84 protein-coding genes, 2 tRNA genes, 1 other RNA gene and 1 pseudogene (1 of these 88 only partly in view) are annotated in these 95,550 nt (G+C 57.3%); 36 read left to right on the forward strand and 52 right to left on the reverse strand.

Going from position 1 to position 95,550, the window contains the following annotated elements:
- The 4 genes from EDB94_RS06960 to EDB94_RS06975 all read left to right on the forward strand — a co-directional run.
- Positions 1 to 2,165 carry the 3' portion of an AsmA family protein gene (locus tag EDB94_RS06960; RefSeq protein WP_108017871.1) on the forward strand. It extends 1 nt beyond the left edge of the window, so the window shows 2,165 of its 2,166 coding nt (coding positions 2-2,166); its start codon straddles the left edge of the window (only 2 of its three bases are visible, at positions 1 to 2); its stop codon occupies positions 2,163 to 2,165.
- Entirely contained in the window at positions 2,165 to 3,232 is a 1,068-nt protein-coding gene (gene mutY / locus EDB94_RS06965) for an A/G-specific adenine glycosylase (RefSeq protein ID WP_108017872.1), read from the forward strand. The genes EDB94_RS06960 and mutY overlap by 1 nt, the downstream gene beginning before the upstream one ends.
- Positions 3,233 to 3,307: 75 nt before the next feature.
- On the forward strand, positions 3,308 to 3,580 hold the full coding sequence (locus EDB94_RS06970; RefSeq protein WP_008169302.1) for an oxidative damage protection protein: 273 nt from the start codon (positions 3,308 to 3,310) through the stop codon (positions 3,578 to 3,580).
- Positions 3,581 to 3,701: 121 nt separating this feature from the next.
- A tRNA-Phe gene (locus tag EDB94_RS06975) sits at positions 3,702 to 3,777 on the forward strand.
- A 6-nt stretch (positions 3,778 to 3,783) separates the two neighbouring features.
- Here the strand turns inward: EDB94_RS06975 and EDB94_RS06980 are convergent.
- On the reverse strand, positions 3,784 to 4,416 hold the full coding sequence (locus tag EDB94_RS06980; protein ID WP_108017873.1) for a hypothetical protein: 633 nt from the start codon (positions 4,414 to 4,416) through the stop codon (positions 3,784 to 3,786).
- Positions 4,417 to 5,394, reverse strand: a complete 978-nt coding sequence (locus EDB94_RS06985) for a tyrosine-type recombinase/integrase (RefSeq protein ID WP_108017874.1) — start codon at positions 5,392 to 5,394, stop codon at positions 4,417 to 4,419. It abuts the gene before it with no gap.
- Positions 5,395 to 5,697: 303 nt separating this feature from the next.
- Here EDB94_RS06985 and EDB94_RS06995 point away from each other — a divergent pair, with 303 nt between their 5' ends.
- Positions 5,698 to 5,961, forward strand: coding sequence for a S24 family peptidase (locus tag EDB94_RS06995; protein WP_260312535.1), 264 nt, complete (start codon positions 5,698 to 5,700; stop codon positions 5,959 to 5,961).
- Here the strand turns inward: EDB94_RS06995 and EDB94_RS07000 are convergent, their stop codons facing one another.
- Together EDB94_RS07000 and EDB94_RS07005 are read right to left on the reverse strand one after the other, a co-directional pair.
- Complete coding sequence (locus EDB94_RS07000) at positions 5,962 to 6,471, reverse strand: hypothetical protein (protein ID WP_108017875.1); 510 nt, start codon at positions 6,469 to 6,471, stop codon at positions 5,962 to 5,964.
- The gene (locus EDB94_RS07005) at positions 6,468 to 7,556 is read right to left on the reverse strand and encodes a DUF262 domain-containing protein (protein WP_108017876.1); all 1,089 of its coding nucleotides are present in this window, start codon (positions 7,554 to 7,556) and stop codon (positions 6,468 to 6,470) included. Before EDB94_RS07005 ends, EDB94_RS07000 begins: the two co-directional genes overlap by 4 nt.
- A gap of 402 nt (positions 7,557 to 7,958) precedes the next feature.
- Here EDB94_RS07005 and EDB94_RS07010 point away from each other — a divergent pair, with 402 nt between their 5' ends.
- A complete protein-coding gene (locus EDB94_RS07010; RefSeq protein ID WP_260312526.1) occupies positions 7,959 to 8,282 on the forward strand; it encodes a type II toxin-antitoxin system Phd/YefM family antitoxin in 324 nt (107 codons plus the stop codon).
- Positions 8,227 to 8,494 (forward strand): annotated as a pseudogene (locus tag EDB94_RS07015) (type II toxin-antitoxin system RelE/ParE family toxin). The gene EDB94_RS07010 and the pseudogene EDB94_RS07015 overlap by 56 nt, the downstream one beginning before the upstream one ends.
- Positions 8,495 to 8,835: 341 nt before the next feature.
- Here EDB94_RS07015 and EDB94_RS07020 read toward each other — a convergent pair.
- Complete coding sequence (locus tag EDB94_RS07020) at positions 8,836 to 9,276, reverse strand: universal stress protein (protein ID WP_108017877.1); 441 nt, start codon at positions 9,274 to 9,276, stop codon at positions 8,836 to 8,838.
- Between the two features lie 189 nt (positions 9,277 to 9,465).
- On the opposite strand from EDB94_RS07020, the gene EDB94_RS07025 reads away from it, so the two are divergent.
- Both EDB94_RS07025 and rhtB read left to right on the forward strand, forming a co-directional pair.
- Positions 9,466 to 10,428 carry a calcium/sodium antiporter gene (locus EDB94_RS07025; RefSeq protein WP_108017878.1) on the forward strand — a complete coding sequence of 321 codons (963 nt, stop codon included), beginning with the start codon at positions 9,466 to 9,468 and terminating at the stop codon, positions 10,426 to 10,428.
- A 3-nt stretch (positions 10,429 to 10,431) separates the two neighbouring features.
- Entirely contained in the window at positions 10,432 to 11,052 is a 621-nt protein-coding gene (rhtB, locus tag EDB94_RS07030; protein ID WP_108017879.1) for a homoserine/homoserine lactone efflux protein, read from the forward strand.
- Between the two features lie 12 nt (positions 11,053 to 11,064).
- Here the strand turns inward: rhtB and EDB94_RS07035 are convergent, their stop codons facing one another.
- The 8 genes from EDB94_RS07035 to dctP all read right to left on the reverse strand — a co-directional run bounded on the left by EDB94_RS07035 (position 11,065) and on the right by dctP (position 19,236).
- Positions 11,065 to 11,505: a DUF4124 domain-containing protein gene (locus tag EDB94_RS07035; RefSeq protein WP_008169290.1), complete on the reverse strand. Its 441-nt coding sequence runs from the start codon at positions 11,503 to 11,505 to the stop codon at positions 11,065 to 11,067.
- A gap of 119 nt (positions 11,506 to 11,624) precedes the next feature.
- Positions 11,625 to 12,833 (reverse strand): glycolate oxidase subunit GlcF, encoded by a 1,209-nt coding sequence (gene glcF, locus EDB94_RS07040; protein ID WP_108017880.1) that lies wholly within the window; start codon positions 12,831 to 12,833, stop codon positions 11,625 to 11,627.
- Positions 12,834 to 12,835: 2 nt separating this feature from the next.
- Positions 12,836 to 13,903: a glycolate oxidase subunit GlcE gene (gene glcE, locus EDB94_RS07045; protein WP_108017881.1), complete on the reverse strand. Its 1,068-nt coding sequence runs from the start codon at positions 13,901 to 13,903 to the stop codon at positions 12,836 to 12,838.
- Positions 13,896 to 15,368, reverse strand: a complete 1,473-nt coding sequence (locus EDB94_RS07050; protein WP_108017882.1) for an FAD-linked oxidase C-terminal domain-containing protein — start codon at positions 15,366 to 15,368, stop codon at positions 13,896 to 13,898. The genes glcE and EDB94_RS07050 overlap by 8 nt, the downstream gene beginning before the upstream one ends.
- Before the next feature lie 39 nt (positions 15,369 to 15,407).
- Positions 15,408 to 15,833 (reverse strand): heme-binding protein, encoded by a 426-nt coding sequence (locus EDB94_RS07055; protein WP_108017883.1) that lies wholly within the window; start codon positions 15,831 to 15,833, stop codon positions 15,408 to 15,410.
- A 22-nt stretch (positions 15,834 to 15,855) separates the two neighbouring features.
- Positions 15,856 to 17,388 (reverse strand): TRAP transporter large permease subunit, encoded by a 1,533-nt coding sequence (locus EDB94_RS07060; RefSeq protein WP_108017884.1) that lies wholly within the window; start codon positions 17,386 to 17,388, stop codon positions 15,856 to 15,858.
- Positions 17,385 to 18,089: a TRAP transporter small permease subunit gene (locus tag EDB94_RS07065; RefSeq protein ID WP_014578259.1), complete on the reverse strand. Its 705-nt coding sequence runs from the start codon at positions 18,087 to 18,089 to the stop codon at positions 17,385 to 17,387. The genes EDB94_RS07060 and EDB94_RS07065 overlap by 4 nt, the downstream gene beginning before the upstream one ends.
- Before the next feature lie 100 nt (positions 18,090 to 18,189).
- Positions 18,190 to 19,236, reverse strand: coding sequence for a TRAP transporter substrate-binding protein DctP (dctP, locus tag EDB94_RS07070; protein ID WP_041645585.1), 1,047 nt, complete (start codon positions 19,234 to 19,236; stop codon positions 18,190 to 18,192).
- A gap of 343 nt (positions 19,237 to 19,579) precedes the next feature.
- On the opposite strand from dctP, the gene EDB94_RS07075 reads away from it, so the two are divergent.
- The 6 genes from EDB94_RS07075 (at position 19,580) to astE (ending at position 24,814) form a co-directional block, all read left to right on the forward strand.
- Positions 19,580 to 20,338 carry an FCD domain-containing protein gene (locus tag EDB94_RS07075; protein WP_108017885.1) on the forward strand — a complete coding sequence of 253 codons (759 nt, stop codon included), beginning with the start codon at positions 19,580 to 19,582 and terminating at the stop codon, positions 20,336 to 20,338.
- Positions 20,339 to 20,493: 155 nt separating this feature from the next.
- Positions 20,494 to 21,264 carry an ABC transporter ATP-binding protein gene (locus tag EDB94_RS07080; protein ID WP_014578261.1) on the forward strand — a complete coding sequence of 257 codons (771 nt, stop codon included), beginning with the start codon at positions 20,494 to 20,496 and terminating at the stop codon, positions 21,262 to 21,264.
- Between the two features lie 100 nt (positions 21,265 to 21,364).
- Positions 21,365 to 22,117 carry a transporter substrate-binding domain-containing protein gene (locus EDB94_RS07085; RefSeq protein ID WP_014578262.1) on the forward strand — a complete coding sequence of 251 codons (753 nt, stop codon included), beginning with the start codon at positions 21,365 to 21,367 and terminating at the stop codon, positions 22,115 to 22,117.
- Between the two features lie 51 nt (positions 22,118 to 22,168).
- Positions 22,169 to 22,873 (forward strand): ABC transporter permease, encoded by a 705-nt coding sequence (locus EDB94_RS07090; protein WP_041645587.1) that lies wholly within the window; start codon positions 22,169 to 22,171, stop codon positions 22,871 to 22,873.
- Between the two features lie 3 nt (positions 22,874 to 22,876).
- Entirely contained in the window at positions 22,877 to 23,599 is a 723-nt protein-coding gene (locus EDB94_RS07095) for an ABC transporter permease (protein WP_008169264.1), read from the forward strand.
- Positions 23,600 to 23,758: 159 nt separating this feature from the next.
- Complete coding sequence (gene astE, locus EDB94_RS07100) at positions 23,759 to 24,814, forward strand: succinylglutamate desuccinylase (protein WP_108017886.1); 1,056 nt, start codon at positions 23,759 to 23,761, stop codon at positions 24,812 to 24,814.
- Positions 24,815 to 24,830: 16 nt separating this feature from the next.
- Here the strand turns inward: astE and EDB94_RS07105 are convergent, their stop codons facing one another.
- On the reverse strand, positions 24,831 to 27,857 hold the full coding sequence (locus EDB94_RS07105; protein ID WP_108017887.1) for an efflux RND transporter permease subunit: 3,027 nt from the start codon (positions 27,855 to 27,857) through the stop codon (positions 24,831 to 24,833).
- Positions 27,857 to 28,936: an efflux RND transporter periplasmic adaptor subunit gene (locus EDB94_RS07110; RefSeq protein ID WP_008169257.1), complete on the reverse strand. Its 1,080-nt coding sequence runs from the start codon at positions 28,934 to 28,936 to the stop codon at positions 27,857 to 27,859. The genes EDB94_RS07105 and EDB94_RS07110 overlap by 1 nt, the downstream gene beginning before the upstream one ends.
- A 166-nt stretch (positions 28,937 to 29,102) precedes the next feature.
- On the opposite strand from EDB94_RS07110, the gene EDB94_RS07115 reads away from it, so the two are divergent.
- Entirely contained in the window at positions 29,103 to 29,738 is a 636-nt protein-coding gene (locus EDB94_RS07115) for a TetR/AcrR family transcriptional regulator (RefSeq protein WP_062781040.1), read from the forward strand.
- Positions 29,739 to 29,760: 22 nt separating this feature from the next.
- On the opposite strand, the gene astB is transcribed toward EDB94_RS07115, so the two are convergent.
- The 6 genes from astB to EDB94_RS07145 form a co-directional block, all read right to left on the reverse strand.
- Positions 29,761 to 31,101, reverse strand: a complete 1,341-nt coding sequence (gene astB, locus EDB94_RS07120; RefSeq protein WP_008169251.1) for an N-succinylarginine dihydrolase — start codon at positions 31,099 to 31,101, stop codon at positions 29,761 to 29,763.
- Between the two features lie 14 nt (positions 31,102 to 31,115).
- Complete coding sequence (astD, locus tag EDB94_RS07125; RefSeq protein ID WP_108017888.1) at positions 31,116 to 32,591, reverse strand: succinylglutamate-semialdehyde dehydrogenase; 1,476 nt, start codon at positions 32,589 to 32,591, stop codon at positions 31,116 to 31,118.
- Positions 32,579 to 33,679 (reverse strand): arginine N-succinyltransferase, encoded by a 1,101-nt coding sequence (gene astA, locus EDB94_RS07130; protein WP_108017889.1) that lies wholly within the window; start codon positions 33,677 to 33,679, stop codon positions 32,579 to 32,581. Before astA ends, astD begins: the two co-directional genes overlap by 13 nt.
- A 61-nt stretch (positions 33,680 to 33,740) precedes the next feature.
- Positions 33,741 to 34,760: an arginine N-succinyltransferase gene (locus tag EDB94_RS07135; RefSeq protein WP_108017890.1), complete on the reverse strand. Its 1,020-nt coding sequence runs from the start codon at positions 34,758 to 34,760 to the stop codon at positions 33,741 to 33,743.
- A gap of 9 nt (positions 34,761 to 34,769) precedes the next feature.
- Positions 34,770 to 35,984, reverse strand: a complete 1,215-nt coding sequence (locus EDB94_RS07140; RefSeq protein WP_014578271.1) for an aspartate aminotransferase family protein — start codon at positions 35,982 to 35,984, stop codon at positions 34,770 to 34,772.
- Positions 35,985 to 36,083: 99 nt separating this feature from the next.
- Positions 36,084 to 37,544 (reverse strand): exonuclease domain-containing protein, encoded by a 1,461-nt coding sequence (locus EDB94_RS07145; protein WP_108017891.1) that lies wholly within the window; start codon positions 37,542 to 37,544, stop codon positions 36,084 to 36,086.
- 162 nt (positions 37,545 to 37,706) lie between these two features.
- Between EDB94_RS07145 and EDB94_RS07150 the strand changes: the two genes are divergently transcribed.
- Entirely contained in the window at positions 37,707 to 38,870 is a 1,164-nt protein-coding gene (locus tag EDB94_RS07150) for a DcaP family trimeric outer membrane transporter (RefSeq protein WP_108017892.1), read from the forward strand.
- A 284-nt stretch (positions 38,871 to 39,154) separates the two neighbouring features.
- Here EDB94_RS07150 and aceF read toward each other — a convergent pair whose 3' ends face one another.
- Positions 39,155 to 40,819, reverse strand: coding sequence for a dihydrolipoyllysine-residue acetyltransferase (gene aceF, locus EDB94_RS07155; RefSeq protein ID WP_108017893.1), 1,665 nt, complete (start codon positions 40,817 to 40,819; stop codon positions 39,155 to 39,157).
- Positions 40,820 to 40,829: 10 nt separating this feature from the next.
- Positions 40,830 to 43,493: a pyruvate dehydrogenase (acetyl-transferring), homodimeric type gene (gene aceE / locus EDB94_RS07160; protein WP_014578275.1), complete on the reverse strand. Its 2,664-nt coding sequence runs from the start codon at positions 43,491 to 43,493 to the stop codon at positions 40,830 to 40,832.
- A gap of 660 nt (positions 43,494 to 44,153) precedes the next feature.
- On the opposite strand from aceE, the gene EDB94_RS07165 reads away from it, so the two are divergent.
- Complete coding sequence (locus tag EDB94_RS07165) at positions 44,154 to 45,518, forward strand: KamA family radical SAM protein (protein WP_088559084.1); 1,365 nt, start codon at positions 44,154 to 44,156, stop codon at positions 45,516 to 45,518.
- 55 nt (positions 45,519 to 45,573) lie between these two features.
- On the opposite strand, the gene EDB94_RS07170 is transcribed toward EDB94_RS07165, so the two are convergent.
- The 3 genes from EDB94_RS07170 to trxA form a co-directional block, all read right to left on the reverse strand.
- The gene (locus EDB94_RS07170; RefSeq protein ID WP_014578277.1) at positions 45,574 to 45,807 is read right to left on the reverse strand and encodes a hypothetical protein; all 234 of its coding nucleotides are present in this window, start codon (positions 45,805 to 45,807) and stop codon (positions 45,574 to 45,576) included.
- Positions 45,808 to 45,870: 63 nt separating this feature from the next.
- Positions 45,871 to 46,197 (reverse strand): hypothetical protein, encoded by a 327-nt coding sequence (locus EDB94_RS07175; RefSeq protein WP_014578278.1) that lies wholly within the window; start codon positions 46,195 to 46,197, stop codon positions 45,871 to 45,873.
- Positions 46,198 to 46,282: 85 nt separating this feature from the next.
- Positions 46,283 to 47,146 (reverse strand): thioredoxin, encoded by an 864-nt coding sequence (gene trxA, locus EDB94_RS07180; protein ID WP_014578279.1) that lies wholly within the window; start codon positions 47,144 to 47,146, stop codon positions 46,283 to 46,285.
- Between the two features lie 207 nt (positions 47,147 to 47,353).
- Between trxA and lon the strand changes: the two genes are divergently transcribed.
- Complete coding sequence (gene lon / locus EDB94_RS07185; protein ID WP_108017894.1) at positions 47,354 to 49,804, forward strand: endopeptidase La; 2,451 nt, start codon at positions 47,354 to 47,356, stop codon at positions 49,802 to 49,804.
- Between the two features lie 28 nt (positions 49,805 to 49,832).
- Here lon and EDB94_RS07190 read toward each other — a convergent pair whose 3' ends face one another.
- Complete coding sequence (locus EDB94_RS07190; protein WP_008171562.1) at positions 49,833 to 50,327, reverse strand: MarR family winged helix-turn-helix transcriptional regulator; 495 nt, start codon at positions 50,325 to 50,327, stop codon at positions 49,833 to 49,835.
- A gap of 165 nt (positions 50,328 to 50,492) precedes the next feature.
- On the opposite strand from EDB94_RS07190, the gene EDB94_RS07195 reads away from it, so the two are divergent.
- The 9 genes from EDB94_RS07195 (at position 50,493) to EDB94_RS07235 (ending at position 59,998) form a co-directional block, all read left to right on the forward strand.
- Positions 50,493 to 51,401, forward strand: a complete 909-nt coding sequence (locus EDB94_RS07195; RefSeq protein ID WP_108017895.1) for a TPR end-of-group domain-containing protein — start codon at positions 50,493 to 50,495, stop codon at positions 51,399 to 51,401.
- Between the two features lie 154 nt (positions 51,402 to 51,555).
- Complete coding sequence (locus tag EDB94_RS07200) at positions 51,556 to 52,668, forward strand: branched-chain amino acid ABC transporter substrate-binding protein (RefSeq protein WP_014578283.1); 1,113 nt, start codon at positions 51,556 to 51,558, stop codon at positions 52,666 to 52,668.
- 161 nt (positions 52,669 to 52,829) lie between these two features.
- Positions 52,830 to 53,753: a high-affinity branched-chain amino acid ABC transporter permease LivH gene (livH, locus tag EDB94_RS07205; RefSeq protein ID WP_088559077.1), complete on the forward strand. Its 924-nt coding sequence runs from the start codon at positions 52,830 to 52,832 to the stop codon at positions 53,751 to 53,753.
- Complete coding sequence (locus EDB94_RS07210) at positions 53,753 to 55,024, forward strand: high-affinity branched-chain amino acid ABC transporter permease LivM (protein WP_108017896.1); 1,272 nt, start codon at positions 53,753 to 53,755, stop codon at positions 55,022 to 55,024. Before livH ends, EDB94_RS07210 begins: the two co-directional genes overlap by 1 nt.
- Positions 55,025 to 55,030: 6 nt before the next feature.
- Entirely contained in the window at positions 55,031 to 55,786 is a 756-nt protein-coding gene (livG, locus tag EDB94_RS07215) for a high-affinity branched-chain amino acid ABC transporter ATP-binding protein LivG (RefSeq protein WP_014578286.1), read from the forward strand.
- A 9-nt stretch (positions 55,787 to 55,795) separates the two neighbouring features.
- Positions 55,796 to 56,497, forward strand: a complete 702-nt coding sequence (locus EDB94_RS07220; protein ID WP_008171549.1) for an ABC transporter ATP-binding protein — start codon at positions 55,796 to 55,798, stop codon at positions 56,495 to 56,497.
- 239 nt (positions 56,498 to 56,736) lie between these two features.
- On the forward strand, positions 56,737 to 57,201 hold the full coding sequence (locus EDB94_RS07225; protein ID WP_014578287.1) for a DUF3015 domain-containing protein: 465 nt from the start codon (positions 56,737 to 56,739) through the stop codon (positions 57,199 to 57,201).
- A gap of 89 nt (positions 57,202 to 57,290) precedes the next feature.
- Positions 57,291 to 59,156, forward strand: coding sequence for a DUF4105 domain-containing protein (locus tag EDB94_RS07230; protein ID WP_108017897.1), 1,866 nt, complete (start codon positions 57,291 to 57,293; stop codon positions 59,154 to 59,156).
- Positions 59,126 to 59,998 carry an alpha/beta hydrolase gene (locus tag EDB94_RS07235; RefSeq protein WP_108017898.1) on the forward strand — a complete coding sequence of 291 codons (873 nt, stop codon included), beginning with the start codon at positions 59,126 to 59,128 and terminating at the stop codon, positions 59,996 to 59,998. Before EDB94_RS07230 ends, EDB94_RS07235 begins: the two co-directional genes overlap by 31 nt.
- Positions 59,999 to 60,049: 51 nt before the next feature.
- Here the strand turns inward: EDB94_RS07235 and pnp are convergent, their stop codons facing one another.
- The 13 genes from pnp to ftsH all read right to left on the reverse strand — a co-directional run bounded on the left by pnp (position 60,050) and on the right by ftsH (position 74,658).
- A complete protein-coding gene (pnp, locus tag EDB94_RS07240) occupies positions 60,050 to 62,164 on the reverse strand; it encodes a polyribonucleotide nucleotidyltransferase (protein WP_227497770.1) in 2,115 nt (704 codons plus the stop codon).
- Positions 62,165 to 62,522: 358 nt separating this feature from the next.
- Positions 62,523 to 62,792, reverse strand: coding sequence for a 30S ribosomal protein S15 (rpsO, locus tag EDB94_RS07245; RefSeq protein WP_008171539.1), 270 nt, complete (start codon positions 62,790 to 62,792; stop codon positions 62,523 to 62,525).
- Between the two features lie 78 nt (positions 62,793 to 62,870).
- A complete protein-coding gene (gene truB / locus EDB94_RS07250) occupies positions 62,871 to 63,812 on the reverse strand; it encodes a tRNA pseudouridine(55) synthase TruB (protein ID WP_062781010.1) in 942 nt (313 codons plus the stop codon).
- Positions 63,809 to 64,231 carry a 30S ribosome-binding factor RbfA gene (gene rbfA / locus EDB94_RS07255; RefSeq protein ID WP_008171536.1) on the reverse strand — a complete coding sequence of 141 codons (423 nt, stop codon included), beginning with the start codon at positions 64,229 to 64,231 and terminating at the stop codon, positions 63,809 to 63,811. Before rbfA ends, truB begins: the two co-directional genes overlap by 4 nt.
- Positions 64,231 to 66,765, reverse strand: a complete 2,535-nt coding sequence (infB, locus tag EDB94_RS07260; RefSeq protein WP_108017899.1) for a translation initiation factor IF-2 — start codon at positions 66,763 to 66,765, stop codon at positions 64,231 to 64,233. Before infB ends, rbfA begins: the two co-directional genes overlap by 1 nt.
- A gap of 18 nt (positions 66,766 to 66,783) precedes the next feature.
- Complete coding sequence (nusA, locus tag EDB94_RS07265; protein ID WP_108017900.1) at positions 66,784 to 68,277, reverse strand: transcription termination factor NusA; 1,494 nt, start codon at positions 68,275 to 68,277, stop codon at positions 66,784 to 66,786.
- A 55-nt stretch (positions 68,278 to 68,332) separates the two neighbouring features.
- A complete protein-coding gene (rimP, locus tag EDB94_RS07270) occupies positions 68,333 to 68,794 on the reverse strand; it encodes a ribosome maturation factor RimP (RefSeq protein ID WP_008171533.1) in 462 nt (153 codons plus the stop codon).
- 319 nt (positions 68,795 to 69,113) lie between these two features.
- Positions 69,114 to 69,198: transfer RNA gene (locus EDB94_RS07275), tRNA-Leu, on the reverse strand.
- A 7-nt stretch (positions 69,199 to 69,205) separates the two neighbouring features.
- A complete protein-coding gene (secG, locus tag EDB94_RS07280) occupies positions 69,206 to 69,586 on the reverse strand; it encodes a preprotein translocase subunit SecG (RefSeq protein ID WP_008171532.1) in 381 nt (126 codons plus the stop codon).
- A gap of 24 nt (positions 69,587 to 69,610) precedes the next feature.
- Positions 69,611 to 70,369: a triose-phosphate isomerase gene (tpiA, locus tag EDB94_RS07285; RefSeq protein WP_108017901.1), complete on the reverse strand. Its 759-nt coding sequence runs from the start codon at positions 70,367 to 70,369 to the stop codon at positions 69,611 to 69,613.
- A gap of 75 nt (positions 70,370 to 70,444) precedes the next feature.
- Complete coding sequence (gene glmM / locus EDB94_RS07290; protein ID WP_108017902.1) at positions 70,445 to 71,788, reverse strand: phosphoglucosamine mutase; 1,344 nt, start codon at positions 71,786 to 71,788, stop codon at positions 70,445 to 70,447.
- Positions 71,788 to 72,618: a dihydropteroate synthase gene (folP, locus tag EDB94_RS07295; RefSeq protein ID WP_008171527.1), complete on the reverse strand. Its 831-nt coding sequence runs from the start codon at positions 72,616 to 72,618 to the stop codon at positions 71,788 to 71,790. Before folP ends, glmM begins: the two co-directional genes overlap by 1 nt.
- 96 nt (positions 72,619 to 72,714) lie before the next feature.
- Positions 72,715 to 74,658 (reverse strand): ATP-dependent zinc metalloprotease FtsH, encoded by a 1,944-nt coding sequence (gene ftsH / locus EDB94_RS07300; RefSeq protein ID WP_169702170.1) that lies wholly within the window; start codon positions 74,656 to 74,658, stop codon positions 72,715 to 72,717.
- Between the two features lie 386 nt (positions 74,659 to 75,044).
- Here ftsH and yhbY point away from each other — a divergent pair, with 386 nt between their 5' ends.
- Positions 75,045 to 75,356 (forward strand): ribosome assembly RNA-binding protein YhbY, encoded by a 312-nt coding sequence (yhbY, locus tag EDB94_RS07305; protein ID WP_008171523.1) that lies wholly within the window; start codon positions 75,045 to 75,047, stop codon positions 75,354 to 75,356.
- Between the two features lie 76 nt (positions 75,357 to 75,432).
- Here yhbY and greA read toward each other — a convergent pair whose 3' ends face one another.
- The 7 genes from greA to grpE form a co-directional block, all read right to left on the reverse strand.
- Positions 75,433 to 75,912 carry a transcription elongation factor GreA gene (greA, locus tag EDB94_RS07310; protein ID WP_075267597.1) on the reverse strand — a complete coding sequence of 160 codons (480 nt, stop codon included), beginning with the start codon at positions 75,910 to 75,912 and terminating at the stop codon, positions 75,433 to 75,435.
- A gap of 4 nt (positions 75,913 to 75,916) precedes the next feature.
- Entirely contained in the window at positions 75,917 to 79,135 is a 3,219-nt protein-coding gene (carB, locus tag EDB94_RS07315) for a carbamoyl-phosphate synthase large subunit (RefSeq protein WP_108017903.1), read from the reverse strand.
- An 80-nt stretch (positions 79,136 to 79,215) separates the two neighbouring features.
- Positions 79,216 to 80,346 carry a glutamine-hydrolyzing carbamoyl-phosphate synthase small subunit gene (gene carA / locus EDB94_RS07320; RefSeq protein WP_108017904.1) on the reverse strand — a complete coding sequence of 377 codons (1,131 nt, stop codon included), beginning with the start codon at positions 80,344 to 80,346 and terminating at the stop codon, positions 79,216 to 79,218.
- A 194-nt stretch (positions 80,347 to 80,540) separates the two neighbouring features.
- The gene (gene dapB / locus EDB94_RS07325) at positions 80,541 to 81,341 is read right to left on the reverse strand and encodes a 4-hydroxy-tetrahydrodipicolinate reductase (protein WP_108017905.1); all 801 of its coding nucleotides are present in this window, start codon (positions 81,339 to 81,341) and stop codon (positions 80,541 to 80,543) included.
- Positions 81,342 to 81,367: 26 nt separating this feature from the next.
- Positions 81,368 to 82,495, reverse strand: coding sequence for a molecular chaperone DnaJ (gene dnaJ, locus EDB94_RS07330; RefSeq protein WP_014578300.1), 1,128 nt, complete (start codon positions 82,493 to 82,495; stop codon positions 81,368 to 81,370).
- 78 nt (positions 82,496 to 82,573) lie between these two features.
- Positions 82,574 to 84,499, reverse strand: a complete 1,926-nt coding sequence (gene dnaK, locus EDB94_RS07335) for a molecular chaperone DnaK (RefSeq protein ID WP_014578301.1) — start codon at positions 84,497 to 84,499, stop codon at positions 82,574 to 82,576.
- A 92-nt stretch (positions 84,500 to 84,591) separates the two neighbouring features.
- Positions 84,592 to 85,191: a nucleotide exchange factor GrpE gene (gene grpE / locus EDB94_RS07340; protein ID WP_062786371.1), complete on the reverse strand. Its 600-nt coding sequence runs from the start codon at positions 85,189 to 85,191 to the stop codon at positions 84,592 to 84,594.
- Positions 85,192 to 85,446: 255 nt separating this feature from the next.
- On the opposite strand from grpE, the gene recN reads away from it, so the two are divergent.
- Positions 85,447 to 87,126 (forward strand): DNA repair protein RecN, encoded by a 1,680-nt coding sequence (gene recN / locus EDB94_RS07345; RefSeq protein ID WP_108017957.1) that lies wholly within the window; start codon positions 85,447 to 85,449, stop codon positions 87,124 to 87,126.
- A gap of 104 nt (positions 87,127 to 87,230) precedes the next feature.
- On the opposite strand, the gene fur is transcribed toward recN, so the two are convergent.
- Positions 87,231 to 87,641, reverse strand: a complete 411-nt coding sequence (gene fur / locus EDB94_RS07350; RefSeq protein ID WP_008171512.1) for a ferric iron uptake transcriptional regulator — start codon at positions 87,639 to 87,641, stop codon at positions 87,231 to 87,233.
- Positions 87,642 to 87,763: 122 nt separating this feature from the next.
- Here fur and EDB94_RS07355 point away from each other — a divergent pair, with 122 nt between their 5' ends.
- Positions 87,764 to 88,090 (forward strand): outer membrane protein assembly factor BamE, encoded by a 327-nt coding sequence (locus EDB94_RS07355; RefSeq protein WP_008171511.1) that lies wholly within the window; start codon positions 87,764 to 87,766, stop codon positions 88,088 to 88,090.
- Here EDB94_RS07355 and EDB94_RS07360 read toward each other — a convergent pair.
- The 3 genes from EDB94_RS07360 to EDB94_RS07370 all read right to left on the reverse strand — a co-directional run bounded on the left by EDB94_RS07360 (position 88,084) and on the right by EDB94_RS07370 (position 90,515).
- A complete protein-coding gene (locus tag EDB94_RS07360; protein ID WP_181259012.1) occupies positions 88,084 to 88,374 on the reverse strand; it encodes an RnfH family protein in 291 nt (96 codons plus the stop codon). The two genes, EDB94_RS07355 and EDB94_RS07360, sit on opposite strands and share 7 nt — an antisense overlap.
- Complete coding sequence (locus EDB94_RS07365; RefSeq protein ID WP_008171509.1) at positions 88,371 to 88,817, reverse strand: type II toxin-antitoxin system RatA family toxin; 447 nt, start codon at positions 88,815 to 88,817, stop codon at positions 88,371 to 88,373. The genes EDB94_RS07360 and EDB94_RS07365 overlap by 4 nt, the downstream gene beginning before the upstream one ends.
- Positions 88,818 to 88,889: 72 nt before the next feature.
- Positions 88,890 to 90,515, reverse strand: coding sequence for a sodium-dependent transporter (locus EDB94_RS07370; protein ID WP_108017906.1), 1,626 nt, complete (start codon positions 90,513 to 90,515; stop codon positions 88,890 to 88,892).
- A 200-nt stretch (positions 90,516 to 90,715) separates the two neighbouring features.
- Here EDB94_RS07370 and smpB point away from each other — a divergent pair, with 200 nt between their 5' ends.
- The 4 genes from smpB (at position 90,716) to EDB94_RS07390 (ending at position 94,165) form a co-directional block, all read left to right on the forward strand.
- On the forward strand, positions 90,716 to 91,195 hold the full coding sequence (gene smpB, locus EDB94_RS07375) for an SsrA-binding protein SmpB (RefSeq protein ID WP_108017907.1): 480 nt from the start codon (positions 90,716 to 90,718) through the stop codon (positions 91,193 to 91,195).
- Between the two features lie 140 nt (positions 91,196 to 91,335).
- Positions 91,336 to 92,754 carry a wax ester/triacylglycerol synthase family O-acyltransferase gene (locus EDB94_RS07380; RefSeq protein WP_108017908.1) on the forward strand — a complete coding sequence of 473 codons (1,419 nt, stop codon included), beginning with the start codon at positions 91,336 to 91,338 and terminating at the stop codon, positions 92,752 to 92,754.
- 90 nt (positions 92,755 to 92,844) lie between these two features.
- Positions 92,845 to 93,209, forward strand: a transfer-messenger RNA (tmRNA) gene (gene ssrA / locus EDB94_RS07385).
- 77 nt (positions 93,210 to 93,286) lie between these two features.
- Positions 93,287 to 94,165, forward strand: a complete 879-nt coding sequence (locus tag EDB94_RS07390; RefSeq protein WP_108017909.1) for a hypothetical protein — start codon at positions 93,287 to 93,289, stop codon at positions 94,163 to 94,165.
- A gap of 405 nt (positions 94,166 to 94,570) precedes the next feature.
- Here EDB94_RS07390 and EDB94_RS20865 read toward each other — a convergent pair whose 3' ends face one another.
- Positions 94,571 to 94,768: a hypothetical protein gene (locus EDB94_RS20865; RefSeq protein WP_260312527.1), complete on the reverse strand. Its 198-nt coding sequence runs from the start codon at positions 94,766 to 94,768 to the stop codon at positions 94,571 to 94,573.
- A gap of 256 nt (positions 94,769 to 95,024) precedes the next feature.
- On the opposite strand from EDB94_RS20865, the gene EDB94_RS20595 reads away from it, so the two are divergent.
- A partial coding sequence (locus EDB94_RS20595; RefSeq protein WP_146162196.1) for a hypothetical protein occupies positions 95,025 to 95,550 on the forward strand: 526 nt, incomplete at its 3' end.

Here is a 95,550-nt window from a genome sequence, read left to right on the forward strand (position 1 = left end):
TGAAAGCCGTCCGTTATGTGCTGATTGCCATCGTTGCACTGATCGTTCTTGCCGTGGCTGCCGTTGCCATCGCCATGGCCGTGATCAACCCCAACGATTACAAACCGCAGATTGAACAGGCCGTTGAGGATGCCACGAACCTGGATCTGGTCCTTGAAGGCGACATCGGCTGGTCTTTTATCCCACTTGGCCTTGAGCTGAATTCCGTAGAGGCCACCCTGGAAGGTGACCGCTTTGTTGCCCTTGAGCAACTGGTGGCCCAGATTGATTTCTGGTCACTGATTGCCATGTCCCCGAGGGTGAATACCTTCGTACTGGACGGGCTGGACGCCCGACTCGAAGTGGACGAACAGGGCAACGGCAACTGGACCCGCATCATGCCCGAGAAGGCGGCGGGAGCGGCAACCGAGGAAACGGCCGGAACCCAGGATGAACAGGCACAAGAGAGCGAGGGCGCCGGCGGCGAGCCTCTGAACTTCAACGTTGAAAACGTTCAGATCAGCAATGCCCAGGTGCACTACACCGACAAGAGCACCGGCCAGTCGGTCACGCTGGAGAATTTCACCGTCAACGCCAGCAACATTACTCTGGGCTCCGAGTTCCCGCTGGAAATCGGGTTCCGGGTAGCCACCACCCAGCCCACGTTTGAAGTGGATGGCAATATCAGCGCCCGCCTCGCCGCCAACGAGGCTCTCAACGAGTTCGCCGTATCCGGTCTGAATGCCGTGTTCGACATGACCGGAGAGCCGTTCGGTGGCAAAGAGGTCACGGCTGAACTGGCGGGCTCTGCCAGGGCGAACCTGGAAAACGAGACCGCTAACCTGAGCGGCTTTACCGCCAGCCTGGCCAACCTGAACCTGTCGACCGATCTTGACGTTACCGGATTCGGCGACAAGCCAACCCTGAGCGGCGAGATCTCCATCGCCGAGTTCTCGCTGAAGGATCTTCTGAACAACCTCGGCCAGCCCCCGGTGGAAACCAGCGATCCGGACGTACTTGAAGCCATCGCCTTCTCCACCGGTATTGGCGGTCCGGCCGGCAAGGTGGAGCTCACCGACCTGACCATCAAACTGGATGACACCACCTTCACTGGTTCCGGCAGTTACAACCTTGCCGACACAGGCGTTGTCTTCCAGCTCCAGGGCGACCAGTTGAATGCCGACCGATACCTGCCACCGAAAGCGGAAGGAGAGGCGGAGGAAGCACCCGCATCCCTGGAAACCGCTGCAGCCGGACCCGAAGGCGACCTTCTGCCCCTGGAGACCATTCGCAGCCTGCTGCTGGATATTGATCTGGGACTCGGCCAGCTGATCGTCAGCAACCTGACTATCAACGAAATCAAAGCCAGCACCACCGCGAAAAACGGCCTGCTCAAGGTTGATGAGTTCAGCGGCAAACTTTACGAGGGCAGCTTTGGTGCCAACGTGACCATCGACGCCCGCAGCGACAATCCGAAATGGACCGTTGGCTCAGACGTAACCAATGTACAGACCCTGCCTTTGCTCACCGATCTGGCAGAAGTGGATATGCTCGCCGGCGGGGCAAATCTCAAAGTGAACGCCAACACCTCTGGCAACCGGATCTCGGCACTGCGCAGCAATGCTGACGGACAGATCAGCTTCAACCTCGCAGAGGGCGAGTTCCGCCGAATGAACCTCACACGCATGGCCTGCCAGGGCATCGCTCTGGTCAACCAGGATGAGCTGACGACCACCGACTGGGGCACTACCACGCCGTTCAACGACATGCGCGGCACCCTGGAAATCAACGGCAACACCCTCAACAACACCGATCTCGTGGCGGCGCTGGCCGGCATCCGCCTCGAGGGCAATGGCACGGTGGATCTGGCCCAGAGCGAACTGGATTATGAGGTTGGGCTAAGAGTCGTTGGTGAGATCCACCGGGACAACGCATGCCGCGTTACCGAATATGTAGAAAACGCGGTTATTCCCGTGGAGTGCCGTGGCAACTTCGCCGAGGACCCGGCAGGACTTTGCTCCTTTGACGGCTCCCGCTTCCGGGACACCCTGAAGACCATCGCCGAAAATGCCGCCAAGGCGAAAGCCCGTGAGGAAGTGGACAAGGCAAAAGCCAAGGCGGAAGAGAAGGTTAAAGAAAAGGTGCAGGAACAGATCGGCGACAAACTCAAAGGACTGTTCAACTGATGCCGGACAGCTTCGCCAACAAACTGCTCCAATGGTACGACTGCCACGGCCGGCATGACCTGCCGTGGCATCACAACCGGAACGCCTACCGTGTGTGGGTTTCCGAAATCATGCTGCAGCAGACACAGGTAACCACGGTTATCCCCTACTTCGAGGCGTTCATGGAACGCTTCCCGGACGTTCATGCCCTGGCCGAAGCGCCGGTGGATGATGTGCTCAGCCACTGGTCCGGTCTTGGTTACTACGCCAGGGCCCGCAACCTGCAGAAAGCCGCCCAGACGGTGGTGCGTGAGTTCGATGGTGAGTTCCCGCAAACCCAGGAGGAGCTTGAATCCCTGACCGGCATTGGCCGCTCCACAGCCGCCGCCATATTGGCCCAGGCCTTCGGCATTCGCGCCGCCATACTGGATGGAAACGTGAAACGGGTGCTGGCGCGCTACCATGCCATACCCGGCTGGCCCGGCCAGACAGCCGTGCTTAACCAGCTGTGGCAACGGGCCGAAGAGCACACGCCGAAACAGCGGGTGCGCGACTACACCCAGGGCATTATGGATCTCGGCGCCATGGTGTGTACTCGCAGCCGCCCGGCCTGCGAGAGCTGCCCGCTGCAAGAGGGCTGCAGAGCCTACGCCCAGGGTGAAACCTCACTCTACCCCGGCTCCAAACCGAAAAAGGCCAAGCCGGAGAAATCCACCTGGATGGTGATTCTTGAGGACGGCGAGGGGCGAATTCTGCTTGAGCGTCGCCCACCCAGCGGCATCTGGGGCGGCCTCTGGAGCCTGCCGGAACTGGACCCGGCCTACGGAGCCGATGAGCTTCAGGAAGCCTGCGAACAGAGCCTGGGGCTGGATTGCGCAGAACCGGAGCTTATCAGCGGCTTTCGACATACCTTTTCCCATTACCACCTGCACATACAGCCCGCCCGGCTGAACGTCACCGGCGGCGCCAACACCGTTGCAGACAAGGATCATCTGAAATGGCTACACCGCCATGAAGCCCTGAACCTCGGCCTGCCTGCTCCAATCCGGTCGCTGCTTACCGAACCGGAGCAAGCTGCTCTGCTTTGATCCAGTGCGCTGGCCCCCTCAGCCGCAACGATCTGTTATCATCACCGCCAGCAACATTTGCCAACAGGAGCCACCATGAGCCGTACTGTTTTCTGCCGCAAATACCAGAAAGAACTGGAAGGCCTGGACTTCCCGCCCATGCCCGGCGCCAAAGGCCAGGACATTTTCGAGAATATTTCGAAGCAGGCCTGGGAAGAATGGCAGGCCCAGCAGACCATGCTGATCAACGAGAAACACCTGAGCCTGATGGACCCGAACACCCGCAAGTACCTGCAGGCGCAGATGGAACATTTCTTCAACAACGAACCGTTCGACAAGGCCGAAGGCTACGTTCCACCGGAACAATAACCCCGGATTGATCAAAGCCTGAGCATGCCTGAAAAGATTCAGAAATTTTTCCGGCTCAGCCTTGACTCAAAACATCGAAACCGGTTTAATAGCGCCCCGTTGCACAGCAGTAGCGCAACATGCCCGGATAGCTCAGTTGGTAGAGCAGGGGATTGAAAATCCCCGTGTCGGTGGTTCGATTCCGCCTCCGGGCACCATCAGATTCAATGACTTAGCCCGCCTTGTGCGGGCTTTGTTGTTTCAGGTGTCCCAATAGTGTCCACGGACTCTAAATAACTTTGAAGCGACGCTTGAACGAGTTCTGCGAAACATCCCTTGGCGGGCAATTTCTCGATCAGCGCCTGAATCTTTCGGTTTAAACACTCCGAGGGGACGTTGGCATCAGAGATCTCCGTGGAAAGCCTGAGCGCTGCATTCCTCCAATGGGAAAGAGCTCTATCTCTTCTAATCTTCACCCAAATTCGGTTGTGTAAGTCCTCAGCTCTCTTCAAATGGATTTGCAAAGAGGAAAGCATCTCCTCCCTACTCTGGGTCGACTGAATGTACGAAGAAAAAGCATTCCTAAAGAGCTCGGCCTCTTCTACAGCCAAATCCGATATCTCAAGGTCTCCGACCAGTCCTCGGTTCATGATGGGCATTAAGGCAGAGTGGGCAAAACCAAAGAACGCTATGCCCAAGGGAATCAAAATCGTAAGAGCAAGCTTTTGTTTCTGGTCTGGTGAACCAGCTCCCTCCACGGTACCGACAAGCTGGTACACAGAAAAAATCATCGCGCCGACGACGAACAAAAAGCAAATCCAGAAAAACGTTTGAGTGAAAAATCGATGTGTGAACATCTAGATTCCTTTCTCTAAAGGGTTGAAACGAGCGGCCAACTCAAGGTGACCCGGCGAAAGATGAGCATACCTCATCGTGAGCTTAATATCTGAATGCCCTAGTATTTTCTGTAGCGTAAGAATATCTCCACCTTTCATGATGAAGTGACTAGCGAAAGTATGACGGCAGATGTGGGTGAGCTGCCCCCTCGGTAAATCGATTCCGGCCCTTTCGATAGCCTTCCGAAACGCAGCGCTGCAGCTGACGAACGGCACTTCTTCTAACAACTCCTCATAGAGTTTCTTTGAAATCGGAACGCTCCTGGACTTGCTGGACTTGGTGAAGTTGTATGTGACTCGGTTGGGCGTGAAATTCGACCTGGTTACGCCTTCCGCTTCGGACCACCTGGCGCCAGTGGCCAGGGCCAGTCGGGTAACGTGGTAGAGATTCGGATTCGATGATGCCTTGCACTCCTCCAGGAGACGGGTAATTTGTTCCTGAGAAAGAAACGCCAGCTCTTGTTCATCCAGTTTGAACTTCCGCAGCTTCTTCAACGGATTTTCGTGTGTCCACTCGCCCTGCCGGATCAGCTCGTTAAAGACGGCACTCAGGTACGTGTGTTCGTGATTTAAGGTGTTCTCCCCTACCCCATCGTTTTCCATCCTGAGACGGCGATAGGTGGCGAAATCGGATACCTTGAAAGACGTTGCTATGGGATTTCGTAGCCGATCGGCCATGGCATCCAGTTTGCGCTTTCGTTTCTCTCCATCCTTCAGGGTGTGGCCATGGGCGTCGTACCACTTCTGAATGAGATCCTTCAGACGCCGGCGATCCTTTGAAGGATTCCAGACCTGGTCCTCGGACTTTCGAAGCAACAGGTGTTGCTCGTACCGTTTCGCTTCTGCCTTGCTGTCAAAGCTTTTTCTGATGCGTTTGGAACCGCGTCCATCCTGGCGGATATCAACCTGCCATCGTCCCGACGGTAGTTTCCTGATCATGCGGCCACCTTGGTCAGCAGTCGTCGTTTTATCAGTCCATCCTGGACGAGCTGAAACAGCTCGTTTTCATAGATTTCCCGTCGTCGGTAATAGGCGCACAGGTCCTCCCACAGTCAGGATTTCTTGAGGCAGTCCCAGGCCTGTCTCGGGTTAAAACGGTTGCGTGCATAAATGGACAGGAGATTGCCAAAGGCCAGGGAGACGTTCTTTTCGTTGCCGCAAACGGGTTCCTTTTTTGCGCGTCTGTACAGCAGATCGAGAGCTGAGTAGCCGAATCCGATGTCGTCTCTAAGCTTGGTCCAGATGGGGTGTTCCCATTCCCGTTTTGACCTCGTAGCGCTTGCTCTGCAGGGTGTACTTCCACAGGCCTGTGAGGTGCGGGACGGCCGTTTCTACGTAATACGGAACCGAGCCTATGTACTAGTAAAGCGGATTCAGACGCTCTGGAATGACGGAGTGCAGTTGTTGAGTGACAACAAGGAATATCCACCGCAAGAGATCTCTAGCTCTGACCTAGAGACACTTGAGGTAATTGGAAAAGTCGTCTGGGCAGGCAAGGACCTTTAGCTATATTTTTACGTTTGCAGAAAAAGAATACATCTTTCTTAAAATTGGGAATACTCTATCGACATAAGTAAGCGTAACACTTGGAGCAGGATAGGAGAGCGGCCCATTAGTCCACGTATGAGCAGCCTTATCCCGCTCCTTCTTTAGAGAAGCAAGCGTATCTTCCAGGGTTGTAAGGTCACCATTGGAAGCAAGCTTTCTCTCCAAGCATTCAGTAACGAATAAGCCTACACACTTCTGAAACATGGGACGAAAATTCTGCTTATAGGCAAATCCGTGATTCTGTTCGACCGCTCCTCTTTTCATATCCTCGAAGGTAGTTGTTTTCAGTTTTCCCTTCAGTGGGCGAACAGCAATCAAATCCATAGATTCTTCGATCCAACCGCAGCACTCCAAAACTGCGAGCTTGGAATAAAGAATAGGACCGTCCGGATCAGCGCTCGCCATGGACTGGTTATATTTTGACTCCAGTCCACAAATGATGCGAGTGATATTCTTTTTGTAGATCATTCAGAAAAAATCTCAACCGCCCTACCGATGCGTGCCTGAACTTTTTCTTTGGCGGATAGCCCCTCCTTCAAATTCTCAACGGAAAACAAATCATCAGACCTCAAATCTGCCATCCGTGCCTGAAGCGAAGCTCTGTCAAGATCAACGAGAGAATCAATATTTATAAGAATACCTACGAATATAGATTCTGTTGTAGCCTTGCTTAGCTTCGGAAGGGGTCGACCGTCCATGATCTTGTTGTAGACCAAATCGACAGATTTATTTAGCGCCGACTCAAGATAAGAAAGCTCATCTTCTGAGATGTTCTTTTTAGAGTCCATAAAATCGTTAAGAAACTTTGCCAAGCGTCCCCGGTATTCCTCATATTTTTCTGAAAAGGCCACGATCCTTAAAACCAGCTCTTCGTAAGAAAAGCGATAGCTTTCACCATCTTCTAGGGAAAACAGAGACCGGAAGCTTGATTGATTTACAACCCTCTTAAGCATTTCATTGAAACGACCGTGGAAGATGCAGTTTCTGATTTCTTGATTACTTAACTTATTACCGCCTGTATTGAGTCTATGAAATATAGTAAACAAGTAATGCATGTGTGACTTTTTACTATAATCACACCTTAAAACAGTTACCGGGATGGTAAGATTTTCAACTCGACTATACACATCGTAGTAATGCTTTCTTATATAGCCGGGTGTTCTTCCAGAAATCCTAGAATCTATATCTTCCAGGTTAGAGAGACGCCAGTCATCGTCGGTCATGAAATTTATGATACTGGATATTCTTTGTAGCCCGTCAATCATCAACCGCTCACCGGTCTTGTAATCAAGGCTCAAACACATACTCGGTATCGGCAATTGTTTAACCAACGAATCGATAAAGCGAGTTTGAGCAGGTCTCTTCCATACGACATCTCTCTGGAAGTCAGGCTGTATGATTAACTGACTTTTCTCATACATCCTCAATAAGTCAGCGCAGGACCTCAACTCATTGAAAGCAACAATGTCTGATGGAGGAGTTTCACTAAAGTCCTCTTCACTCTCTTGCAGATTTTCTGCCTCTAAAAGGTCATCAGGATAATCGTTGCTCATTTTTACAGACACCTGTATCGATGTGAATTACCGAGACTTTAGCAGAACAAAGGCCGATGTACGAAGTAGATGTCGTGAAAAGAGGTTAAACTGCCTAATATCCTACAAGAGGAGCCTATGCGTTCTCAGATGCCCCCCCATCACCGCAACCCTGGTCAATATTCAAACTAACCACCGGTGCTTATTAACCGTGAGCATCGCACTTCGGCCTGGCTGGCGGAGACACAAGAATGCAAGACCAATCAAGAAGAGACAAAGCAAAATCCTTGAGGGCCGCTAAAATGCGAACCAACCTAAACGACCTTTTTTTAGACCTTTTTTTAGGTTAAACTTTTTAGGAAATTAAGAAGAAAAAGCTCTGAGAACCGCACCAACAAACGGCATTTGCACAGAGCTAACGGTATGACATCAACGCAACGACTTGGACGAAAAGACATGAAAAGCCTTTTTGCGAGGCTTGCAGCCACTATTTCAGAGCTGAAAGCCAATCCGAACGAAGTGCTCAACCAGGCCAACGGCGAACCCGTCGTAATTTTGAGCCATAACAAGCCCAGAGCTTATATGGTGCCAGTTGAGACCTTCGAAGCAATGCAAGAGCAGCTAGAGGATTACCGGCTTCTACAGGAGGCACGGAAACGCATGGACGACGAATCAGTACCGGTGAGCATCGATGAGCTACGAGCTGCAATTCAAGAAAAAAGCGCTCAAGGAGTGGAACAAGCTTAACCCTACGGTTCAGGCGGAGTTCCTGAATATCCTGGAGCGACGCCTGGAGAATCCCAGGATTCCAAAAACACCAGCTAAAGGGATCTTCGGACTTCTACAAGATCAAACTCAGATCGCAAGGCTTTCGCCTGGTGTATCAGGTAGACGATGGAAAAGTGGTTGTCACAGTCGTAACTGTCGGCCGCCGGGACACAGTCTATAAGGGCTTTTAGTTGTCCGGAGAGTAGGCCTGGGATCAATACGCTCTTCCATCAGCCGTCGTTCACACATGGCCCTTTTTAGTTCCGAATAATTGGTGGGGCTCGGATCTTCTTTGTAGCGCTCCTGGGCCAGTCTCGCCAGGTCGCACTTATCAAGCCACTTCTCAATCAACTCTGCAGTCTTCATAGCCACCTCGTTTCGTTGAATTTACCCGATCAGCATAAAGTCTCTGGCACAGAGCTATCTCGGTTGTTTTTCGCATGAATTGTGGCGAAACATGGAGGGCATTGAGGTTCAGAAATGAAAAAGCCCGCTTCATGCGGGCTTTGAAGAGTCTATCGAGCTTTGCCGGTTACTCACTAACTACCGTCACTGGACGATGGGCATGCCTGACGACCTTCTCGCTCACACTGCCAAGAGTGAGGCTTCTCAACGTCGAGTCTCCGCGGCGCCCCAAAAACATGTGGGAACCGGGATTTTCATCGAGATACTCGACGATTTCCTTGGCGGGGTCCCCTTTAAGCAGAACTTCTTCCGCCGGCTCAACAATCCCGCTTACCGCCTGCTTCGCGGCATCAAATGCCTTGCGTCCGTATTCGCTGGCTTGTTCGTCAATGTCACTCTGCGGTATGCCACTTACGATCAGTCTCTCGAGCTTGGTGCCAGGGAAGACGGCACGCAGTTTGAGTGGCTGGTTCGTCGCTTTGGCAAACTCCGCTGCCATTTTGGCGGCGTGCGATGAATGCTCCGAACCGTCACACGCGACTACGATGCTTTGATTTCCATTTGCCATGTCATCAACTCCTTTCCTGATCAATGTTTAACCAACCTAACATTGCTGCGGCCATACGAGGGTTGATTGAAATCAATTACAGCGGTATCGGTTTTATGATCGAAGCGCATTTATACCTATTGCCGGAACCTGTGGCACCATTGATTCTTGCGCTGCCGAGACGGCAATTGACGACAAGGAGTGATTGAAATGCTGATGGCCATTGGGGCGATCATCGCGGGTCTGATTTTGTTGGTGTGGAGTGCGGACAAATTTGTGGAAGGCTCGGCCACCACCGCCAGCCATTTCGGAATGCCCCCGCTGCTTATTGGTATGGTTGTGGTGGGTTTTGGCACGTCTGCGCCAGAGATGGCGGTGTCTGCACTGGCGGCCTCGCAAGGTAATCCCGGTCTGGCTCTGGGCAACGCCTATGGCTCGAATATCACCAACATTGCGTTGATTCTGGGCATCACGGCGCTGCTGGCACCCATCGCCGTTCACTCCCAGGTCATGCGAAAGGAGCTGCCCATTCTCATTCTGGTCACCGCCTTTGCCGGCTGGCAACTGTGGGACGGGGATCTGAGCCGGATGGATGCCATCGGTCTGATGCTGGCTTTCGTTGTACTGATTGGCTGGAGCATCTACCAGGGCCTTCGGCAACCAGACGATGCTCTCGCTACAGAGATGACCGAAGAAGTGAACGCAATGCCGGTGCGCAAAGCCATTTTATGGCTGTTGGTCGGACTGCTGCTGTTGATTATCAGCTCCCGCATACTGGTGTGGGGTGCGGTTGATCTGGCGACCACCTTTGGCATCAGCGATCTGGTTATCGGCCTGACCATCGTGGCCGTTGGTACATCACTTCCGGAACTTGCCTCATCCATCATTGCCGCCCGCAAAGGAGAGCATGATCTGGCCCTGGGCAACATTCTGGGTTCCAACCTGTTTAACACCCTTGCCGTCGTGGGGATTGCAGGACTGATTGCCCCCATGCCGGTGGCGCCAGAAGTGCTCACCCGTGACTTCCCGGTAATGGCTGCCCTCACCCTGGTTCTGTTTGCCATGTGCTATGGCTTCCGCGGGCCCGGACGTATCAACCGGTTTGAAGGGAGCGCCCTGCTACTTGCCTTCGTGGCTTATACCGTGTATCTGTTGGCTTTTTCGGGAGCGTAAATCATGTCACTTGCAGCCTGGCTGACCTTCCTTGTTGCAGCCGTTCTGATCAGTGTGTCCCCGGGTGCGGGGGCGATCAATACCATGAGTAATGGTATGCGTTACGGCGTTCGCCGATCGCTGCCGGCAATCATGGGGCTGCAGCTTGGTTTTGGCATCCAGATTCTGCTGGTGGGTGCCGGCCTCGGCGCCATCATCGCGTCCTCCAACATCGCCCTGTCGGTTATCAAATGGCTGGGTGTTGCCTACCTGATCTGGCTGGGCATTTCCAAATGGCGAGAGCCTGTGATGGAATCCATGGACGATGACCGTCAGCCCGTTAGCGGGTACAAGCGGTTCTGGAATGCCGTGTTCGTGAACCTCACCAACCCCAAGGCCACGGTCTTTCTGGTGGCCCTGTTTCCACAGTTTCTGGTAGCAGGCGCACCCCATGGCCCGCAGTTGCTCACCATGGGCATCACACTGATTCTGGTGGACTGCCTGGTAATGCTCGGCTACGCCCTGCTGGCAAGCCAGCTGTTCCGGTTTATGACCACAGCCCGGCGCCAGCAGCAAATGAACCGGGTGTTTGGCGGGCTGTTCGTCACGGCGGCTGTGGCCCTGGCCAGCTTCAAACGCGCCTGATATCAGCCTGAATCAGCGCAGGATGCACTCGCGGCTCAGCTTTTGGCTGAGCGTCCTGCGCTGCTGCCGGAGACTGTTCCCCCGGTCGTTGCTATAGCCCGCCCGCAGTTTGGACTGGATCCGCTCCAGTTTGCTTCTATAGGTTGCGCAGGTCTTCTCCAGCTCGGCATCGGCCTTTTCTTTTGCCGTTGCTCCGGAGCCCGTCGGGCGACCGGACGCAAGCAGGCCTTCAACCTCTTTGCGGATTCCTGACACGCGTTTGCCTTGCCCGAGATTCTCGGACATCGGCACCGTGACAGGCGCCTGCACGTCAAGCTGCTTATGGGGAATTTCTCCCGGCGGGTAATCGGAAAAGTGCGCTACGCCCCGGCTGTCTATCCAGGTGTAGACCTCGGCACTGACTGCTGAAGTGAGAAATAAAGACAAAACGAGCCCAGCCATCATCCTTGGCATACGGTTCCACTCCCTGTGGTTTGGTAATTTGGTGGGGCAGTATAGCGAAAAAAGCCACTAACTTGGGGGCAGACAGGCTCGGGGCCAGATGAACACCTCATCCGGCCCCGATTTCGGTTCTACTGGTCGAGAAGCTCGATCCAGTGCTGCACCGGCACCGGCGACTTGGTTTCCAGGTGCATCTGGCAACCGATATTGGCGGTCACGATGCGGCCCGGATTGTCGACGGTCAAAGCCTTCAGTTTGTTACCAAGCAGCTTCTGGCTCATCTCCGGCTGGGTCACCGAATAGGTGCCAGCAGACCCACAGCAAAGGTGCTTATCCTTGGTCGCAGCCAGGTTAACACCCGCCCGTGTCAGCACCTGCTCCACCACACCGTTCTGCTTCATTGCGTGCTGCAGGGTGCAGGGACAATGGAATGCCACCTTGCCCGGGTCCTGCCGGACCTTGAGCTTTTCCAGATCCTGTTTCAGCAAAAAGGCGCCGAGATCGGTGCACAGCTCGCTCACCTTCTGGGCCTTGGCGGCATAGACCGGATCCTCCTTCAACAGATGACCGTAATCCTGAACCATCGCCCCGCAACCGGAAGCCGTCATGATGATTGCTTCAGCACCCGCCTCGATGGCGGGCCACCAGGCATCAATGTTCTGGCGCATTCTTTCCAGGCCTTTCTCGTGCTCGGAAAGGTGATAATTCACGGCACCACAGCAGCCAGCCTCGGGTGCTTCCACCATGGTAATGCCGAGCCGGTCCAGAACCCGGGCGGCGGCTGCATTGGTATTCGGAGTGGCCGAAGGCTGCACGCAACCGGCCAGTGCCAGCACAATACGGCTGTGGCTGGCTGCAGGCCACGGGCTGGCCTGCTTTCTGGGCGGCACCTTGGTGCGCAGTTTTTCCGGTAATACCGGGCGGAAAACCTGCCCCAGGCGAAGCAGAACACCGAACAACTGACGATTGGGAATGACCCGCGCCAGGGCCCAGCGCAGCCACTTGTCTTTCGGCTCCCTGGGCATCTCCTTTTCCATCAGGCCACGGCTGATGTCCACCAGGCGGCCGTACTGGACGCCGGACGGACAGGTGGTCTCACAGCTGCGGCAAGTCAGGCAGCGGTCCAGGTGCTCGCGGGTTTTCTCGGTAACTTCCGCCCCTTCCAGGAACATCTTCATCAGGTAGATCCGGCCACGAGGACCGTCACGCTCGTCGTTCAGCTCCTGATAGGTCGGGCAGGTAGCGGTGCAAAAGCCACAATGCACACAGGCCCGCAGGATCGACTCGGCTTCCTGGCCTTCCTTGGTGTTAGCAAATTGTTGAACCAGATTCGTCTGCATAATTACAACCAGCTGTATAAACGTCCGGGATTGAAGATATTGTCCGGATCAAAGGCATTCTTGATGCGGCGCTGGATGCCCTTCAGGGCCTCCGGCTGGTGGTGCATCACCTCACCGGTGCGATCGCCACCACGGAACAGGCTGACCTGGCCACCGGCAGCACGGGCCGCAGGCTCCAGATCTTTCAGCTCACCGGCGCCACGGAACCAGCGCTGGGAACCAGCCCAGTCGATAAACCAGTTACCTTCCAGTTTCGGTATGGCAGCTGTCGAACCAACGGAGAAGCGCCACAAAGGCACGTCGTTACCGGCAAAAAATTCGTGGTGCATATCCTGCACCTGTCGCCAGAAGTGGTCGCCCTCTTCCATCACTTCGCCGGACCACTTTTCAGCGGTGGCTTCCACACCGGATTTCGCACCGGCCAGACGCAGGTAAACCTTGCCGTCAACCCAGCAGGCGGCAGTGATGGGCTTGGGCTCGGCTGCCCGGCTATTCATATAGTGAACCACCTCGTCCATGCCCATCTCCTGAACCAGCGTCAGGGAAGCGGCCGGTTTCGGCATCACTTTCATGCTGATTTCAGTGATTACGCCCAGGGTTCCCAGGGCACCGGCCTGAAGACGTGATACGTCATAGCCGGCCACGTTTTTCATGACCTGACCACCAAAGCGAAGATGTTCGCCCTTGCCATTGAGCAGCCGGATACCCAGCACCTGGTCACGCACCGAGCCGGCCCAGGGGCGTCCCGGACCGGAAAGATTACAGGCCAGGGTGCCGCCGATGGTAGAGGCAGCACCAAAATGGGGTGGTTCAAAATGCAGGCACTGGCCTTCTTCAGCCAGAGTCGCCTCGATTTCGCTCAACGGCGTGCCGGCACGGACGGTCAAAACCAGCTCCACCGGATGATAGTCAACGATACCGGTATGCTCGCCCACGTTGAGGGTTCCGGCATCGGTGTCGGCTTCCCGGCCCATGAAGGCCTTGGTACCACCGCCGACAATATTGAGCTTATGCCCGCTGTCCCGGGCCTGGAGCACCTGCTCCTTCAGTTGTTGGGAAATATCAGCCATGGGCGGCTTCCGTATGTTCATGCGTGTGTTGTTTGTGCTCAAGGGAGCGATATTCCTGACAGAACCGCAGGGCTGGTACGCCCTTGCCCGGATTCAGGATACCGGCGGGATCAAACGCGGCCTTTACGTCGTGGAACTGCTGGAGCTCCTCATCGTTGAACTGCACCGCCATCTGGCGAATCTTTTCAACGCCAACGCCGTGTTCACCGGTAATGCAGCCACCTACCTCCACACACATTTCCAGGATGCGTGAACCGAAGGCCTCCGTGCGCTCGAATTCGCCGGGCACATTCGCATCAAACAGGATCAGCGGGTGCAGGTTGCCATCGCCGGCATGGAACACGTTGGCGACGCGCAGACCAAACTCCTCGGACATCTTCTCCATTTCCGTCAGAACATAGGCGATCTCACGACGGGGAATGGTACCGTCCATGCAGTAGTAGTCCGGTGAAATCCGGCCCACGGCCGGGAACGCAGACTTACGGCCTTTCCACAGCAGGGCTCGCTCTTCCTCGCTCTGAGAGGTCCGAACCGAAGTGGCACCCAGCTTGCGAAAGACTTCTTCGGCTTCGGCAATATGCTCGTGAACTTCCTCCTCGGTGCCGTCCACTTCACAGAGCAACAACGCCTTGGCGTCCCGCGGGTAGCCGGCCTGGGCGAAGTCATCCGCTGCGATGATGGCGTGGCCATCCATCATTTCAAGGCCACCAGGGATAATGCCGTGGGAGATAATCCCGCCCACTGCATCACCGCCTTTCTGAACGTCATCAAACCCGGCCATGACAACCTGGGCTACTTCGGGTTTCGGCAACAGCTTCACTTTGACTTCCGTCACCACACCCAGCAGCCCCTCAGAGCCGGTCATCAGCGCAAGCAGGTCCATCCCACAGCCGTCCAGACCATCACTGCCCACGGTCACGACATCACCCTCGGCGGTGACCATTTCCACGCTCAGGATGTTGTGAACGGTCAGACCGTACTTGAGGCAATGCACGCCGCCCGAGTTCTCGGCCACGTTACCGCCAATGGTGCAGGCGATCTGCGAGGAAGGATCTGGCCCGTAATACAGACCGTACTGGGCCGCTTCTTCGCTGATGGCGAGGTTACGCACCCCAGGCTGCAGTCTTGCCGTTCGGGCCAGCGGATCAATCTCCACGATGCGATTGAACTTGGCCAGCGACAGCACCACGCCCTCCTTGTTGGGCATGGCACCGGCACTGAGTCCCGTTCCAGCTCCACGGGCCACCACAGGTACCGCGTTCTCGTTACAGATGCGCATCACCCGCTGCACCTGTTCAACGGTTTCCGGCAGCACCACCAGCAACGGCATTTCGCAATACATCGACATGCCGTCGCATTCGTAGGGCTTCATGGTTTCGTCATCGGTGATGACGTAGTCCGGGTCGATAAACGCCCGGAACTGCTCCGCCAGCTCGGCTTTGCTGACTTTCGGCTTGGTAGTCATAGCACTCTCTGGGTTCGAATTACGTCAGTGTGACAGTCATCAACCGCGTTTTGTTTCAAAGTGGTCAAGACCGGCCTGGGCACAGTCCATATCCTGCTGGGGGGTACCGGAACTGATTCCGATACCACCCACCACTTCGCCGTCGACGATCACTGGCAGACCACCGCCAACAGAGCTGATGCGCCCGCCAACTTCGGTGTGGATACCGAAAGCGAGACTGCCGGGCACGTTCACCTTGTTGTAGTCATGGGTGGCTTTCTTGGCCGCAGCCGCCGTGAAGGCCTTGTCCTGGGCAATGGTCACGCTGGTGATCTTGCCGCCATCCATGCGCTCGAAGGCCACCAGATTGCCGGACTCGTCCACCACAGCGATGCACATAGGCACACCGATTTCGCGGGCCTTTTCCGCGGCACCCTCAATGAGGATGAGCGCCTCGGCAAGGTCCAGTCGTTTGATCGTCAACATAAAGCTTTACTCCTTGATTTGATTAACCGTAAACCAGCCCTGGCAACCAGGTTACGATGCCGGGGATCAGGACACACATGAACAGTCCGAACGCCTGAATCGCCAGGAACACCAGGGAAGACTTGAAGATGGTACCCATGGAGATTTCCGGAGGACAAACGCCGCGGATGTAGAACAGTGCGTAACCAAATGGCGGACTCAGGAATGACATCTGCATGTTCACCAGATAAAGCACACCGAACCAGAGCACCACATCGTCACCTGCAACCGGCGGGAAGCCGAACAGGCCAGGAAACTCCAGCGCTTTCACGATCGGAATGAAGATGGGCACTGCCAGCAGCAGGATACCAACCCAGTCAAGGAACATACCCAGTACAACCAGCAGGACCATCAGCAGGAACAGGATGCCGTAAGCCGACATGCCAGTACCCAGAATGGCATCCGTTACGAATTGCTGACCGCCCTGCAGGATGTAGAAGCCGACGAATACCGATGCACCGAACATGATCCACAGAACCATGGCAGACGCCTTGGCCGTGGTCACGGAGGCTTCGCGAAGGCCGGCGATCGAGAACTTCTTGTGCATCATCGCAACGATAATGGCACCGAAAGAGCCGATACCCGCGGCTTCAACCGGTGTGGCAATACCACCGAAAAGCAGGCCAAGAACCAGACCCACCAGCGCAAGGGGTGCAATCAGGTTGCCCAGAAGCCTGAGCTTTTCTTTCAGACTGATCCGGTCTTCCACCGGAATCGGCGGACCGAGTTTCGGATTCAGCCAGCTGCGTACCAGAACATAGGTCAGGTAAAGGCCGGAGAGCATCAGACCGGGCAACAGAGAGCCCAGATAGAGCTCGCCCACGGACTGCTGCGCCACAACGGCATACAGGATAGCCAGAATCGAAGGCGGAATGAGGATCCCCAGGGTTCCACCCGCCATGATGGAGCCGATGGCAATCTTGTGATCGTAATGCCGCTTCAACATGGCCGGCAGTGCGATGATGCCCATGGTAACAACGGCGGCGCCGATTACACCGACCATTGCGGCAAGGATCGTAGAGGCGACAATGGTCGCAGCTGCAAGACCGCCACTGATCCCACCCATCCACTTGTAAACCACGCTGAACATCTCTTCGATCAGGCCGGCACGCTCAAGCATCGACGCCATGAAGATGAACAGAGGTATGGCAGCAATGTCCGGGTTCGCCATCAGCGGGAAGATCCGGCCAGGGACAATGTTCAACATCATGGCGTCGCCCACCAGGTAGATGAACATGACACCAAGACCACCGGTCACGAATGCCAGCGGAAGCCCCATCATCAAGGCCACGGCCAACGAGCCGAACATCAGGTAGGTCAGCGGCCCGATTTCGACACCGGACAGGCTACCTGACAGTTTGAAAAGGAATTTCTCATCACTCCATGGGTCGTAAAAGAGAATGTTGATCAGTTCAACACAGATGACAAACGCCAGACCCACGGTGGCGATGATCATTAACCATGTACCCAGTTTCCCGGCCATGCCGCTGCTGGGCGCTGCAGTTGTTGTACTCATGATGTGCGCTCCTGACCGAGACGGATGAACAGTACGATGTCTTTAAGCAGCTTCGAGAAGCCGGCGAGCAGCAACAGGATTGCGCCCACAAACATCACGCCTTTCACGGGGTAATACTGGATACCCCAGGTCTCGACAGTGGTCTCTTGCATCATTATGGAGTCCTGGAAGAAGGTCCAGGATGTGGTAGCCAGAACGGCTGCAAATATGAAGAAGAACATGGAGGTAAAAATATCCATGCCCACACGCCCGCGAACCGGCAGGAAGTTGTAGACGACATCTACCCGAACGTGCGCTCCGTGCAACAGCGCAAAGGCACCGGCAAGGATGTACTGCATGCCGAATATCAGGAAGCTGGCCTCATGCACCCAGATCGTTGGCATGTTGAAGATGTATCGCATCACCACTTCAAAGAAATAGAAAAGCACGGCGTTGATTGTCCAGAACGCCACGAAAAGGCCTGACTTTTCGCACATCCAGTCAACGATTTTCGTAAACCAGTTACCCTCGTACTCAAAGTGAGCAAGAGGATCGTCTTCTTCAGACTGCAGCTCGGAAACTGTTTTCTCTGGCTCGGCGTCATCTCCGCCGTGCTTACTGCTCCACTTATCCCAAGCCATCATGAGCAATGGCATTACCGCAAGCCAGCCCCAGTAGAACCAGTGCGGCAAAACAAAGCCAAAGGAACTCAGATCAGACATGTTGTTACCACCCAGATCAAAGAGCGAGGAAGGGAGGGCTAATCCTTAGTCGGCTAACCCTGCCTTCCTCGTGTGTCGTTTTTTATTTGAGCTTTGGAACTTAGAAGCCCTTGATGTCTTCTTCGGTTATGTAGCCAACCGTGTCGTTCATCATGTACTTCAGCTGGATATCCAGGATGGCGCGCGCGTCATCATTCTTGTTGGCCCAGTTGAACCAGATGGGGATCGCAGCTTTACGCCAGGTTTCCAGATCTTCCTGGCTCAGGCGGGTAACCGTGTCGCCATCCGCCTTGAACTTCTCCATCGCCTCGATGTTGCGCGCCTGGATGGCCAGGTAGTGCTTCTGGGAGTAGATCCGAACCTCGTCCTCAACCAGCTGCTGAAGCTCAGGCGAGATAGAGTTCCAGGCACGCAGACTGACGGTCAGATCCATCAGGTCCACCGGCTGGTAGATAGACATCACGCCGGGAGGTCCAAAGATGATGTAGTCAGTAACCTGGGAGAAGCCCAGCTCGTAGTTGACCGCAGGACCTACAAAGTCCGCCGCGTCAATGGTGCCTTTCTCGAGAGCCGGGAAAATATCCGAGCCCGGCAGACTGACCGTGGACACGCCAAACTGCTGGAAAACCTCGGCAACCATGCCTCCGGGTACACGGATCTTCATACCTTTCAGGTCGTCAAGACTGTTTACCGGCTGCTTGGAATGGATGATGTTGGCGTCGTGCTGGATCGGGCCAACGTAGAACAGGCCGAACTTCTTATAGATTTCGCGGGTCTTCTCGAGCATACCCATGGAGTAGAACATGGTGTCCCACTGATGGGGCTGATCCGGACCCGCTGGGTAAGAAGACAGGAACACAGAGGCAGGGATCTTGCCCGCCCAGTACAGGGTGAACGGGTTCATACCCTGCAGCACGCCGTTACGAACAGCGTCAAACAGCGCGTTGTTGTCGGCAGCAACCGCCTTGGCCGGGAAGCACTGGAACTTGAGCTCTCCGCCGGACTTGGCCTCAATACTCTTACACCACTCCTCGAAGAGCGTGTAGCCCACCGTACCCGCGTCCCAGGTCGACTGGATTTTCCACGTGGTAGCAGCTTGGGCCTGACCTGCGCCCATGAGCATTGCGCCTGCCAAAGTGGCGCCCATGGCGATTGTCTTGAGGAAACTTCTGCGAGGTGGGGTCTCGCCAGTGTCACAGCTATTTCGGATGTTATTCTTCGAATTCATCGAAACGTCTCCGTTGGCTTTGTTTTTATCAGCGTCTATGGCAACGCCGGCGCAGGCCGACATTAGAATGATATTCGTAGCCAATCCGGGTTTAGTCCAGTTCGGTGAGCACTGGTCTGACCAGTTTTTGAAGTATTAAAAATGGACGAAATACTCTGAATCGGCCATATTTAACGGGCTCGGACGCACATCAGCTGAGAACGGAAACACCTACAATCAGAAGCATTCACTGGTCAGACCAGAGAGCATAAACAGGCCCCAAATGGCAATCTCCCAGGAAATCTCATATCGGCTGGAACGCCTTATTCTCGACGGCGGGCTGGCTCCGGAGCAGAAGATACCGTCCGAACGCCAACTGGCGACCCGGCTGGGTGTTTCCCGCGCGGTGATCCGGGAAGCTCTGCATGAGCTTCAGGGCCGCGGCGTTATTGAGACCCGCCACGGCAAGGGGTCGTTTGTGGCCAGCATGGTGCCCGGCGCGAGCGAGCTGGGAGAACAGAGTCCGCTGATGCATCTTTTCGAGGGACATCCCCGCACACTTTTCGACCTTCTGGAAGTACGCGAACAACTGGAAGGCCAGGCCGCCTATCTCGCTGCCCTGCGGGCGACCCGGCTCGACCGGCATCGCATCACGAAGGCGTTCCGGGCGCTTGAGGATACCGACCCGCTTCGTAACGCCCGGCTCGACCATGGTTTCCATCTTGCGATTGTCGAGGCATCCCATAATCCGGTACTGGTACATGTGCTCAACAGTCTGAAAAACATGATGTTGTTGACCGTTCAGGCCTCGGTTGCCAACCTGAATCCAAGAGAAGAAATGCGCAAGAAAATCGTCCGCCAGCACCGGCAGCTGTATGAGGCCGTGATTGCCGGCAAGCCGGCGAATGCCCAGAAAGTAGCGATGGCCCATGTGCGTTTTGTAAGCGATGCCATGAGAGACATGGAGAAGGATGGCGGCACACTCATCCGGCTACCAGTCAATCAGGAAGCGGCCAATGAATATTCCCGGGCACGCACCTGAGCATGGCAAAAAGCTTGCATTGAACAATCATTCGACCACAATGTCATGCAGCGAACGGCGGTGAAATTCGGTAAAACGCTCCCTTAAAGGGATTGATTTCCGCATCCACAGTCCGTAAAACATGCGCCTTTGAATTACAGCCCCAGGAGTCACCCATGGCGGACCAATCGCCTTTGATCTGCAGGGACATTTATAAGACCTTTGACCAGCTTGAGGTGCTCAAAGGTATTTCACTGGAGACCCGCAAAGGCGACGTGGTTTCCCTCATCGGCAGCTCCGGCTCCGGCAAGAGTACTTTCCTGCGTTGCATCAACCTGCTGGAAACACCCACCTCCGGCGACATTATCGTGCACGGCGACCCAATAAGGTTCACAACCAACCGCAAGGGCGAACGTATTCCGGCCGACAACAAACAGGTTGAACTGATTCGCGCGAAACTTTCCATGGTCTTCCAGAGCTTCAATCTCTGGTCTCACATGACCGTTCTGGAAAATATCATTGAAGCCCCGGTTCACGTGCTGAAGGTACCAAAGAAGGAAGCCATCGAGCGCGCCGAAGCCTACCTGAACAAGGTGGGTATCTACGAGCGCAAGGACTACTACCCGGCCCAGATGTCCGGCGGCCAGCAGCAACGGGCGGCCATTGCGCGGGCACTGGCCATGGAACCGGAGGTCATGCTGTTTGACGAACCCACTTCGGCACTGGATCCGGAGCTGGTAGGCGAAGTGTTGAAGGTCATGCAAGGCCTGGCTGAGGAAGGCCGCACCATGATCGTGGTTACCCACGAGATGGCATTTGCAAGGGACGTGTCGAGTCAGGTCCTGTTTTTGCATCAGGGCGTGATCGAGGAACAGGGTACCCCCGAGAAAGTGTTTGATCATCCGGATTCGGAACGCATGAAGCAGTTCCTGACTCCCAACTTCTGACACTCGGTGCTATCTTGAACCGGTGAAGAAATAAAATGTTGGAACCAAAAACTTCCATCAAAAATAAAGCCCAAAAGGCAAACCACTGGAGAAGTGACACATGAAAAAAATGATTTTTGCAGCAAGCTGCGCCCTCGCCCTGATTGCTGGTGGCGCACAGGCCCAGGAGCGGGATCTCCGCATCGCGTTCGACGTGCCTTACGAGCCGTTTGAGTACAAGGACGAGAATGGCGAACTGACCGGTTTCGAAGTGGAACTGGCCGAAGCCATGTGTGAAGAAATGAACGCCAACTGCGAATTCGTGATCCAGGCGTGGGACGGAATGATTCCGGGCCTGCTGGCGCGTAAATTCGATCTGATCATGTCTTCCATGTCCATCACGCCGGAGCGCGCAGAGCGGGTTCTGTTCTCCGAGCCGTACTACAACACCCCGGGTGGCTGGTTCGGTCCTGAGAGCTTCAACACCGACGTCACTGACATGAGTGCGATGGAAGGCAAGACCGTTGGCGTTCAGCGCGGCACCACCATGGACACCTACGTGACTGAAAACATGGGTGGCATTGTCACCATCAAACGCTACACCACTGCAGACGACATGGTTCTGGACCTTGAAGGCCAGCGCCTCGATGTCGTGTTCGTAGACTATCCGGTGGGCGAGCAGACTGTTCTCACCAAGGAAGGCTTCAAGGAAGTGGGTGAAGCGGTCAAGCTTGGCGAAGGCGTGGGTGTTGCCATGCGTCAGCGCGACACCGACCTTGCAGAAGAAGTGAATGCGGCCCTTCGCACCCTGAAGGAAGATGGTACCTACGACACCATCATGCAGAAGTACTTCGCTTACGACATCAAGATGTAAATCTGCCGAGGGGTGGCCCGTCAGGGCCGCCCCTGCTTACCGGACATTCCCATGCTTGATCTGAAAGGCTATGGCCCGGCCCTGATGGATGGGGCAATAGTCACCATTGAACTGGCCTTCCTGTCTCTTGCCCTCTCGGTTGCCCTGGGACTGATTGGCGCGTCTGCCAAACTGTCGCAAAGCCGGGTTGCCAAAGGTATCGCGACTACCTACACCACGTTGATTCGTGGCGTGCCAGACCTGGTCATGATGCTGCTGTTTTACTATGGCGGCCAGGTGGCAGTGAACATGCTCTCGGATTACATCTGGGAAGCTTACGAAATCGACTTTTTCTTTCAGTTCGACCCGTTCATCTCCGGCGTTGTAACGATCGGGCTGATTTTCGGCGCCTATATGACCGAAACCTTCCGCGGCGCTTTCCTGGCGGTTGAAACCGGCCAGATCGAGGCTGCCCGAGCCTACGGCTTTACCCGTTTTCATACCTTCCGCAGAATCATGCTGCCACAAATGATGCGCCATGCCCTGCCCGGTCTGGGCAACAACTGGCAGGTTCTGCTGAAGACCACCGCCCTGGTTTCCATTATCGGCCTGACCGACATGGTTCGTGTGGCGGAGGAAGCTGCCAAGGCGGAGCGCATGCCGTTCCACTTTTTCATTCCGGTAGCGTTTGTTTACCTGGCCCTCACGGCAGGGTCTGAATTGTTTATCAAGTGGCTCGATAAACGGGCCAATGTCGGCGTGGTTCAGGGGAGTTAACGTATGCCTGATTTCATTGCCGAGTGGCTGAACCAGAACGAAATCTTTACCGCCATGACCATCATGGAATACTGGGATGGCATGGTGACCACCGTACATCTGGTGTTTCTGTCCCTGGTTATCGGTTTGCTGGTGGCGGTTCCGCTGGCCATCCTCCGGACGGTTCGCAACCCCTTCGTCTCCGGCCCGGTGTGGCTTTACACCTATCTGTTCCGCGGCACACCATTGCTGATCCAGCTTTATATCATCTATTACGGGCTGGCCCAGATTGAGGGCATCCAGGAAACCTTCTGGTGGGAGATTTTCCGGGAGCCTTTCTACCCGGCCCTGCTGGCTTTCACACTGAATACGGCGGCCTATACCACGGAGATTATCCGCGGTGCGATCATATCTACGCCCAACGGTGAAATTGAAGCAGCCAAAGCCTATGGCATGAACTGGTTTATGCGGATGCGGCGGATTGTGCTGCCAAGTGCAGCGCGGCGGGCGGTGCAGGCCTACTCCAACGAGGTGATCTTCATGCTGCACGCCAGTGCGATTGCGAGTGTGGTCACTATCGTGGATCTGACGGGGGCGGCCCGTAATATTTACTCCCGGTTTTATGCGCCGTTCGATGCGTTTATCTTTGTGGCACTTTGCTATATGGCGCTCACGTTTATACTGGTTTTTGCCTTCCGCAAACTCGAAACTCATCTTCTGAAGCACCAGCGGCCGGTGAACGGCTGAGCCCCCAGGCTTCCAGTTTGGTGCCGGGCCGGTTGGCGGGTGTCTTCCCGGGAGACACTACGAGCACATCCATGTGCGCTTGACTGAGGCCATCCATGGCCTCAGACACTCCCGGGAAGACACCCGCCAACCGCCCTCTGACTTTTTCGTGGAGTCCCCATGACCGTTAGTTCGGATCTATTTGGCAGTTCCCATGATTGGCTCTCACACACCCTCGACAACGCGGATGCATCACTCCCAGAAACCAAAGCCTTCCTCCCTGACGGGACGCGTATCAGCCGCAAAGCCGTAGGCGTTCTGGACATTGTCCCCCCGGCGGCACGCAGCAATCCGAATGCCGAGGCCATCATCGTTTCTGCAGGTGTTCACGGGAACGAAACAGCGCCTATTGAGGTTCTGAACAAACTGGTTTCCGAACTGATTGATGGCGAATGGGAGCTGGCTTGCCCGGTCTTGCTGATTCTGGGTAATCCGCCGGCGATGGTCGCAGGGAAGCGCTTTCTGGAAGTGAACCTCAATCGGCTGTTCGATGGCGCGCATAGTCGGAACGAGTATGAGGGACTGGCCGAGGCTGCGCGGGCGCAGGAACTTGAGGAAGCTTGCCGGCAGTTTGCCATGGCCAATCCCGAGGCGCTCTATCACTACGACCTGCACACGGCCATTCGGCCGTCGCACCGGGAGCGGTTTGCGCTGTATCCGTTTGTTGAGGGGCGGACGGTTCCGGTCGACCAGTGTGATTTTTTGCTGGAGGCAGAGGTGGAGACGCTTCTGCTGCAGCACAAGGCGGGCACCACGTTTTCGTCGTTTTCCTCGTCGCTGTTGAAGGCCGAGAGTTTTACCGTGGAGCTGGGTAAGGTCCGGCCGTTCGGTCAGAATGATCTGGGGCGCTTTTCCGGCATCCAGGATGCCTTGCGACGGCGGTTCCGAGGGCTACCCTCACCTGCGCCGCAGCCGCCGTTTGATCACCTGACGGTGTTCGAGGTGGTGCATGAGATTCTGAACACCGGGAAGAACTTCCGGTTCCATATTCCGGACGATGTCGCCAATTTCACCGAGTATCAGCCCGGCACAGTCATCTGGGAGGACAGCGAGACCAGCTATCGGGTGGGACATTCGCCAGAAGCGATTGTGTTCCCCAATCCGGAGGTGCCCGTGGGTCACCGAGTCGGGCTGATGATCCGGCCAGAAACGGGATCAGATGAAAGCTTCATCTGATCCTCATTCCAACTGATCAGGCCGGGGCGTTTTCGGGTTCCGGCACGCTGACTTTGATCAACTGGGTGCAGACAGCCGGGATGACCAGCAGCGTGAGCACCGTTGAGGCCAGCAGGCCGGAGATGATGGCCCAGGCCATGGGTGGCCAGAGCGTGGAGCTTGAGAACGCCAATGGCAGCAGGCCGGCCACGGTGGTTGCTGTGGTCAGCAGGATCGGGCGGGTGCGCTGCTCTACCGCGTTGCGCATGGCGTCGCGGATGTCTCTTCCTTTCTCCAGTTCCCGATCCATCACGTCCAGCAGAACGATGGCGTTGTTCACCACGATTCCCACGAGGGCGATCACGCCAAGCAGAGACTGGAAACCGAAGGGTGAGCCGGACAGCACCAATCCGGGGAAAATACCGACGGTAGCCAGCGGCACCGTCAGAAGGATAATGCCGACCCGGCGGAAGGAGTTGAACTGCAGCAGCAGGAAGAACAGCAGCAACAGCATCCCGATGGGGGCTGCGGTGAGCAATGCGGTGTTGGCTTCACCGGAACCCTCGGCATCACCGCCCATGGCCATGCGGGTACCCGGTGGTAACGGGTTTTTCTCAAGCCCTGCGTAAAGGCCGTCCAGAGCCTGGCTGAAGCTGTAACCGGTTTCGAGGTTAGCCGTGACGGTGTTCATTCTTACGCCATCACGCAGGTATCGAGCCGCCGGTTCCCAGGTGGTATCCACCGTCGCCACTGCTGAGAGCGGCACGGCGTCGCCCCGGTCATTGTAGATGTTCACTGACAGCAACCGTGACAGCGAGAGGGCCGTGCCCTCGCGGGAACGCAGCACCAGGGGGATGGGATCCTCTTCCTGGCGATAGCGCTCAGCCACCACACCAAAGCTCTGGCCATAGAGGCTCTGGGCCACATCGGCCCGCGTCAGGCCGTAACGGGCCGCCGTGGCATCGTCGACGTTGATGGCAATACTCGGAACGCCAATATCCAGGTCATGGCGAACATCAACCGTGCCCTCAACGCCTCTCAGAATGCTGAAGATCCGCTCCACCGCTTCGATCCGGGCACCATCATTGGCATGGTAGACACGGATTTCCACCGGTGCAGCCCTGGGCGGCCCCTGCCCGAGGATACCCACGGTCACATCCAGTTCCGGCATCTGGTCTTTCACGTGCGCGCGAATCCAGCGGATCATGCCGGTAGTGTCTTCCAGTGTGGGAGTGGTAACCACCAGCCGTGCCCGGTTCGGTGCCTGGGGGGCACGCTGCAGGTTGTAATAAAATGAAGGTCCGGTGAAGCCTACGAACCGGTGAACCTTCAGGGCATTCGGCTGCGAACGAATGATTCGCTCCAAACTTTCCGTGGCCTCTGCCGTGCGGGCCTGGTCGGTGCCTTCGGGCATGTAGACTTCGACAATCACCCTCGGGCGATCAGCATTCGGAAAGAACTGCTGGGCCATGAAGGGGGTCATCGCGAGGCTGATGCCCACAAGTATGGCGCCCGCGGTAATCAGCCGTCCGGGGTAACGCGACACCAGGCCACCCAGAAAACGGGCTACTCCGATCAATCGGTCTTGGCCGGCCTTGCGGCGGGGTTTCAGGAACCTGGCCGCCAGCAGGGGAACGGCCGAGATAGCCAGCAGGTAGCTGACGGACAGTGTCAGCATGATCATGACCGGAACGCCGCGGGTGAAGTCTGCAGCGCCGCCCTTGGCCAGAAGCAGGGGTGCGAAGGCCGCCAGCGTGGTTCCCGTTGAGGCACCCAGCGGGCCGGCCAGCTCGCTGACGGCCTGGCGCAGGGCATCCAGCCGCCGCATGCCCTCATCCAGGTGCCCCTGGATGTTTTCGACAATCACAATGGCGTTGTCGATCAGAATGCCCAATGAGATCACCATGCCGATGACGGCAATCTGGTGCAGCACGCCCCCACCGAGGTCATAGAGCCCGACACTGATCAGGGCAACCATGGGCAGAATGGACGCGACCAGCAGCCCCATACGAATGCCCATGCCGGTAAAGACCACCGCCACGATGATCAGCACTGAAAGCACCAGACTCCAGGCCAAGTTATCGAGCCGTTCCTGCACCTTGTCCGGCTGGAAGAACATCTCCCGGATCTCATAAGGCTCAAAGTCTCCGCGAATCTGGTCCATGCGCTCACGAACCCGCTCACCAAAGCGGATCGCATCGGTGGTGCCCTCTTCCATAATGATGGAGACCAGCACCACCCGTTCACCGTCGTACCATGTTTCCGGCTGTCTGGGTTCTACGGGTCCACGCCAGACATCCGCTGCCGCGGCCAGGGGCACCTGAGAGCCATCCGGAAGTTCAATGGGCGTGGCGCGGATGGCATCGATATCGGCAAATTCGCTGTTGGGAAGGACCGACAGGCGGCGGCCATTGACCACCACGAAGCCGCCGGGAATGGTCTGGTTTCGCCGCGCCAGCGTGTCCAGCACCCGCGCCGGTGAGATACCAAGCCGGAAGAGCGCGGCATCGTCCAGTGCCAGGGTAATCTGCTCGTCTGCATCACCTTCCAGCTCAATCCGGGAAACCCCCGGCAAATCCGAGAGGTTCTGCTTCAACCGTTCAGCAACGTCGGATAGTTCCGTTACCGAGGGCGAGCCACCTACGGCCATGACGATGGCAGGAATATCGATTAGACGGTCATCAAGTACCATCCGGCCCACATCGTCCGGGAAGTCCTGCTTCGCGCGCTCCATGGCCTGGCGCACTCGGTCCCAGGCGGGGTCGGTGTCGTAGATGTCGTCATTCAGGCGCAGGCGCACGATGGCAACGCCGGTACGGGCGGTGGACTGGGTATAATCCACCTCCTCCACCTGCCGAAGTTCATCCACCAGGGGCCTGAGTACGAGCCGTTCAACGGCCTCGGCGCTGGCACCCGGATAGTTGATGCTGATCAGGCCGGCCCGGTAGGGAAACGACGGGTCTTCCTGGCGTGGCATGGTGCTGTAAGCCGCGATACCCAGCAGGCAGAGCATGGTCACCACCATGCCCAGCAGACGCTGGCAGTTCAGAAGCCGGCGGGTCATCAGCGCACCTCCACGGCATCACCGTCCGCCAGCCGTGTCATGCCGGCATAAACCACCAGGTCACCCGGGGACAAATCGCCAGAGGTAACCACCACCCGCTCGCCCACGACCCGGTCGACTTCCACCGCAACACGGGAGGCCACATTATCCCGGACCCGGAACACACTGACGCCCTCGGCGTTGCGGATCACCGACAGCAGGGGCACTGTGATGGCAGATTCCCGAACAGGCGTGATGCCCACTTCTACCGGCTGGCCGGGCTCCAGGGTGTTTACCGGCAGGCTCACCAGAACCGGATGCAGCTCGCCGCGAATGGCGCTGGCCTGGGCAATCTCGACCACCGAACCGGATTGTGGCGGGCGGCTGCGGTCCTGGACGGACCAGACAGGCAAGGTTTGCTCCAGCTCAACATGATCCAGCAGATACGCCGGTACCCGCACCTCTACCTCACGGCCCTCGGGCGAGGAAAGCCGCATCACCGGCTGTCCGGCCGCCACGAATTCGTCCCGCTCCACCAGCAGGGCTTCAACCCGTCCGGAAAAGGGCGCCCGAAGTGTACTCTCCTCGAGCAGCTGGGTTGCCTCCGCCAGGGAGGCCCGCGCCGTTGCTACGCTGGCCTCCAGGGAATCCCGCCGAGCGGCAAGCTGCTCCAGCGTCTGCTCGGACACCACACCGCGCTCGTGCAATCGGCTGGAGCGCTCCCACTCCCGCTGAGCCTGCTGATACTGGGTTCTCAACTCTTCCAGGCGGGCCCTTGCAGAATCCCGGGCCGGCTCCAGGCCTGGATTGTAGACACGGGCAAGCAGATCACCGGCCTGCACCTTCTGCCCGAGCTCCACCGCCTGCTCCTTGAGGGTGCCACTGACCTGGAAGGTCAGTGTCGCTCGCTGGGTAGCACGAACAATTCCGGAAAACCGCAGCGGCATATCCTGGCTCTCGCCGCCGGAAACTTCAGACACACGCACTGAAACCTTCTGCTGCCCGGGCTCCGGGGCTACGTCACTGGCTTTACAGCCCGACAGAAACAGTGAAAAAACCGCAAGAGAAACGATGGCAACGGGGATTCGAAGTGGTGTCATGACTCTTCCTTTCATCCTTGCTTGTGTAGTTGGCGGGGTCCTGTCCCTGGAGAAACCCGATGATTGATTTAGACATCATGTCATTCTTTGACATTTTGTCAATAATCGGGTTTGATTCGATTTCAGGTATCCTATGCGTGCTGTTGCCAACTAACCGGATGATTGAATGAGCGAACCGCTGAAAACCCGTCGCGAGCGTGAGAAACAGGCCCGTTACGACACCATCCTGGACGCCGCCGAACTGGTGTTCTCGGAAAAGGGCTACGAACGCACGTCCATGGACGACATCGCCCGCACCGCCAGCCTCAGTCGGGCCTTGCTGTACGTGTACTTCAAGGACAAGGCTGCGATACAGAGGGGCATCATGCTCAGGGCGGGCCATAGCCTCTTCCGTCGATTTGAAGAGGCAAGACAGACCGCGGATAACGGGCTGGGCCAGATCCGGGCGATGGGAGAATCCTATTATCGCTTTTATCTGGAGGAACCGGATTACTTCTCGGCTTTGACCAAGGCGTCCACCGCCATGGCGGAGGCAGACGAAAGCCAGGCAGAGGAAATGTTGTGCTCCAAATCAGACCTGATGGAGCTGATGGTGGGGGCCATCGAACTGGGGCTACGGGACGGCACCATGAACCGCGACCGGATCAACGACCCCGTTGAGACTGCACTGTACCTGCGCGGCGCCCTTCACGGGGTGATCCTGCTCTGCCAGTCGGAAATGGGCGAGGGTAACCCGGCGTTTCCGGCCGAGCAGCTGATCCGGCACACCATGGATATGCTGACGTCGTCGATTTCTGCCTGACAACTCGCAGCCCGGCAGGCTGCTAGAGCTGGAAATCGTAGATGGAGCCCAGGCCCATGATCCCGGTGAGTTCGTCCAGGGCTTTGCGAACCTCTTCGAGCAACATCGGATCGCCAAGCTCGTTCTGGCTGAGTTCATCCCGGTAATGGGCTTCCACCCAGGTGGTCAGGCGCTCATAGAGTTCATCGGTGAGCAACACACCCCGGTTGATGGCTTTCAGCTCATCGTCGTTGAGCACCACCCTCAACCGCAGACAGGCCGGGCCACCGCCATTGCGCATAGACTGCTTGACGTCGAACACTTCCACCGCGGTGATCGGCCCGCCGGACTTCACCAGGCCATCCAGATAACGGCTGACCGAAGCCACTTCACGGCACTCGCCGGGCACCGCCAGCAGCATGCCGTCGGGTGTGTTCAGCAACTGACTGTTGAACAGGTAGGATGCCACCGCATCTTCCAGTGGTACATCGGCACTGCTGACCCGGACCGCTTCCAGCTCGGCACCGGTGAGCCGCTCCCTGATGTCCGCCAGCACCTGCGCTTCGTTAAGAAACGCCATTTCATGGTAGAAAAGCGTATTACCGTTGCCCACCGCTATCACGTCGTTGTGGAAAACGCCGCCATCAATGGCGTCCGGATTCTGTTGGGCAAACACCGCATTCTGGTCCCTGAGGCCATGCAGCCGTGCCACCGCCTGGGATGCCTCAAGCGTTTGCCTTGCCGGGTATTTCTTGGGAGCCGGAGCCTGCTCATTGAACGCCATCTGGCCATACACAAACAGTTCCACGCCGGGCTCACCATAACCGGCACACAACCGGGTGTGGTTGGCCGCGCCCTCATCGCCAAAGTGGCTCACTGATGGCAGCGCCGGATGGTGCGCAAAGTAGCTCTCGTCGGCAAAAATGGATTTCAGTGCCCGTCCGGTCACCGCATGCTCGATGGAACGGTGGAACTTGGCGCTCAGGTTGGCCGGGGTGAAGTGCACGCGATGGTCAGAGGTATCGGCACTTGGCGATACCGTGGCCGCATTGGCCGTCCACATCGGCGACGCAGAAGAGACTGCCGCCAGGATCGACGGACTGGATTTGGCCGCCTGCTCAAGAACCCGAGCGTCCGGACCTTCGAACCCCAGGGCCCGAAGTGTCGGAATATGCGGCCGCTCATGGGGAGGCAGAACGCCCTGCACATAGCCCCGGTCCGCAAGGCGCTTCATTTTGGCCAGGCCCTGCAGTGCCGCCTCTTTCGGATTCGAGACGGAACTGACATTGGATTTGGAGGCTACATTGCCCCAGGACAGTCCCGCGTAATTGTGGGTGGGACCGACCAGACCATCGAAGTTTGCTTCAACCGCGTGTTTCACCATGGCACTGGGTTCCGTTAATCGAAATTGAGGCCGGGTGCCAGAGACTCTGGCATCTCACTCTTGCCGGCCTCCAGAGAAGCCATGGGCCAGGCACAGTAGTCGGCAGCGTAGTAGGCGCTCGGGCGATGATTGCCACTGGCGCCAACACCGCCAAAGGGCGCCGCGCTGCTGGCGCCGGTCAGCGGCCGGTTCCAGTTCACGATACCGGCGCGCACTTCTTCCACCAGCCGTTCGTAGAGTTTCCGGTCGTCCGTCAGGATGCCCGCCGACAGCCCGTAGTGGGTATCGTTGGCCAGCGCCAGTGCATCATCAAAGCTCTTGTAGCGATAAACCTTCAGCAAGGGGCCAAAGAACTCTTCATCGGTCACGTCCAGACCTGTGGCATCCACGATACCCGGCGACAGCAGTCCGGTTCCGGACTTCAGGGACTTCATCTCCAGCAGGGATTTGCCGCCCTTCTCCAGCAGGCTGGCCTGGGCCGCCAGGAGTTTTTCGGCGGCTTCCGCGGAAATCACGGAGCCCATAAACGGCTGAGGATCGGCATCGAACTCGCCTACCCTGATGCGGGCGGAGACTTCCACCAGCCGGTCGATGAACGCGTCACCTTTCTTGCCCTTGGGTACCAGCAGGCGACGTGCACAGGTACAGCGCTGACCGGCCGACAGGAAGGCCGACTGCAGGGCATGGTGCACTGCACCATCCACATCAGCCACATCCTGAACGATCAGCGGGTTGTTGCCGCCCATCTCCAGGGCCAGGATTTTCTCAGGCTGGCCACCGAACTGTTTGTGCAACAGATGACCGACCGTGGAACTGCCGGTAAAAAACAGGCCGTCAATCAACGGGTGGCCGGCCAGGGATTTGCCCGTGGACGAGGCGCCCTGGACGAGGTTGATCACTCCATCGGGAATGCCGGCCTTCTCCCAGAGTTTTACCGTCAGCTCGGCGACCCCCGGGGTCAGCTCACTCGGTTTGAACACCACCGTGTTACCGGCGAGCAAAGCCGGCACTATGTGGCCATTCGGCAAATGCCCCGGAAAGTTGTAGGGGCCGAACACCGCAACGACCCCGTGGGGCCGGTGCCTGAGCACCGCATGACCACCGGCAACATCCGATTCAGACGTCCCGGTACGGTCGTTGTAGGCTTTCACGGAAATACCAATCTTGCCGATCATCGCCGCCACTTCCGTGCGGGATTCCCACAGCGGCTTGCCGGTCTCCAGGCCAATCTGGCGTGCCAGCTCTTCCTTGTGAGCCTCAAGCAGCTCACCAAAGGCTTCAACAACGGCCTGGCGTTCGGCAAAGCTCTTGCGCTGCCACTTCACAAAGGCATTGCGGGCCTCACGAACGGCCGCATCCACATCCTCCAGATTGGCGCTTTCGCCATCCCAGAGTGTTTCACCGGTCACCGGCTGGACAGATTCGAATACCGGCCCGTGGCCCGGTAGCCAGAGCCCGTCGATAAACAGTTCACCCGTCAGCTTTGCCATTTCGATGCACCTCCCGGTACTGAGCTTCTATAACTATGTTTGGTCAGCAGCCCCGAGTCTTTCAAGGGGGCCAGGCGAACCGGATCGCCAGATTCAATCTGCAAGGCTTCGGCCACTTCAGGTGGCAGACTGACGGTATCCGGTCCGATGCAATCTATCGGCACGGTAGTCACCCGGAAATCCCGGAATGAGCGGTTCGAAACCATGACCCGCTCCTCAGATGGCACGTCCAGGTTGACCGGTTTGCGAGTGACCATGGCGTGTCGGTTCATGCCTTCCCGAACCGTCCGGACATTGTGAACGAAGGCTTCAACCACGGGCCCGCCATCAAAGATGTCTACCAGTCCGTTGAAGTTGAAGCCCTCGGATTGAAGCATCCGGAGTGCCGGAGCGGTGTTGTCATGGACCCGGCCGATCACGGCACGGGCGGAATCCGGCAACATGGACAGGTATATCGGATACTTGGGCATCAACTCGGCAATAAACGACTTGTTGCCCAGCCCCGAGAGCATGTCCGCCTCGCTGAACTCCATGTCGAAGAATTTGGTTCCCAGCGCGTCCCACAGAGGGCTCCGGCCGTTGGCATCCGACACGCCCCGCATTTCCGCGAAGATTTTTTCCGAGAAGTGTTTGCGGAATTCATCCAGGTACATGAACCGGCAGCGGGAAAGCAGCAGGCCGCTGCCTCCGCCTTTGTACTCATCGGAGAGCAGCAGGGAGCAGATTTCGCTGGTATCGGTCATGTCGTTTGACAGATGCAGCGTTGGAGTCCGCACGTGAACACCCAGCTCTTTCGAGGCATTGACGGTGACGCTGAGACGGTAATTGTAGAACACTTCATCCAGACCAACGCGAGCCTGGATGCCGCTGATACCGACCGTTTTCTTGCGTTCGGTATCCTCCAGAGCGAAGAGATAGAGCCCTGCTTCCGGCGCAATGCGCTGGTTAAAGGTCTCCCGGGCGTGATTGATCTTCCTCTGCAGAAGCTCCCGGTCCGCCGGCAGGGTGGTCAGCCCCTTCCCGGCGCTTTGGGCCATGGCATACAGGTCGTCCAGATCGTTTTCCTGCAACGGGCGAATTACCAGCATGGTGTCGCCTCCGTGATCCCGGCGGGTTGATACTTAACTGCGTCCTCGGTGCCCGAATAGGTCATAGCGGCGCGATCCTTACCCGGTCACCCGCGGTCCGGTTCAGCGTGTTCCAGGTCGAGACCGGAACCTTGAGTTTGTCGTCCAGTGTTTCGGCGACCGGTGTCAGGGTGCAGCGAAACTGTTCACCCTCGCCAGCGGCAATGAGACAGGTTTCGCCGGTGTCCTCGTTGGTCCCATGAAGTTCCTTCGGGTGACTGGTCACGAGGGTTTTCAGGCTGTCGGTACGAGCTTCAAGAACCGGACCGGCATCAAAAATGTCCAGATAGTTTCCCGGCTGGAACCCTTCCCGCTGAAGCAGTTCAAAGTTGGGTACGGTAATCTGGTGCGGCTGCCCCATCGCCTTCTGGGCCGATTCACTCAGCAGCGTCACATAAATGGGATTGGGCGGCATGAGCTCGGCAATGAAGGTTTTGCTGAGCTGCCCGGAGTACTGGTCCGCCGTTTCAAAATCCATATCAAAGAAATGCCGGCCAAGGCTGTCCCAGAAGGGCACGCTCCCGTCTTCGAGCTGAACGCCCTGAATTTCCACGGCCATACGCTGGGCAAACCATTCACGGTGATCAGCAATAAACAGAATCCGGGCCCGCGACAGCAACTCGAACGCATCCGTGCCCTGCAGCTCCGGGCGGATCGAGAAAGAGCACAGCAACGATACATCGGTCAGCGAGTGGGAGGGATACAACACCTCCACACGGCGGGACACTCCCAGTTCATGGGAGGCATGGATCAGGGCATCCCGCCGGTAACTGTAAAAAGGCTGGCCATTGCCGGCATGGGCATCGATACCGGCCGTGCCGGCGATGCCTCCGGTTTCAGTGTCCTCAAGCACAAACAGGAACCTGGGAGGGTCATCCTCTGCGCTGATCCGGCCGGCAAACGACGCCAGGGACTGCTCGATCTTGTAGGCCAGGGCGTCGCCCTGTTTGGGCAGGGTTGAAGAAAGACGGGCACACTGGGTGCCCGCGATGGCGAGAATCTGGTCCAGATCATCCGGCTCAGCCGGACGTACCAGCCACATAAGATCTCCTTAGGCCGTCAGTTTTTTCACTGCCGCTTCGAAACGCTCGAGGGCTAATTCAATGTCCGGTTCCGGGATAATCAGGGATGGCGCCAGACGAATCACGTTTGCGCCGGCCACCAGAACCATCACGCCCTCTTCCAGCCCGGCGTTCAGGAAGTCCTTGGCCTTGCCCTGCCATTTCTCGGTGAGCACGCAACCGAGCAGCAGGCCGGCACCGCGCACTTCGGTGAACACGCCGTAGCGTTCGCCAATATCCATCATGCCCTTGCGGAGCTTGTCGGAACGGGCTTTCACGCCCTTGAGAATCTCCGGCTGGCTGACGGTATCCACTACCCTCTGCGCTACGGCGCAGGCCAGTGCGTTACCGCCGTAGGTACTGCCGTGAGTACCGACGCCCAGGCTGGCTGCAACCTTCGCCGTGGTCAGCATGGCCGCGACCGGGAAACCGCCGCCAAGCCCCTTGGCACTGGAGAGAATATCCGGCACCACGCCATACATCTGATAGGCGTAGAAGTGGCCACTTCGACCAACGCCGGACTGAACCTCATCAAACACCAGCAATGCGTCATTTTCGTCGCACAGATCTCGCAGCCCCTGCAGGAATGCCTGGTCGCCGGGCATAACGCCACCCTCACCCTGAATAGGCTCGACCACGATGGCACAGGTTTTCTCCTTCGAGATCAGTTTCTTCACCGATTCCAAGTCGTTGAACTCGGCATGGTGAATGCCGCCGGGTGCCGGCTCGAATCCTTCCAGGTACTTGGGTTGGCCACCGACACTCACGGTAAACAGGGTGCGCCCGTGAAAGGAATTCTTGAACGAAATGATCTCGTTCTTCTCTTTACCGTGATGCTCCCAGGCGTAACGACGGGCCAGCTTGAACGCCGCTTCGTTGGCCTCGGCTCCGGAGTTGGCGAAAAACACGCGCTCGGCAAAGGTCAGGTCACACAGGGTTTTCGCCAGACGCAGGGCGGGTTCGTTGGTCATCACGTTGGAAAGATGCCAGATTTTCTCAGCCTGATCGTGCAACGCGCCCACCAGCCCCGGATGGGAATGGCCCAGGCAGGTCACTGCGATGCCGCCCTGGAGATCGATAAACTCGCGGCCTTCCTGATCCCAGATCCGGGAGCCCTCTCCTCGCACCGGAATAATGGAACCGGGAGCGTAGTTGGGCACCATGACTTCATCGAACAGTTCGCGGCTGACGGGTTCTTTATTCATAAATCTCTCTCGGGAAAGCGGCTAAGCAATTAAAAATAGTAGAGTGGCGGCACCAAACAAGTAAGTAGGTGTGCGGACTCTTGCACCATAATACGCCACTCACGGCATAAGAACATCCGGTTCCCCGATGGCAGGCAATTCGATCACCCGCTGCTGTTCGTGCCCGCCCTTTTTTCTGTCCATGAGGGCGCCGATCAGAAGCTTGTAGGAATCCAGGTCAAAGGTGACTGCCTGGCCGCTGAGTGAGAGATCCGCCAGCTCCTCCTCTTCATGGAGGGTGGCGACATGCATCCAGTTATAAACCACCAGGATGTCCGTGCGCCCGGACCGCTCATCCCGCTCAACGATCCCGACCGGCCCTTTCCAGGGCCAGGTTTTCAGTCGCAGGCCGTGGAAGGCAATCTGCACCCTGAGGTTATAGCGCTCGACATTCTCGAGTTCCTCACAGGCGCCCTTGCAGCGCCCCAGCGCGCGCTGGAAACAAGGACCCTCGTGCTCGGGCTCCAGGCCGAGCAGCCGGTTGCACAGTTCATTCTTGGCCGCGATGCCGCTCAATGCCCGCTCGGCATCCCGTTTGCTGCGGAACAACCCGAAATAATCCCCCAACCGGTGGGGCTCGATTTCACGAACCAGGCGCGCCTGGAGATACCCCGCCTCGTTTCTCGACAGCTCAATGCTCACCAGATTCTTGGCCGCCCGGGAGCGACGGTTGAACAGAGGCTTCAGGGTCTTGATCTGCTTGAGCTCCAGCAAGAGCGCGCCAAGCTCGCCGGCAGTTTCCGTCCACTCAACATGGCGCAGACTCTCGGACATCCTTACACCACGGGCAGAGTTATGATCGCCGGAAAAGTGCGAGGCCACCCGCTGGGCAATATTGGTGCTCTTGCCCACATATAAAAGCACATCGTTTTCGCCGTAAAACCGATATACCCCAGGGCCCCGGGGCAGGTCCTGAAGCGTATCCGACGGAAGATGAGATGGAATACTAGGCCGTTGCAGCAGCTCTCGGAGGGCCTTATCGAACTTCCCGTCGCCTTTTTCCGAACGCGCATGCTCAAAGAACGCCAGCATGGCGGACACATCGCCCATGGCCCGGTGGCGCTGAACCCGGGCAAGGCCATGGCGGGCAATCAGCGCGTCCATGTTATGCCGCCGGAATTCCGGATACAGCCGCCGGGAAAGCTTTACCGTACACAGCACCTTCGCTGAGAACAGGCGCCCCAGTCTGCGGAATTCGGATTTGATAAAACCGTAATCAAAGCGGGCGTTGTGAGCGACAAACACCTTGCCCTTGAGCTGCTCCTCCAGCTCATCCGCCACCTCTTCAAACAACGGGGCATCGGCGACCATCTCATTGGAAATGCCGGTAAAGTTCTCGATAAACGGGGATATACGCGTTTCCGGATTCAGCAGCGTCTGCCACTCACCCACCACCTCGCCGGCCCGCCAGAACCGGATACCAATCTCGGTAATCCGGTCCCGGGCTGAATTACCGCCGGTGGTTTCAATATCAAGAAACGCGAACGTGGCTGACTCAATAACTGTACTTTCGGACGTCATGGAACAACTCTACGCCTCATTGGCAACTGCAGATGTCTGTATATGAACGAAAAGCTGTTATAGACATTCGTCTAATTTCTGCATGAATTTATTTGAATTGTCACGAATTCGTAACTACCTTGTTTTTGGGTCCAACAACAAAAATGTGTGGAGACAACAACGATGCAAAGCAACAAACTGAGATTGGCAATTCGTGCGACGGCAGCAACAGTAGTAATGGGGGTTGCCTCTCAAGCGAGCGCACTTACGCTGAACGTAGGTGACGATACCGAAGCGAGCCTGTATGGCTACGCTCGTCTGAACATGAGCTATGACCTGGACGCTAACAGGGCTGTTTCTACTCGCGCTGGTTCGTTTACAGGTGGCAATGAAGACATCACAGGTCATTTCGGTGCTGACGTTCAACAGAGCCGTCTGGGCGTTAAAGTCAAGCACGCCTCTGGCGTTGCGATCACCGTGGAAGGTGACTTCCGTGGTTCCGGCAACAGCGCTGGCAGCCTGCGTATGCGTCACGCATACGGCGAATACAACGGCTTCATGGCCGGCCGTAACTGGTCCAACTACACCAGCTTCGTAGGCAACACTCCGACTCTGGACTTCGACAGCTTGGCAGGTACAGCCGGTAGCCAGGATCGTACCGAGCAGATTCGTTACACCACTGGCGCTCTGTCCTTCTCTCTTGAAGATCCCAGCTCACAGATTATTCATGACGCGAATGCTATCAACGGCGACAACCCTGCTGGTGTAAGTTCAGCCGGTAGAACGTCAATGCCAGCTCTTACTGCTCGCATCCAAGATTCGGCCGGTGGTCTCTCATACGCGGCTGCAGCGCTGATCAGCCAGGTAACTGCAGATGATGGCACCAACGACGACAGCGCCATGGGCTACGCAGTGTTTGGTGCAGCCAAGTTTGCTCTGAGCGACATGATCTCCATTCAGGGTGCAATCAACTACACCGATGGCGCTAACGGTTATCTGTGGCGCTCAGGCAGCAACTACTTTGGCCCCAGCGCTTATATCGAAGGAAACAGCCTCGAAACCATCGCTGGCTATGGTGGATCTATCGGCACCAGCGTAGCGCTTGGTGGCGGACGTAGCGTCAACCTGGGCTATGGAACGACGACACTGGATCTGGACGATACCGTAGATTCTGGTATTCCCGATAGCATTGCAGAAACCAACCAGAACATCTTCCTGAACTACATGTGGTCACCAGTACAGAACGTCATGTTCGGTGTTGAGTACGGCTACTTCGATCAGGAAACTGTTGCCGGTGACTCCACCGACGCAAACCGTGTTCTGTTCGCAGCGCAGTATAGCTTCTAATCCTTCCGTTAGAAGTTAGTTAACTCAGCAGAAACCCCGGCTCCGGCCGGGGTTTTTGTTTGTGCGGGATACATGAAGGTCGGCCTGGCGGAAAAATATGAACAGGAAGTAGCGAACAGGAGGGAGCCAGAACGACAAAGGCCGGTGCGGCTTTTCAGAACTGTAGAGGGCCAGGGATGGCCCGAAACAAGCGCACAGGGATGTGCTTGTAGCGTGTTCTGAAAAGCCGCACCGGCCTTTGTCGCGCCACCCAACCCTCAGGCTGGGTGGCAACTAGCTTCATATCACAACAGAAGGGTACGAATGTCCCCAAGAAGCTGACTGAGCACCGTGGTAAACCGGGCCGCATCGGCCCCATTCACCGCCCGGTGATCGTAAGACAGCGACAACGGCAGCATCAGGCGGGGCTGGAACTCCTTACCATCCCAAACCGGCTTCATCGCCGCCTTGGACACCCCAAGAATCGCCACCTCCGGCGTATTCACAATCGGCGTAAATGCGGTGCCGCCAATACCACCCAGACTGGTGATGGTAAAACAGGCACCCTGCATCTCTGCCGGCTTCAACTGCTTGTCCCGGGCTTTCTGGGCAAGCTCGGCGCTCTCGGCAGCAAGCTCCCACAAGCCCTTCTTGTCCACATCCTTGATCACCGGCACCATAAGCCCGTTGGGCGTATCCACCGCAATCCCGATGTGAATGTACTTCTTGCGAACCACCTCCTTGCGCTCCATGTCCAGAGACACGTTGAACTGGGGCAATTCTGCCAGCGCCGTGGCACAGGCCTTCAGCAGGAACGGAAGCGGCGTCATCTTAACGCCCTTCTTCTCGCCGGCTGCCTTCTGGGCCTTGCGGAAATCCTCCATATCGGTGATGTCCGCATCCTCGAACTGGGTGACGTGAGGCACGTTAAGCCAGCTGCGCTGCATGTTGTTGGCCGTGGCGAACATCATCCGCGACATGGCCTCACGCTTCACTTCACCAAACTGGCTGAAGTCTGGCAGCTTGACCCCGGGGATACCGGAGCCGGTGGCAACACCGCTACCCTGCTGAGCCTGCTTTAGCTGGCTCTTCACATAGGCGTGGACATCGTCCTTGATAATCCGGCTCTTCGGGCCAGAGCCCTTGATGCGGGCCAGATCGGCACCCAGCTCACGGGCCAGCTTGCGAACAGCAGGGCCAGCGTGGACTTTCGCGCCAGGCGTGGGCGGCTCATAGGTTGCACCCTGGGGTTCAGGGGCAGACTCTGCTTGCTGCTTTGGCTTCTCTTCGGACTTGGGCTCCGACTTCGCTTCCTTCGCCGGTTCTTCAGACGCTGGTTCGGAGTCGTCTTCCGCTTCGCCGCCCTCTTCCTGGACGGTCATCTCCAGCAGCTCATGGCCCTCGGAGAGCTTGTCGCCCTCGGACACCAGGATCTTGCCCACCTTGCCCGAGTACGGCGAGGGAATCTCCATGGTGGCCTTGTCTGATTCCACGGTAACCAGCGGATCGTCAGCCTCGATGGTATCGCCTTCGGCAACATTGATTTCGATAACCGGAACATTGTCGAAGCCATCCAGCGCAGGAACCTTCACGGTCTCCTTGCGTGAGCCCCCGGAAGCCTTCTTCGGCGCCGGCTTGCTCTCTTCGGATTTCTCCTGCTTCTCGGCTTCGCTCTTTTCCTCCGCTTTTCCTTCCGGCTCTTCCTCGGAATCGTCAGAGCCACCACCATCGGCACTGGCTTCCATCATCCCCACGACGTCGCCTTCCTTGACCTTGTCGCCCACCTTAACGGTGATTTTGGTGATCTTGCCGGCACCGGGCGACGGCAGCTCCACCGAGGCTTTGTCTGACTCTACGGTCAGGATCGGATCTTCTGCTTCAACCGAATCCCCTGCACTGACGGTGATTTCGATAACCTCGACCTCATCCGCACCGCCGAGATCCGGAACCTTGATTTCCTGTTCACTCATGGCGGTCTCCTTAGCTCAGCACCGGGTTCGTTTTGTTGCGATCGATTCCGTACTTGCGCATGGCTTCGAGAACCACATCGTTCTTCACCTCACCGTCCTTGGCCAGAGCTGACAGCGCCGTGACTGTTACGTAGTAACGGTCGACTTCAAAGAAGCTGCGCAGCTTTTCCCGGGTGTCGCTGCGGCCAAAGCCGTCGGTGCCCAGGGTCAGGTAGGTTTTCGGGATGAACGCCCGGAGCTGCTCGGAGTGCAGCTTGATGTAATCGGTGGAAGAAACCACTGGCCCGGTCTGCTTCTCCAGGCACTGGGTAACATACGCCTTTTTCGGCTTGTCATCCGGGTGCAGGCGGTTCCAGCGCTCTACGTGCAGGCCTTCACGGGCGAGCTCGTTGAAGCTGGTAACACTCCACACATCGGACGCGACACCCCAGTCGTCTTTCAGCATCTGGGCGGCAGCACGCACCTCGTTGAGGATAGCGCCCGCACCAAGCAACTGAACCCGAGGCGTCTTTTTGTTGCCCTTGGTTTCAACAGACTCGAACTTGTACATACCTTTGATAATGCCGTCTTCGCAATCCTTGGGCATGGCAGGCTGTTCGTAGTTCTCGTTTTCGATGGTCAGGTAGTAGAAGACGTTCTGGTTATCCTCGAACATCTCCTTCATACCCTTGCGGAGCACGACCGCCATTTCATAACCGTAAGCCGGATCGTAGGCCTTACAGTTCGGAATGGTGTTGGCCAGCACGTGGCTGTGGCCGTCCTGGTGCTGCAGGCCTTCGCCGTTCAGGGTGGTCCGGCCGGCGGTACCGCCGATCAGGAAACCACGGGCCTGGATGTCACCGGATGCCCACGCCAGATCGCCAACCCGCTGAAAACCGAACATGGAATAGAAGATGTAGAACGGAATCAACGGGAAGTTGTTGGTGCTGTAGGAGGTCGCTGCCGCCATCCACGCTGCCATCGAGCCGTCTTCGTTGATGCCTTCCTCGAGAATCTGGCCCTTCTTGTCTTCCCGGTAGTACATGATCTGATCACGGTCTTCCGGAACGTACTTCTGCCCCTCGGCGGTGTAGATGCCGAGCTGACGGAACATACCTTCCATACCAAAGGTACGGGCTTCGTCGGGCACAATGGGTACCACACGCTTGCCGATGCGCTTGTCCTTGGTCAGGGCTGTCAGGATACGGACGAAGGCCATCGTGGTGGAGATCTTCCGGTCGCCGGAGCCTTCCAGTACCGCTTTGAAGATGTCCAGATCAGGAATCTGCAGCGGCTGGCAATCCTTGCGGCGCTTGGGATAGAAACCACCCAATTCCTGCCGGCGCTTCTTCATGTAGACGATTTCCGGGCTATCCGGCGCTGGCCGGTAGTAGGGAACGTCCTTGAGCTCCTCATCTTTCAGCGGCACTGCAAAGCGGTCGCGGAACGATTTCAGCTGCTCGATATCAAGCTTCTTAAGAGAGTGAGCGGTATTCTGCGCCTCGCCGGCCTCACCAAAGCCATAGCCTTTGATGGTGTGAGCCAGTATGACGGTCGGACGCCCACCGTTCTTGTTGATGGCATGATGGAAGGCTGCATAGATCTTGTACGGATCATGGCCACCCCGGTTAAGCTTGTTGATCTCCTCATCCGACAGGTCCTCAACGAGCTTGGCTGTTTCGGGGTACTTGCCGAAGAAATTCTTACGGGTATAGGCCGGGCCATTACTCTTGAAGTTCTGAAGGTCGCCGTCACAGACCTCGTCCATGACGCGCTGCATCTTCCCTTCTTTGTCCCTCTCGAACAGGGGATCCCAGTGGCGACCCCAGACGACCTTCAACACGTTCCAGCCGGCACCGCGGAAGACACCCTCAAGTTCCTGGATAATCTTGCCATTACCACGGACTGGGCCGTCCAGACGCTGAAGGTTGCAGTTAACCACAAAGATCAGGTTGCTGAGGTTTTCCCGGCCGGCCATGGAGATAGACCCCAGGGTTTCCGGCTCGTCACACTCGCCGTCACCGACAAAGCACCAGACCTTGCGATCGCCCATCTCGATGAGCTCCCGACTGTCCAGATACTTCATTACGTGGGCCTGATAAATGGCCTGAATCGGGCCCAGACCCATGGAAACCGTGGGGAACTGCCAGTAATCCGGCATCAACCAGGGGTGCGGGTAGGACGAAAGGCCGGTGCCATCTACCTCTTCGCGATATTTGTCGAGATCTTTTTCATCGAACCGGCCTTCAAGATAGGAGCGTGCATAGATGCCCGGAGATGAGTGCCCCTGGAAATAAACCAGATCGGATTCGCGCTTTTCGTCGCCACCGTGGAAGAAGTAGTTAAAGCCAACATCGTAGAGGGTCGCAGCCGACGAGAACGAGGAAACATGGCCGCCAAGATCTCCGGGACGCTGATTGGCGCGCATAACCATGGCCATGGCATTCCAGCGGATCAGGGAGCGAATACGGCGCTCCATGAAGAGGTCGCCGGGCATCGGCGCCTGCTGGGACACAGGAATACTGTTCCGGAATGGCGTGGTAATAGAATATGGCAGCTCGGTTCCGTCACGGCTCGCCCGTTCGGAGAGCCTCTCAAGAATGTATTTGGCCCGGTCTACGCCTTCGTTCTCGATCAGAGATTCCAGCGCGTCCAGCCATTCACTGGTTTCAATGGGATCATCGTCCTGGTACATCAAACCCTCCCCTTGGCATCAAAAAGTGCAGCGCCGCCACGATCAGCAGCCGGGCGCGTTGCGGTGTCGATAAGCTGCGATGAAATGCAGTGTTTTGTTGTGGGTATGTCAGCCTGACAGGTGTACCGGCTCCCAGTACACAGAACCTGTACAAAGCATAGAACAGCTTTCACACTTTTCCTGCCCGATCGCCCCTGATTTACGGGCTTTTGGCCCCACGAATGATCGGTATGCCGATGAAGCGCGCGGATCAGCCAACCCATTTCGTCGTCTTTTTACTACATTTTTAACGCTAAATTCAATTTACACCCTATCTAAATCCATTTCAGGGGCGCTCTTTGCGGTTACTTACGGAAGAATGACCGTTTTTGGACCAGCAGACAACCAGACTGCGACCAATGTCGTAGCATTCTTATCAACCGGAAAATTGATTACCACGCTAAACGATATCCTCGCCGCAATTCGCTACACATTCGCCGCTGTTAGCGATTTTTGTTGAATATTCTGAACCTTTAACTCTTCTACTCATCTAATTTACCGGAACTTTTTAATTAGACCTGAAAATAATCTCCCGTTTATGTATACTCGCCTGCCTGATTTTTAACCACCGAAAAGTGGTCGGACCACTTTTCTGTCATTGGCACCAACAGAGGGCGATCTATGAACTCCATCGTCACCTTTCCGAACCGGATTCCCACTACGGAGTTCGAGGAACGGCGTTTCAAGGTCTACACAGACCGCCAGCTCGACAAGATTGAAGTCATTCAGAATCTCCCTGAGGAGACGCTGTTTGAAATGAAGGTGGTAGCCAGCGTGCTACCTTTCCGGGTCAACGAATATGTGATCAATGAACTGATCAACTGGGACAAGGTTCCCAACGACCCGATCTATCAGCTTGTCTTCCCCCAGAAAGGCATGTTGAAAGAAGAGCATTACGAGCGCATGGCAACGATGCACCGTGAAGGTGCCGACAAAAAAGAGATCCAGGCGGTTGCCAAGGAAATCCGGGATGAACTGAACCCGCACCCGGCAGGCCAGATGGAAATGAACATGCCCGAGCTGGACGGTGAGGTGCTCGATGGTGTTCAGCACAAGTACCGCGAGACAGTGCTGTTTTTCCCGGCCCAGGGTCAGACCTGCCACTCTTACTGCACCTTCTGTTTCCGCTGGGCACAGTTTGTCGGTGACAAGGACCTGAAAATGGCCAGCACCGAAGCCGAGAAGCTCCACGGCTACCTGCAGGAGCACACCGAGGTAACCGACCTGCTGGTGACCGGTGGTGATCCAATGGTCATGAAAACCAAGAACCTGGTGCAGTATCTCGAGCCACTGCTGGAGCCCGAGTTCGACCACATCCAGACCATCCGCATAGGCACCAAGGCCCTCACCTTCTGGCCCTACCGCTTTGTGACGGATAAAGATGCGGATGAGCTGATCGATCTGTTCGCCCGTCTCGTGGACGCAGGCAAGCACGTGGCCATCATGGCCCACTACAACCACTGGCAGGAAATCACCACCGAGATCGCCGAAGAGGCCATCCGCCGTATCCGCGCCACCGGCGCCGAGATCCGAGCCCAGGGCCCGCTGATCAAGCACGTCAACGACGATGCCGACGCCTGGGCCAAGCTGTGGAAGAAAGAAGTGCAGCTGGGCATCATCCCCTACTACATGTTTGTAGAGCGGGACACCGGTGCCAAAAACTACTTTGAAGTACCTCTCGCCGAAGCCTTCCACATCTATCGGGAAGCCATGAAAAAGGTCAGCGGCCTGGCCCGGACCGCCCGCGGCCCCTCCATGAGCGCCGGCCCCGGCAAGGTGGAGATTCAGGGTATAACTGAAATCAACGGCGAGAAGGTGTTCGTCCTGCGCTTCCTGCAGGGTCGTAATCCGGACTGGGTTCAGCGCCCGTTCTTCGCCAAGTACAGCGAGACGGCCACCTGGCTACACGAGCTGGAACCGGCCTTTGGCGAAGAGAAGTTCTTCTTTGAAGATGAGTATGAAGCCATGAAGAGGGGCAACGGCTAAAGGCCGGCCCTGGCGTGATATAAAAGCGGCCCCAGTGACGGGGCCGCTTTGCTTTTCAGCGATTGGAACGACGCGCTTTCCAGTTGGGAATAACCCAAAAAACCAGGGCTCCAAATACAGCCCCAATAATGCCAATCAACGCTACCTGCAGACCACCATTACCCAGAACCCCGTCCTGGACGTTCTCCATCGCCAGCAAGCCGGCAATGAGGATCCATGGAGTGAGAAGAATAAGGGCGCTCAAAGCCAGGAATCGCTGAATTCGACGATCATCTTTTCGACTACGCATAACGACCTCTCCCAATAAATGAGCCTATGAATACTGCATCTATTAGTCATTGGATCAGGTTCGTTATTTTTGCCTCACAAACTTGGGCACAAACCCCTCTGGCTTGTCCCTGAGCCACTCAACAAACGTCCGCAACTCCTCCAGCTGCAGCAGCTTTTCCCGGGTGTTGAAGTACAGACCCAATTCGTATTCCGAGCGAGCTTTATGAATGGCGTTATGACACGGCCTGCACACCCACAGGGTTCGGGTGATCAGATCTTCTTTGGTGAACAGTTTCTGGAAGCGCTTCTTCCGATGCAGGTGCTTGGGGATAAGGTGGTGCCGGGTGAGCCTGGCAACCGGGCGTTCGCAGAGTTCGCAATTGTCTGGCTGGGGTGGGAGCTTGAGCATTGTGTTTGCTTGAACGAGGGCCGGATGAAGACATTCACCCCGCCCCGGATTCAACCTCGGGTTCTGATCGCCCCGAGCAACCTAATCAGTGCATCAGGGTATAGAGCTTTCGCCGATAGGTCCGCACATCCGGGTTATTGTTACCCAGCTTGTCGAACAGCTCGATCAGCGTTGTCTTGGCCACTTCGTCCTTGTATTTACTGTCCACCTGCATCAAACGGATCAGAAGATCCATGGCCTCGGCGTTGTTCTCCTGTAATACGTGATGGAGCGCCAACTGATGCAGTGCGTTCGGGTCTTTGGGATCCTGCTCCAGCGCCATTTCGAGATCCTTGATCGGTGGCAGCTCGGCAGACTGCCGGAGAAACTTCAGGCGGGCCGCCAACTGCTTTGCCTGGTGCTGCATCTTCTCCTCCGGCGGAAGGCTTTCCAGTACCTGTTCAGCCGTCTCAAGATCACCCATCTCCGCTTTCAGCTGGGCAAGATCAATCAGTACCTTCAGGTTCTCGGGATCCTCCTGGTTCATCTGCGACAGGATGGCCAGCGCTCCCTCAACATCGCCCTCTTCCCAGATCCGATGGGCCTTGTCATACGGATCCTCCTTTGGCGCTTCAACATGCTTGTCCAGAACCTTGCGGATTTCGTTTTCCGGCAGCGCACCGTTAAATCCATCCACCGCCTGGCCATTCTTGACCAGAATGACCGTTGGCAGACTGCGCACACCAAGGCTGGAGGTAAGCTGCTCTTGCTCGTCCGCGTTCACCTTGGCGAGCATAAACGCGCCCTGGTAATCCTCAGCGAGCTTTTCCAGCAAGGGCATCAACTGCTTGCACGGAGCGCACCACTCAGCCCAGACATCGACCAGAACGGGTGTGCTGGCAGAGGCTTCCATCACCTTCTGCTGAAAGTTTTCCATGGTAGCGTCAAAAATATACGGAGAGTTGCTCATGCAAGGCACCTGAAAAGTCGTATGAATCATCGGAAACTGCAAGAGACATGGGGCCAACTCCCGGAAATTCAAGCGCCAACAGCGCCAACCCAACTCCTTGAAATCACCGTATCTGCCGTTACATAGCTAATAAGCAACGCCCCGGGGCAACGACGCAGCAGCCCGTCCCGGGCAGATTCACAACCTTTCCGGATGGATACTCGCGGCATGAATGATGAGACGCAAAACGATTCACTAGAGGAATTCGAAGAGGACGTGACCGAATATATCGGCAAGGACGAGCACAGCAAGAGCCTTGCCCTGCCCCAGCAAATGATGCCCCGGCGCATGTACGTGCTGCCGGTTTCGAACCGCCCGTTTTTCCCGGCCCAGGTGCAGCCTGTGGTGGTCAACCAGAACCCGTGGCAGGAAACCCTGAAGCGGGTCGGCGAAACCGACCACAAGGTCATGGGTATCTGTTTTGTGGAAGAAGAGGATGCGGAGGCAGGCGTACCTGCCAGCGAACAGCTGGAGACCGTCGGCTGCGCCGTGCGCGTACATCATGCCCAGAACGAAAGCGGCAAGGTTCAGTTCATTGCCCAGGGGCTCCAGCGCTTCCGGATTGTCCAATGGTTACGCCGCAAACCGCCTTACCTGGTTGAAGTGGAATATCCGGCAGAACCGGAAGAAGAGGCAGACGAACTCAAGGCCTACACCCTCGCCATTATCAGCGCGATCAAGGAGCTGCTGCGCACCAATCCGCTGTACGGTGAGGAGGTAAAACAGTACCTGTCCCGGTTCGGACCGGATGACAGTTCTCCGCTTGCCGACTTTGGCGCCTCGATGACCAGCGCTCCGGGTAACGAATTGCAGGATGTGCTGGACACCGTTCCCCTGCTCCGCCGCATGGAAAAAGTCCTGCTCCTGATGCGCAAGGAACAGGAAGTCGCTCGGCTCCAGTCGGAAATCAGCGAAGAGGTTAACGCCAAGGTACAGAAGCACCAGCGCGAGTTCTTCCTGAAGGAACAGCTCAAGGTCATCCAGCGTGAGCTGGGCATGGCCAAGGACGACAAGACTGCGGACGTGGAACGTTTCGAGCAGCGCATGGCAGAGCTGCAACCGCCCGAGGCTGTGCAGGAGCGTTTCCGGGATGAACTCGAAAAACTGCAGGTGCTGGAACAGGGCTCCCCGGAATATGGCGTTACCCGTAACTATCTGGACTGGCTGACCCAGGTTCCCTGGGGCATTCACTCGGAAGACCACTTCGATTTGGCCGAAGCACGGCGGATACTCGACCGCGATCACGACGGCCTCGACGATGTGAAAGACCGAATCATCGAATTTCTGGCGGAAGGAACGTTCAAGGGCGAGGTCAGCGGTTCGATCCTCTTGCTGGTAGGCCCACCGGGCGTTGGCAAGACGTCCATAGGCCATTCCGTGGCGGACGCACTGGGCCGGAAATTCTACCGCTTCAGCGTGGGCGGCATGCGTGATGAAGCCGAAATCAAGGGCCACCGTCGCACCTACATCGGCGCCATGCCGGGCAAGTTTGTTCAGGCGCTGAAGGATTCCAAGGTTGCGAACCCGGTGATCATGCTGGACGAGATCGACAAGATCGGCGCTTCCTTCCAGGGTGACCCGGCATCCGCCCTGCTGGAAACGCTGGACCCGGAACAGAACCGGGACTTTCTTGATCACTACCTCGATGTTCGTATGGACCTCTCAAAGGTTCTGTTCATCTGCACGGCCAACCAGCTGGACACGATTCCGCGGCCGCTGCTGGACCGCATGGATGTCATTCGTCTGTCCGGCTACATCGCGGAAGAGAAGCTGGCCATCGCCAAGCACTTCCTGCTTCCCAGGCTGCTGAAGCGGGCTGGGCTGCTGAAAAAGCAGCTCAACATCACGGACGCAGCGATCAAGCAGGTTATTGAGGGCTATGCGCGAGAGGCGGGCGTGCGGAGCCTGGAAAAACTCCTGCACAAGATACTCCGCAAGGGGATCGTGAAGCTGCTGGAAAATCCGGACCAGCCGGTCAAGGTGGGCGTGTCGGATCTGCAGAGTTATCTGGGGCAGCCTTCGTTCAAGAAAGAGAAATCCCTGAAAGGTACCGGCGTTGTCACTGGCCTGGCCTGGACCGCCATGGGCGGGGCCACCCTGAGCATTGAGGCCTCCAGGATTCACAGCTCGCAACGCGGCTTCAAACTGACGGGCCAGCTGGGTGATGTCATGAAGGAGTCCGCAGAAATCGCCTACAGCTATGTGTCCTCAAACCTCAAGCGCTTCAAAGGCGACCCGACTTTCTTCGACAAGTCCTTCGTGCACTTGCACGTGCCCGAAGGCGCCACGCCGAAGGATGGCCCCAGTGCCGGCGTCACCATGGCAACCGCCCTGCTGTCGATCGCACGACGGGAAGCACCGCAGCAGTACATCGCCATGACCGGGGAGCTGACCCTGACCGGACAGGTGCTGCCGGTGGGCGGTATTCGCGAGAAAGTGATTGCGGCGCGGCGACAGAAAATCAGCAATCTGATCCTGCCGGAAGCCAATCGGGGCGATTACGAGGAGCTGCCGGAGTACCTGAAGGAAGGCCTGGTGGTGAACTTTGCCAAGCATTACAGCGATGTTTTCCAGGTGTGCTTCGGCAATAAGCCGAGGAAAGGGTCTTCGGTGCACTAATAGCAGGAGAAAGCCTGGCTCATTGAGGTCAGGCTTTTTCCTTCCATCCGTCATCCTTGAGAACTGACCCAACGGTCAGCACCGGTGATGCATCAATATCATCGGCATCCATCATGTTGGCCACCCGCTGAAGCGAGGCCAGAATCATGGTTTGCTCCCACTCCGCCAGGCTCTGGAATTTCTGAATGAAATCCTCCTGCAACGGATTGGGCGCCCGGGCCAGAAGATCTGCGCCTTCCTCGGTCAGGTGCGCGTGAACCTTACGTTTGTCCTGGGTGCTGCGTACCCGATAAACCAGTTTCCGATGCTCCAGGCGGTCCAGAATCGTCGTGACCGTTGCCTGGCTGAGGCTGACCTTTTCGGCAATAGTGCCGATAGTCACCTCGCCCAGATCCCGAATCGTTCTCATGATCAGCAGCTGGGGCCCCGTGAGCCCGGCATGCTTGCTGAGGCGCTTCGAATGAAGGTCCGTCGCCCGGATAACCCGCCTGAGAGCCACCAGTACATCTTCATAACTGTTCACAGCAATACTCCGATTCGGTCATGGGAATTTCTTTATACCCCTAACTATTAGAGGTCTTTGCACCCGTGATTGCAAGTCAGGGAGATTCCCGGCATTTTTTCAGCCGTCCACTATGCTAAGGTTTCCCACTTGTGCCACTTACGACAGACGGACGGAATGCGCCCGATGATCAAGTATTTCCTGCCTTTTCTTTTGATGACAACATTTACTGGTACCCTCCTCGCCCAGGATAAACTGGGGCCAGAGAAAGAGCTCACCGCAGAGGATCTGGAAGAGAGCATCAAAACGCTGGACGAACCCATGTATACGCCCTTTGTGGAGCTGTACCTGCTGGAAGAAAGCAAAGCGTTGCGCAAGGAAATGCAGAATACCCGGGCAGAGCTGATCGAAAAGGTGGTCGACAAGGAGCTGTCGGTAGCGGACAAGACCATGTCCTATGCCACAGACACCGTCACCTACTTTTTCTACCTGATCGCTGGCGCCACCTCTATTCTCGTTGTTATCGGCTGGAACTCCATCCGGGATATGCGCAATCAGCTGACCAGCCTGGCCGAAAAACGGGTCAACGAGCTGGTGATCGAGTATGAGCAGCGGCTTGAGTTCATCGAGGACCAGCTCAAGCAAAAATCCGACATCATTCACCAGAACCAGGCCGAGATTGAGCGCACCAACGAAGTGCACTCCCTGTGGCTGAAAGCCAGCCAGGAAACCTCACAGCAGAACAAGATTTCCGCCTACGACCAGATTCTGGATCTTCGCCCGGATGATGTGGAAGCTCTGAGCTACAAGGCCGACGCTGTCCTGGAAATGCAGGAACCGTTGTGGGCCATCAGTCTCTGCCAACGGGCGCTGAAGCTTGCACCGGATAATGGCCACGCGCACTATCAGCTGGCATGCGCCTATGCGGAAATCGGCCGCTGGGACGACGCGGTCAGTACCTTGAAGAAAGCTATTGAAATTTCCGAGGCATACCGCGACGATGCTTCCGTAGACGTGAGTTTTGACCAGCTCCGCGAACATGAGAGCTTCCGGGTGCTGGTCTCAGAGGATGAAGAAGACGGCAGGGACGCGTGACAACGTTCAGAGCGGCACGGGTTTTGCCTTTGCAGACAGGCCCGTGTTCCGGAGCAAACTCCAGAGCCATCTGCTTGACAAGCAGTGAGGTGTGGTGTTTGTTTAACTCTCTGAGAACACAAGAATAACCCTGAAATAAAACAGGACAGACTCAATGAGAACTTCAGTAAAAAAACTCGTAACCGCTGTTAGTACTTCCGTCGCCCTGATGGGTGCCGGCCACGCCGCCGCAGAAATCCAGATCGGTATCGCCGGCCCCATGACTGGCCCCGTAGCCCAGTATGGTGACATGCAATTCTCCGGCGCCCGCATGGCGATCGAGCAGATCAACGCCAATGGCGGTGTCATGGGCGAAGAGCTCGTTGCCGTTGAATACGACGACGTGTGTGACCCGAAGCAGGCCGTAACGGTTGCCAACAGCCTGGTCAACGACGGCGTTCGTTTCGTAATTGGCCACCTGTGCTCCAGCTCTACCCAGCCCGCATCTGACATCTACGAAGATGAAGGCATCCTGATGGTGACGCCGGCTTCCACCAGCCCGGAAATTACCGAGCGTGGCTATGAGCTGGTATTCCGCACCATCGGCCTGGACAGCATGCAGGGCCCGGTCGCGGCTCGTTACATTGCTTCCCAGAACCCGGAACGCGTTGCTATCGTTCACGACAAGCAGCAGTACGGTGAAGGTATTGCCACCGCTGTTCGTGACACCCTGAAGGACGCTGGCGTTGAAATCGCCATGTTTGAAGGCATCACCGCCGGTGACAAGGACTTCTCATCACTGGTCACCAAGCTCAAGCAGGCCGATGTGGATTACGTCTACTACGGCGGTTACCACCCGGAACTGGGCCTGATCCTGCGCCAGGCAAACTCTGCTGACCTGGATGCCCGTTTCATGGGCCCCGAAGGTGTGGGTAACAAGGACATCAACACCATCGCCGGCGAAGCCGCCGAAGGTCTCCTGGTAACCCTGCCACCGGCGTTCGACCAGAAAGCCGAAAACCAGGCGCTGGTGAAGGCGTTCGAAGACAAGGGTGAAGATCCTTCCGGTCCGTTCGTTCTGACCTCCTACACCGCTGTCCAGTTGGTTGCCGAAGGCATTGAAGCCGCTGGCTCCACCGATCCGTTCGATGTTGCTGCTGCGCTGCGCGAAGGCACTTTCCAGACTCCGATCGGCACCGTTGAATACGACAAGGCCGGCGACATGAAGTCATTCGAGTTTGTTGTGTACGAATGGCATTCAGATGGAAGCAAAACTCCGGTAAACTAAGCCAAATCGTTAACAAACGGTAATCATGAGAACACCTTCTCACCGCGATCCGGGAGAAGGTGTTTTTCTAGGCTCCTGTTGATCCTCCCCCACTTCCTGCCCGGATATCCCGGACACGGGGTGTGGTAGCGGAGGGAGCAGGCTTTCGGAGTCCCATAACAATGCAAGACCTCCTTTATTTCTCACAGCAGCTCATTAACGGGCTGACGATCGGGAGCACTTACGCCCTGATCGCCATCGGCTACACGATGGTTTACGGCATCATCGGCATGATCAACTTTGCCCATGGTGAAATCTATATGATCGGTGCCTACACGGCGCTGATTGCCATTACCGGCCTCGCCGCTCTTGGCGTTGCCTGGTTGCCACTGATCCTGATCGTCGCACTGCTGTGTGCCATGATCGTCTCCAGCTCCATGGGCTGGGCAGTGGAACGGGTGGCCTACCGGCCCGTGCGGGGGCGTCACCGTCTGATCCCGCTGATCTCCGCCATCGGCATGTCCATCTTCCTGCAGAACTACGTTCACCTGGCACAGGGATCCCGCAACATTGGTTTCCCGGCCCTGATCGACGGTGGTTTCAACTTCGGTTCCGGTGACGGTTTCCAGATGTCCCTGTCCTATATGCAGATCACCATCTTCATCACCACACTGGTCTGTATGACAGCCCTGTCCCTGTTTATATCCCGTTCGCGGACTGGCCGCGCCTGCCGGGCGGTGTCACAGGACCTGGGTATGGCCAACCTGCTGGGCATCGACACCAACCGGATCATCTCGGCAACCTTTGTGATCGGTGCGGCACTGGCAGCCGTTGCCGGCCTGCTTCTGGGCATGTACTACGGTTCGGTTGATCCTCTGTTCGGCTTCATTGCCGGCTTGAAAGCCTTTACCGCAGCGGTACTTGGCGGTATTGGCAGCATACCCGGCGCGATGCTGGGCGGACTGATACTGGGCGTGGCAGAGAGCATGACCTCCGGCTACCTCAGCGGTGAGTACAAGGATGTGATCTCGTTCAGCCTGCTGATTCTGATTCTGCTGTTCAAACCCACCGGCCTGCTCGGCAAACCGGAGGTTGAGAAGATCTGATGGCTGCTAACAATTTCAGACACGCGCTCTTCTGCGCGTTCATTACACTGATCATTTCCTACCCGATCATTGGCTTCAATCTTGAGGCGCAGGGCATCAACGTGACCCTGACCGGCGCCGATGCCACCACCATCGTGATGGTATTGCTCGCGGCGGTGATCGTATTCCTGTTCCAGATGTTCCGGGAACAGATCATGGGGGGCCTGAAGAGCATTCCCCATCCTCTGCCCCAATCCAACAAGGAGCCGATGGCGGAAAACCGCCGCGCAAAGATCGAATCCTGGGTACTGACCGGCATCGTGGTTCTCGCCCTGTTCTGGCCGTTCTTCGTGTCACGCGGTGCGGTGGATCTGGCGACCCTGGTGCTGATCTACATCATGCTGGCCCTTGGCCTGAACGTGGTGGTTGGCCTGGCCGGGCTGCTGGACCTGGGCTATGTGGCGTTCTACGCCGTGGGCGCCTACACCTTTGCCCTGCTCTCCCAGTACACCGGCATTTCGTTCTGGCTGGCGCTGCCTATTGGTGCTCTGCTTGCCGCATTGTTCGGTCTGGTGTTGGGCTTTCCGGTACTCCGGTTGCGGGGGGATTATCTGGCCATCGTAACCCTCGGGTTTGGCGAGATCATCCGGATACTCCTGAACAACTGGACGACGCTGACTGGTGGCCCCAACGGCATTGGTGGCATCCCCGATCCAACCCTGTTCGGCATGGAATTCGGGCGCCGGGTGAAGGAAGAGGGCAACACCTCGTTCCACGAAACCTTCGGCATCGCCTACAGCGGTGAACACAAGGTTATCTTCCTGTACCTCATTGCCCTGGTTCTGGCGGTATTCACCGCGCTCGTAATCCGTCGATTCATGCGGATGCCCGTGGGCCGGGCCTGGGAAGCACTGCGGGAAGACGAGATCGCTGCCCGCTCCCTGGGTCTCAGCCGCACCGCAGTGAAGCTGTCCGCCTTTACCATTGGCGCCTTCTTTGCCGGTTTCGCCGGCACTGTGTTCGCCTCCAAGCAGGGCTTCATCAGCCCGGAATCGTTTGTCTTCCTGGAGTCTGCCATCATCCTGGCGATCGTGGTTCTCGGCGGCATGGGTTCCCAGATCGGCGTGGTACTGGCAGCAATCGCTGTCACCATCCTGCCGGAACTGGCCCGTGAGTTCTCCGAATACCGCATGCTGATCTTCGGTGCCGCCATGGTGCTGATGATGGTCTGGCGTCCGCAGGGCCTGATGCCCATGCGCCGCATTCATATTGAACTGAAAAGGCAGGAGTGACAGACGATGCTTGAAGTACAGAATCTGTCCATGCGCTTTGGCGGCCTGCTGGCGGTAGACGAAGTGTCTCTGGACGTTCAGGAACACGAGATCGTGTCCATCATCGGCCCCAACGGGGCTGGAAAAACCACTGTATTCAACTGCATGAGCGGTTTTTACAAGCCCACGGGCGGTAAGATCCTGTTCGAGGGCAAGGAAGTACAGGGCAAGCCTGACTACAAGATCTCCCGTCTGGGGATGGTTCGCACTTTTCAGCATGTCCGGCTGTTCAGCCAGATGACGGTGGTGGAAAACCTGCTCGTGGCACAACATCGCCACCTGAACACCAACCTGATTTCCGGCCTCATCCAGACACCCAGTTACCGGAAGAAAGAGCAGAAATCCCTGGACCGGGCCGCCTACTGGCTGGATCGGGTAGGCCTGCTCGACATGGCCAACCGGGAGGCTGGCAACCTGGCCTATGGCCAGCAACGGCGCCTGGAGATTGCCCGCTGCATGGTCACCGAGCCCAAGCTGTTAATGCTCGACGAGCCGGCAGCCGGCCTCAACCCGGCGGAAACCAAGGAACTCAACCAGCTGATTATCAGCCTGAAAGAGGACTATAACGTTTCCGTAGTGCTGATTGAGCACGACATGAGCCTGGTAATGGATATTTCCGACCGCATCAACGTCATCAACCAGGGCCGCCCCCTGGCCAGTGGCACACCGGAAGAAATCCGCCAGAACGACGACGTGATCAAAGCCTATCTGGGCGAGGCCTGAGGTAAACACATGCTAGTACTAGAAGATGTCCATACCCACTACGGCAAGATCGAGGCCTTGCACGGGGTGTCTGTCGAAGTCAAAAAGGGTGAGATCGTCTCGCTGATCGGCGCCAACGGCGCCGGCAAGACCACGCTGCTGATGACCGTCTGCGGTAACCCCCGGGCCAGTTCAGGACGCATTTTCCTGGAGGGCCGGGAAATCACCAACGAATCCACGGCGCAGATCATGCGCTCCGGCATCGCCATTGTTCCGGAGGGGCGTCGGGTGTTCTCGGGCCTGACCGTGGAGGAAAACCTCCACATGGGTGGTTTCTTCAACACCAAGGCCGAAATCCGCAAGAGCCAGGAGCACGTCTACGAGCTCTTCCCGCGCCTCAAGGAACGTGAACATCAGCGTGCCGGCACCATGTCCGGCGGCGAGCAGCAAATGCTGGCTATCGGGCGGGCCCTGATGAGCAGGCCAGAGATGATCATCCTAGATGAACCATCACTGGGCCTGGCACCGCTGATTATCAAGCAGATCTTCGAGATCATCGGCCAGCTTCGCGAGGAAGGCATTACGGTTTTCCTCGTCGAGCAGAATGCCCACCAGGCCCTCAACCTGGCAGACCGGGGTTACGTGCTGGAAACCGGAAAGATTCGCCTGCACGACACGGGCAAGAATCTGCTCAACAACCCGGATGTCCAGAACGCCTACCTGGGCGGCTGATCCTGGATCCTTGCCTCGAAGCGTAAAACCGGAGCATGCACGCTGCTCCGGTTTTTTTTGGGCTAAATCAAATACTCACCAATCTTTAAACTTGCGTTGGCTGGATTTCAACTATACTCAGATCAACGGTCAACCTGTCTCCACAAGACCAGTCAGGGCCGTTTTCGCAATGCTGCTCCACGTCAGGGGCAGCATTGTGTATTGCGACGACAGCTTTAAACCACAGGAAGGAGTGGATAATGAAAAAACTGATCGCAGGTGCAATTCTTCTTGGTGCCTCTTCTATGGCCTTTGCCCAACCGGGCTGTGGCGTCGGTGCCATGATCTGGAAAGGACAATCCGGCATTGCCCCCCACGTACTCGCTGCAACCACCAACGGTACCTTTGGTAACCAGACGTTTGGTATGACCACAGGCACCCTTGGCTGCCAGACCAACCAGTCTGTTCAGTCCATGGCCATGTACATGGACAGCAACATCGACAAGGTGGCCCGGGACATGTCCCGCGGTTCCGGTGAGAACCTGGACACCCTGGCAGTGCTTCTGGGCGTCGACGAAGCTGACCGGGACACCTTCCGCAAGGTGCTGCAGGACAACTTTGCCACCATTTTCCCGAACTCTGACACCACCTCCGGCGAAGCCGTGGACGCCATCGTCGCGCTCCTGGAGCAAAACGAGTCACTCAGCAAATACGTAGCAGCCTGATCCAGGCTCCTTGAAGGGACTCTCATGCGCCAGGGACGGCGCATCGTTCCATTCTCTACCCTGTTCAACCCCGGATGCAGCACCAACCCATGGGCAACATGCTTCGCATTGGGCCAGCCCTGATCTGGCTTGCAGTCAGCCTGCCGACCCAGGCCAATTCGCCTGAACACGCAACCGAGCTCCATCTCGACCCTGCCTGGCTCACACTCATTCATTATCAACCCGACAGGTTTGGTAGCGGATATACCAGCCAGGCCGACGATCCGGCCTTTTTCCTGAGCGAAAATGGCAAGCACTCCCCCTGGGCAGAGTTCAAGGCCACCCTGGATGCTATCCAGAAAGACGGGGAAGGCGACGACCACGCCCTCTGCCGCTTCCCGGCACGGGCAACCTGGCTCAGTCAGCAACTTGATCTGTCGCTACCGGAAATCGAGTGTCCCGGCTTCCAGGAATGGTCGGAAACATTGAACACCGAGACGGTGACCCTGGTGTTTGCCGCCTCTTACCTCAACAGCCCGTCTTCCATGTTCGGGCACACGTTTCTGCGCCTGGACCCACCCCAGGATGACGAAGAAACCAACCTGCTGCTGGCCAACACGATCTCCTATGCCGCTGATGCCGCCGCCCACGACAGTGAACTGCTGTTCGCGTACAAGGGCATTTTCGGCGGCTATCCCGGCATCACTACGGTCCAGCCGTACTACGAGAAAATTCGGCTTTACTCCGACATCGAACATCGTGACCTGTGGGAGTACAAACTGAATCTCACCCAGGATGAAGTGGACCTGATGATCGCCCATGCCTGGGAGATCAGGGACCGGAATTTCGATTACTACTTCTTCGACGAGAACTGTGCCTATCGCCTGTTGGCGCTGATAGACATTGCCCGCCCGGGCACGGACCTTTTGGGGGAAGTAAGCACTCACGCCATTCCGTCGGACACGGTTCGCTGGGTGGTCGACAAGGATCTGGTCAGCGAAGTCTACTACCGGCCTTCGGCTGCCACATCGGTGGCCTACAGTCTCTCAACCCTGCCCGACGATCAGCAGACCCTTGCGGCAGCGGTCGCCAACGGATATGTAGCCGCTGATGGTAGCGAAGTGAAGTCACTGCCAGCCGAGCAACGAGCACATGTTCTGGACGCCACCTACGATTATGTTCGATACAAGAGCGAGGCCGACGGTTGGCCCCGTGAAATCGCCGCACCACTCTCCCATGACCTGTTGAGAGAGCGCAGCCAGATCAGCGACGTCGCACCGCCCGAGGAACCACCAGAACCGGTAGTTCGGGATGATCAGGGCCACGACACCTTCCGCCTGAGCCTCGGAGCAGGCCAGCAGGCACACAGGGAATTCACCCAGTTGACCCTGCGCCCGGCCTACCACGATGTGCTGGACCCGCCGGCCGGCTACCGTACCGGCGCCCAGCTGCAGTTCCTCCGACTCGACGCGCGCCTGTATACCGACAACGACGAACTTCAACTGGAGCAGCTTACCGGCGTGGAAATCCGCTCCCTGAGCCCGCGGAACGCCTTTTTCTCGCCACTGTCCTGGCAGGTAGGTTTTGGTGGCCGCCGCACCGACACTGGCAACGATCGGGTCCTGACGCCCTATCTTGAGGGCGGAGCCGGCGGCAGCTGGCGCCTTGGCAACCAGACCCAGGCCTTTGCCATGGCCACCGCCGACCTGGAGATCGACGACGACCTGCGCCGAGGCTACGATGCTGCCCCGGGCGCCGACATCGGCCTGCTGCACCAGAACAACCAGTTCAGCCTGCTTGCCGGCGCAAAAACCAAGGCCTGGATCGTTAGCAGCCAACACCGCCAGGATCAGCTTTACGCCAAAGCCAACTGGCACATCGGCCGCGAGTTCAGTCTGTTTGCCGAGTTCACCCGGGAAGACCACTACGACAGGTATCAAAGCCTATGGCACGCCGGAATCCATGCGTATTTCTGACCGCCACCACGGCCCGGTTAAGCGGGCTTCTGGTTGCGCTTCTGCTGCTATCCGGTTGCAGCAGCGTCTTCTTCTACCCGGATCGGGTGACTTACATCACCCCGGACCGACTGAACCTCGAATACGAAGACATCTACCTCGACACAGCCGACGGCGAAACCCTCCATGGCTGGTGGCTGCCCGCAGAGGCCCCTGAGAAGAACGCCAGGGGCACAGTCTATTTCCTGCATGGCAATGCCCAGAACGTCAGCAGCCACATCCTCAACGTAGCGTGGCTGCCCGAGAAAGGCTACAACGTCTTTACCATCGACTACCGGGGCTACGGCAAATCCACCGGTGACCCGGACATCGAAGGCGCGCTGCACGACGTGGAAACCGGCCTGCGTTGGCTGGCCCAAAAACCTGACGTGACCGACCGCCCCCTATACATCCTCGGCCAGAGCCTCGGCGGCGGTCTCGGAATCGCCCTGGCCAGTGAATGGACCCAGAGGGACGAACGGCCAAGACTGGATGGCGTCATTCTGGACGGTACGTTTTCAGGGTTCCGAAACATCGCCCGGGAAAAACTCGGCGAATTCTGGCTCACCTGGCCGTTGCAGATTCCGCTAAGCTGGACGATTCCTGATGACTACGAGGGCCTGGACCATATTCCCAGAATCAGCCCGGTGCCGGTCATGGTGATCCACAGCGTTCGGGACGGGATTATTCCCTTTCATCACGGTGTAGCGCTGTTTGAGGCCGCACAGGAGCCCAAGGAGTTCTTGCAGACGGATACGCCCCATGGGGCAACGTTTGTTATCCCGGGGTACCGGAAGGAAATGATTCGGTTTATGTCGCAATAAAAAACCCGCCAATCCAGAGGAAAGGCGGGTTTTTATCAAGCCCGAAAACGATCAGGCAGAGAAATCGGTCGGCTGATCGCCTTCCTTGATTTCCTTCATGGACAGCTTCACGCGACCACGGTTGTCCACATCCAGCACCTTCACCAGAACTTCCTGACCTTCGCTCAGCTCGTCAGTCACGTTCTCGATGCGGCGATCAGAGATCTGGGAAATGTGCACCAGACCATCCTTGCCGGGCAGGATGTTAACGAAGGCACCGAAGTCCACAATGCGCTCTACACGACCTTTGTAGATGGCACCCACTTCGATCTCGGCCGTGATTTCCTTGACCCGGTTAACCGCCGCCTGGGCAGCTTCCTGGTTGTCGGCGTAGATCTTCACGTTGCCATCATCATCCAGATCGATGGAGGCGCCGGTCTCGTCACAGATCGCGCGGATAACAGAACCGCCCTTACCGATAACGTCGCGGATTTTCTCCGGATTAATCTTGATGGTGGTGATGCTCGGCGCACGGGCAGACAGCTCGGCACGAGGCTCGGAGATCACCTTGTTCATCTCGCCCAGGATATGCAGACGCGCAGCGTGAGCCTGCTCGAGAGCGATTTCCATGATCTCGTCGGTGATGCCGTTGATCTTGATATCCATCTGCAGGGCGGTCACGCCCTCCTGGGTACCGGCCACCTTGAAGTCCATGTCGCCCAGGTGATCTTCGTCACCCAGGATATCAGTCAGAACCGCGAACTTGTCGCCTTCCTTGACCAGACCCATGGCGATACCGGCAACCGGTGCCTTGATGGGTACACCCGCGTCCATCAGCGCCAGGCTGGAACCACAGACAGAGGCCATGGAGCTGGAACCGTTGGACTCGGTGATCTCAGAAACCGCACGGATAGCGTACGGGAATTCTTCCAGTGTCGGCATAACCGCCAGAACACCACGCTTGGCCAGACGACCGTGACCAACCTCGCGGCGGCCCGGGGTGCCTACACGGCCAGCTTCACCTACGGAGTACGGAGGGAAGTTGTAGTGGAACAGGAACGGATCCTTGCGCTCACCTTCCAGTGCATCAATGATCTGCACATCACGGGACGTACCCAGAGTAGTGGTCACGATGGCCTGGGTCTCGCCACGGGTAAACAGGGCGGAACCGTGTACGCTGGGCAGAACACCCACTTCAATTTCGATCGGACGGACAGTCTTGTTGTCACGACCATCGATCCGCGGCTTGCCATCAATGACCTGCTGGCGAACCACACTCTTCTCGATCTTGCCGAAGTACTTTTTGACTTCGTCTTCGGAAGGCTGGCCTTCCTCTTCACCGGCCAGTTTCTCAACGGCAGCGGCTTTTACTTCGCCAAGGCGCTCGTAGCGGGCCATTTTGTCACGGATGCCGTAGGCTTCCTCAATAGCACCGGCAAAGTCGGCCTTGATGGCATTCAGCAGCTCGGTGTTCTCGGCGGCCGGCTGCCAGTCCCAACGGGGCTTGCCGATTTCAGCAGCAAATTCCTTGATGGCGGTAACCGCTGTCTGCATTTCCTGATGACCATAAAGCACGCCGCCCAGCATCTGGTCTTCGGTCAGGCCTTTGGCTTCGGATTCCACCATCAGAACCGCGTCTTCAGTACCGGCAACGACCATATCCAGCAGGGAGGTCTGCAGTTCTTCAAACGTCGGGTTCAGGAAGTAACCGCGCTCGTTGGTGTAACCCACGCGGGATGCACCGATGGGGCCATCGAACGGAATACCGGAGATGGACAGAGCGGCAGAAGCCGCCAGCATCGCGGCAATATCCGGGTCCTGGTTCTTGCTGGAAGACATGACCGTGGTGATGACCTGAACTTCGTTCATGAAGCCGTTCGGGAACAGCGGACGAATCGGACGGTCGATCAGGCGGGAGGTCAGCGTTTCCTTTTCGGAAGGACGACCTTCGCGCTTGAAGAAGCCACCGGGGATTTTGCCCACGGCGTAGGTCTTCTCGAAGTAGTTCACGGTCAGCGGGAAGAACGGCTGGCCGGGCTTGGCTTCTTTGGCGCCAACAACGGTGCCGAGAACGGAAATATCATCCACGGTTACCAGTACGGAACCGGTTGCCTGACGGGCAATACGGCCGGTCTCCAGAGTGACGGTTTTGCCGCCAAGCTCAAATGATTTCTTGAAAGGTTTCAGATCCACAAAAAACTCCTGGTCTATCTGTTCCAGATTGATTCGTTCCGGGCGCCCCTGCGCTCGAAACCATAGTTCTGCAGATGATGTGCTGTGGTCTGAAGAGCAACCCGTCTGAAAGCTAACAGGCTGTTGCAAAACCCCGGTCTGGGAGGCGGCAGTTCCGGAGGCCGCCAGGCCCGGGCTTTTCAACAACCTGCTATCAATTTCGGCTTTCCATTACGACAGGGAATCCTTCGAACACACAGACAATCCAACTGCAGTGGGAAAAAACACAACCAGCAGTCCCCGCGAGGAGGACTGCTGGTTGACGACTGCCGCCGGACGTACCGGCACAGCCCTCAGGTCGTAAAGACCCGGATTAGCGACGCAGACCCAGACGCTGGATGAGCTCCAGGTAACGATCGGCGTTCTTGCGCTTGAGGTAGTCCAGCAGCTTACGACGCTGGTTTACCATCCGGATCAGGCCGCGGCGGGAATGGTGATCCTGCTTGTTGGCCTTGAAGTGATCCTGCAGCTTGTTGATGTTCGCGCTCAGCAGTGCCACCTGAACTTCAGGGGAACCGGTATCGCCATCACCTTGCTGAAAATCCTTAACGATCTGTGCTTTCTCGTTGGCAGAAAGTGCCATAACTCACCTCATTGTTTGCGATGCTTTCGAATACGGCCGAACCGCGCATCTCTACAGCCCGGCTAGACAGCGACGCGCCTAACGCTTTCCGCTGCTTTTCACCAGTCGGCGTGGGACCAGATTGGTCTGCTCGCCTTCCGGGAATGCTTCTGCAAGCCCGACGAAGCTTTCGTTAGCGCTCTCATTCGCATAGAGACGCACGAACCCGTCGTAAGCCTGACCCGGTATTCTAACCGGTTGTCCGTTCAAGATCGATACCAGCGCCTGCCCCGCCAGACGGTGCTCGGGGAACATGGATAGCGCGGCATCCGGTGCCACGAGGAGACCATCAAGGCTTTCACCCCGCTCACGCATCGCCTCCAGATCACTCACGGCATGGGCATCGGCCAGGGTGAACCCCGACGCCATGGTACGGCGCAGCGCCGTCACATGGGCTCCGCAGCCCAGGGCTTCACCGATATCCTCAACCAGTGAGCGAATGTACGTACCCTTGGTGCAGCTGACCGCGATATCCAGTTCATTCTCGCGAATATCCAGGAGCGTCAGTTCGTAAATGGTCACCGGTCTTGCCGGACGTTCCACCTCGATACCTTCGCGAGCATATTCGTAGAGCGGACGCCCTTTGTGCTTGAGCGCCGAGTACATGGAGGGAACCTGTTGGATATCACCCCGGAAACCGTCAAGTACCGGCTCCAGGACCTCGGCGGTGAGACCGGCCGGTACCGGTTTCTCGGCAACGACGGCGCCCTCACTGTCACCGGTTTCGGTTCGGACTCCAAGCCGCGCGGTGGCAATGTAGGCCTTGTCGCTGTCGAGCATCATCTGGGAGAACTTGGTGGCCTCACCGAAGCACAGCGGCAGCACGCCCGTGGCCAGGGGATCAAGAGCACCGGTGTGGCCCGCCTTGGCGGCCCCGAACAGGCGCTTCACCTGCTGCAGGATGCCGTTGGAGGTGACACCTGCCGGCTTGTCGATAACGAGGATACCGTTAACGTCACGGCCTTTGCGTCTGCGGCTCAAGCGTTACGCTCCGGGTCATCCTGATCATCGTCGGTGCGGTCAACGGCCGGCTTGTCGCCGACCGCTTCCCGAATGAGGCTATCCATCTTGCGGCTGTATCCCTGCAGCGTATCGAAGTGGAAACGCAGCTGCGGCACAACCCGCAGCTTCATTGCGCGACCGACCTGGCCCCGCAGAAAGCCCGAGGCTTTGTTGAGCACCGCAATCGATTCCCGGACCTCCGGAGACTCTTCCGTCAGTTCTTCGGTGGAAAGCAGGGAAACATAGATATCGGCGTAGCCAAGATCACGACTGACCTTGACTGCGTTGACCGTGACCATACCCACCCGCGGGTCTTTGACTTCCCGCTGGATGAGCTGGGCCAGTTCCCGTTGCATCTGATCGCCGATGCGATCAATACGACTGAACTCTCTTGGCATCAGGCCCCCGTGGACTCAAGCTTGCGCTCGACTCGGACGCGATCGAAGACCTCGATCTGGTCGCCGACTTTCACGTCGTAACCCTTAACGCCAATACCGCATTCCATGCCGTTACGGACTTCAGGTACGTCGTCCTTGAAGCGACGCAGGGATTCCAGCTCGCCTTCAAAGATAACCACGTTGTCCCGCAGAACACGGATCGGCTTGTTACGGTAAACCGTGCCTTCAGTAACCATGCAACCGGCCACCTGACCAAACTTCGGCGAACGGAACACATCACGCACGTCGGCGATGCCAACAATATCTTCGCGGAATTCCGGTGCCAGCATGCCAGTCAGGGCTGCTTTCACATCATCAATCAGGTTATAGATGATGCTGTAGTAGCGCAGGTCCAGACCTTCCTGCTCAACCAGACGCTTGGACGCTGTGTCGGCACGGACGTTGAAACCGAAGATTACCGCATTGGTTGCCATGGCCAGACTGACGTCGGTCTCGGCAATACCGCCAACACCGGACGACACGATCTTGACCTGAACCTCATCGTTACCCAGGTCCTGCAAGGCCTTGGTGATGGCTTCCAGCGAACCCCGAACGTCGGTCTTGAGCACAACATTGAGGGTTTTGACCTCGTCCTTGCCCATGTTCTCGAACAGGTTCTCAAGCTTGGCGGCCTGCTGACGCTGGAGACGCTGCTCCCGCTCACGGCTCTGACGGAACTCGGCCAGCTCTTTGGCCTTCTTCTCGTCGGCAACGGCGAAGAACTCGTCACCGGCATCCGGTGTTCCGTTCAGACCGAGGATCTCGACCGGAATAGACGGGCCTGCTTCCTTGACCTGCTTGCCGGCTTCATCGGTCATCGCCCGGACCTTACCGAAGTAGGAACCGGCCACAACCATGTCGCCCTGACGCAGGGTACCGTTCTGTACCAGGACCGTCGCAACGGAACCGCGGCCACGCTCAAGGCTGGATTCTACGACCACGCCCTTGGCAGGCGCATCGGTTGCCGCCTCAAGCTCGAGCACTTCTGCCTGCAGCAACAACGCCTCCAGCAGATCTTCAATGCCCTCACCGGTGTGTGCTGAAACAGGCACGAACTGAACGTCACCGCCCCAGTCTTCCGGGATGACTTCCATACCCGCCAACTCGGTCTTGACGCGATCGGGATCGGCCTCTTCCTTGTCCATCTTGTTGATGGCAACAACGATCGGCACCCCGGCGGAGCGCGCGTGCTGGACGGCTTCCTTGGTCTGTGGCATCACGCCGTCATCGGCGGCAACCACCAGGACAACGATATCCGTGCACTGGGCACCGCGGGCACGCATGGCGGTAAAGGCCGCGTGGCCCGGGGTATCCAGGAAGGACACCATGCCGTGATCCGTTTCTACGTGGTAAGCACCAATGTGCTGGGTAATACCACCAGACTCACCGGAGGCCACCTTGGTACGACGGATGTAGTCCAGCAGGGAGGTCTTACCGTGGTCAACGTGACCCATCACGCTCACAACCGGAGCCCGCTTGGTCTTTTCGCCACCCTCGAAGGAGAATTCGCTCAGAACCTCTTCCTCGAACGCATCGTCGCTGACGGTCTTGGCTTTATGACCCAATTCCTCGGTCACCAGAACGGCAGTTTCCTGGTCCAGTGCCTGGTTGATGGTGGCCATGACGCCCATGCCCATCAGGGTCTTGATAACATCAGCCGATTTGACTGCCATACGCTGGGCAAGGTCACCGACAGATATCGTTTCCGGAATCTCTACTTCTCTGACCATTGGTTTGGTCGGCCTCTCGAAAGCATGACGCTTCTCTTTGGGTTTCTTTTTCGCACGCAGCGGCTTGCGCAGCGTGGTCTCTTCCTCATCCTCGGAGATAACCAGCGGCTCTTCCACCGGACGACTGCGAGGACCACGATGGCCTGCCTGCTTCTTCTTGGGCTTGCCCTCTTCGATCTCGTCGCCGCGCTCGCGAACTTTTTCTTTCTTTTTCTTCGGCTTGCGGTCCTTGCCATCGCCCTCGGGCGGCGGCATCGGCATATCTTCCGGAGCGGGAACCGGCTCGGGCTCCGGCTCTTTCTTCGGCTCGGCCTTCTCTGCCTGCTCCGGCTGCTCTGCAGTCGCTGCCTCTGCGGGCTTCTCTGCTTCCGGCTGCTCGGCCGTTACCTTTGGCGCCTCTTCCACCGGTGCCTGCTCTGGCTGCTGCTCAGCTACCGGTTCTTCCGGTTTCGGCGCTTCAGCCTCAGGCTGCAGTTCAGCCCGTTTGATGTAGGTACGGCGCTTGCGAACCTCAACGTTGACGGTCTTTGCCTTGCCGGCCTTGAGCGTCGTAGTGGTCTTGCGTTTCAGGGTAATCTTGCGCGGTTCGGCGTCGGCCTCACCGTGAGTCTTTCTCAAATAGGCCAGCAACTGCTGCTTCTCATCGCTGGAGACAGAGTCATTCTCGGAGCGGGCTTTCAGGCCAGCCTCCACAATCTGCTTCAGCAAACGATCCACGGGAGCGCCTACATCTTCGGCCAGTTGTTTTACCGTTACTTCAGCCATACTGGTCCTCCTCCCGAATTAAGCCTGGTCTTCAAACCAGGGGACACGTGCAGTCATGATAAGCTGACCGGCACGCTCTTCATCCATACCTTCAATCTCGAGCAGGTCGCCAACCGACTGCTCTGCCAGATCTTCCATGGTGCGCACACCCATGCCGGCCAGCTTGAAGGCCAGGCTACGGTCCATGCCATCCATTCCCAGAAGATCCTCTGCCGGCTCAGCGCCTTCGAGCGCTTCCTCGCTTGCCAGGGCCTGGTTCAGCAGGACGTCCTTGGCGCGACGGCGCAGCTCGGTGACGGTTTCCTCGTCAAAACCTTCGATCGCCAGCATCTCTTCCATTGGCACATAGGCCACCTCCTCAATGGAGGTAAACCCTTCCTCGATCAGTACACCGGCGAATTCTTCATCAACGTCCAGATTGCCAGTGAAATGCTCGACAAGCCGGCTGTATTCCTGCTCCTGACGCTCACCGGCTTCTTCCTCGGTCATCACGTTCAGGGTCCAGCCGGTCAGATCGGTGGCCAGGCGAACGTTCTGACCGTTACGGCCGATTGCCTGGGCCAGGTTGTCTTCCGCCACAGCCACTTCCATGGTGTGCCGGTCTTCATCCATAACGATGGACGCCACTTCTGCAGGCGCCATGGCATTGATCACCAGCTGGGCCGGGTTGTCGTCCCACAACACGATATCAACGCGCTCACCGCCCAGCTCATTGGATACGGCCTGAACCCGGGAGCCACGCATACCAACACAGGCGCCAACGGGATCAATACGGCGATCGTTGGTCTTCACCGCAATCTTGGCCCGGGAACCGGGATCACGGGCAGCGCCGCGGATCTCGATCAGGTCTTCAGCAATCTCGGGCACTTCGATGCGGAACAGCTCGATCAGCATCTGCGGAGAGGTGCGGCTGAGAATCAACTGGGGACCGCGGTGATCCGTACGGATCTCCAGCAGCAGCGAACGCACCCGGTCACCCATCCGGAACGTCTCGCGGGGGATCAGGAATTCGCGGGGCAGCAGCGCCTCGGCATTGGCGCCCAGATCGACAATCACGTTGTCGCGAGTAACCTTCTTGACGGTACCCGACACCAGCTCACCAACGCGGTCGCGGTAGCTGTCCACAATCTTGGTGCGTTCAGCTTCACGAACCTTCTGGAAGATAATCTGCTTGGCAGCCTGGGCGCCAATGCGGCCAAAGGCTTCGGATTCGATTTTCTCCTCGTGGATATCGCCAGGCTTCAGGGCCGGGTCGATTTCCTCGGCTTCCTGCAGGGTGAGCTCGGTGCCCAGCGCAGGAACGGCATCGTTATCCACCACCAGCCAGCGGCGGAAGGTTTCGTATTCGCCGGTTTTCCGGTCGATTGATACGCGGATATCCGCCTCTTCGTCTTCAAAGCGTTTTTTGGCAGCGGTGGCCAGTGCCAGCTCGATCGCTTCAAAAATCACATCCTTCTCGACACCTTTCTCGTTCGAGACGGATTCAACCACCAGCAAGATCTCTTTACTCATTGGATTGCCCTGCCCTTAAAATCAACTGTGCGTCCACGGACTTTATTCAAATCGTTCACTCAAATACCGGCACGATGTGGGCTTTTTCAATGCTGTCGAATGGCAGCAGATACTCGTGATCATCAACGACCACAACCACATCATCACCTTCCACGCCTTTGATCAGCCCCTGAAACTTCCGGCGACCTTCAAATGCCATCCGGAGACGAATCTGAACCTGGTGACCAACAAAGGCCTCGTATTGCTCTAGACGAAACAGCGGGCGATCCATCCCCGGGGATGAGACCTCCAGTGTGTATTCGGTCTGGATGGGATCTTCCACATCCATCACACCGCTGATCTGGCGACTGACTTTCTCACAGTCGTCGACTCCGATGCCGTTTTCGGCATCGTCAATAAACACCCGTAATAGGGAATGATGGCCCTGCGAGCGGAATTCAATGCCCCAGAACTCATACCCCAGACCTTCCACCACGGGCTGAAGAATGTCTTCCAGTTGCTTAAGCTTGGCTGACAAGTTGTGCCTTCTCCGTTATCAATTTACCGGCCCCAAAAACAAAAAAAGGGCTGTTTTATCAGCCCTTTTTATGCACCAGGGCCCTTTGCGCCAGGCCCCTTAATCAAAAAGCCCCTGACAATGGGGCCTTTTGTTGCAAGAACTCGCAGGAAGCAAACCGGTGTACCGCTTCCTGCTGACAGACACCTGGCCTGCCAGAAACCCGCCAGCACCACGCGGCAGGTCCCAATATTCGCCGGAGTATAGAGACGCCGGACAGACTGGTCAAGGACTGACCAAAAAAACGGCCTGGAAACTCCAAGCCGTTTTTCTTCTAATATGGTGCCCGGGGCCGGACTCGAACCGGCACGGCTTTCGCCACTACCCCCTCAAGATAGCGTGTCTACCAGTTTCACCACCCGGGCAACATTCTTACTCGAGTTCAGGGAGATCAGACTCCCCACCCTCGGCTTCGCTGGCTGCGGCTTCGCCATTGTCAGCAGCGGTATCAGCAGGGGCTGCGCTGCTGGATTCCTGAACAACAGGAATACCGGCTTCGCCTGCCACTTCGGCACGCTGCTTGGCAAAAATCGCCAGCGAGAAACTTGTTACAAAAAATACCACTGCGAGCAGAGTCGTGAAGCGGGTGAGAAAGCTACCGCTACCCTGACTACCAAACACAGTCTGCGATGCACCACCACCAAAGGCAGCGCCGGCATCTGCGCCTTTGCCCTGCTGGATCAGCACCAGACCCACCAGCGCCACCGCGATCACCACGTGCACAACGACTACCAGCGTTTCTACCCAATCCATAACGACTCTCGCGAACCTTTAAATTCAGGTACCCGCCGGAACACTCCGGCAAATACTTACAAAATCTTCTGCTTTGAGCGACGCTCCGCCGATCAAACCGCCGTCAATATCCGGCTCGGCAAAAAGAGCGGCTGCATTATCCGCTTTTACACTGCCCCCGTAAAGGAGGGAAATCTCATTGGCCGGCGCGCCCATCTCTGAAAGCACCTGCCGAATCGACGCATGCATTGCCTGCGCGTCCTGTGCCGTAGCGGTTTTACCTGTTCCGATCGCCCAGACAGGCTCATAGGCAACCACTACACGCTGCCACTGCTCGCTTGCGACCGTCGCAAGGCCGGCCTTTACCTGGGCGGCAACAACGGTCTCGGCCTTACCAGCCTCACGCTCTTCCAGGGTTTCACCAACACAAACCATGGCCTGGAGCCCGGAAGCGAGAATGCGACCGACTTTTTCGGCCACTGCAGCGTCTGTCTCAGCGAAGAGCTGGCGACGTTCGGAATGACCGACCAAGGCGTATTGACAGCCCTGATCCAACGCCATGCCCGCAGAAATCTCACCGGTGTAGGCTCCGGACGCCCATTGCGCCACGTTCTGAACACCGACCGACAGCACATCGCCTGCGCTGGCAACCACGTCCGGGACGTAAATAGCGGGAGGAATGATAACAACCTCAACGCCATTATCAAGAGAGGCCGCCTGGGATCGCACATCGCTTACCAGCGTTTGTGCCAGGTCTTTCGACCCGTTCATTTTCCAGTTTCCGGCTACAATCTTCCGACGCATAACAGTTCCCGAACGTTAGGGAGGGCGAACTATACAGTACTCCCTCCCGGCAGACAACCGCCTGAAAACACAAAATTAAGCGGTGGATTTCTCCACAACTTTTGCCAGTTCCTCGACTACCCGAAGAATCTCGCTGGCATCCTGCCCCTCCGCCATCACACGGATCAGAGGCTCTGTGCCAGAAGCCCTCAACAGAATCCTGCCGGAACTGCCCAGCTCGGTTTCGGCCTTGCGCACCGCAGCTACGATATCATCACGACTGAACGGATCGAAACGCTGCGCCACCCGAACGTTGATCATTTTCTGGGGGAGCTTGCTCATCCCCTTCCGCAGATCCGCAAGGGTTTTCCCGGACTTCCATACTGAAAGAAGGACCTGCAGCGCCGAAACAATACCATCACCGGTACTGGTGCAGTCGCGGATAACCATGTGACCGGAGCCTTCGCCACCGAGCACCCAGTTGTTGGCGAGCAGCCGCTCCATCACGTATCGGTCGCCGACTTTTGCACGCTCGAACTCGATTCCGATTTCATTCAAAGCAAGCTCGACACCCAGATTGGTCATCAGCGTACCGACCACACCGCCTTTCAGGCGATCCTCGGCAAAGCGTTGGGACGCGATGACGTAGAGCAGCTCATCGCCGTCCACCTCGGATCCGTCCCGATCCACCATCAGAACCCGATCGCCATCCCCATCGAAGGCGATCCCCAGATCAGCGTTTTTTTCGATCACTGCTGCCTTGAGCGCCTGCAGATGAGTGGAGCCGACGTTAAGATTGATATTGAGCCCATCGGGATCGCCACCGATAACCGAAACCTTGGCCCCAAGCTCCCGAAATACCTTGGGCGCCACGTGATAGGTGGCGCCATGGGCACAGTCCAATATGATATTCATGCCGTCGAGCGTGAACTCATTGGGCACAGTGCTCTTGCAGAATTCCACATACCGGCCCGGTGCGTCGTCAACGCGGGACGCCTTGCCAAGCTCAGTCGGACCACAAACCTCAATGGGCTTGTCCAGCCAGCGCTCAATCTCGGCTTCAAGAGCATCGTCCAGCTTGGTGCCGGCCGCTGAGAAGAACTTGATGCCGTTGTCATGGTGGGGATTGTGGGAGGCGCTGATCACGATGCCGGCCGAAGCGCGGAAAGTGCGAGTCAGGTAAGCGATTGCCGGCGTTGGCATCGGACCGAGCAGCTTTACATCCACACCCGCCGCCGCAAGGCCAGCCTCGAGGGCCGACTCAAACATGTAACCGGACAGGCGGGTATCCTTGCCGATCAGTACGCTGTTGCGCTGACCATCGCGCTTGAAGGCCTGGCCCGCAGCCCATCCAAGTTTCAGCATGAACTCCGGCGTTATCGGAAATTCACCCACGTGCCCGCGAATACCGTCCGTACCAAAGTACTTTCTCTCGGACATTAACCTGCCTCCTTCACTGCCGCCACCACACGGATAGCGTCCACTGTTTCCCTGACATCGTGCACACGAATAATACTGGCACCCTTCATGGCCGCTATTGTCGCGGCCGCAAGGCTCGCAGGCAACCTTTCATTCACCTCACGGCCAGTGATATGGCCCAACATGGACTTCCTGGAAACGCCAACCAGCAGGGGATGCCCCAGGATATGCATCTGCTCAAGGGAGGCCAGCAACTGCAGGTTGTGCTCAAGGCTTTTCCCGAAACCGAAGCCTGGATCCAGCAGGATGTTTTCAGGGCGAATTCCGGCCTGCTCTGCAACGCGGATGCGCTCGGTCAGAAAAGCACTGACTTCCCGACGCACATTCCGGTACTCGGGGCGATCCTGCATGGTATCCGGCTCCCCCTGGATGTGCATGATGCAAACCGGTATGCCCGCTTTTGCAGCCACTTCCGGAGCACCGTCACGTTGCAGTGCCCGCACATCATTGATCAGGCCGGCCCCGAGTTTTGCCGTTTCAGCCATCACTTCCGGCGCACTGGTGTCTACCGAGATAACCGCGTCGAGCTCCCGGGCTGCGGCCTCAACCACCGGACAGACCCGGTCCAGCTCTTCCTGCAACGACACGGGCGTGGCACCCGGGCGCGTGGATTCGCCACCGATGTCGATAAACGTGGCGCCATCGGCAACCATCTGCCTGGCCCGGACGAGAGCCGCATCCGGCCGGTTATATTGGCCACCATCGGAAAACGAATCCGGTGTTACATTCAGAACGCCCATCACGTGGCAGCGGGACATATCCAGTTCCCGCCCGGCAAAATTCATTTTCATGGCAAACCTTTTTTCACAATGACAAAAACAAACGCCGCCCGGAATCCGGGCGGCGCAGGGAACTACACTCTTTTTATAACCAAAAGCTGCTAGCCGTCAGTGTTCTCCGGCCGGCCGGCCAACGCCGGGATGACGACCGTCATCGGAAGCCTTTGGCTCCGGCGCCGTCTCAGGCTCGTCGGCCTTGACGCCACCAGCGGGACCACTGTCTCCCCAACCTTTCGGCGGGCGAGGTGTGCGGCCTTCCATGATGTCATCAATCTGGTGACGGTCGATGGTTTCGTACTTCATCAACGCGTCAGCCATCATGTCGAGCTTGTCCCGGTTATCGACCAGAATCTGCTTGGCTTTTTCGTAGCAGCTGTCGATGATGTTGCGAACTTCCTCATCGATGCGCTGGGCCGTCTCCGGTGAGTACACCGTCTGGGACTGACCTGCAGAACGACCGAGGAACGGCTCTTCACTATCCGTATCGTACTGCAGAGGACCAAGCTTCTCGGACAGGCCCCAACGGGTCACCATGTTGCGTGCCAGACTGGTCGCGCGCTCGATATCGTTGGAAGCACCGGTTGTGACACCATCAAAGCCCAGCGTCAGTTCTTCCGCGATGCGACCACCGAACAGACTGCAGATCGAGCTGATCAGGAAGCGCTTGCTATGGCTGTACTTGTCTTCCTCGGGGAGGAACATGGTGACACCCAGAGCGCGGCCGCGCGGAATGATGCTCACCTTGTACACCGGATCGTGCTCCGGCATCAGACGACCCACAATAGCGTGGCCAGACTCGTGGTAAGCCGTATTCCGCTTTTCTTTCTCGCTCATCACCATGGACTTGCGCTCGGCGCCCATCATGATCTTGTCTTTGGCAAGCTCGAACTCTTCCATGGACACTAGACGCTGGTTGCGACGGGCCGCGAAGAGCGCCGCCTCGTTGACCAGGTTTGCGAGGTCCGCACCGGAGAATCCGGGCGTGCCACGAGCAATCAGAACCGGCTCTACGCCATCCGCCAGGGGCACTTTCTTCATGTGCACCTTGAGGATCTGCTCACGACCAATGATGTCCGGCAGGCCAACAACAACCTGACGGTCGAAACGGCCCGGGCGCAACAGTGCCGGGTCGAGAACGTCGGGACGGTTAGTAGCGGCAATTACGATAACGCCTTCATTACCCTCAAACCCGTCCATCTCAACGAGCAGCTGGTTGAGGGTCTGTTCACGCTCGTCGTGACCGCCACCCATGCCGGCGCCACGGTGGCGACCAACAGCATCGATCTCGTCGATGAAGATAATGCAGGGACTTTGCTTCTTGGCCTGCTCGAACATGTCACGAACCCGGGAAGCACCCACGCCCACGAACATTTCGACAAAGTCAGAACCGGAGATGGAGAAGAAGGGCACCTTGGCTTCGCCGGCAATAGCCTTGGCGAGCAGGGTTTTACCCGTACCCGGCTGACCAACCATCAGGACACCCTTGGGGATGCTGCCGCCAAGACGCTGGAATTTGCTGGGATCCCGCAGGAAATCCACCAGTTCCTTAACATCTTCCTTGGCTTCATCAACACCGGCCACGTCCGCGAAGGTGGTCTTGATCTGGTCTTCGCTCATCAGACGCGCTTTACTCTTGCCAAACGACATGGGGCCTTTGCCGCCACCGCCGCCCTGCATCTGGCGCATGAAGAACACAAACAGTGCGATGATGATCAGTATCGGAAACGCGGCTACCAGAAGCTGTGTCCACAGGCTCTGGCGCTCAGGCTCCTTACCGATAACCTCAACGTTGTTCGCGAGCAGATCGTCCATCAGCTTGTTGTCAGACACCTGAGGACGGATTGTCTGGAACTGGGAGCCGTCACCACGGGTACCCTGAACCTGCAACCCATCGATTGTGACCTGACGGACCTGGCCTTCCTGGACCATCTCCACAAACTGGGAATAGTTGACTTGTTGGCCGGTGGTGGTGGGAGAAAAGTTCTGAAACACCATCAGCAGCACGGCGGCTATAATTAGCCAGAGAACCAGATTTTTTGCCATATCGTTCAAGGATCATCACCTGTGAATTGTAGGGTTAACCTTTCGCAAAGCACCCTTTTCTGACACCTTACACCAATTGTACGCCCGTCCACCAGAAACGGCCCATCCGTATCGGCCACACGCAGCACACAGTTTTTTAATGAAAAGTCGCCTTAACCTTCATATTGGGCGCCATATCTGAAATTACAACAGCAACCCTCAATACGCCCCCATTTCCGCGAACCTTTTGACCCTTGCCACCCGGGTTGGTTCCTTCTGCTTGCTGCCCCCACGTCGATACGTGTTAACGGCCATTCTTACAGCGGAACGATCTGTTACAATTCGACGATTATACGTTCAAGTCAGCCTTTCCGCCGCTGACCTTTTGTTAATTGCACCAATAAAGAGATTACATCATGAGTCTTTCACCGGAACAGCGCCGGGAATACCGGGCGATTGCCCACAACCTCAAGCCCGTCATCATTGTTGGCGACAAAGGCCTTTCCGAGGGACTGCAGGAAGAACTCGAGCGCGCACTGAATGATCATGAGCTGATCAAGATCAAGGTGGCGAGCCAGGACCGGGAAACCCGGCACGAGGCGATCACCGCGCTGTGCGAATCCTCTGGCGCCGAGCTCGTCCAGACCATCGGCAAGATCGCCGTCATACTGCGCCGGGCCAAAAAGCCGAATCCCAAGCTCTCCAACCTGTTGCGCCACAAACACTGATCCGCCCGGAACCCAGAAACAAAAAAGCCGGCTCGGGAAAACCCCAGCCGGCTTTTTTCGTTCAGCTCAGACGAGATCAGATGTACTCGACCTGCTCAATCTCGTATTCCACGGTACCGGAAGGCACGCGAATGGCGACTACATCGCCCTCGCTCTTGCCTACCAGCGCCCGCGCAATCGGTGAGGAAATCGACAGCTTGCCTGCCTTGATATCCGCCTCATCCTCACCAACGATCTTGTAGATCACCTGTTCGTCCGTATCCATGTTAAGCAGGTGTACCGTGGTGCCGAAGATCACCTTGCCGGTATTCTCGATGGTGGTCACATCGATTACCTGAGCGGCTGAAAGCTTGCCCTCGATTTCCTGGATACGGCCTTCAATAAAGCTCTGCTGCTCGCGGGCAGCATGATATTCAGCGTTCTCTTTCAGGTCGCCGTGCTCCCGGGCATCGGCAATCGCCGCAATAACCCGGGGACGATCCTCGGACTTCAGCTTCTGAAGCTCCTCGCGGAGGCGGGTCTCGCCCGCCTTTGTCATCGGTACTCTGTCAGCCATAGTCTCACTTTCCTGCGTGAAGATCCTGGAGGCGGCGTACAGTGCGCTCCGGGCCGAACTTGATGGCCCGGCAGAAGGCTTCGCCGCCCGCCAGTGTTGTTGTGTAGGTTACCTTGGTCTGCAACGCCGACTGGCGGATCTGGGCCGAGTCGGAAATGGCCTTGCGACCTTCAGTGGTATTGATGATCAGCTGAACCTGTCCGTTCTTGATGGCGTCCACAATATGCGGACGGCCTTCACGGACCTTGTTCACCCGATCAACCTCGATTCCGGCCTCTTTCAGGGCCTTGGCGGTGCCGGTGGTAGCCACAAGCTTGAAGCCGGCGTCGACCAGATCCCGGGCCACTTTTGCGGCGCCGGGCTTGTCAACATCCCGCACAGACATGAACGCAGTGCCCTTGGCCGGCAGACGCTCACCAACAGCCAACGCGGCTTTGGCGAAGGCTTCGTCGAAGCTGTCGCCGAGGCCCATGACCTCACCGGTCGATTTCATTTCCGGCCCGAGGATCGGATCCACCGCCGGGAATTTGTTGAACGGGAACACCGACTCTTTCACCGCATAATAGCTGGGGATGATTTCCTGGGTGAACTCCAGCTCTTTGAGGGTCTTGCCAGCCATCACCCGGGCCGCCACCTTGGCCAGGGATACACCGATGGCCTTGGACACGAACGGCACGGTACGCGAGGCCCGCGGGTTTACCTCGATCACGTAGATCTCGCCGTCCTGCCAGGCCAGCTGCACGTTCATCAGGCCGACCACATCCAGCTCGATGGCCATCTTCTTGACGGCATCGCGCATTTCGTCCTGAACCTGCTGGGACAGGGTGTACGGCGGCAGCGAACAGGCGGAGTCACCGGAGTGAACGCCGGCCTGCTCAATGTGCTGCATGATGCCACCAATCACTACGTCTTTACCGTCGGAGATGGCGTCGATGTCCACCTCGATGGCGGCGTTCAGGAAGTGGTCGAGCAGCACCGGGCTGTCGTTCGAGACCAGCACCGCATTGCGCATGTAGCGAACCAGTTCTTCCTCGTCGTAGACGATTTCCATGGCACGACCGCCCAGCACGTAAGACGGACGCACCACCAGCGGGTAGCCGATCTCCCGGGCCGCCAGGATGCCTTCCTCGTGACTGCGCACGGTAGCGTTTTCCGGCTGCTTCAGGCCCAGGCGGGTGATCATCTGCTGGAACCGTTCCCGGTCCTCGGCACGGTCAATGGCGTCCGGGCTGGTGCCGATGATCGGCACACCGGCCGCTTCCAGGCCACGGGCCAGTTTCAGCGGGGTCTGGCCGCCGTACTGGACAATCACGCCCTTGGGCTTCTCGACGTGAATGATTTCCAGCACGTCTTCCAGCGTAATCGGCTCGAAGTACAACCGGTCGGAGGTGTCGTAGTCGGTGGACACGGTCTCCGGGTTGCAGTTGATCATGATGGTTTCGTAGCCGTCTTCACGCATGGCCAGGGCCGCGTGCACACAGCAGTAATCGAACTCGATGCCCTGACCGATCCGGTTGGGGCCACCACCGATCACCACGATCTTCTCGCGGTCGCTGGCGTCCGACTCGCACTCTTCCTCATAGGTGGAGTACATATAGGCGGTGTCGGAGGCAAATTCGGCGGCACAGGTATCCACGCGCTTGTACACCGGGCGGATATCCAGATCGTGGCGCAGCTTGCGCAGGCTCACCTCGGAGATGCCCAGCAGTTTCGCCAGGCGGGCATCGGAGAAGCCCTTGCGCTTGAGACGGAACAGGGTGGCCTGGTCAATGTCGGCCTTGCCGGCACTCTTCAGCGCCTGCTCTTCCTTGATCAGGTCCTCGATCTGCACCAGGTACCAGGGATCCACGTGGGTATGCTCGTGCAGGTCCTCAACCGTCATGCCAGCCCGGAAAGCGTCGCCGATGTACCAGATGCGGTCGGCACCGGGCACGTTCAGTTCGCGGGTCAGGGTTTCCCGGGAATTCTCGGAATCCAGGTCTTCGAGTTTCTCGTCAAAGCCTTCGGAGCCCACTTCCAGGCCGCGCAGGGCTTTCTGCAGGGATTCCTGGAAGGTTCGGCCAATGGCCATGACCTCACCCACGGATTTCATCTGGGTGGTCAGGCGGGCGTCGGCCTGGGGGAATTTCTCGAAGGTGAACCGGGGGATCTTGGTGACCACGTAGTCGATGGACGGCTCGAACGAGGCCGGGGTGACGCCACCGGTAATTTCGTTGCGCAGCTCATCCAGGGTGTAGCCTACCGCCAGCTTGGCCGCGACCTTGGCGATCGGGAAGCCGGTGGCCTTGGAGGCCAGCGCCGAGGAGCGGGACACCCTGGGGTTCATCTCGATGACGACCATCCGGCCGGTGTCCGGATTCATCCCGAACTGCACGTTGGAGCCGCCGGTTTCCACACCGATCTCACGCAGGACTGCCAGAGAGGCGTTCCGCATGATCTGGTATTCCTTGTCGGTGAGGGTCTGGGCCGGGGCCACGGTGATGGAGTCACCGGTGTGCACGCCCATGGCGTCGAAGTTCTCGATGGCGCAGACGATGATGCAGTTGTCGTTTTTATCCCGGACAACTTCCATCTCGTACTCTTTCCAGCCGATCAGGGATTCGTCGATCAGCAGTTCGTTGGTCGGGGACAGGTCCAGGCCGCGGGTACAGATTTCCTCGAACTCGTCGCGGTTGTAGGCAATACCGCCGCCGGAGCCGCCCATGGTGAAAGACGGGCGGATGATGCACGGGAAGCCGATGTCGTCAGCCACTTTCCAGGCTTCTTCCATCGAGTGGGCAATCGTGGCCCGCGGACACTCGAGGCCGATCTTCTTCATGGCCTTGTCGAAGCGGTCCCGGTCTTCGGCTTTATCAATGGTGTCAGCGTTGGCGCCGATCATTTCCACGCCGTGCTTTTCCAGAATGCCGTGGCGCTCGAGGTCCAGGGCGCAGTTCAGCGCGGTCTGGCCGCCCATGGTGGGCAACAGCGCATCCGGCTGCTCTTTCTCGATGATCTTCTCGACGGTCTTCCAGGTGATCGGCTCGATGTAGGTGGCATCGGCCATGACCGGGTCGGTCATGATGGTTGCCGGATTGGAGTTAACCAGAATAACCCGGTAACCCTCTTCGCGCAGCGCCTTGCAGGCCTGGGCTCCGGAGTAATCAAACTCGCACGCCTGCCCGATCACGATGGGGCCGGCGCCCAGGATCAGGATGCTTTGGATGTCGGTACGTTTTGGCATGTCTTGGTAAACCTGTCAGCAACTTTTGAATTCTGGCAGCGCAACACGCGGCGCCCGTGAGTTTTCCGTGGCGATCGGTCTCAGGCCGATCGCACCTCCATCAGGCGGATAAACTCGTCAAACAGCGGGGCCACATCATGGGGGCCGGGGCTGGCTTCCGGGTGGCCTTGGAAGCTGTAGGCCGGCTTGTCGGTCCGGCGAATGCCCTGCAGGGTGCCGTCAAACAGGGACTTGTGAGTCGCCTCGACATTGGCCGGCAGAGTTGCCTCATCCACGGCAAACCCGTGGTTCTGGCTAGTGATCATCACGGTGCCGGTGGCGATATCCTGAACCGGATGGTTGGCTCCGTGGTGGCCATGCCCCATCTTCATGGTCTTGGCACCGCTGGCCAGGGCCAGCAACTGGTGACCCAGGCAGATACCAAACACCGGAATCTCGGTTTCCAGCACTTCCTTGATGGCGGTGATGGCGTAATCACAGGGCTCGGGGTCCCCGGGGCCATTGGACAGGAACACACCGTCCGGGTTCATTGCCAGAACCTCGGAGGCCGGAGTCTGCGCCGGCACCACGGTGATGTCGCAGCCGCGGGACGCGAGCATGCGAAGGATGTTCAGCTTGACGCCATAATCCCAGGCAACCACCTTGAACCGTGATTCCTCACGCTCACCGTAACCCTCTTCGAGGGTCCACTCCGTCTCTTTCCAGGACCAGATCTTGTCGGAGGTAACCTCTTTTGCCAGATCCATACCCTTGAGGCCCGGGAAGGCTTTTGCCAGTTCCAGAGCCCGCTCGGCAGTGGCGTTTTCACCGGCAACGATGGCACCGTTCTGGGAGCCTTTGTCCCGGAGGATGCGGGTCAGACGGCGGGTATCAATGTCGGCGATCCCAACAATGTTGTTGCTTCGCAGGTAATCGTCCAGAGTTCCCTTGCTACGCCAGCTGCTGGCCAGCAGAGGCAGATCGCGGATAATCAGGCCGGCGGCCTGGATGCGGTCTGACTCGACGTCTTCTTCGTTCACACCGGTGTTACCGATATGCGGGTAAGTCAGGGTCACGATCTGGCGGGAGTAGGACGGGTCGGTCAGGATTTCCTGGTAGCCGGTCATGGCGGTGTTGAACACCACTTCGCCGCTGGTTTCTCCGTCAGCGCCGATGGCTGTGCCGTAGAACAGGCTTCCGTCTGCGAGTGCAAGGATTGCTGGTGTGCTCAAGGCTTGTATCCTCATCGAGTGGCGTATCGGTTCGTCACGAACAGGAACGCAAGCGCAAATTCAGGTTGCAAAAAAGCGAGACGGAGTCTTAACTCGGTCCCGCTTTTTCAGAATCTTTGTGCAAAGGTACGCTTGGTGCAGTCAAACCGCCTTATTGTAAAAAATATGGCGCTTTGTGTCCACGAGAAATGGCCTCACTTGAGGTCCAGCACGTCCTGCATATCATAAAGCCCGGCCGACTTATCCTTCAGCCATAAAGCGGCCCGCATGGCACCCTTGGCAAAGGTCATCCGGCTGCTGGCCTTGTGGGTCACCTCGATACGCTCACCCTCGGTGGCGAACAAAACGGTGTGATCACCGACCACATCACCCGCCCGAATTGTTTCGAAACCGATTTCCTTGCGGGTTCGCTCGCCGGTGAAGCCCTCACGACCATAGACGGCACACTCTTTCAGGTCACGACCGAGGGCATCGGCAACAACTTCACCCATGCGCAGGGCCGTTCCCGAGGGCGCGTCTTTCTTGTGGCGGTGATGGGCTTCGATAATCTCCACGTCGTAGTCGTCACCCAGGGTTGCGGCGGCGGTGCGCAGCAGGTTGAGGACGACGTTAACGCCCACGCTCATGTTGGGCGCAAACACTACGGGCGTGGACTCGGCGGCCAGAGCCAGTTGCTGCTTTTCGGCGTCGGACATGCCGGTAGTGCCGATCACGAGCATCTTGCCGTTGGCCTTGCAGAACTCGGCGTTTTCCAGAGTCAGGTCCGGGAAGGTGAAGTCGACAAGCACATCGAAATCATCCTTCACATCAGCCAGGCTGCCGGCCATTTTGACGCCGGTTTTGCCGATCCCGGTCATTTCGCCGGCATCGGCGCCGATCAGACTACTGCCGGGCTCGACCACGGCGGCACCCAGCTCGAGACCCTCAGTGCCGTCAACGGCTTCAATCAGGACTTTTCCCATGCGCCCGGCGGCGCCGATGATTGCTACCCTCATGCTCGCGTTCCTTCTTGTCGCGCCGATCAGAATTTCATTTCGTCGAAGAAGCTTTTCACGCCTTCAAACCAGGAGGTCTTCTTCGGGCCGTGCTCTGTGCCGTTACTGGCATCCAGAGTTTTCTGGAACTCTTCCAGCAGCTCTTTCTGGCGCTTGGTCAGATTCACCGGCGTTTCCACGATCACACGGCACAGCAAGTCACCAGCAGGACCGCCACGAACCGGACTGACACCCTTGTTACGCAGGCGGAACAGCTTGCCGGTCTGGGTTTCCGGTGGAATCTTCAGTTTCACCCGGCCATCCAGTGTCGGCACCTCGAGCTCTCCACCCAGGGAGGCATCGACGATGCTGATGGGAACTTCGCAATAGAGGTTGCGGCCATCGCGAGTGAAGATGGAATGTTCCCGCACAGCTATCTGCACATACAGATCTCCGGGAGGACCACCATCGACGCCCATCTCGCCTTCACCGGAAAGGCGAATGCGGTCACCGGTGTCTACGCCAGGCGGCACCTTGACCGACAGTGTTTTCTCTTCCTGAACCCTGCCCTGACCGTGACAGGCCTTACAGGGGTTCTTGATGATCTGGCCGGAGCCCCGACAGGTCGGACAGGCCTGCTGTACGGTAAAGAAGCCCTGCTGCATGCGCACCTGCCCCATACCCTTACAGGTACTGCAGGTTTCCGGGCGGGAGCCTTTCTCGGCGCCGCTGCCGTCGCATACTTCACATTCGCGATGCCCCGGGATCTTGATCTGGACCGTCTTGCCTTTCACGGCCTCTTCCAGATCCAGCTCCAGGGTGTAGCGCAGGTCCGCACCCCGGGTGTTGCGACCACGACCGCCGCCACCAAAGATGTCGCCGAACACATCGCCGAAGATATCCGAGAAGCTGGCACCGCCGCCTCCGAATCCGCCGCCTCCGGCCTGGCCGTCAACGCCGGCGTGGCCGAACTGGTCGTAGGCAGCCCGCTTGGACGGCTCTGCCAGTACTTCGTAGGCTTCGCTGGCCTCCTTGAACTTGTTCTCGGCTTCGGTGTCGTCCGGGTTACGGTCGGGGTGGTACTTCATGGCGAGCTTTCGGTAGGCTCGCTTGATTTCCTTCTCGTCCGCGTCCCGGGAAATCCCGAGAATCTCGTAATAATCGCGCTTGGCCATGCTTTTAAAACCCTGTTTTTAAACGCGGAAAACGCGGGGATCTCCCCGCGTTTTCCAACTACCTGATGTACGTCAGATTTATCGCTTGTCGTCGTCTTTGACTTCTTCGAACTCAGCGTCGACAGCATCGTCAGACTTCTGGCCTTGGGCTTCTTCCTGCCCACCGGCCTGCTGGGTCTGATCCGCCTGATCTGCATACATCTTCTGGGCCAGCTCGGAAGAGACCTCGGTCAGCTTCTGAGTCTTGGCTTCGATGTCTTCCTTGTCGGAACCTTCCAGAGCGGTTTCAAGCTCCTTGATGGACGCTTCAATGGACTCTTTCTCGCTGTCGCTGACCTTGTCACCGGCTTCGTTCAATGTCTTGCGAACGGCGTGAACCATCGCGTCGCCCTGGTTGCGAACCTGGACAAGCTCTTCGAACTTGCGATCTTCCTCGGCGTTGGCCTCGGCGTCCTGAACCATCTTCTCGATCTCGTCATCGTTCAGACCGGAAGAGGCCTTGATCACGATCGACTGCTCTTTACCGGTCGCCTTGTCTTTGGCAGACACGTTCAGGATACCGTTGGCGTCGATATCGAAGGTAACTTCAATCTGCGGCACACCACGCGCTGCCGGCGGAATATCAGCCAGATCGAAACGGCCCAGCGATTTGTTCTGGGCAGCCTGCTTACGCTCACCCTGAACCACATGGATGGTTACCGCGGTCTGGTTGTCGTCCGCTGTGGAGAACGTCTGCGACTTCTTGGTCGGAATCGTGGTGTTCTTGTCGATCAGCGGAGTTGCCACACCGCCCATGGTTTCAATACCCAGGGTCAGCGGGGTTACGTCCAGAAGCAGAACGTCTTTCACATCACCGGAGAGAACGGCCGCCTGGATAGCAGCACCCATCGCCACAGCTTCGTCCGGGTTAACGTCCTTGCGAGCTTCTTTGCCGAAGAACTCTTTCACTTTTTCCTGCACCAGCGGCATGCGGGTCTGACCGCCGACCAGGATAACCTCGTCGACTTCGCCTGCCTTCATGCCTGCATCCTGCAGCGCCACTTTACACGGCTCGAGGCTGCGCTGAACCAGGTCTTCTACCAGAGATTCCAGCTTGGCACGGGTCAGTTTCACGTTCATGTGCTTGGGACCAGACGCGTCTGCGGTGATGTACGGCAGGTTAACGTCGGTCTGCTGGCTGCTGGAAAGCTCTATCTTGGCTTTCTCGCCCGCTTCCTTCAAACGCTGCATCGCCAGGGAATCGCCGCGCAGGTCGATACCGCTGTCTTTCTTGAACTGGTCTGCCAGGTACTCGATGATCTTCAGGTCGAAGTCTTCACCACCGAGGAAGGTGTCACCGTTGGTGGCCAGAACCTCGAACTGGTGCTCACCGTCAACATCGGCAATTTCGATGATGGACAGGTCAAAGGTACCACCGCCCAGGTCATATACCGCCACGGTACGATCGCCGCTCTTCTTGTCCAGGCCATAAGCCAGGGCTGCTGCGGTCGGCTCGTTGATGATCCGCTTCACTTCCAGACCGGCGATCTTGCCTGCATCTTTGGTAGCCTGACGCTGGCTGTCGTTGAAGTAGGCCGGAACAGTGATGACGGCTTCGGTCACTTTTTCGCCCAGGTAGTCTTCTGCAGTCTTCTTCATCTTCTTGAGAACTTCTGCAGACACCTGCGGCGGTGCCATTTTCTCGCCCTTCACTTCAACCCAGGCATCACCGTTGTCTGCCTTGGCAATCTTGTAGGGCACCATCTTGATGTCTTTCTGGACCACATCGTCTTCAAAACGACGACCGATCAGACGCTTGATGGCGTACAGGGTGTTGTTCGGGTTGGTAACCGCCTGGCGCTTGGCTGACTGGCCAACCAGGGTCTCACCATCATCGGTGTATGCGATGATGGACGGGGTGGTGCGATCACCCTCGGCGTTCTCGATTACCTTCACCTTGTCGCCATCCATGATGGCTACACAAGAGTTGGTCGTTCCCAGGTCGATACCGATAATCTTGCTCATTGAGTCACTCCAATTCTTCTGAATGCTTTCCAGGAGGCCATTTGCCTCCGCTTTCGCTATTTACTGGCTATATTGGCGCTTTAATCGGCTTTTCAAGCCTGCTCATCAATTTTTGGTGCATCTTCCGCTTTCGCGACCACCACCATGGCCGGCCGCACAACACGACCATTCAGCAGATACCCTTTCTGCACCACGGCTACCACGCTGTTCGGCTCGGCATCCGGCGCAGGCACCATGGACATGGCCTCGTGATGCTGGGGATCGAACGGTTCGCCCACCGGGTTGATCTGCTCAACGTTGAATTTCTTCAGGCTGGACATGAAAAGACTCAGGGTCATTTCCACGCCTTCACGAATTGAGGCAACCAGTTCGCCGGACTCATCGTGCCCCTCGGTGCTCTCGACCGCCTTCTCGAGGCTGTCAGCTACCGGCAGCAGCTCCTTGACGAACTTTTCCAGGGCAAACTTGTGCGCCTTCTCAACGTCGATCTCGGCCCGACGGCGCACGTTCTGCATTTCCGCCTGGGAGCGCAGCATCTGCTCCTGGAATTCCTGAACCTGAGCCTGGAGCGCTTCCACTTCGGAGGTTTCGTTGTCGCCGGCTTCGCCTTCAGCGGCCTGGGCCTCCTCTTTCGCAGCCTCGAGGGCTTCGTTCAGTTCCTCGTGCTCGTTGCGGTTCTCGTCAGTGCTCATGGCTACTCCTGCTTCATCTAAAGCGGCCCGCTGTCAGTGGCCGGTTAAACATGGGCTCCGGCCGCCTCGAGCCGGAAAATGTCGTTGCGAACGGATATGGGGCCCGCTCTCCAGGTTTCAACCACCAAAGCCTGCAATCCTGAAGAAAATACCTCCCTCAGGTTTGCAAACCACAAAAACCCTGTATATATTCACAGTCACTGTATACATCCACAGTGTTTTGCCGGTTTCAGGAACAACGCGGAGGTTATCTGCATGCTGACTCAACTTACGGTTTCCAATTACGCCATCGCTGAAAGGGTGGAACTCCAGTTCAGCAAGGGCATGACCGCATTGACCGGCGAGACCGGCGCCGGAAAATCCATCGTTCTGGACGCCCTCGGCCTGGCCATGGGTGGCAGAGCCGATGCCGGCGCCGTCCGGCATGGCGCCAAACGCGCCGACATCACAGCGACCTTCGACGTATCCGGAATTCCCGAGGCAACCGAATGGTTGGCAGAACACGAGCTGGATGACGACAACGATTGCATCCTGCGCCGGGTCATCAGCAAGGATGGCCGCTCCCGCGCCTACATCAATGGCCAACCCTGCCCCCTGAACCACCTCAAGGAACTGGGCGGTGTGCTAATGGATATTCACAGCCAGCATCAGCACCAGTCTCTTTTGCGCAAGGAAACCCACCGCAAGCTGGTGGACGAGTTCGCCGGCGTTGAGACCCTGGCCGCTGAAACACGGGAAGCCTGGAAATCCTGGAACCAGATCCGCCAGCGGCTGACCGAACGCCAGCAGAATGCCGATGAAGCAGAGGCCAAACTCCAGCTTTTGCGATATCAAGTGGAAGAACTGGATCGTCTTGCACTGGAAGCGGGCGAGCAGGAAAACCTGGAACAGGAACAGGCGCAGCTCAGCCAGGCGGATACGGTTCTGCACAACAGCCATCAGGCCGCCCTGCTTTGCACCGAAGATGAAACCAGCGCAGTAGATCTGGTGCGCCAGGCGTTACAGCAGCTGGAGCAGCTTCCGGTGGACGTTCCTGCACTGGCGGACACGATCCAGATGCTGAACGAAGCCCAGATCCAGATCAGTGAGGCCGGCGACAACCTTCGCCATTTCGTCGAGGACTACGAGGCCGACCCAGCTCGACTGGCGGAAGTGGAAGAACGGCTGAGCGCCATCTACCAGATGGCCCGCAAACACCGGATCACACCGGAAGAATTACCGGAACTGCATCAGCGCCTGAGTGCCGAGCTGGCCGAGCTGGACGGTGGCGAGGGCAGCCTGGAGCAGCTGGCCGCAGAGCTGGACAGCCAGCGCGGACGCTTCGATGAGCTGGCCGCGGAGCTGTCAGAGGCCCGTGCCAGGGCCGCCGACGAACTGGATCAGCGGGTCGCAGCGGAGCTCACCCAGTTAAGCATGCCCAACATGCAGTTCATTACTCACCTGAACCGCAGTAACGGTGGGGAGCCGGCGCCCCACGGACTGGAAGAGATTGAATTCCTGGTCAGCGCCAACCCGGGGCAGCCTGCGCGGCCACTGGCCAAAGTAGCCTCCGGCGGCGAACTGTCGCGGATCAGCCTTGCCATTCAGGTGGTGGTTGCCCAGACATCAACCACACCCACACTGGTGTTCGATGAAGTGGATGTCGGCATAGGCGGCGGCACGGCCGAGGTGGTTGGCCGACTGTTACGGACTCTTGGCGGCAACGGACAGGTGCTCTGCGTCACCCACCTGCCGCAAGTGGCGGCCCAGTGTCATCAGCACCTGTTTGTCAGCAAGTTCACCGAGCAGGATGCCACCTTCTCGAAAATCGAGACGCTGGACGATCAGGGCAGAATCAGTGAAGTGGCGAGAATGCTGGGAGGCGTGGACATGACCGAACATACGATCGCTCATGCCAGGGAAATGTTTTCAAAGGGGCAGGCAACCCATCACTGAGCCGCGAGCAACTATCCACTACCCCTCTCGATCCTGAGAGCTGTTGGGGCGGGCCATAAACCCGCCCCTTTTTTCGTTCCTTCAGCCAACGACCCGAGCCAGGCTCAGGACTTGATCGGCTTTACGTACAGAATCAGGCTGTGGTCGACGATTTCGTAACCGTGCTCTTCGGCAATCTTCTTTTGTCGCTCTTCAATGACCTCGTCGACAAACTCGACTACCTCACCCGTCTGGGTGCACACCATATGGTCGTGGTGGTCGTCGCCAGCCATCTCGAACACGGCATGGCCGCCCTCAAAATTATGGCGCAGTACCAGCCCTGCTGCTTCAAACTGCGTCAGCACCCGGTAGACTGTTGCCAGCCCCACGTCATCGCCTTGCTCCAGAAGCTTCTTGTATACATCTTCGGCACTGAGGTGATGCTCCTCCGCGGTCTCCAGAATGTTGAAGATTTTGACCCGCGGCAGAGTCACTTTCAGACCGACTTTTCGTAATTCGGCGTTTTCGGATGACATGTTACTATTCACTCTTTGGTGTGCCTCACGGCTTCCGGTATGATGAAGCCGCCATTGAACGGTTAACCCGTGTCACACCTGCCTCTGGCAGGCGATTTCAAGATAGAGGATTTCCCCCGGCGATGCAAAAGCTCACAGCTCTCATTCTCACTTTCGTTCTATCCGGTTGCGTTTTCCCGGGCGTCTACAAAATCAACGTCCAGCAGGGAAACATCGTTACCGATGAGGAGCTGACGCAACTGACCGAGGGCATGCCACGCAGCCAGGTGCACGCCGTGATGGGAACACCGCTCATGCTCAACCCGGTTGACCCCTCCCGCGAATACTACGTGTACACCTTCCAGAGAGAAGGCGGGGACATCCAAGAACAGCGAATCATCGTGTACTACGAAGAAGACCAGTACGCCTATTACGAGGCACAACTGCTGGAAGAAACGCCGGCCTACTGAGCCTGATCTTTCTTTTTCGCCCGATTCAGTCGCGCCTGCTTCGGATCGATCTTCAGCGGGCGATACAGTTCCACTCGGTCACCTTCACGCAGTTCATGGGCGGCCGGGTCCTTGATCACCTTGCCGAACACGCCCATATCAATCGTATCCGTATCGATCTCCGGAAAAATATCGCTGATCCCAGACAGCTTGGCCGCTTCCAGGGCAGTTGTGCCCTCGGGAACATTTACCGGCACAATTTCCTGCCGGTCAGGCCGGGCATAGGCCACTTCCACCTGAATCATGCACCCTCCTTCCGGTAAAGCTCATCAGCGCGCCGGCAAAAGGCATCCACCATCGTATTGGCCGCCTGACTGAATACCGGCCCGAAGGTCATCCTTGAAAGCGATCCGGAGAATTCGAACTCCAGGGTCAGGATCACCTTGCAGGCGTTTTCATCCAGGGATTTGAAATGCCATCGACCAGTCAGGTTGCGAAAAGGGCCATCCACCAGGTTCATCTCGATCGCCTCCGGCATGAGAAGCTGATTCCGGGTCGTGAGCGTATGCCGCACCCCACCCTTGGCAATTTCAAGCGACGCTGTCACCTGCTCGGGCTGCCGCTCATGAATCTCCGCGCCAGCGCACCAGGGGAGAAACTCCGGGTAACGGGCGATGTCATTCACCAGGTGAAACATGCGCTCGGCGGAGTGCATAACCAAAGCTGTTTTATCAATCTGATGGGGCATTGGAACCGGTTGTCCTGCTTGCAAACACGCTGTGAAAAGGTTGCAGACTTCTGGAAAGGAAGACAGCCTCAATCACACGCTATCATAAAGGATATCGTCCTGTTTTGGGGCTTTTTCGCCTGACTTACCACCCTTTTCCTCCACTCCCGTCGCCTTCTGGTCTGACGCGGGCGCTGTCTTCTCGTCCTGGGCGGCTTTCTCCTCCGGCTCGGCCGGCGTAGCGGCAAAAGGCCGATCTCTCGCTGGCACCTCCCCGTCGTCCGAGACCATGGCAGCAGGCTGATCGCACCAGGCTGCAACATTGCCGTTGCTGCACAGGTTAGCCAGTGAAAAGGCTGTGTACTGGATCCCTATCCAGGCAACCACGAGGGGCAGCACCAGGCGCATCACCCAGAACCAGATGCCGGCGAACAGTTTTGGCGTTGCGCCGAGCATGGTACCCGAAAGGTGTCGGGTCAGGCACCAGCCGGTAAACAGCGCAATCAAGATGGCCACGAGCGGAATCAACAGGCCACCGGTGATCAGCTCCAGCCAGCGGAACATGGTGGCGCCGCCCATCCGCTCCTCGGCCCAGACATTAAACGACAGCAGAGACGCGAGCCCCGCCAGCCACACCGACAGACCAATCAGCAGCACCGACAGTGCCCTGGGCGCCCCGGTCCACTCACGGAACCAGCCCACGATGGGCTCCAGCAGATTCAGGGATGTGGTCCAGACAATCAGCACCACCAGCAGAAAAACAGCGGCGATCACGAACTGGCTCGCGGGCAACTGGGCCAGCGTGACCGGCATGGAAACAAAGAGCAGGCTGAAGCCCCGTTCACCGTCAAAGCTGTTGCCATCTGTTGCGATCGCGAAGATCATCAGGCCAGCCAGAATCGCCACCAGGGTATCCATCAGCACCACCGCCAGAATCGAACGCTTCAGACGGGTCTGGGGCGTGGTGTACGAGCCCAGTATCGCCCAGACACCCATACCTAGCCCGAGCGTAAAAAAGGCATGAAACAATGCGGCTTTCAGGCTTTCCCAGGAAAGGTCCTCCGGATGCATGGCCAGAATGTGGTTGATGGCCCCGTCGATGCGACCATGCCAGGCAGCCAGTGCGAATAGCACGAGCATCAGCACCAGGGCGCCAGGCACAACCACCCTCAGGGCCCTTTCCAGCCCTCTCACTACACCCTGCGCCGAGACCCAGAGCACCAGTAGCAGAAAGAAGATATGCCAGCCCATGAATACCCGGTACTGCCTGGGGTCGGACACCAGCTCCGCCAGAATCCCGGTTGCCTCTGCCTCACCGGCGCCGGAGAAACGGCCAAGTGCGCCGAAGAACACGTAAGCCAGAGCAATGGATCCGAAGACTGCCGTAAAAGAAAGCACCAGAAAGGCGGCCAGTATGCTGAGCCGGCCAACCGCCATCCAGGCCCGAGACTGCCTGGCACTGCGGATCAGCCCGTCCATGGCCAGCACAATGCCGTGGCGGGAATACCGACCAACAGCCGCTTCAGTCACCATCAGTGGCAGGGTCACCAGCAGTAGACAGGCGAGGTAAAGCAGGATGAAGAGACCACCACCATGCAGACTGGCCAGATAAGGGAACTGCCACAGGTTGGCAAGACCCACGGTAGCGCCCACCGCAGCCCAGAAGAAGGTTGATTTTCGGGTAAAGGACCCGATATGTGTCTGATACGGCGTAGGCATTCGCGTCCCTGAGGCCACTCAACAGGTCGGGGAGAAAGTCTGGGCCAGTATTGTAGCTGAAGGATCCCGTCGCGCACGAACCGGACACCGCCACAATGCCGAATTCGTGACCGGTCCGCCACTGTTGGGCTACAATGCGCCTTTTTCCGGCTGCAGCAACGCCGGCCCGTTCATTCGTCCGACCCCGGATTCATTGATTCATGAGCAAGAAAAAACCCGGAACGCCGAGCAATACCATTGCGCTGAACAAGAAGGCGAAGCACGAGTATCACATTGAGGAACGCTTTGAAGCGGGTCTCGCCCTGTTGGGCTGGGAAGTGAAGTCCCTGCGTGCGGGCAAGGCCCAGCTGGTGGACGCCTATGTGCTGCTGAAGGACGGCGAAGCCTGGTTGCTCGGCTCTCACATTACCCCTTTGATTGCGGCGTCCACCCACGTGATCGCAGACCCGACGCGCACGCGCAAGCTCCTGCTCCACGCCAAGGAAATTGCCAAGATCGTGGGCAAGGTCAACCAGGCCGGCTACACCTGCATTCCGCTGGCGCTGTACTGGAAAAACAACAAGGTCAAATGCGAAATCGCGCTGGTAAAAGGCAAGAAGCTGTTCGACAAACGTGCTACCGAGAAAGAACGCGACTGGAACCGCCAGAAGCAACGCATCCTGCGCGAAACCAACGTTTGATCCTGCCCGCCACCAATTAACAAATACCTGACGCCGGTCATGGCCGGCGTGAACGGGTATGTCGCATACTCACTCTCTTTGTTCAGAATTCCATCGGGCCTATACTCGGGAACTCCGGTGCATGGCAAAGGGAGCCGCTTATGTCACCCAAACAGATACCAATGTCCGCTGTAGACCGCGCGTGGCTACGCATGGACTCGCCCCAGAACCCCATGATGATCTGCGGGGTATGGACACTGGAACGACCTGTATCGATGAACCGCCTCAGGCACACGCTTGAGGAGCGGTTTCTCTGCTTCAACCGGTTCCGGCAACGGGTCATAGACACTGGCGACCGGGCGTACTGGCAGGACGATCCCCTGTTCGACCTGGACAATCACCTGCACCGCATCGCCCTGCCGGGCAAGGCCGATAAGGCAGAGCTCCAAAAGCTGGTCAGTGACATGAACAGCACGTCGCTGGATTTCCGGCAACCGCTCTGGCAAATGCACTACATCGACAATTACGGCGACGGCGGCGCGCTACTCATCCGCATTCACCACTGCATCGCCGATGGCATCTCTCTGGTTCGTGTAATGCTGTCACTCACCGACAAAACGCCGGAACCCAGGCTGGGCAAAGTCGCCCGCAAGCGTCGCTCCAAACCCGGCAGGAAATCGGCCATCCAGAACTTCCTGCACCGTGCCGTGGACAGCGCGCAGACCGCCACCAACCAGGCCAGACTGTTTATCCAGTCCGTGCGCGAGGAGCCCAACTACCCGTTAAAATTGGCCACCACCGCCAGCGGTGTCGCCCTTGACCTCCTGAAACTTGGTCTGGCTCCCGGCGAACCCAAAACCGGACTGAAAGAGCCGTTATCCGGGCGCAAGCAAGTGGCCTGGGCCGATCCCCTCGACCTTGCCGAGGTAAAGGCCTGTGCCAAGGCTCTGGGGGGCACCATCAACGATGCCCTCCTTTGCACCGTCACCGGCGCTTTGCAGAGACATTTTGCCGCCCACAAGGAAACCATCCCCGAATGCGGCATTCGGGTTGCCGTGCCGTTCAACCTGCGCCCTCTTGATCAGCCCATCGAAACCCTGGGCAACAAGTTTGGGCTCGTACTTGTTACCCTGCCGGTGGAAGTGAGAGACCCGCTCATGTGCTTCCGCCAGGTGCAGGAAAACATGAACCGGCTCAAGCGGTCCTATCAGGCCCAGGTTACCTACAGCCTGCTTGATATCTTCGGGCGCGGACCCGATGTTATTGAACGAAGGGCCTTGGATCTGCTCAGCAACAAGGCCTCGGCGGTACTGACCAACGTGCCCGGCCCGAAAGAGCCCCTGTATCTGGCGGGCAGCAAGCTGACCCAGCCCATGTTCTGGGTTCCCCAGAGCGGCAGCATCGGTATCGGCATGAGTATTCTCAGTTATGCCGGCACCGTGCAATTCGGCATCACGGTGGACAAGGCGATTCACGCGGATCCGGACGCCGTGATGGGCTACTTCCGGGAAAGCTTCGAGGCCCTGAGCCATGCGGCCCTCGCAGGCCGACATGGCGCCATTGAGCGCAAGGCCAGCTAGGGTTCTAGGTACATCTACAGCCCCGAAAGCACAAAACTGCAACAAAGAAACCTTGAAGTCCGGCAAACCGGACACATATACTGATTGTAAGGGGACGACATGGCTTCGACGCCGGTGGCGAACCCTTGAGTGCATGTCGAGATGGCAGCCAATCTCGTTAATCCAAAGCTGCAACGCAATAGTCGCAAACGACGAAAACTACGCACTAGCAGCGTAAGCTGCTAGTCGTCCTGACCGGGTCGCCCGTAGCCCGGAAGCAACATCTCAGGACGTCATCGCTTACGGGATGCTCCGTTACCCAGAGTTCACTGGTTAACGGCTAAGATTTAAAGAACTCGGTTCTTGCACCCTGGCTCTCGGGTCGCTTGAACTTAAATTAATAGAGAGACGCTAAACATGTAGACCTCAAGGCTGAGTACTGGCGGACGCGGGTTCAATTCCCGCCGTCTCCACCAAACAACCAAGAGAAAGCCCCTGATTTCAGGGGCTTTTTTTTGCCTAGCAGAAAACCAAACAAGGAAGTGTCAACCACATGTCAACCACTCCGGAACCATCCTGCGCTTTCCTTTCAGAACCAGGAGTTCTTCATACCGGATGCTCTATTATTTCTGCCATACCAACCGGATTTTGGGCGGCCGCTTTTGCCTCACTGCTAACGCTTGCTGGCGTCTTCTTATCCAATCGAAACAACAGGCAGCAACTGCAAATCAGAACGCAAGCTGAATCAGAAGAAAATCTTAAGCAAAGAAAATACGAGCTTAGAAGGCAGATTTATTTTGAGATTAGCGAAGCGTTAGCGTCAATGAATACGCTTCTTTCACGCCTTTCCAACATCCCATTAAGTCAGTTCGATGGTTCCGATGTGCTCGAAAGGATGAATGCCGCAACCTGCAAAGTTCAGATAGTTGCTGACACAGAGACAGCTGAATTAGCCGGCAACCTCTCAACAGAGATCGGCCTTTTATGGGTTGAGGGAATAAAGGTCGCTCGCCCATCGCAACAGAAATTGGATCTCCTGGCCGGATATCGTGAAAACTGCCAAACCGCAAAACAGGAATGGCTTCGGTTTTTAAGCATATTGACTGAAGCCCAGGCACAGAAGGGAGGAAAGCCAATCAGAGAAGAGTGGGTGCAAAACAACGCAGATTATTGGAAAGACAACTACCAACAAGAACAAAAAAGGCTTGAAGCCACAGCGCTGGATCAGATGAGAGATAACGCACACTACATCAAGTGGTTCATTGAAAAATCAGAAACTTCTTACGAACAGATGGCAACACTCATGGGCCGGATGCGAAGTGAACTTGAAGCCGGGGGTGATATCGACCGGTTCACCAGAATAGTAAGAGAGAATAGAGCCAAAATTGCCAAGGCAATTGAAGAGCTGATAGAAGACCAGCTTAATCAATGAAGGGTGCTTTCGCTCTGATTCGAAAAGCTTGGCTTAGGTGGTTCGGAGCGAGATTGGCGTACGTCGTCGTTATCGACGTTAGTGTCAACCCAAAGTCAACATAGGTCTGCCCTGCAGCCTAATAAAACTGCATAAGAATTGCATTAAGCAAAATTAGTGAGGAAGTACATACTCCACTCCGCAAGCTCGTCGTGGATTTGCTGGCTGGAGCGTTCATAGAGCCATCTGGGGGGAGGTTTCAAATTTGACGTGCGTACCCAGGGTGTCGGCTTTGGCGTAGAAATTCTGAAGCAGTATAGTTAAGTGTATTCGCGGTTTTGCAGGATGTACTTGAAGCCATCGCGTCGGCCGGACTGAAGGCGTAACGGGATCTTTTTGATGGCGAGGATAGCGTCGTAGCCGGTGTCAAATTCGGTGGCGATGTCGGCCAGGATTCCCGGTTTCAAGCGTCCCTGAGAGAGTTGGCGCACGGTGTCGGTGCCGGCCCAGAGGACGTTGTACGTTTTTCAGGTTCACTTGCTGGCCTTCAGGGCCGATAAAAAGGTCCCCTTTGCCGATTTCGCCGGTGTTGATGTCCAGTCGCTCGAAGTCTTTGATTTTCATCTGTGGCTCACTGTGGTTCTATGTGATTAAAAATCGACTACCGTCGTTTGCTATGAGACGTATTGCAAGAACAGAAGGGCTGGCCGTTTTAGTGTGTGGTGGCGGTTTCAAGCAAATGGAAACCTAAGAAGTGATAACCACTGATCGCATAACCCAAGGAATGAATATCAACATTTAGGCGACGTTAAAGACTCATTTAGGACAACGAGTATAAAAATTAGGGCTTACAGAATATCTTCAGTTTTAGGGAGCTTTTATGGACTGGAATGGATTTTCATCTACGGCAGGGACGACCTTGAGGAGAGTAACCCCATCTCTGCACACAACAGTTCTTCTCATATCGGCAATAGGTTTGCTACTACTTGGCTACAACTCAGCATCTATTCACGAATTCGTTGTGGATGGGATAGGTTTAGACGAAGAATCTTGGCTTTCGACCTTCATAAATGATCATTTGGTAGAGGCTAAGTGGATAGGCTGGGTAATTCTTATAAGCTCCATAATGACCTACTTTGTTGCAAGCGGCATCGAACGCTTTTTTAGAGAAAAAATATCCCCGATGGTCAATAACCACGTTGCAAAACTATCGAACCAACTAGAAGAATCAAGCAATGATACTAAGGAGCTTCTCAGCGCAAAACTATTAGATAATATGGTCGCGGCAGCGCCTAGAGAGGCTATCAAAAACGGGTATCCGGAATATCTGGTTGATCTCTGGGTATCATGGGGAGGTAACAACTCCCCACTTCATCGGATTCCTTGGTTGATATGTCACTCAGGCC

The sequence above is a fragment of the Marinobacter sp. 3-2 genome, from assembly GCF_003751355.1.
Classification (GTDB): Bacteria; Pseudomonadota; Gammaproteobacteria; order Pseudomonadales; family Oleiphilaceae; genus Marinobacter; species Marinobacter adhaerens.

Bases quoted from the DNA above. Each gene is read 5' to 3' on its own strand.
- EDB94_RS07175 (WP_014578278.1), bottom strand. From the start codon at position 46,197: ATGCTCAAGCTCCCACCCCAGCCAGACAATTGCGAACTCTGCGAACGC.
- livH (WP_088559077.1), top strand. From the start codon at position 52,830: ATGCAAGACCTCCTTTATTTCTCACAGCAGCTCATTAACGGGCTGACG.
- EDB94_RS07110 (WP_008169257.1), bottom strand. From the start codon at position 28,936: ATGACACCACTTCGAATCCCCGTTGCCATCGTTTCTCTTGCGGTTTTT.
- EDB94_RS07135 (WP_108017890.1), bottom strand. From the start codon at position 34,760: ATGTGGCTGGTACGTCCGGCTGAGCCGGATGATCTGGACCAGATTCTC.
- EDB94_RS07380 (WP_108017908.1), top strand. From the start codon at position 91,336: ATGTCACCCAAACAGATACCAATGTCCGCTGTAGACCGCGCGTGGCTA.
- dnaK (WP_014578301.1), bottom strand. From the start codon at position 84,499: ATGAGCAAGATTATCGGTATCGACCTGGGAACGACCAACTCTTGTGTA.
- EDB94_RS07035 (WP_008169290.1), bottom strand. From the start codon at position 11,505: ATGCCAAGGATGATGGCTGGGCTCGTTTTGTCTTTATTTCTCACTTCA.
- EDB94_RS07150 (WP_108017892.1), top strand. From the start codon at position 37,707: ATGCAAAGCAACAAACTGAGATTGGCAATTCGTGCGACGGCAGCAACA.
- EDB94_RS07225 (WP_014578287.1), top strand. From the start codon at position 56,737: ATGAAAAAACTGATCGCAGGTGCAATTCTTCTTGGTGCCTCTTCTATG.
- astA (WP_108017889.1), bottom strand. From the start codon at position 33,679: ATGCTGGTAATTCGCCCGTTGCAGGAAAACGATCTGGACGACCTGTAT.
- livG (WP_014578286.1), top strand. From the start codon at position 55,031: ATGCTTGAAGTACAGAATCTGTCCATGCGCTTTGGCGGCCTGCTGGCG.
- dapB (WP_108017905.1), bottom strand. From the start codon at position 81,341: ATGAGGGTAGCAATCATCGGCGCCGCCGGGCGCATGGGAAAAGTCCTG.
- EDB94_RS07195 (WP_108017895.1), top strand. From the start codon at position 50,493: ATGATCAAGTATTTCCTGCCTTTTCTTTTGATGACAACATTTACTGGT.
- infB (WP_108017899.1), bottom strand. From the start codon at position 66,765: ATGGCTGAAGTAACGGTAAAACAACTGGCCGAAGATGTAGGCGCTCCC.
- astE (WP_108017886.1), top strand. From the start codon at position 23,759: ATGACCGTTAGTTCGGATCTATTTGGCAGTTCCCATGATTGGCTCTCA.
- EDB94_RS07365 (WP_008171509.1), bottom strand. From the start codon at position 88,817: ATGCCCCATCAGATTGATAAAACAGCTTTGGTTATGCACTCCGCCGAG.
- secG (WP_008171532.1), bottom strand. From the start codon at position 69,586: ATGGATTGGGTAGAAACGCTGGTAGTCGTTGTGCACGTGGTGATCGCG.
- rhtB (WP_108017879.1), top strand. From the start codon at position 10,432: ATGTCACTTGCAGCCTGGCTGACCTTCCTTGTTGCAGCCGTTCTGATC.
- rpsO (WP_008171539.1), bottom strand. From the start codon at position 62,792: ATGGCACTTTCTGCCAACGAGAAAGCACAGATCGTTAAGGATTTTCAG.
- rbfA (WP_008171536.1), bottom strand. From the start codon at position 64,231: ATGCCAAGAGAGTTCAGTCGTATTGATCGCATCGGCGATCAGATGCAA.
- EDB94_RS07355 (WP_008171511.1), top strand. From the start codon at position 87,764: ATGCAAAAGCTCACAGCTCTCATTCTCACTTTCGTTCTATCCGGTTGC.
- EDB94_RS07115 (WP_062781040.1), top strand. From the start codon at position 29,103: ATGAGCGAACCGCTGAAAACCCGTCGCGAGCGTGAGAAACAGGCCCGT.
- EDB94_RS07050 (WP_108017882.1), bottom strand. From the start codon at position 15,368: ATGACTACCAAGCCGAAAGTCAGCAAAGCCGAGCTGGCGGAGCAGTTC.
- EDB94_RS07235 (WP_108017898.1), top strand. From the start codon at position 59,126: ATGGCACGCCGGAATCCATGCGTATTTCTGACCGCCACCACGGCCCGG.
- dnaJ (WP_014578300.1), bottom strand. From the start codon at position 82,495: ATGGCCAAGCGCGATTATTACGAGATTCTCGGGATTTCCCGGGACGCG.
- glcF (WP_108017880.1), bottom strand. From the start codon at position 12,833: ATGCAGACGAATCTGGTTCAACAATTTGCTAACACCAAGGAAGGCCAG.
- trxA (WP_014578279.1), bottom strand. From the start codon at position 47,146: ATGAGCAACTCTCCGTATATTTTTGACGCTACCATGGAAAACTTTCAG.
- EDB94_RS07010 (WP_260312526.1), top strand. From the start codon at position 7,959: ATGACATCAACGCAACGACTTGGACGAAAAGACATGAAAAGCCTTTTT.
- EDB94_RS07200 (WP_014578283.1), top strand. From the start codon at position 51,556: ATGAGAACTTCAGTAAAAAAACTCGTAACCGCTGTTAGTACTTCCGTC.
- EDB94_RS06980 (WP_108017873.1), bottom strand. From the start codon at position 4,416: ATGTTCACACATCGATTTTTCACTCAAACGTTTTTCTGGATTTGCTTT.
- aceF (WP_108017893.1), bottom strand. From the start codon at position 40,819: ATGAGTGAACAGGAAATCAAGGTTCCGGATCTCGGCGGTGCGGATGAG.
- EDB94_RS07230 (WP_108017897.1), top strand. From the start codon at position 57,291: ATGGGCAACATGCTTCGCATTGGGCCAGCCCTGATCTGGCTTGCAGTC.
- smpB (WP_108017907.1), top strand. From the start codon at position 90,716: ATGAGCAAGAAAAAACCCGGAACGCCGAGCAATACCATTGCGCTGAAC.
- EDB94_RS07210 (WP_108017896.1), top strand. From the start codon at position 53,753: ATGGCTGCTAACAATTTCAGACACGCGCTCTTCTGCGCGTTCATTACA.
- fur (WP_008171512.1), bottom strand. From the start codon at position 87,641: ATGTCATCCGAAAACGCCGAATTACGAAAAGTCGGTCTGAAAGTGACT.
- greA (WP_075267597.1), bottom strand. From the start codon at position 75,912: ATGGCTGACAGAGTACCGATGACAAAGGCGGGCGAGACCCGCCTCCGC.
- grpE (WP_062786371.1), bottom strand. From the start codon at position 85,191: ATGAGCACTGACGAGAACCGCAACGAGCACGAGGAACTGAACGAAGCC.
- EDB94_RS07020 (WP_108017877.1), bottom strand. From the start codon at position 9,276: ATGGCAAATGGAAATCAAAGCATCGTAGTCGCGTGTGACGGTTCGGAG.
- EDB94_RS07220 (WP_008171549.1), top strand. From the start codon at position 55,796: ATGCTAGTACTAGAAGATGTCCATACCCACTACGGCAAGATCGAGGCC.
- EDB94_RS07085 (WP_014578262.1), top strand. From the start codon at position 21,365: ATGAAAAAAATGATTTTTGCAGCAAGCTGCGCCCTCGCCCTGATTGCT.
- EDB94_RS06995 (WP_260312535.1), top strand. From the start codon at position 5,698: ATGGGGTGTTCCCATTCCCGTTTTGACCTCGTAGCGCTTGCTCTGCAG.
- glcE (WP_108017881.1), bottom strand. From the start codon at position 13,903: ATGGCTGATATTTCCCAACAACTGAAGGAGCAGGTGCTCCAGGCCCGG.
- EDB94_RS20865 (WP_260312527.1), bottom strand. From the start codon at position 94,768: ATGAAAATCAAAGACTTCGAGCGACTGGACATCAACACCGGCGAAATC.
- EDB94_RS07060 (WP_108017884.1), bottom strand. From the start codon at position 17,388: ATGAGTACAACAACTGCAGCGCCCAGCAGCGGCATGGCCGGGAAACTG.
- EDB94_RS06970 (WP_008169302.1), top strand. From the start codon at position 3,308: ATGAGCCGTACTGTTTTCTGCCGCAAATACCAGAAAGAACTGGAAGGC.
- mutY (WP_108017872.1), top strand. From the start codon at position 2,165: ATGCCGGACAGCTTCGCCAACAAACTGCTCCAATGGTACGACTGCCAC.
- nusA (WP_108017900.1), bottom strand. From the start codon at position 68,277: ATGAGTAAAGAGATCTTGCTGGTGGTTGAATCCGTCTCGAACGAGAAA.
- lon (WP_108017894.1), top strand. From the start codon at position 47,354: ATGAATGATGAGACGCAAAACGATTCACTAGAGGAATTCGAAGAGGAC.
- EDB94_RS07090 (WP_041645587.1), top strand. From the start codon at position 22,169: ATGCTTGATCTGAAAGGCTATGGCCCGGCCCTGATGGATGGGGCAATA.
- carB (WP_108017903.1), bottom strand. From the start codon at position 79,135: ATGCCAAAACGTACCGACATCCAAAGCATCCTGATCCTGGGCGCCGGC.
- yhbY (WP_008171523.1), top strand. From the start codon at position 75,045: ATGAGTCTTTCACCGGAACAGCGCCGGGAATACCGGGCGATTGCCCAC.
- aceE (WP_014578275.1), bottom strand. From the start codon at position 43,493: ATGTACCAGGACGATGATCCCATTGAAACCAGTGAATGGCTGGACGCG.
- EDB94_RS07075 (WP_108017885.1), top strand. From the start codon at position 19,580: ATGGCAATCTCCCAGGAAATCTCATATCGGCTGGAACGCCTTATTCTC.
- tpiA (WP_108017901.1), bottom strand. From the start codon at position 70,369: ATGCGTCGGAAGATTGTAGCCGGAAACTGGAAAATGAACGGGTCGAAA.
- EDB94_RS07000 (WP_108017875.1), bottom strand. From the start codon at position 6,471: ATGATCTACAAAAAGAATATCACTCGCATCATTTGTGGACTGGAGTCA.
- EDB94_RS07390 (WP_108017909.1), top strand. From the start codon at position 93,287: ATGTCAACCACTCCGGAACCATCCTGCGCTTTCCTTTCAGAACCAGGA.
- EDB94_RS07065 (WP_014578259.1), bottom strand. From the start codon at position 18,089: ATGTCTGATCTGAGTTCCTTTGGCTTTGTTTTGCCGCACTGGTTCTAC.
- astB (WP_008169251.1), bottom strand. From the start codon at position 31,101: ATGGTGAAACACGCGGTTGAAGCAAACTTCGATGGTCTGGTCGGTCCC.
- EDB94_RS07170 (WP_014578277.1), bottom strand. From the start codon at position 45,807: ATGCGTAGTCGAAAAGATGATCGTCGAATTCAGCGATTCCTGGCTTTG.
- EDB94_RS07165 (WP_088559084.1), top strand. From the start codon at position 44,154: ATGAACTCCATCGTCACCTTTCCGAACCGGATTCCCACTACGGAGTTC.
- EDB94_RS07025 (WP_108017878.1), top strand. From the start codon at position 9,466: ATGCTGATGGCCATTGGGGCGATCATCGCGGGTCTGATTTTGTTGGTG.
- EDB94_RS07370 (WP_108017906.1), bottom strand. From the start codon at position 90,515: ATGCCTACGCCGTATCAGACACATATCGGGTCCTTTACCCGAAAATCA.
- EDB94_RS07005 (WP_108017876.1), bottom strand. From the start codon at position 7,556: ATGAGCAACGATTATCCTGATGACCTTTTAGAGGCAGAAAATCTGCAA.
- EDB94_RS06985 (WP_108017874.1), bottom strand. From the start codon at position 5,394: ATGATCAGGAAACTACCGTCGGGACGATGGCAGGTTGATATCCGCCAG.
- EDB94_RS07080 (WP_014578261.1), top strand. From the start codon at position 20,494: ATGGCGGACCAATCGCCTTTGATCTGCAGGGACATTTATAAGACCTTT.
- glmM (WP_108017902.1), bottom strand. From the start codon at position 71,788: ATGTCCGAGAGAAAGTACTTTGGTACGGACGGTATTCGCGGGCACGTG.
- EDB94_RS07140 (WP_014578271.1), bottom strand. From the start codon at position 35,984: ATGAATAAAGAACCCGTCAGCCGCGAACTGTTCGATGAAGTCATGGTG.
- EDB94_RS07105 (WP_108017887.1), bottom strand. From the start codon at position 27,857: ATGACCCGCCGGCTTCTGAACTGCCAGCGTCTGCTGGGCATGGTGGTG.
- EDB94_RS07360 (WP_181259012.1), bottom strand. From the start codon at position 88,374: ATGATTCAGGTGGAAGTGGCCTATGCCCGGCCTGACCGGCAGGAAATT.
- EDB94_RS07145 (WP_108017891.1), bottom strand. From the start codon at position 37,544: ATGACGTCCGAAAGTACAGTTATTGAGTCAGCCACGTTCGCGTTTCTT.
- folP (WP_008171527.1), bottom strand. From the start codon at position 72,618: ATGAAAATGAATTTTGCCGGGCGGGAACTGGATATGTCCCGCTGCCAC.
- dctP (WP_041645585.1), bottom strand. From the start codon at position 19,236: ATGGGCGCCACTTTGGCAGGCGCAATGCTCATGGGCGCAGGTCAGGCC.
- recN (WP_108017957.1), top strand. From the start codon at position 85,447: ATGCTGACTCAACTTACGGTTTCCAATTACGCCATCGCTGAAAGGGTG.
- EDB94_RS07055 (WP_108017883.1), bottom strand. From the start codon at position 15,833: ATGTTGACGATCAAACGACTGGACCTTGCCGAGGCGCTCATCCTCATT.
- astD (WP_108017888.1), bottom strand. From the start codon at position 32,591: ATGGCAAAGCTGACGGGTGAACTGTTTATCGACGGGCTCTGGCTACCG.
- EDB94_RS07095 (WP_008169264.1), top strand. From the start codon at position 22,877: ATGCCTGATTTCATTGCCGAGTGGCTGAACCAGAACGAAATCTTTACC.